Annotated in this window: 76 protein-coding genes, 1 other RNA gene and 1 pseudogene (1 of these 78 running past the window's edge); 32 read left to right on the top strand and 46 right to left on the bottom strand. The window is 68.4% G+C overall.

What is annotated here, in order from left to right; translation table 11 throughout:
• Window positions 1-201 precede the first annotated feature (201 nt).
• Both DID98_RS19000 and DID98_RS18995 read right to left on the bottom strand, forming a co-directional pair.
• Window positions 202-5,448 carry an autotransporter outer membrane beta-barrel domain-containing protein gene (locus DID98_RS19000; protein WP_124571202.1) on the bottom strand — a complete coding sequence of 1,749 codons (5,247 nt, stop codon included), beginning with the start codon at window positions 5,446-5,448 and terminating at the stop codon, window positions 202-204.
• 644 nt (window positions 5,449-6,092) lie between these two features.
• Entirely contained in the window at window positions 6,093-7,007 is a 915-nt protein-coding gene (locus DID98_RS18995; RefSeq protein WP_124571201.1) for a class II glutamine amidotransferase, read from the bottom strand.
• Between the two features lie 202 nt (window positions 7,008-7,209).
• Between DID98_RS18995 and pyrC the strand changes: the two genes are divergently transcribed.
• The 3 genes and pseudogenes from pyrC to rnpB all read left to right on the top strand — a co-directional run bounded on the left by pyrC (window position 7,210) and on the right by rnpB (window position 9,572).
• The gene (gene pyrC / locus DID98_RS18990) at window positions 7,210-8,274 is read left to right on the top strand and encodes a dihydroorotase (RefSeq protein WP_044848289.1); all 1,065 of its coding nucleotides are present in this window, start codon (window positions 7,210-7,212) and stop codon (window positions 8,272-8,274) included.
• Window positions 8,271-9,148: pseudogene (locus tag DID98_RS18985) on the top strand (DUF3025 domain-containing protein). Before pyrC ends, DID98_RS18985 begins: the two are co-directional and overlap by 4 nt.
• 12 nt (window positions 9,149-9,160) lie before the next feature.
• Window positions 9,161-9,572, top strand: an RNA gene (rnpB, locus tag DID98_RS18980) — RNase P RNA component class A.
• A 70-nt stretch (window positions 9,573-9,642) separates the two neighbouring features.
• Here rnpB and DID98_RS18975 read toward each other — a convergent pair.
• Entirely contained in the window at window positions 9,643-10,107 is a 465-nt protein-coding gene (locus tag DID98_RS18975; RefSeq protein ID WP_072465471.1) for an OsmC family protein, read from the bottom strand.
• 436 nt (window positions 10,108-10,543) lie between these two features.
• The gene (locus DID98_RS18965) at window positions 10,544-10,849 is read right to left on the bottom strand and encodes a DUF1090 family protein (RefSeq protein WP_124487992.1); all 306 of its coding nucleotides are present in this window, start codon (window positions 10,847-10,849) and stop codon (window positions 10,544-10,546) included.
• Between the two features lie 311 nt (window positions 10,850-11,160).
• Here DID98_RS18965 and rplM point away from each other — a divergent pair, with 311 nt between their 5' ends.
• From rplM to erpA, 3 genes are all read left to right on the top strand, one after another.
• Window positions 11,161-11,589 carry a 50S ribosomal protein L13 gene (gene rplM / locus DID98_RS18960; RefSeq protein ID WP_009687896.1) on the top strand — a complete coding sequence of 143 codons (429 nt, stop codon included), beginning with the start codon at window positions 11,161-11,163 and terminating at the stop codon, window positions 11,587-11,589.
• Window positions 11,590-11,600: 11 nt separating this feature from the next.
• Complete coding sequence (gene rpsI, locus DID98_RS18955) at window positions 11,601-11,993, top strand: 30S ribosomal protein S9 (RefSeq protein WP_011883283.1); 393 nt, start codon at window positions 11,601-11,603, stop codon at window positions 11,991-11,993.
• A gap of 207 nt (window positions 11,994-12,200) precedes the next feature.
• On the top strand, window positions 12,201-12,572 hold the full coding sequence (gene erpA / locus DID98_RS18950; protein WP_006401687.1) for an iron-sulfur cluster insertion protein ErpA: 372 nt from the start codon (window positions 12,201-12,203) through the stop codon (window positions 12,570-12,572).
• Between the two features lie 160 nt (window positions 12,573-12,732).
• On the opposite strand, the gene DID98_RS18945 is transcribed toward erpA, so the two are convergent.
• Window positions 12,733-13,881 (bottom strand): anhydro-N-acetylmuramic acid kinase, encoded by a 1,149-nt coding sequence (locus tag DID98_RS18945; protein ID WP_124571200.1) that lies wholly within the window; start codon window positions 13,879-13,881, stop codon window positions 12,733-12,735.
• A gap of 142 nt (window positions 13,882-14,023) precedes the next feature.
• Between DID98_RS18945 and tyrS the strand changes: the two genes are divergently transcribed.
• Genes tyrS through DID98_RS18930 form a run of 3 tightly spaced genes read left to right on the top strand, consistent with a single transcriptional unit; the run spans window position 14,024 to window position 16,406 of the window.
• Window positions 14,024-15,265, top strand: a complete 1,242-nt coding sequence (tyrS, locus tag DID98_RS18940) for a tyrosine--tRNA ligase (RefSeq protein WP_044848285.1) — start codon at window positions 14,024-14,026, stop codon at window positions 15,263-15,265.
• Window positions 15,262-15,720 carry a D-aminoacyl-tRNA deacylase gene (dtd, locus tag DID98_RS18935; RefSeq protein ID WP_124571199.1) on the top strand — a complete coding sequence of 153 codons (459 nt, stop codon included), beginning with the start codon at window positions 15,262-15,264 and terminating at the stop codon, window positions 15,718-15,720. Before tyrS ends, dtd begins: the two co-directional genes overlap by 4 nt.
• A 23-nt stretch (window positions 15,721-15,743) precedes the next feature.
• Window positions 15,744-16,406: a histidine phosphatase family protein gene (locus DID98_RS18930; protein ID WP_124487989.1), complete on the top strand. Its 663-nt coding sequence runs from the start codon at window positions 15,744-15,746 to the stop codon at window positions 16,404-16,406.
• A gap of 40 nt (window positions 16,407-16,446) precedes the next feature.
• Here DID98_RS18930 and DID98_RS18925 read toward each other — a convergent pair whose 3' ends face one another.
• From DID98_RS18925 to DID98_RS18885, 9 genes are all read right to left on the bottom strand, one after another.
• A complete protein-coding gene (locus DID98_RS18925) occupies window positions 16,447-17,400 on the bottom strand; it encodes an oxygenase MpaB family protein (protein WP_044848283.1) in 954 nt (317 codons plus the stop codon).
• A 24-nt stretch (window positions 17,401-17,424) separates the two neighbouring features.
• Complete coding sequence (ruvB, locus tag DID98_RS18920; protein ID WP_044848282.1) at window positions 17,425-18,492, bottom strand: Holliday junction branch migration DNA helicase RuvB; 1,068 nt, start codon at window positions 18,490-18,492, stop codon at window positions 17,425-17,427.
• A gap of 108 nt (window positions 18,493-18,600) precedes the next feature.
• Window positions 18,601-19,182 carry a Holliday junction branch migration protein RuvA gene (gene ruvA / locus DID98_RS18915; protein ID WP_044848281.1) on the bottom strand — a complete coding sequence of 194 codons (582 nt, stop codon included), beginning with the start codon at window positions 19,180-19,182 and terminating at the stop codon, window positions 18,601-18,603.
• A gap of 182 nt (window positions 19,183-19,364) precedes the next feature.
• The gene (gene ruvC, locus DID98_RS18910) at window positions 19,365-19,907 is read right to left on the bottom strand and encodes a crossover junction endodeoxyribonuclease RuvC (RefSeq protein ID WP_044848280.1); all 543 of its coding nucleotides are present in this window, start codon (window positions 19,905-19,907) and stop codon (window positions 19,365-19,367) included.
• 151 nt (window positions 19,908-20,058) lie between these two features.
• The gene (gene purH, locus DID98_RS18905) at window positions 20,059-21,624 is read right to left on the bottom strand and encodes a bifunctional phosphoribosylaminoimidazolecarboxamide formyltransferase/IMP cyclohydrolase (RefSeq protein ID WP_044848279.1); all 1,566 of its coding nucleotides are present in this window, start codon (window positions 21,622-21,624) and stop codon (window positions 20,059-20,061) included.
• A 44-nt stretch (window positions 21,625-21,668) separates the two neighbouring features.
• The gene (locus tag DID98_RS18900; RefSeq protein ID WP_006476892.1) at window positions 21,669-21,902 is read right to left on the bottom strand and encodes a Fis family transcriptional regulator; all 234 of its coding nucleotides are present in this window, start codon (window positions 21,900-21,902) and stop codon (window positions 21,669-21,671) included.
• Window positions 21,899-22,966: a tRNA dihydrouridine synthase DusB gene (gene dusB / locus DID98_RS18895; protein ID WP_006751898.1), complete on the bottom strand. Its 1,068-nt coding sequence runs from the start codon at window positions 22,964-22,966 to the stop codon at window positions 21,899-21,901. The genes DID98_RS18900 and dusB overlap by 4 nt, the downstream gene beginning before the upstream one ends.
• Before the next feature lie 136 nt (window positions 22,967-23,102).
• Window positions 23,103-24,281, bottom strand: a complete 1,179-nt coding sequence (locus DID98_RS18890; RefSeq protein WP_124487988.1) for a UbiH/UbiF/VisC/COQ6 family ubiquinone biosynthesis hydroxylase — start codon at window positions 24,279-24,281, stop codon at window positions 23,103-23,105.
• A 113-nt stretch (window positions 24,282-24,394) separates the two neighbouring features.
• A complete protein-coding gene (locus DID98_RS18885; RefSeq protein ID WP_124571198.1) occupies window positions 24,395-25,792 on the bottom strand; it encodes an aminopeptidase P N-terminal domain-containing protein in 1,398 nt (465 codons plus the stop codon).
• 187 nt (window positions 25,793-25,979) lie between these two features.
• Here DID98_RS18885 and DID98_RS18880 point away from each other — a divergent pair, with 187 nt between their 5' ends.
• Window positions 25,980-26,591: a glutathione S-transferase family protein gene (locus DID98_RS18880; RefSeq protein WP_044848297.1), complete on the top strand. Its 612-nt coding sequence runs from the start codon at window positions 25,980-25,982 to the stop codon at window positions 26,589-26,591.
• A gap of 94 nt (window positions 26,592-26,685) precedes the next feature.
• On the opposite strand, the gene DID98_RS18875 is transcribed toward DID98_RS18880, so the two are convergent.
• From DID98_RS18875 to DID98_RS18855, 4 genes are all read right to left on the bottom strand, one after another.
• A complete protein-coding gene (locus DID98_RS18875) occupies window positions 26,686-28,305 on the bottom strand; it encodes an FMN-binding glutamate synthase family protein (protein ID WP_044848276.1) in 1,620 nt (539 codons plus the stop codon).
• 400 nt (window positions 28,306-28,705) lie between these two features.
• Window positions 28,706-29,875, bottom strand: a complete 1,170-nt coding sequence (gene mnmA, locus DID98_RS18865) for a tRNA 2-thiouridine(34) synthase MnmA (RefSeq protein ID WP_124487986.1) — start codon at window positions 29,873-29,875, stop codon at window positions 28,706-28,708.
• Window positions 29,872-30,381 (bottom strand): NUDIX hydrolase, encoded by a 510-nt coding sequence (locus tag DID98_RS18860; RefSeq protein WP_124571197.1) that lies wholly within the window; start codon window positions 30,379-30,381, stop codon window positions 29,872-29,874. Before DID98_RS18860 ends, mnmA begins: the two co-directional genes overlap by 4 nt.
• 109 nt (window positions 30,382-30,490) lie before the next feature.
• A complete protein-coding gene (locus DID98_RS18855; RefSeq protein ID WP_124571196.1) occupies window positions 30,491-31,411 on the bottom strand; it encodes a LysR family transcriptional regulator in 921 nt (306 codons plus the stop codon).
• Window positions 31,412-31,491: 80 nt separating this feature from the next.
• Between DID98_RS18855 and DID98_RS18850 the strand changes: the two genes are divergently transcribed.
• Window positions 31,492-32,415 (top strand): carbon-nitrogen hydrolase family protein, encoded by a 924-nt coding sequence (locus DID98_RS18850; protein WP_124520273.1) that lies wholly within the window; start codon window positions 31,492-31,494, stop codon window positions 32,413-32,415.
• 155 nt (window positions 32,416-32,570) lie between these two features.
• Here DID98_RS18850 and DID98_RS18845 read toward each other — a convergent pair whose 3' ends face one another.
• The 8 genes from DID98_RS18845 to DID98_RS18805 form a co-directional block, all read right to left on the bottom strand.
• On the bottom strand, window positions 32,571-33,257 hold the full coding sequence (locus DID98_RS18845; protein ID WP_044848271.1) for a YafY family protein: 687 nt from the start codon (window positions 33,255-33,257) through the stop codon (window positions 32,571-32,573).
• A gap of 73 nt (window positions 33,258-33,330) precedes the next feature.
• Entirely contained in the window at window positions 33,331-33,741 is a 411-nt protein-coding gene (locus DID98_RS18840) for a VOC family protein (protein WP_044848270.1), read from the bottom strand.
• Between the two features lie 279 nt (window positions 33,742-34,020).
• On the bottom strand, window positions 34,021-35,319 hold the full coding sequence (locus DID98_RS18835; protein WP_044848269.1) for a class I SAM-dependent RNA methyltransferase: 1,299 nt from the start codon (window positions 35,317-35,319) through the stop codon (window positions 34,021-34,023).
• A 166-nt stretch (window positions 35,320-35,485) separates the two neighbouring features.
• On the bottom strand, window positions 35,486-37,609 hold the full coding sequence (locus DID98_RS18830) for a site-specific recombinase (protein ID WP_124571195.1): 2,124 nt from the start codon (window positions 37,607-37,609) through the stop codon (window positions 35,486-35,488).
• 506 nt (window positions 37,610-38,115) lie between these two features.
• Window positions 38,116-38,853, bottom strand: a complete 738-nt coding sequence (locus DID98_RS18820) for a membrane integrity-associated transporter subunit PqiC (RefSeq protein WP_124571193.1) — start codon at window positions 38,851-38,853, stop codon at window positions 38,116-38,118.
• Window positions 38,853-40,469, bottom strand: a complete 1,617-nt coding sequence (locus DID98_RS18815; protein WP_044844014.1) for an intermembrane transport protein PqiB — start codon at window positions 40,467-40,469, stop codon at window positions 38,853-38,855. Before DID98_RS18815 ends, DID98_RS18820 begins: the two co-directional genes overlap by 1 nt.
• Window positions 40,462-41,091 carry a paraquat-inducible protein A gene (locus DID98_RS18810; protein ID WP_124487981.1) on the bottom strand — a complete coding sequence of 210 codons (630 nt, stop codon included), beginning with the start codon at window positions 41,089-41,091 and terminating at the stop codon, window positions 40,462-40,464. Before DID98_RS18810 ends, DID98_RS18815 begins: the two co-directional genes overlap by 8 nt.
• Window positions 41,088-41,753 (bottom strand): paraquat-inducible protein A, encoded by a 666-nt coding sequence (locus DID98_RS18805; RefSeq protein WP_124551333.1) that lies wholly within the window; start codon window positions 41,751-41,753, stop codon window positions 41,088-41,090. The genes DID98_RS18810 and DID98_RS18805 overlap by 4 nt, the downstream gene beginning before the upstream one ends.
• Window positions 41,754-42,011: 258 nt before the next feature.
• On the opposite strand from DID98_RS18805, the gene DID98_RS18800 reads away from it, so the two are divergent.
• The 4 genes from DID98_RS18800 to DID98_RS18780 all read left to right on the top strand — a co-directional run bounded on the left by DID98_RS18800 (window position 42,012) and on the right by DID98_RS18780 (window position 45,243).
• Entirely contained in the window at window positions 42,012-42,572 is a 561-nt protein-coding gene (locus DID98_RS18800) for a cytochrome b (protein WP_124571192.1), read from the top strand.
• Between the two features lie 8 nt (window positions 42,573-42,580).
• The gene (locus DID98_RS18795; protein ID WP_124520275.1) at window positions 42,581-43,141 is read left to right on the top strand and encodes a YceI family protein; all 561 of its coding nucleotides are present in this window, start codon (window positions 42,581-42,583) and stop codon (window positions 43,139-43,141) included.
• Window positions 43,142-43,207: 66 nt separating this feature from the next.
• Complete coding sequence (locus DID98_RS18790; RefSeq protein ID WP_044844018.1) at window positions 43,208-43,789, top strand: YceI family protein; 582 nt, start codon at window positions 43,208-43,210, stop codon at window positions 43,787-43,789.
• Between the two features lie 176 nt (window positions 43,790-43,965).
• A complete protein-coding gene (locus tag DID98_RS18780) occupies window positions 43,966-45,243 on the top strand; it encodes an MFS transporter (protein ID WP_124487978.1) in 1,278 nt (425 codons plus the stop codon).
• 20 nt (window positions 45,244-45,263) lie between these two features.
• Here the strand turns inward: DID98_RS18780 and DID98_RS18775 are convergent, their stop codons facing one another.
• From DID98_RS18775 to queA, 7 genes are all read right to left on the bottom strand, one after another.
• Window positions 45,264-45,752 (bottom strand): hypothetical protein, encoded by a 489-nt coding sequence (locus DID98_RS18775; protein ID WP_124571191.1) that lies wholly within the window; start codon window positions 45,750-45,752, stop codon window positions 45,264-45,266.
• A gap of 70 nt (window positions 45,753-45,822) precedes the next feature.
• The gene (locus DID98_RS18770; protein ID WP_185640872.1) at window positions 45,823-47,394 is read right to left on the bottom strand and encodes a S41 family peptidase; all 1,572 of its coding nucleotides are present in this window, start codon (window positions 47,392-47,394) and stop codon (window positions 45,823-45,825) included.
• 160 nt (window positions 47,395-47,554) lie between these two features.
• On the bottom strand, window positions 47,555-48,505 hold the full coding sequence (gene secF, locus DID98_RS18765; RefSeq protein ID WP_044844020.1) for a protein translocase subunit SecF: 951 nt from the start codon (window positions 48,503-48,505) through the stop codon (window positions 47,555-47,557).
• Between the two features lie 18 nt (window positions 48,506-48,523).
• Window positions 48,524-50,554, bottom strand: a complete 2,031-nt coding sequence (secD, locus tag DID98_RS18760) for a protein translocase subunit SecD (RefSeq protein ID WP_124487976.1) — start codon at window positions 50,552-50,554, stop codon at window positions 48,524-48,526.
• Between the two features lie 106 nt (window positions 50,555-50,660).
• The gene (gene yajC / locus DID98_RS18755; RefSeq protein WP_006476868.1) at window positions 50,661-50,984 is read right to left on the bottom strand and encodes a preprotein translocase subunit YajC; all 324 of its coding nucleotides are present in this window, start codon (window positions 50,982-50,984) and stop codon (window positions 50,661-50,663) included.
• 231 nt (window positions 50,985-51,215) lie between these two features.
• A complete protein-coding gene (gene tgt / locus DID98_RS18750) occupies window positions 51,216-52,415 on the bottom strand; it encodes a tRNA guanosine(34) transglycosylase Tgt (protein ID WP_124487975.1) in 1,200 nt (399 codons plus the stop codon).
• 207 nt (window positions 52,416-52,622) lie between these two features.
• Window positions 52,623-53,690, bottom strand: a complete 1,068-nt coding sequence (queA, locus tag DID98_RS18745) for a tRNA preQ1(34) S-adenosylmethionine ribosyltransferase-isomerase QueA (RefSeq protein ID WP_124571190.1) — start codon at window positions 53,688-53,690, stop codon at window positions 52,623-52,625.
• A gap of 167 nt (window positions 53,691-53,857) precedes the next feature.
• Between queA and recG the strand changes: the two genes are divergently transcribed.
• The 6 genes from recG to ubiA all read left to right on the top strand — a co-directional run bounded on the left by recG (window position 53,858) and on the right by ubiA (window position 62,081).
• Window positions 53,858-56,206 (top strand): ATP-dependent DNA helicase RecG, encoded by a 2,349-nt coding sequence (recG, locus tag DID98_RS18740; RefSeq protein ID WP_124571189.1) that lies wholly within the window; start codon window positions 53,858-53,860, stop codon window positions 56,204-56,206.
• A gap of 137 nt (window positions 56,207-56,343) precedes the next feature.
• On the top strand, window positions 56,344-57,303 hold the full coding sequence (locus tag DID98_RS18735) for a hydrogen peroxide-inducible genes activator (RefSeq protein WP_044844025.1): 960 nt from the start codon (window positions 56,344-56,346) through the stop codon (window positions 57,301-57,303).
• 552 nt (window positions 57,304-57,855) lie between these two features.
• Entirely contained in the window at window positions 57,856-60,042 is a 2,187-nt protein-coding gene (gene katG, locus DID98_RS18730; protein WP_124571188.1) for a catalase/peroxidase HPI, read from the top strand.
• A gap of 104 nt (window positions 60,043-60,146) precedes the next feature.
• Window positions 60,147-60,302, top strand: coding sequence for a hypothetical protein (locus DID98_RS35880; RefSeq protein WP_185500316.1), 156 nt, complete (start codon window positions 60,147-60,149; stop codon window positions 60,300-60,302).
• Window positions 60,303-60,422: 120 nt separating this feature from the next.
• Window positions 60,423-60,911 (top strand): non-specific DNA-binding protein DpsA, encoded by a 489-nt coding sequence (gene dpsA, locus DID98_RS18725; protein ID WP_044844027.1) that lies wholly within the window; start codon window positions 60,423-60,425, stop codon window positions 60,909-60,911.
• A gap of 297 nt (window positions 60,912-61,208) precedes the next feature.
• A complete protein-coding gene (ubiA, locus tag DID98_RS18720; protein WP_124487971.1) occupies window positions 61,209-62,081 on the top strand; it encodes a 4-hydroxybenzoate octaprenyltransferase in 873 nt (290 codons plus the stop codon).
• A gap of 102 nt (window positions 62,082-62,183) precedes the next feature.
• On the opposite strand, the gene proC is transcribed toward ubiA, so the two are convergent.
• The 6 genes from proC to DID98_RS18690 all read right to left on the bottom strand — a co-directional run bounded on the left by proC (window position 62,184) and on the right by DID98_RS18690 (window position 69,608).
• Window positions 62,184-62,996: a pyrroline-5-carboxylate reductase gene (proC, locus tag DID98_RS18715; protein WP_124487970.1), complete on the bottom strand. Its 813-nt coding sequence runs from the start codon at window positions 62,994-62,996 to the stop codon at window positions 62,184-62,186.
• 50 nt (window positions 62,997-63,046) lie between these two features.
• Window positions 63,047-63,745, bottom strand: coding sequence for a YggS family pyridoxal phosphate-dependent enzyme (locus tag DID98_RS18710; RefSeq protein ID WP_124519959.1), 699 nt, complete (start codon window positions 63,743-63,745; stop codon window positions 63,047-63,049).
• 136 nt (window positions 63,746-63,881) lie between these two features.
• On the bottom strand, window positions 63,882-65,108 hold the full coding sequence (gene glcF / locus DID98_RS18705) for a glycolate oxidase subunit GlcF (protein ID WP_124571187.1): 1,227 nt from the start codon (window positions 65,106-65,108) through the stop codon (window positions 63,882-63,884).
• 290 nt (window positions 65,109-65,398) lie between these two features.
• Complete coding sequence (glcE, locus tag DID98_RS18700) at window positions 65,399-66,487, bottom strand: glycolate oxidase subunit GlcE (protein WP_124571186.1); 1,089 nt, start codon at window positions 66,485-66,487, stop codon at window positions 65,399-65,401.
• Between the two features lie 180 nt (window positions 66,488-66,667).
• Window positions 66,668-68,161, bottom strand: coding sequence for an FAD-linked oxidase C-terminal domain-containing protein (locus tag DID98_RS18695; RefSeq protein WP_044844032.1), 1,494 nt, complete (start codon window positions 68,159-68,161; stop codon window positions 66,668-66,670).
• 37 nt (window positions 68,162-68,198) lie between these two features.
• The gene (locus DID98_RS18690; protein WP_124571185.1) at window positions 68,199-69,608 is read right to left on the bottom strand and encodes an FAD-binding oxidoreductase; all 1,410 of its coding nucleotides are present in this window, start codon (window positions 69,606-69,608) and stop codon (window positions 68,199-68,201) included.
• A 145-nt stretch (window positions 69,609-69,753) separates the two neighbouring features.
• Between DID98_RS18690 and DID98_RS18685 the strand changes: the two genes are divergently transcribed.
• Both DID98_RS18685 and hmpA read left to right on the top strand, forming a co-directional pair.
• Complete coding sequence (locus DID98_RS18685; protein WP_044844034.1) at window positions 69,754-70,305, top strand: cob(I)yrinic acid a,c-diamide adenosyltransferase; 552 nt, start codon at window positions 69,754-69,756, stop codon at window positions 70,303-70,305.
• A 93-nt stretch (window positions 70,306-70,398) separates the two neighbouring features.
• Window positions 70,399-71,607, top strand: a complete 1,209-nt coding sequence (hmpA, locus tag DID98_RS18680; RefSeq protein ID WP_124487966.1) for an NO-inducible flavohemoprotein — start codon at window positions 70,399-70,401, stop codon at window positions 71,605-71,607.
• 114 nt (window positions 71,608-71,721) lie between these two features.
• Here hmpA and aroG read toward each other — a convergent pair whose 3' ends face one another.
• From aroG to DID98_RS18655, 4 genes are all read right to left on the bottom strand, one after another.
• Window positions 71,722-72,795, bottom strand: coding sequence for a 3-deoxy-7-phosphoheptulonate synthase AroG (aroG, locus tag DID98_RS18675; protein WP_059465445.1), 1,074 nt, complete (start codon window positions 72,793-72,795; stop codon window positions 71,722-71,724).
• Between the two features lie 399 nt (window positions 72,796-73,194).
• A complete protein-coding gene (gene tldD / locus DID98_RS18665) occupies window positions 73,195-74,661 on the bottom strand; it encodes a metalloprotease TldD (protein ID WP_124571184.1) in 1,467 nt (488 codons plus the stop codon).
• Window positions 74,662-74,753: 92 nt separating this feature from the next.
• Window positions 74,754-75,581 (bottom strand): carbon-nitrogen hydrolase family protein, encoded by an 828-nt coding sequence (locus DID98_RS18660; protein ID WP_044844040.1) that lies wholly within the window; start codon window positions 75,579-75,581, stop codon window positions 74,754-74,756.
• 51 nt (window positions 75,582-75,632) lie between these two features.
• A complete protein-coding gene (locus DID98_RS18655; RefSeq protein ID WP_124571183.1) occupies window positions 75,633-79,832 on the bottom strand; it encodes a YhdP family protein in 4,200 nt (1,399 codons plus the stop codon).
• Between the two features lie 227 nt (window positions 79,833-80,059).
• Between DID98_RS18655 and glnE the strand changes: the two genes are divergently transcribed.
• Window positions 80,060-82,861: a bifunctional [glutamate--ammonia ligase]-adenylyl-L-tyrosine phosphorylase/[glutamate--ammonia-ligase] adenylyltransferase gene (gene glnE, locus DID98_RS18650; protein WP_124571182.1), complete on the top strand. Its 2,802-nt coding sequence runs from the start codon at window positions 80,060-80,062 to the stop codon at window positions 82,859-82,861.
• Between the two features lie 250 nt (window positions 82,862-83,111).
• Here the strand turns inward: glnE and recN are convergent, their stop codons facing one another.
• On the bottom strand, window positions 83,112-84,761 hold the full coding sequence (gene recN, locus DID98_RS18645; RefSeq protein WP_124519945.1) for a DNA repair protein RecN: 1,650 nt from the start codon (window positions 84,759-84,761) through the stop codon (window positions 83,112-83,114).
• A 19-nt stretch (window positions 84,762-84,780) separates the two neighbouring features.
• Window positions 84,781-85,683, bottom strand: a complete 903-nt coding sequence (locus DID98_RS18640; RefSeq protein WP_124487961.1) for an NAD kinase — start codon at window positions 85,681-85,683, stop codon at window positions 84,781-84,783.
• Window positions 85,684-85,813: 130 nt separating this feature from the next.
• Here DID98_RS18640 and hrcA point away from each other — a divergent pair, with 130 nt between their 5' ends.
• From hrcA to DID98_RS18625, 3 genes are all read left to right on the top strand, one after another.
• Entirely contained in the window at window positions 85,814-86,836 is a 1,023-nt protein-coding gene (gene hrcA, locus DID98_RS18635) for a heat-inducible transcriptional repressor HrcA (RefSeq protein WP_011544637.1), read from the top strand.
• Between the two features lie 137 nt (window positions 86,837-86,973).
• Window positions 86,974-88,038, top strand: a complete 1,065-nt coding sequence (hemH, locus tag DID98_RS18630; protein ID WP_124551342.1) for a ferrochelatase — start codon at window positions 86,974-86,976, stop codon at window positions 88,036-88,038.
• Between the two features lie 5 nt (window positions 88,039-88,043).
• Window positions 88,044-88,451 (top strand): RNA-binding S4 domain-containing protein, encoded by a 408-nt coding sequence (locus DID98_RS18625; protein ID WP_124487960.1) that lies wholly within the window; start codon window positions 88,044-88,046, stop codon window positions 88,449-88,451.
• On the opposite strand, the gene DID98_RS35875 is transcribed toward DID98_RS18625, so the two are convergent.
• Entirely contained in the window at window positions 88,423-88,584 is a 162-nt protein-coding gene (locus tag DID98_RS35875; protein WP_006476841.1) for a hypothetical protein, read from the bottom strand. The two genes, DID98_RS18625 and DID98_RS35875, sit on opposite strands and share 29 nt — an antisense overlap.
• A 350-nt stretch (window positions 88,585-88,934) precedes the next feature.
• Here DID98_RS35875 and grpE point away from each other — a divergent pair, with 350 nt between their 5' ends.
• The 5 genes from grpE to DID98_RS18595 form a co-directional block, all read left to right on the top strand.
• Entirely contained in the window at window positions 88,935-89,480 is a 546-nt protein-coding gene (gene grpE / locus DID98_RS18615) for a nucleotide exchange factor GrpE (RefSeq protein WP_044844047.1), read from the top strand.
• A gap of 10 nt (window positions 89,481-89,490) precedes the next feature.
• Window positions 89,491-89,931, top strand: coding sequence for a thioredoxin family protein (locus DID98_RS18610; protein ID WP_124571181.1), 441 nt, complete (start codon window positions 89,491-89,493; stop codon window positions 89,929-89,931).
• Window positions 89,932-90,078: 147 nt separating this feature from the next.
• Window positions 90,079-92,022, top strand: a complete 1,944-nt coding sequence (gene dnaK, locus DID98_RS18605; RefSeq protein ID WP_044844049.1) for a molecular chaperone DnaK — start codon at window positions 90,079-90,081, stop codon at window positions 92,020-92,022.
• Between the two features lie 264 nt (window positions 92,023-92,286).
• Window positions 92,287-93,423 (top strand): molecular chaperone DnaJ, encoded by a 1,137-nt coding sequence (dnaJ, locus tag DID98_RS18600; protein WP_044844050.1) that lies wholly within the window; start codon window positions 92,287-92,289, stop codon window positions 93,421-93,423.
• A 4-nt stretch (window positions 93,424-93,427) separates the two neighbouring features.
• Window positions 93,428-95,236 carry the 5' portion of a chorismate-binding protein gene (locus DID98_RS18595; RefSeq protein WP_124571180.1) on the top strand. The gene runs 129 nt beyond the window's last position, so only the first 1,809 of its 1,938 coding nucleotides appear in the window; the start codon lies at window positions 93,428-93,430; its stop codon lies off the right edge, out of view.

Below are 95,236 nucleotides of genomic sequence, written 5' to 3'. Positions count from 1 at the left end.
ACCGCAAGGACGATTTCTTCTCGAATCCGAAGTCGGACCGCGCGAAGGACTTCCTCGCGAAAATCCTGCACTGAGCGTTCGTGCAGCGCGTGCGCCGCATGCACGCCGATGAAAAAACCGCCCGGCTGAACACCGGGCGGTTTTTTTTCGCGGGCTGCCCGTCGCCCGCCGATGGCAGCGGACGGGTTGCCGCGTCGGGCGTTACCAGCTGTAGCGGTAGCCGACCTGCCCGGTCACGCCGCGCCGGTAATCGCCGCCGATGTTGCGCGCATATTTCACGTTCGCGTACAACGCGCCCGACTTGCCGAAGCCCGCGGTCACGCCAAGGCCGAGCTCGTACCAGGTGCGGCCCAGGTGCGTCGCGAACGGCGTGCCGCCGACGACGGTCAGTCCCGGCGACAGGAAGTCGTGCAGCACGTCGGCCGTGAAGTACGGTGTCGCGGCGCCGCCGCCCGCGTTCGCGTCGAGGTTCGGCCGGAAGACGCGCACGCCGACGCGTCCGCGCAGCGCGTGGGTCGTCGTGCCCGACACGGCCGATACGTTGTCGTTGAACCCGTTCAGCTTCAGGTACTGGTACATCAGCTGCGCCTGCGGCTCGACCGCGATCGGCGTGCCGCCGATCCCGAACGGCTTGCCGACCTCCTGCGACAGCGCGATGCCGAAGCCGTTCTGCGAGGCCTCGTTGCCGTAGCTGTCGCGATAGCGGTTGCCGTAGTGCGTGACCTGGCCGACGCTGTCGAAGTAGGTGCCGTCGGACAGGTAGCGTGTCCAGTAGCCGCCGACGCTCTGCGCGTGCATCTCGACCGAGCCCGTCGACGTCGACAGCCCGGCCGTGTCGGCGCGTGCCGTGTCGCTGAAGCTCGCGTTCGCGACCCCGATGCTCGCCGTCACGCCCGCATGCGTGCTGCCGCCGGCGGGCGCCTGGTCGAGCGTCCAGTCCTTGCCGAACTGCGCGAAGAACGTGCGCTCGTCGGCCGCGAAGCGGCCCGCGTTCGCGTCGAGGCTCTGTCCGCCGATGCGGCCCCACACGCCGTCGCGGTTGCCCGGCGCCTGCTTCTCGAGGTTGTAGATGTCGCCGACGCGCTCGTGCAGCTTGCCGAGCGTCGAGAAGCCGTAGTCGGCGTTCAGCAGCGGCGTCATCGCATAACCCGCGACGCCAGGACGGTACGCGAGATTGCCGCCGTTGTCGCCGCCCTCGATGACGGACGGGCCGACCGGATCGCCGGGGTCCGTCGGGTCCAGTTGCGAGCGCAGGTACCAGCCGTTCGCATCGCCCTGTCCGCCGCGGTAGAGACGGTATTCGTACGCGCCGGCCTGTACGGGGCCCGCGAGATGGAACGCCGACGCGGTAGTCGTGCCGCCGTTGGCCGTGACGACCACCGGAATCCCGTCGCCCTTCGTCTGCGCGCCGGTGCCGGCCGTGTTCGCGATTTTCAGCCCGGTCGTGCCGCTCGCGGTGCCGCCGTTCACGATCAGCCGGTCGGTCGGCGATGCGTCGGCGCCGAGGTAGGTGTTCAGCGCGATCGTGCCGCCGTTGCCGACGTAGCTGCCGGTCGTCAGGGTCCGGTAGCTGGCGGCCGCCGTCGGCGAACCGGACGGTGCGGCGAACGCGACCAGGCCCGCGTTGTTCAGGCTGCTCAGCACGGAGCTGCCGGTCATGTGCCACGTGCTCGAGCCGTCGACGCTCAGCGCGACCGGGTCGATCGTGCCGGTCAGGGTCGTGCCGTTCGTCAGGAACACGTTGCCGGTGCTCGACGCGTCCGACACGATGTCGCCCGCGAGATTCACGGCCGATGCGTTGAAGGTCGCGGTGCTGCCGTTCGCGAGGTCCAGCAGCGTGCCGTTGCCGGCCGTCACGACGGTGCCGTTGCGCACCGCGATGTCGACGGTGCCGCCGCGTGCGGCGAACGCCGGCCCGGTGACGGACGCGACGCTGCCGCCGTCGACGCGCACCGAGCTCGTCGCGCCGGTCGCGAGCGTGTCCGTGCTCATGACGCCGGCCGTCGCGCCCTTGAGCGTCGTGCCCGTCAGCGCGAGCACGCCGCCGCCGTCGACGGTCGCGCCGTTGCCGGCCGCGCTCGCGAGCGACGAACCCGTGTCGCCGATACGGCCGCCGTTGCGCGCGACGAGACCGTCGGCTGCCACGCCCGCCGCAGAGACCTTCGTGCCCGACAGCCACACGGTCGCGCCGCTGCCCGCGACGATCGCATGCGCGCCGGCGCCGGTCGTCGCGACGGTCGTGCCGTCGGCCGCCAGCGTCGAATCCGCGCCCGTCACGAAGAGGCCGCGTGCGTTGTCGCCGGCGGTGCGTACGACGGTCGCCGCGTCGGTCGCGATGCGTGCGCCCGTGCCCGTCGACGACAGCCCGTCGGCGCCATTGCCGGTCGTGCCGATCTGCGTGCCCGACAGCGCGATCGTCGTGTTCGTGCCGAGGTTGTCGAGGCCCTTGCCGGCGCCGCCCGCCGCGATCGACGTCGCGCCGGCCGCGATCCCGCCGTTCGAGACGGTCGAGTCGATCAGCACGCCGTCGGCACTGCCGTTCGCGACGACGGTGCCCGCGCCCGACAGCGCGACCGACGCACCCGCGCCGGTCAGGTGCACGCCCGCGACGCCGTCGTCGGCCTCGATCGTGCCCGCGTTGGCAAGCGTCGCCGACGCGCCCTGCACGAGCGCGCCGGTGCCGTTGGCCACGCGGATCGCCGACGCGTTGTTCACGGTGCCGAGCGTGCCGACCACGACGCCCGTCGAGCCTGCGCCGCTCAGCAGCACCGTGTCGCGGTTATCGAGCGTGCCGAGGTTCTGCGCGACGAAACCCGTCACGCCCGCGGTCGACGAGGTGACCGCGGCATCGTTGGTCAGCGTCGTCGCGACCGGTGCGCCGGCATTCGCGCCGGCGAGGTCGTGCGCCTGGCCGTCGACGACGCCCGCGATCGCGCCGGCCGCATTCAGGTTGATGGTCGCGCCCGAGTCGATCGTGCCCTTCGCGCCGCCTTCGACTGCAACCGCGATGCCGTTCGCGCCGTTGACGTTGTAGGTGGCGTGGCCGGTGGACAGCGTCGTGCCGGCACCGGTCGCGAGCACGCCGCGCGCGCGCTGGCCGTTGACGTCCGTCGTCAGCGTGCCGGCGGCCGATGCCCCCGTATAGGCCGCGCCGCCCGCCATGCGGAACAGCGTCGAATCGTCGGTATCGACGCTCAGGTGCTGCGCGGCGACGTTGATCTTCGAGCCTGCGCCATACGCATAGAAGCCGATCTGGTTCGTGCCCGACATGAAGTGGGGCACCGCGTTCGCGTCGACGTTGATCGTCGCGCCCGAGCGCGCATGGACGCCGATCGCACCGGTGCCCGTCAGGTTGAGCGCGCCGTCGACCGTGGCCTTCGCGCGCGGCCCTTCGGCCCACACGCCGTAGTTGCGCGTGTCCGATGCCGGATCGAGCCCGCCGGCCACGTTGATCGTGCCGGTCGACGTTGCGGCCGTCGCGGTCGAGCCGGTGCCGACCACCATGATGCCGATGCCGTTCACGCCGTTCAGCGTGATCGTGCCGGTGTTGGTCACGGTCGCGGCCGTGTTGGCCGCGAGCATGCCGACGTTGGCGAACGGCGTGCCGGGCGCCGCGCCGTTCACGACGATCGTGCCCGCGTTGCGCAGCGTGCCGGACGACGAACCGATGCTCGCCATCCCGGCGCCGTTCTGCGTCTGCGAGCCGATCACGATCGAGCCGAGGTTGCTGGCGGTGCCCGACGCGCCGAGCAGGATCCCGTACGCATGCGCGGACAGCGCGACATCGTTGGCCGCCGCCCCCGGCCCGTACTGGGCCGCGCGGCCGAGATAGATCGTGCCGCCGGCCGCGTTCGTGAAGGTGCCGCCCGCCGCGAAGCCGCCGATCACCTGGCTGTCGAGCGTCGTCGCGTTGACGCCGACGTTGATCGTGCCGGCGTTCGACGCGTTCGCGCCGCCCGTCACGGCCACCGCGTAGTTCTGCAGGTCGGGGCGGTCGCCGGCGAGCGTCCACGCGCCGACGTTCATCACGCCGTGGTTGACGAACGAGGTGCCCGAGCCGTTCGCGTACACGCCGTTGCCCTCGGTGTACGCATGGAACCCGAAGTTGTCGGGCGGCGTGCCGCTGCTCGTGTCGAAATTGTCGCCGGACGCGTAGCCGGACGAGATCACGCCATTGTTGACGCCGCTCGCGCCGCTCAGCAGGCGCACCAGCGTGAAATCGCCCGACAGGCGGCCGTCGTTGACGAAGTGCGCGCCGTTTTCCGCGAGGACGGCCGAACTCGATGCGATCGTGTTGGTGCCGCGGAAGTCGATCTGGCCGTCCTTGCCGATCTGCAGCGTCGCGTTCGCGCCGGTGCCGTGCATTGCCGACAGGTGATCGATCGGCAGCGTGTTCTTGTCGCCGGCGGACACGTTGTTCGCGTACTGGAAGGTCTCCTTCGAGAACGTGACGGCCTGGCCGAACGCGGTGTCGTACGCGGCCTGCGAGCCGAGCGCGCCGCTCCGGACCGAACGCACGAGGAAGTCGTTGTAGGCGGCGAGCGACGCGGCGTCGCTGACGGTCCACGTGCTGCCGTCGAACGCGGTGAAAGTGCCCGCATAGGCCGGCACGTCGAGCTGGAGGTTGCCGACGGAGCCGCCGCTCGCGAGGTAGTCGCCGGTGGTGAACCAGACCTGGTTGCGCGAATTCCAGTTGACGACGCTCGGGGTGGCGCCCGTCCCGTCCGCGACGGTGAGGTCCGTCTGCTTCGCGGCCATCGTGATTGCGTTGCCGGCCGAGCCGGGCGCGTTGGCGGGATTGCCGATCGACACGTTCAGCGTGCCGCCGGAGCGGTCGACGGTGCCGATCCGCGTGTTCACGTACTGGTCGCCGTTGACGTCGCGGTAGACGTGCACGTCGGTCGTGCCGACCGTCGACGCGGAGAACGCGGACGAGTCGTAGGTGGCGACCGACGTATGGGTGCCCGTGATCGTGTCGGGCGTGCCGATGTTTTGCGTCTTGCCGCCGAGCGACACCAGCGGCTGATCCGGATTTCCCGACACGATCGTCGTCGTGCCGAACGGGATGCGCGTGTAGCCGGCGTCGCCGCTGTTCTGCGCCGTCCATGCGCCCGTCACGCCGACCGCGTCGCCGCCGGACACGGTCGTGGCGCCGGCCAGGTTGTCGTTCACGGTCGGGCTGACGCTGCCGAGCGCGCAGCTGCCGCCGCTCGCGACCGCCGAACCGTCGCCGCAGCTCGACGCGTACGCGGAGCCGGCCGACAGCGCAGCCAGCGCGGCACCGAGCGCGGCGACGCGCAGCGGCGAGCGGCGCATCGCCGTGCGGCCGGCGCGGCGGCTTGCGCCCGATTCGCGGCCTGAACGCTTGCCGCGCGCCCGTGTCGTTTCCGCGACCGCGACCCAGCAGCCGGCGGCGTCGCTCCAGATCGATCGAAATGAGTGATTCACGACATGCCCTCTTTCTTGTTTTGACGTGTTATTCGCCGCATGCGGCGAATGCGCATTCCACGGTGCCGCGTGACGCGAATGGACATGCGGCAGCCGTGGCTGCATGACGCGCCGGTCGGGTTTCGTTACACCGAAGATGGAGCGAGTCTACTAATTGGCGGAGCGGGCGATTTTCAAAAAATCGGGAAATGTGGGGATGGTAACGGTATTGAGTGGTATTTCTGAGTTGTGTGGGTAATCGAACTGAAAGCCTTTGTGGGTAAGGGCTTGGTGGATTTTTTATAGAACATGCGGAAGCGCCGGTTCGGTAGGCTGGCGCACGATAGGCGTGGGGATTTTGCTTTAAGCTGAGGATTCCGGATTATCCGGTTTCGAATATCTTATTTTATTTGTTTCGACGGTTAATCATTTTCACTTGAAAATTAATTAAATAAAAGTGAATGTCGTGTGGCGACGCACGCGTGCTTGAAATGGCAGCCTGAATGGAGTTGTCGGGGGAGATTTTCAATGCGGGCAATCATCGGCGGATGCCGGGCGCCGGATGCGTGGTTCGACGATCCGGGCATGACGCGGGATCGCCGGGCCGCGACGCTGGCGGAACAGCGCAACGCATGAAGCGCGCGCCCGGCGGCGGCGCGGCGCGCTCAGAAATCGATCGAGTCGTCGGAATCGTCGTCGGCGCCGGCCGCGAGTGCGGCGTGCTGCATACCGCACGGCGCGGACGCCGACGCGTCGAGCGCCGGGTTGCGCAGTTTCTCGAGCACGCACTCGGGCACCGGGATCTGCATCCGCGCGGCGACGTCGCCGCACTGGAACATGATCAGCTCGCCCGGTTCGAACGAGGTCCAGATTTCGTTGTCGGTCAGCGGCTGCGTGGCGATCACCGCGACGCGATCCTCGGGCGTCGTGTATTTCGCGAAGTCGATCGACAGGTCTTCGTCGACCAGATGCGCGGTCGAGAACGGCCAGCGCCGCACGAGGTAGTGCAGCCGCGTCGAGCAGTGCGCGAAGAGAGCCTGGCCGTTCGACATCAGGAAGTTGAACACGCCGTGATCGGTGATGTCGCGCGTCAGCTCGCCGACGCGCTCGAACAGCTCCGGCAACGGCGGCTGCGCGCCGGGGAACGCTTCGCGCAGCCCCTGCATCAGCACGCAGAACGCCTTCTCGCTGTCGGTGGTGCCGACCGGGTGGTAGACGCTGCCGTCGAGATCGGGTTCGTACTCCTGCAGATCGCCGTTATGCGCGAAGATCCAGTGCCGCCCCCACAGCTCGCGCATGAACGGGTGGCTGTTCTCGAGCAGGATGTGGCCTTGCGTGGCCTTGCGGATGTGCGCGATCGTGTTCTTGGACTTGATCGGGTAGCGCTTGACCATTTCGGCGAGCGGCGACGTGGCCGATGCCTGGTGGTCGACGAAGAGGCGGCAGGCCTTGTCCTCGAAGAACGCGATCCCCCAGCCGTCGGCATGGTGATCGGTGAGGCCGCCCCGGGCCGCGAAACCTGTGAAGGAGAATGTGACGTCCGTCGGCGCGGCGCAGTTCATTCCTAGGAGTTGGCACATTTTACTTGGGGCGGGGGCGGAAGCAGGGTAACCAACCGGGTGAACCCCGGTACAATGTGGCTTCTAGCATATCACCGAGCCTTGAGCGGTAAAAAGCGGATTCCGCCGGCCGAAGGCCCCGTGTTGCGGTTTGCCGTCAGTCGGCCCGCGCACGCGCGTTCCGGCCCCGCAGATGGCCAGCCCGTTCCTCACGACGCCTCCTATGACTGCCTCGAACGCTTCCTCTCCGGCGACGCTCACGCTCGCCCGTCCCGACGACCTGCACCTGCACCTGCGCGACGGCGACATGCTGGCCGCGGTGCTGCCGCACACGGCGCGCCAGTTCGCCCGCGCGATCGTCATGCCGAACCTGAAGCCGCCCGTCACGACCACCGCGCAAGCGCAGGCCTATCGCGAGCGAATCCTGGCCGCGCTGCCGGCGGGCATGGCGTTCGAGCCGCTGATGACGCTGTACCTGACCGACAACACGTCGCCCGACGAAATCCGCCGTGCGCGCGACAGCGGCTTCGTGCACGGCGTGAAGCTGTATCCGGCCGGCGCGACGACGAACTCCGACCACGGCGTCAGCGATCTCGCGAAGTGCGCGAAGACGCTCGAGGTCATGCAGGAAACTGGCATGCCGCTGCTCGTGCACGGCGAGGTGACCGACCCGGCGATCGACATGTTCGATCGCGAGAAGGTGTTCATCGACCGCGTGATGACGCCGCTGCGCCGCGATTTCCCCGGCCTGAAGGTGGTGTTCGAGCACATCACCACGAAGGACGCGGCCGACTACGTGCGCGACGCCGATGCGGCGCCGGGCCTGCTCGGCGCGACGATCACGCCGCAGCACATGCTGTACAGCCGCAACGCGCTGTTCGTCGGCGGGATCCGCCCGCATTACTACTGCCTGCCGGTGCTGAAGCGTGAAACGCACCGCGTCGCGCTCGTCGAAGCCGCGACGTCGGGCAACCCGCGCTTCTTCCTCGGCACCGACAGCGCGCCGCACGCACGCGACGCGAAGGAAACCGCGTGCGGCTGCGCGGGCTGCTACACGGCGCTGCACGCGCTCGAGCTGTATGCGGAAGCGTTCGACAAGGCGGGCGCGCTCGACAAGCTGGAAAATTTCGCGAGCCGCTTCGGCGCCGATTTCTACGGGCTGCCGCACAGCACCGAGACGATCACGCTGCGCCGCGAGACCTGGGAACTGCCGCGCGAGGTGTTCGCGGGCGATACGCCGGTCGTGCCGCTGCGCGCCGGCGAATCGATCGGCTGGAAGTTCGCGTGACCGGCACGCCGCCGCGCGCGGCCGGCCACGCGGCCGGCGGCGGCGCGGCGGCGTTCGCGCGGATCGACTGGTCCGCGCCGTGGCTCGCGCGTTACGCGGAACCGGGCCGCACGCTTCAGGCGGCCGCGCTCGCCGGCGAGGCCGCGCTGCTCGACGCACTGAACGGCGCGCTGCGCGGTGATGCCCGTGTCAGCGGCCGCGGCAAGCCGCTGCGCTTCGTGCCGCAGGCCGAGCTGCCGCCCGGCATCGCATACGAAACCCATATCGCCGACACCGCGGCGTCCCGACCCGCCACAATCTTCACGACTTCTTCAATGCGCTCGTCTGGTTCGCGTATCCGCGCACCAAGGCTGCGCTGAACGCACGCCAGGCCGCGGCGATCGATGTCGCGGGCGGCGTCGGGCCGGTGCGCGGCACGCTGCGCGATGCGCTGACGCTGTTCGACGAAAATGCCGCGCTGTTCGTGACGGCCGACCGCACGCTCGCCGATGCGCTGCGCGGCTTCAGCTGGCAGCAGCTGCTGGTGGCGGCGCGCGACGCGTGGGGCACGCGCTGCGAGGCGCGGCTCGTCGGCCATGCGCTGCTCGAGAAGCTCGTCGCGCCCTACAAGTCGTGCACCGCGCACGCATGGATCGTCGAAGTGGGCGACGACTATTTTTCGTGGCCTGACGCGCAGCGTGCCGCGCATGTCGATGCGCGGATCGCCGGCGAGCTCGCGACCCGCGACCTGACGAGCCGCGATTTCGCGCCGCTGCCGGTGCTCGGCGTGCCGGGCTGGTGCGAAGCGAATGCCGCGCCCGCGTTCTACGACGATCCGGCGGTTTTCCGCAGCGGCCGCCGCTCGCGCGCTGCCGGCGGCGGCGCACAGTGCTAGAATGCGCGTCGCAAAGCAGGCCAGGCAGTCGCGGCCTCGCCGCCTTCGGGCAGGCGGGGGCGAGGAAAGTCCGGACTCCACAGGGCAGGGTGATGGCTAACGGCCATCCGTGGCGACACGCGGAACAGGGCAACAGAAAGCAAACCGCCGATGGCCCGGCGCAAGCCGGGATCAGGTAAGGGTGAAACGGTGCGGTAAGAGCGCACCGCGGCGACGGCGACGTTCGCCGGCACGGTAACCTCCACCCGGAGCAATTCCAAGTAGGCAGGCGCGCATTTTCGGATGCAGGACGGGGCCCCCGTCTCGTCTGCGGGTAGGAAGCTTGAGCGCGTCAGCAATGGCGCGCCTAGAGGAATGGCTGCCACGCGCCGCGCGCTTCGGCGTGCAGCGTGCACAGAATCCGGCTTATCGGCCTGCTTTGCCGTTCGAATGCGAAAGGGCCGGCGCTCCGTCAGGAGCGCCGGCCCTTTTTTTCATGCGTGGCCGCCGTGCGTTCAGTCGGCGACGATGTCGAACGAATGCGTGAGTTCGGCGGTCTTCGCGATCATGATCGACGCGGAGCAGTACTTGTCGTGCGACAGGTTGATCGCGCGCTCGACCGTGGCCGGGTTCAGGTTGCGGCCGGTGACGGTGAAGTGGAAGTGGACCTTCGTGAACACTTTCGGATCTTCGCTCGCGCGTTCGGCCTTCAGCGTGACCGAGCAGCCGGTGACTTCCTGGCGGCTCTTCTTCAGGATCAGCACGACGTCGTACGCGGTGCAGCCGCCGGTACCGACCAGCACCATTTCCATCGGGCGCGGCGCGAGGTTGTGGCCGCCGCCTTCCGGCGCGCCGTCCATCGCGACGAGGTGCCCGCTCCCGGTCTGGGCGGAAAACGCCATGCCGTCCTGACCCATCCAGCTTACTTTGCATTCCATGCTTGCACTCCAGCGTTGCCTGATTCGGATTCGATCCGGCATTGTAGCCCGCAGCGCTTCGCTCGGCTGATGCGCTGCACGACGCGCCACGCCATGCCGCCGCGTGCGGTGCCCGGCGGGGCGCCGAACGGCGATTTCCCTGCTGTCGTTAGGGGTTTTACTCTAGGCGTGGCGGGCTTCCGGCTGCGCGCTTTCTTCCCAGTTAATTGATTTTAAAAGGGAAAATCCATTCATCGCGTGAGGCTTACCGGATTCCGCATTATGGTGTTGGATTTCGTAATGCAAATTTTCTTGTGAAGTCGGCGACGCATTCGTATAATGAGCCTCATTGGTTGTCGCGCTGCGGCAACCTCCGCATGTCTCCTCCACCCTCCTCCTAAGGTGGATTAAGCCCGAACCAGCCGTTCGGGCTTTTTTTCGTCCCATGCAAGCATCGGCGCGCAGTTTGCGCGCGTCGATATCCGTCATTGACTCCCGTTTACGCCGGCCGCCGCGCGGCTGGCTGCGATGCCGCGCCGGGCGGCGTGTCCGTCGAACGGGCGGCAGGGGCCGGAACGTGTGCGGCCGATGCATGGCCATGACCACGCGCGCAGAAGTGGCGCACGCGTTCGCGCACCGCGCGCAGGCGGGCGATGCGATCTTCGGCATGGGCGTGGCGGGCATCGGCGATGCGGGCGTCGAGAGCGTCGAGCTTGGCCTCGCAGCCGGCCCGGGCGGCGACGGCGGGCGCCGCGGCGGCCAGCAGCGCGGCCGCGAGAAAGGGCGTAAGTCGTTGTTTCATCATGCTTGTTTGTTGTTTTCCGTGATCGGCCGGTCTGGCGCGGCAAGGTCAGGTGCCGCGCGTCGATGGGTGCCGCCCCAGGCGCTCGGTTCGCCTGGTGTATCGGGGCACGACCGGATTTTGGCCCATTTCGGGCGCCGCCGGCACGGGGCGTGGATTCTCTTTGACCGCGCTGCGGTATTTCCTTTATAATTCAGGGCTTTTCCGCATTCATGCCCACGGAAAAAGAACAGGGAGAGCCTGCACCGCGCCTCGAAGCGCACACAGACAAGCAGGAAGAACACATCGGGCAAAGCATTTTTTTTGGATCGATCATGAAGACGTTTTCCGCAAAAGCCCATGAGGTGACGCGCGAATGGTACGTGATTGACGCGACGGATAAGGTTCTCGGCCGTGTTGCCAGCGAAGTGGCACGCCGTCTGCGCGGCAAGCACAAGCCTGAGTTCACCCCGCACGTCGACACTGGTGATTTCATCATCATCATCAACGCGAGCAAGTTGAAGGTCACGGGCAACAAGACTCTGGACAAGAAGTACTACCGTCACTCGGGCTACCCGGGCGGTATCTATGAAACGACGTTCGGCAAGATGCAAGAACGCTTCCCGGGCCGTGCGCTCGAGAAGGCGGTCAAGGGCATGCTGCCGAAGGGCCCGCTCGGCTACGCGATGATCAAGAAGCTGAAGGTCTACGCTGAAGCTACGCATCCGCATTCGGCTCAACAGCCGAAGGCGCTCGAGATCTAAGGGGAGCCCACATGATCGGTAACTGGAACTACGGTACGGGCCGCCGCAAGAGCGCAGTCGCACGTGTCTTCATCAAGGCTGGCAAGGGCGACATCATCGTCAACGGCAAGCCCATCGCCGACTACTTCTCGCGCGAAACGTCGCTGATGATCGTGCGTCAACCGCTGGAACTCACGAACCACGGCCAGACGTTCGACATCAAGGTCAACGTCAACGGCGGCGGCGAAACGGGTCAGGCAGGCGCAGTGCGTCACGGCATCACCCGCGCGCTGATCGACTACGATGCAACGCTGAAGCCGTCGCTGTCGAACGCAGGCTTCGTCACGCGCGATGCACGTGAAGTCGAGCGTAAGAAGGTTGGTCTGCGCAAGGCACGTCGCGCAAAGCAGTTCTCGAAGCGTTAATTCCGCTTCATGGCCGCGCCGCTTCCGGGCGGCGTCCGCCGGAAAAACCGCCAGTTTTCGCGCTGGCGGTTTTTTTATGCCCGCGCGGCGGCGCCCCGCGGGCGGTTTCCTTTACTGAAATCAACAAGAACCTATTGATTTCATGGACATCAGCACGATCTTCTGATCGGCCCTACAATAGCGGCTAAAGCTTTTTGGAGAGTTCGCATGAACGCTGTTACCGAATCCGCAGCAACGACCACCGAAATGCCGGCACCGTTCGTCTTCACCGACGCCGCGGCCGACAAGGTCAAGCAACTGATCGACGAAGAGGGCAATCCCGACCTGAAGCTGCGCGTGTTCGTGCAGGGTGGCGGCTGCTCGGGCTTCCAGTATGGCTTCACGTTCGACGAGGAAGTCAACGAGGACGACACCGTGATGAACAAGAACGGCGTCCAGCTCCTGATCGACTCGATGAGCTACCAGTACCTGGTCGGCGCCGAGATCGACTACAAGGACGACCTCAACGGCGCCCAGTTCGTGATCAAGAACCCGAACGCCACGACCACCTGCGGGTGCGGCTCGTCGTTCTCGGTCTGAACGCACGACGGATCCTGTCCGGTTCGCCGGAATGAAAAACGGGGCTTGATGCCCCGTTTTTTTTTGCATCCGTTGTACGCGACGAACCGCGCGGGCGGCCTCTCGGCGCGTCCCGGACGCGCCGCATCGGGGCTCCCGCTCGTTTCGTCGTTTTCTCGTATCAGCGCGGATAAAGTGCGCCGAGCACGCGCTCGCCCGCGGCCCCCGTCACGCTCGCGAGATTGCCGGGCTGGCGCGCGGTGAAGCGGTACGCGAGCCACGCGAACGCGAGCGCCTCGACCTGCTGCGGCGGCACGCCGAGTGCGGCCGTCGTCTCCACCGTCGCCGGCACGCCGGCCTCGTGCAGTGCATGCCGGAGCGCATCGAGCAGCACCGGGTTGCGGGCGCCGCCGCCGCAGACGAACACGGCCTTGCAGCCGGCCGCGTGCAGGGCGATCTCGCGCGCGACCGAGACGGCGGTGAGTGCCGTCAGCGTCGCCTGCACGTCTTCCGGCGCGACCTGCGTGAACGCGGCGAGCTTCGCGTGGAGCCACGCGGGATTGAACAGGTCGCGGCCGGTGCTTTTCGGCGGCGGCGCGACGAAGTAGGGTTCGTCGAGCAGCGCGTCGAGCAGCGCCGCGTGCACGGTACCGCGCGCGGCGAACTTGCCGCCGTCGTCGTAGGGCTTGCCGAGATGGCGCGTCGCCCATTCGTCGAGCAACGCGTTCGCGGGCCCGCAGTCGAAGCCGCGCACGTCGCCGCCTTCGCCGGGCAGGATCGTGATGTTGCTGATGCCGCCGAGGTTGCAGACGACCCGCGTCTCGCCCGGCGCGCCGAACACCGTCGCGTGGAACGCCGGCGCGAGCGGCGCGCCGTGGCCGCCGGCCGCGACGTCGCGGCTGCGGAAATCGGCGATCACGTCGAGATGGGTGAGCTCGGCGAGCAGCGCCGGATTGTTGAGCTGGCGCGTGTAGCCGCGCTCGGGACGGTGCCGGACCGTCTGGCCGTGCACGCCGATCGCGCGGATCTCGTCGCGCGACAGGCCGGCCGTGCGCTGCAGCTCGTGACAGCACACCGCATAGCGCGCGACGAGCGCATTCGCCGCGACCGATTCGCGGTCGATCTCGTTGTCGCCGGGCTGCTGCAGCGCGAACAGCGCGTCGCGCAGCGATTGGGCGAAGCCGACGAACGCTTCCGCGAGCACGACCGGCGCGCGGCCGGTCTCGAAACGCACGGCGACGCCGTCGACGCCGTCCATGCTGGTTCCCGACATCAGCCCGAAGTAGATGCCGTCGGCCGGATGGGCGGGTTGCGGATGTCGTTGCGGCACGTTGGGTCCTCCTGGATCGAGCGGCGCGGGCCGGTGCCACGCGCCTTGCGCCCGATTATCCGCGCAACCTGACGCGTCGTTAAGCGATGCACGCGCAAGTTATGGGAAAATCCCTGTCTTTGCGACATTCTTCCTGGCCCCGATGAGCACCGAACCCAGTTCCAAGCCTGTTTTCCCGATCACCGACGAAGTCCGCCATGCGCTCGCCGTCACGAAGCGCGGCGTCGACGAACTGCTGATCGAGGAAGAGTTCGCGCAGAAGCTCGCGCGCAGCGCGGCCACCGGCACGCCGTTGCGCATCAAGCTCGGCCTCGACCCGACCGCACCCGACATCCACATCGGCCATACGGTCGTGCTGAACAAGATGCGTCAGCTGCAGGACCTCGGCCACACGGTGATCTTCCTGATCGGCGATTTCACGTCGCTGATCGGCGACCCGTCGGGCCGCAACGCGACGCGCCCGCCGCTCACGCGCGAGCAGATCGAATCGAACGCGAAGACCTACTTCGAGCAGGCTGCGCTCGTGCTCGACCGCGCCAAGACCGAAATCCGCTACAACAGCGAATGGTCGATGCCGCTCGGCGCGGACGGGATGATCAAACTCGCGTCGCGCTACACGGTCGCGCGGATCCTCGAGCGCGAGGATTTCACGAAGCGCTTCCAGGGCGGCGTGCCGATCTCGATCCACGAATTCCTGTACCCGCTGATGCAGGGCTACGACTCGGTCGCGCTGAACGCCGACCTCGAGCTCGGTGGCACCGACCAGAAGTTCAACCTGCTGGTCGGCCGCGAACTGCAGAAGCAGTACGGCCAGGAACAGCAGTGCATTCTCACGATGCCGCTGCTCGAAGGCCTCGACGGCGTCGAGAAGATGTCGAAGTCGAAGGGCAACTACGTCGGCATCAGCGAGAAGCCGACCGACATGTTCGGCAAGCTGATGAGCATCTCGGACACGCTGATGTGGCGTTACTTCGAGCTGCTGTCGTTCCGCAGCATCGAAGAAATCGCGGGCTTCAAGCGCGACGCCGAAGGCGGCCGCAACCCGCGCGACTTCAAGGTGCTGCTCGCGCAGGAAATCGTCGCGCGCTTCCACTCGCAGGCCGATGCCGAGCGTGCGCTGGAGGACTTCAACCACCGCGCGAAGGGCGGCGTGCCGGACGACATCCCGTCGGTCACGCTCGCGGGCGCGCCGCTCGCGATCGGCCAGCTGCTGAAGCAGGCGGGCCTCGTGCCGTCGACGAGCGAAGCGCTGCGCAACATCGAGCAGGGCGGCGTGAAGATCGACGGCGCGACCGTCTCCGACAAGGGACTGAAGGTCGAGGCCGGCGAGTTCGTCGTCCAGGTCGGCAAGCGCCGCTTCGCGCGCGTCACGCTGACCGCATGATCGCGCTGATCCAGCGCGTGAAGCGCGCCGACGTGCGCGTCGGCGACCGTACGATGGGCGAGATCGGCGCAGGGCTGCTCGCGCTCGTCTGCGCGGAGCGTGGCGACACCGAGGCCGCGGCCGACAAGCTGCTCGCGAAGCTGCTCGGCTATCGCGTGTTCAGCGATGAGGCGGGCAAGATGAACCTGCCGGTGTCGAACATCGACGGCGCGGGCGGCGCCGGCGGCCTGCTCCTCGTGTCGCAGTTCACGCTCGCGGCCGATACCAACAGCGGGCTGCGGCCGAGCTTCACGCCGGCCGCGCCGCCCGACGAAGGCGCGCGCCTGTTCGACTATTTCGTCGCGGCCGCGCGCGAGCGTCATCCGGTCGTCGAGACGGGCGAGTTCGGCGCCGACATGCAGGTGTCGCTCGTCAACGACGGCCCCGTGACGTTCTGGCTGCAAGTGCGGCCCTGATTCATTCCCGGAGACGCGCCGCGATGGCCACCACGCAGATTCTCTTCATTCGCCATGGCGAGACGGCCTGGAACCGCATCAAGCGCATCCAGGGCCATATCGACATTCCACTGGCCGACACGGGGCTCGCGCAGGCGCAGCGGCTGGCCGTCCGGCTCGCGCGGGACGCGCGCGAAGGACAGCGGATCGACGCGATCTATTCGAGCGACCTGATGCGCGCGCAACAAACCGCGCAACCCTTTGCCGATGCGCTCGGGCTGCCGCTGCAGTTGCGCGAAGGGCTGCGCGAACGCGCGTACGGCGTGTTCCAGGGGCATGACAGCACCGAGATCGAGACGCTGTTTCCGGACGCCTACGCCGCGTGGCAGACGCGCGACCCGGGCTTCGCGCCCGACGGCGGCGAGTCGCAGCGCGAGTTCTATCATCGCGTGCTGCATGCGCTCGAGCCGATCGTCGCCGCGCATCCGGGCGGCCGGATCGCGTGTGTCGCACACGGCGGCGTGCTCGACTGCGTGTACCGCTTCGCCAACGGTATCGACCTGTCGGCGCCGCGCAGCTATCAGCTGCTCAACACGAGCATCAACGTCGTCGATTACGTCGATGGTCGCGCACAGGTCGTGCAATGGGCCGACGTGTCGCACCTCGACGCCGCGAGCGACGACGACGGGTATCGCAAGGTACTCTGATCCGGTCGTACCGGCTTCGCCCGGCGGAAGAAGCAGATCGTCAGGCGGGCGGGGTGCCGTCGGGCGGTGTCGCGGTTGCGCGGCGGCGTGCGCGCTTCGACGCGCCGTTGACGAGCGCCCAGCGCAGCACGGGCGCGACTGCCCGCACACCGGGCCGGACCACCGCGCGTCGCAGCGGCGCGAACGTCGACACGTCGAGCATGCGCTGCGCCCAGGGCGGCAGCAGGTCGATTCCCGCATGCATGATCAGCGACGCGGCTGGCCGCAGCGCGGGCGTTGCGACCGGCACGTTCAACAGGATGTCCATGACCTCGAAGGTGTGCGGCCCGGCTTCGAGTTCGGGCTGCATGCGCGCGAAATAGGCCGCTACCTCGGCGCGTGAACGGGGCACATCCCGGGCGCCGAGCAACTCCGCGATCAATGCCGTTTCCGCGTAGTAGCCGTCCTGCAGCTCGCCCGACAGCGACGGATTCACATAGCGCAAATGCGCGGCGAGGAAGCTCGAAACTTCCGCGACATGCACCCACGTCAGCAACGCCGGATCGTCGGCTCGATACGGCCGGCCGTCGGGCGCAGTGCCCGATATGCGCGCGTGGATCGTTTTCACGCGCTCGATGAGCGCGAGTGCGTCCGCGCGGCTGCCGAACGTCGTGCCCGTGATGAACGTGGCGGTGCGCCGCAAGCGGCCGAGGATGTCGGTGCGAAACGACGAGTGATCCCAGACGCCCGCGAGCGCGAGCGGATGGAGCGCCTGCAGCAGTAGCGCGGCAATGCCGCCCGTCATCATCGACGTGAAATCGGCATGCACGCGCCAGCAGATCGCGTCGGGGCCGAACAGCCCCGGGTCTCCAGGCGGCGACGAGAGATCGATCGACGGACCGCCGCCGCCCGTCGTCAGGTGCGTGATGCCGGCCACGAGCCGCTTGCGGATCGGTTCGACCCAGCGCGGGCCCGGTGTGGGCGGGGCGGGGTGCGGGCTGGGCGGCGTGGTCATGGCGAGCTTGGCGCGGGCAGCGGGTTACTTCCCGTCGGCGGTATCCCACATCCCGCGTTCGGGGTTGCCGGCGTCGGGCGCGGAGAGCCCGAAGTGGCGGTACGTGAGCAGCGTCGCGACGCGCCCGCGCGGCGTGCGCTGCAGGAAGCCCTGCTGGATCAGGTACGGTTCGAGTACGTCCTCGATCGTGTCGCGCTCCTCGCCGATCGCAGCCGCGAGGTTGTCGATGCCGACCGGGCCGCCGTCGAACTTGTGCAGGATCGCCTCGAGCAGCTTGCGGTCCATCAGGTCGAAGCCGACCGGGTCGACGTCGAGCATCGCGAGTGCGGCGTCGGCGACGGCCGCGGTGATCTGGCCGTCGGCCTTCACTTCCGCATAGTCGCGCACGCGGCGCAGCAGCCGGTTCGCGATCCGCGGCGTGCCGCGCGAGCGCTTCGCGATCTCCAGCGCGCCGTTCGGATCGATCTGCGCGTTCAGCAGCGACGCCGAGCGCCGCACGATGCGCGACAATTGCTCGGCATCGTAGAACTCGAGGCGCGCGACGATCCCGAAGCGATCGCGCAGCGGGTTGGTCAGCATCCCCGCGCGCGTGGTCGCGCCGACCAGCGTGAACGGCTGCAGGTCGAGCTTCACGCTGCGCGCGGCCGGTCCTTCGCCGATCATGATGTCGATCTGGTAATCCTCGAGCGCCGGATACAGGATTTCCTCGACGACCGGCGACAGCCGGTGGATCTCGTCGATGAACAGCACGTCGTTCGCTTCGAGGTTGGTCAGCAGCGCGGCGAGATCGCCCGCGCGTTCGAGCACGGGGCCCGACGTCTGGCGCAGGTTTACGCCCATCTCGCGCGCGATGATGTGCGCGAGGGTGGTCTTGCCGAGGCCGGGCGGCCCGAACAGCAGCACGTGGTCGAGCGGCTCGGCGCGGCGCTTCGCGGCCTCGATGAAGATCTCAAGCTGGCCGCGCACCTTTTCCTGGCCGACGTAGTCGTCGAGCTGGCGCGGCCGCAGCGCGCGTTCGAACACCTCCTCGTGCGACGAGGCGGGCGTGGCGGCGATGATCCGCTCGGCGGCGAGTTTGTCGGTTTCAATCATGCGGCCATTGTACCGCGCGCCGTCGCGCGGCCGAACTGGCCGAACGGCCGACTGGCGCGTGCCGCGCGACGGCGCGACACTGGCTCCGACAGCCGGCTCGGGCGGCCGTTACACCTTCGACAGTGCCTTGAGCGCGAGTTTGATGCCTTCGGACACGCCGGTGCCGGCCGGCACGTTCTTGATCGCGGCGAGGCCTTCCTTTTCCGAATAGCCGAGCGCGAGCAGCGCGTTGAGGATGTCGGTCGCGTGGTCGGACTGGGACGCGGCGCCGGCGAGTGCGCCGAGGTCCGCGCCGAGCTTGCCCTTCAGCTCGAGCAGCAGGCGCTCGGCGGTCTTCTTGCCGATGCCGGGCAGGCGCGTGAGGCGCGCGGCGTCCTGCATCGTCACCGCCTGCGCGAGCTCCTGCACGCTCATGCCGGACAGCACGGCCAGCGCCATGCGCGCGCCGATGCCGGTGATCTTCAGCAGTTCGCGGAAGGTCGTGCGCTCCTGCGGCGTCAGGAAGCCGTACAGCAGGTGCGCGTCCTCGCGCACGATCTGCTGCGTGAGCAGCACGACGCGCTCGCCCGTTTGCGGCAGGTTGTAGAAGGTGCTCATCGGCACGTCGATTTCGTAACCGACGCCGTTGCAGTCGACGAGCAGGTGAGGCGGATTCTTTTCGAGCAGGATGCCGGCGATGCGACCGATCATGGATGGCGGGATGCGAGGAAGAAAGCGCGAGTGTAGCGCAGGTGCGGCGCGATGCCGATGGGTTGGCCGTCAGGTCGGGGCGCCGCGCGACGCGGGGCGATCAGGCAGGCAGGGCGGTGGCAGGCGCAATGCGCGCGACGCGGGTAGCCGCGCGCCGCGCCGAGGGGACGCGTGCCGTCGCGTCAGCCGACGAGCCGTCCGCGCCGCACGCGCAGCCCCCTTTTCGCGAGCGCCGGCGCGAGGCCGCCGATCGTGCCGAGCGTATTGCCGCTGTGCGCGTGGCAGATCGCCATCCCGAGCGCGTCGGCTGCGTCGCTGCCAGGCTGGCCGGTCAGGTTGAGCAGTCTCGTGACCATCTCCTGCATCTGCGACTTGGTCGCGCGGCCGTAACCGACGACCGCCTGCTTCAGTTGCAGCGCGGTGTATTCCGCCACCGGCAGGCCGCCGGAGACGAGCCCGCAGATCGCGGCACCGCGCGCCTGGCCGAGCAGCAGCGTCGACTGCGGGTTCACGTTCACGAACACCTGTTCGATCGCGGCCTGGTCGGGCGCGTGTTCGCGCACGAGCGTCGATACGCCCTGGAAGATCGTGCCGAGCCGGGTAGCCAGGTCAGCCGTAGGCGTGCGGATCACGCCGCTTGCGACATAGGCGAGCCGGTGGCCGCTGACGTCGATGACGCCGAAGCCGGTGACGCGCAGGCCGGGGTCGATGCCGAGAATTCGCATGAGTGAGGAGAAAAACCTGATGCCGCGATACTACAACGAATGGTGCGCGGGGCCGGCCGCGTGGCTGCGTGCGCCGGCGCCGCGCAATAAAAAACCCGGCGGGTATGATGCCGCCGGGTTTTCGTGCGGCGGCCGCGCGGGCCGCGTGCGATCAGTGACGGAAGTGGCGCACGCCCGTCAGGATCATTGCGATGCCGTGCTCGTCGGCCGCCGCGATCACTTCGTCGTCGCGCATCGAGCCGCCCGGCTGGATCACGCAGGTCGCGCCTGCCGCCACGACGACGTCGAGACCGTCGCGGAACGGGAAGAACGCATCCGACGCGACGGCCGAACCGGCCAGCGTGAGGCCCGCGTTCTGCGCCTTGATGCTCGCGATGCGTGCCGAATCGACGCGGCTCATCTGGCCTGCGCCGACGCCGAGCGTCATGCCGTTGCCGCAGAACACGATCGCGTTCGACTTCACGTACTTCGCGACGCGCCATGCGAACAGCAGGTCGTCCATTTCCTTCGCGGTCGGTTGACGCTTCGTGACGACGCGCAGCTCGCTCGGCTGCACGTTCTTCGAATCGAGCGACTGCACGAGCAGGCCGCCGCCCACGCGCTTCAGGTCGAACGCGTTATGGCCGTCGCCGAGCGCGATTTCGAGCAGGCGCACGTTCTGCTTCGCGGCGAACACCTGCTTCGCGGCGTCCGTGAACGACGGCGCGATCAGCACTTCGACGAACTGCTTGGCCACCGCCTGCGCGGCCGTCTCGTCGACTTCGCGGTTGAACGCGATGATGCCGCCGAACGCCGACGTCGGGTCGGTCTGGAATGCCTTCGCGTACGCGTCGGCCGAATCGTTGCCGACCGCGACGCCGCACGGGTTCGCGTGCTTGATGATCACGCAGGCCGGCGCGTCGAACGTCTTCACGCATTCCCACGCCGCGTCCGAATCCGCGATGTTGTTGTACGACAGTTCCTTGCCCTGCAGCTGGCGGTAGTTCGCCAGTGCGCCGGCCGGCGCCGCGAGGTCGCGGTAGAACGCCGCGCTCTGGTGCGGGTTCTCGCCGTAGCGCAGGTCCTGCACCTTGTCGAACGCCATGTTCAGCGTGGCCGGGTATGCGCTGCGCGATGCGTGCTGCAGCTCGTCGGTCAGGCTCGTCAGGTAATTCGTGATCGCGCCGTCGTATTGCGCGGTGTGCGCGAACACCTTGGTCGCGAGGCGGAAGTTGGTCGCATAGCCGATCGCGTTGCCGTTCGCCTTCATTTCGTCGAGCACGACCGCGTAGTCGGCCGGGTCGACGACGACCGTCACGTCGCGGTGGTTCTTCGCGGCCGAGCGCAGCATCGTCGGGCCGCCGATGTCGATGTTCTCGATCGCGTCGGCGAGCGTGCAGTCGTCCTTCGCGATCGTCGCGACGAACGGGTACAGGTTCACGACCAGCAGGTCGATCGTCGGGATGCCGTGCTGCTCCAGCGCCTGCATGTGCTCGGGCAGGTCGCGGCGGGCGAGGATGCCGCCGTGCACCTTCGGGTGGAGCGTCTTCACGCGCCCATCGAGCATTTCCGGGAAGCCCGTGTAGTCAGCGACTTCGGTCACGGGCAGGCCCGCGTCGGCGAGGAGTTTCGCGGTGCCGCCGGTCGACAGGAGTTTGACGCCGAGGTCGGACAGCGACTTCGCGAAGTCGACGATGCCGGTCTTGTCGGAAACGGAAATGAGCGCTTGCTTGATCATGATGGAACCACCAATAGCCAGGGAAACGGGGACGGGACGGCCGCCTACAGCAGGCCGTGCTGCTGCAGCTTCTTGCGCAGCGTATTGCGATTGATGCCGAGGTACTCCGCGGCGAGCGACTGGTTGCCGCCGGCCTGTACGAGCACGACCTCGAGCATCGGCTTTTCGACGCAGGACATCACCATTTCATAGACGTCGTGCGGATTGGAGCCGTCTAGATCCCGGAAATACACGTCCAGGCTCTCGCGGACACATTGTTCGATGTTGTGCTTGCTCATGCTGCTAACTGGTTATGGTCGTCCGACTCGCCCTGGCCGTTTTCCTCTTCGTCATCGACGTAGACGAGGTGGTCCGACAGCGCCTTTTGCGCCTCGAAGAATGCATTGACGGCGGCGAGTTGCTCGCGGGTGGAATCGAGCGTGTTCATCCTGTGCCGGAACCCGTTGGCACCGGAAAGGCCGCGAGTGTACCAGCCGATGTGCTTGCGCGCAGTACGGACGCCCGTGAATTCACCATAGAACGCGTAGTGGTCTTCCAGGTGTTCGTTCATCACGTGCTGGATCTCGTCGATCCGCGGCGGGGGCAGCAGCTCGCCGGTTTGCAGGAAATGATCGATTTCACGGAACAGCCACGGCCGGCCTTGCGCGGCGCGGCCGATCATCAGTGCGTCGGCGCCGGTGGCGTCGAGCACGGCCTTTGCTTTTGCCGGCGACGTGATGTCGCCGTTCGCGACGACCGGGATGCGCACGGCCGCCTTCACGGCCGCGATGGTGTCGTATTCCGCGTCGCCGCGGTAGAGGTCGGCGCGCGTGCGGCCGTGCACGGTCAGCATCGAGATGCCGGCCGCCTCGGCGAGGCGCGCGACCGTGATCGCGTTCTTGTGCTCGCGATCCCAGCCGGTGCGGATCTTCAGCGTGACGGGCACCGCATCCGGCCCCGTGCCGACCGCCGCGACGACGGCCTCGACGATCCGCTGCACGAGCGGCTCGTTCTGCAGCAGCGCGGAGCCGGCCGCGACGTTGCAGACCTTCTTCGCCGGGCAACCCATGTTGATGTCGATGATCTGCGCGCCGTTGTCGACGTTGTAGCGGGCCGCTTCGGCCATCATCGCCGGATCGGCGCCGGCGATCTGCACCGCGATCGGCTCGACCTCGCCTTCGTGGTTCGCCCGTCGCATCGTCTTCGCGCTCTTCCACAGCTGCGCATTGGACGCGACCATCTCGGACACGGCGTACCCGGCCCCCAGCCGCTTGCACAGCTGGCGGAACGGACGATCCGTCACGCCGGCCATCGGGGCGACGAACAGGTTGTTACGCAATACGTGAGAGCCGATAACGGGCATCGCAATGGCACCGCCCGCGAGCGCCGGGCGTCGCGGGCAAAAAAGGGCAGAGGGAAAACAGCTATTTTACCGTATTCCCATGCCCCGCCGATTTGACCCGGTTTGCGCGGCCTGACCGCGCGCAACGCGCGGCGTGTCAGTTGCGCTGGCCGAACATCATCTGGCGTGCGATCGCCTTCTTGAGCGGCGGCACGAATTCGAGCGCGGTGAGCGCCGCGCCGCGCAGCAGCGGAAGAGGGCCGGCGTCGACGGTAAACAGGCGCGCGAGCGTGTCCGTCGCGCCGATCGTGAAGCGCCGGTCGAGCGCGCGCCGTGCGTTGAAGGTGGCAAGCGCGGTCGCTTCGAAGCCCTGCGTGGACAGCGCGTCGACGAGCGTGTGCGCATCGCGCAGCCCGAGGTTCAGCCCCTGGCCGGCGACCGGATGCAGCGTTTGCGCGGCGTTGCCGACGATCGCGATGCGCCCGTTGACGAGCGTCTGTGCCGCGTTCAATCCGAGCGGGAACGATGCGCGCCCCGCGATCGCGACGAATCGGCCCATCCGCTCGCCGAATGCAGCGCCGAGTTCGCGCAGGAACGCGTCGTCGGGAAGGGCGGCGCGGCGGGCCGCCTCGTCGGGCGTGCAGCACCACACGAGCGAATAATCGGCACCGCCAAGCGGCAGCAGCGCGAGCGGGCCTTCGTGCGTGAAGCGCTCCCAGGCGACGTTCGGGCGCGGCGCCGAGACGGTGACCGTGCCGACGATCGCGGTCTGGCCATAGTCGCGGCGATGCTTGCCGGTATCGGCCTGCTGTTCGTGGAACAGCCCGCCTTCGGCGTTGATGACGATGCGCGCGCGCAGCGTGCGCTCGCCTTGCGGGCCGTCGAGCGTCAGCGTGACGCCGTCGGCGTCCTGTTGCGGCGTGCGTGCGGTGGTCGACGTGAGCCAGTCGACGCGCGTGCCGCGCACGGCCTGCGCGAGCGCCTGCACGATCGAGCCGTAGCGCACGACGTAGCCGAGCGCGGCGAGGTCGTGCTCGTCGCGGTCGATCAGCGTGCGGCCGAAATGGCCGCGCTGCGACACGTGGATGTGTTCGATCGGCGTTGCGTCGGCCGGCCATCCGAGCGTGTCGAGCAGCACGCGGCTGCCGTGCGACACGGCGATCGCGCGCGGGTCGTTCGCGCTCGCGGCCGGCTCGCGCGCGTCGATCAGCGCGATCGACGCGTGCTGCGTCGCGCTGCGTCGGGCGAGCCAGCCGGCGAGCGCGAGCCCGACGGGGCCCGCGCCGACGATGGCGAGGTCATGGTCCGGCGTGGCCGGGGAGGAAGCGGTCGTCATCAGTGTTCGTGAAACGGGGTAACGGTCAACTGCGGGTCAACGGCAGGTCAACGGCAGATCAACACCGGGCCAACGGCGGCCCGGCATCGGCGCGTTGGCAACCTGCGGCACGCTCACGCGCCGTGCGCCGCGCCCGCACGCATCAGCGCCTCGATCTCGTCGGCCGCCACCGGCACGTCGCGCGTGATCAGCTCGCAACCGTGCTCGCGCACGATCGCGTCGTCCTCGATGCGGATGCCGATGTTCCAGTATTCGGACGGCACGTCGTCGGCGGCGCGCACGTACAGGCCCGGCTCGACGGTGAGCGTCATGCCGGCTTTCAGCGTGCGCCACGGCAGCGCGCCGTTGGCGTCGCGCGCGGCGAGCCGCTCGCGGTAGTCGCCGCAATCGTGCACGTCCATGCCGATCCAGTGGCCGGTGCGGTGCATGTAGAAGCGTGCGTACGCGCGCTCGGCGAGCACGTCGTCGACGCTCGAGAAGCGCGTCTTCGGGATGATGCCCGTATCGAACAGCCCTTGCGCCAGCACCCGCACGGCCGCGTCGTGCGGCGCCTCGAACGGCACGCCCGCGCGCGTCGCGTCGATCGCGGCCTGCTGCGCGGCGAGCACGATGTCGTACAGCGTGCGCTGCGCGGGCGAGAAGCGCCCGTTGGCCGGGAACGTGCGCGTGATGTCCGACGCGTAGCCGTCGAGTTCGCACGCGGCATCGATCAGGATCAGGTCGCCGTCCCGCGCGGCCGCGTTGCCGGCCGGGTAATGCAGCACGCACGCGTTCGCGCCGGCCGCGACGATCGAGCCGTACGCGGGCGCCTGCGCGCCATGCTTGCGGAACGTGTACAGCAGCTCGGCCTCGAGTTCGTACTCGCGGATCCCCGGGCGGCACACCTGCATCGCGCGACGGTGCGCGAGCGCGGAGATGTGTGCGGCGCGCATCATGATCGCGAGTTCGTGTTCGTCCTTCACGAGCCGCATGTCGTCGAGCAGGGGCGTGAGGTCGAGCAGCGCGTCCGGTGCGGCGACGCCGCTGCGCGCCTGCGCGCGCACCGCATCGATCCAGCCGGCGAGCTGGCGGTCGAACTCGGCCGACGCGCCGAACCGGTAGTGCACGGTGCCCGCATCGGCGAGCAGGCGCGGCATTTCGGTGTCGATCACGTCGACCGCGTAGGCCGCGTCGAAGCCGAACGCATCGCGCGCGGCCTCGGGCCCGTAATGGAAACCTTCCCAGATCTCGCGGTCGGCATTCTTCGCGCGGCAGAACAGGATCGATTCCGGCGCGCCGTGCGACCCGGCCGCGTTCAGCACGAGCACGGCGTCCGGCTCGGTGAAGCCCGTCAGGTAGTGGAAGTAGCTGTCATGCCGGTACGGAAAGGCCGTATCGCGGTTGCGCAGCATTTCCGGCGCGGTGGGAACGATGGCGACGCCGCCGCCGGCGGCGCGCAGTGTGGCAAGCACGCGTTCACGGCGCTGGCGGTAGACGTCGACGGCGATGGCGGTATCGAGGGGCGCATTCATCGTGCGATTGTAGCGCCGTCGGACGCGGCGCGTGAGAGACACGGCCGCAAGCCGCGCCGGACGGGGCTCGGCGGCGGCTGTTGCAAACCATCCACAGGCCGGACGGGCGATTTTCTATCGGGCCGCGCCGGCCGGTTATGATCGGCGACAACGTATACTCTCGGCAGTTCCCTTGAAAAGGCAGATGATGAAATTAATCGGTTCGCTCAGCAGCCCGTACGTCCGCAAGGCGCGGATCGTGCTTGCTGAAAAGAAGATCGACTACAAGCTGGAGCTCGAGAACGTATGGGCGCCGGAGACGGACATTCATGCATCGAATCCGCTCGGCAAGGTCCCGTGTCTCGTGATGGAGGATGGTGCCGCGGTGTTCGATTCCCGCGTGATCTGCGAATACGTCGACACGCTGTCGCCGGTCGGCAAGCTGATTCCGCCGTCGGGACGCGAGCGGCTCGAAGTGCGGTGCTGGGAAGCGCTGGGCGACGGCGTGCTCGACGCGGCCGTGGCGATCCGTCTCGAACACACGCTGCGCGACGAAGCGCAGCGCAGCGCGAGCTGGATCGCGCGCCAGCAGCGCAAGATCGACGACGCGCTCGTCGCGATGTCGCAGGGCCTCGGCGGCAAGACGTGGTGCGTCGGTAATCATTACACGCTCGCCGACATCGCACTCGGCTGCGCGCTCGGCTACCTCGACTTCCGGATGTCCGAACTCAACTGGCGCGACCGCCATCCGAATCTCGACAAGCATTTCGTGAAGCTGTCGCAGCGGCAGACGTTCGTCGACACGCTGCCGCAAGGCTGACCTGCCGCCGCCCGCGGATCGGGCAGACAAGAGAAAAGCGCCCCGCGGGGCGCTTTTCTCTTTGGCGAGCTGCCCGGCGGCGGGCGCTCGCGCGTTACTCGATCGACGTGTAAACGGTTTCGCCGAGCACGAACGAATCGCTGCGCGCGATCGGCCACCACTTGTCGTACAGCGTATAGCCGCAGGTCTGGCCGTCGAGCAGCGCGCCGGGCTTCAGGTACTTCAGCAGCTGCGACATCAGCCGCACCTCGTGCGGCGCGACGCGCTGCACGATGTGATGCGCGCGCAGCTCGGACGGATGGCCGAGGCCGGCCGCCTGCACGAGTTCCTGCAGTGCGTGCAGCGTATTGCGGTGGAAGTTGAACACGCGCTCGGCCTTGTCGGGCACGACGAGGGCGCGCTGGCGCACCGGGTCCTGCGTGGCGACGCCGGTCGGGCAGCGGTCGGTGTGGCAGTGCTGCGCCTGGATGCAGCCGACCGCGAACATGAAGCCGCGTGCCGAGTTCACCCAGTCCGCGCCGATCGCGAGCGTGCGTGCGATGTCGAACGCGCTGATGATCTTGCCGCTCGCGCCGATCTTCACGCGATCGCGCACGCCGATCCCGACGAGCGTGTTGTGCACCAGCAGCAGGCCCTCCTGCAGCGGCACGCCGACATGGTCGGTGAATTCGAGCGGCGCCGCGCCGGTGCCGCCTTCCGCGCCGTCGACGACGATGAAGTCGGGCACGATGCCCGTCTCGAGCATCGCCTTCGCGATCCCGAAGAATTCCCACGGATGGCCGATGCACAGCTTGAAGCCGGTCGGCTTGCCGCCCGACAGCGTGCGCAGCCGTTCGACGAATTCGAGCAGCCCGCGCGGCGTCGAGAATTGCGAGTGCGTCGCGGGCGAGATGCAGTCCTTGCCCATCGGCACGCCGCGCGTCTCGGCGATCTCGGGCGTGATCTTCGCGGCCGGCAGCACGCCGCCGTGGCCCGGCTTCGCGCCTTGCGACAGCTTGATCTCGATCATCTTGACCTGCGGATCGGCGGCCTGCTTCGCGAACTTGTCCGGGTTGAACGTGCCGTCCTCATTGCGGCAGCCGAAGTAGCCGGACGCGATTTCCCAGATGATGTCGCCGCCGTTTTCGCGATGGTACTTCGACAGCGAGCCTTCGCCGGTGTCGTGCGCGAACCCGCCTTTCTTCGCGCCGAGGTTCAGCGAGCGGATCGCGTTCGCGGACAACGAGCCGAAGCTCATCGCCGAGATGTTGAAGATCGAGATGTCGTACGGCTGCGCGCGGTTCGCGCCGACCCGGATGCGGAAGTCGTGGTTCGGCAGCTTCGTCGGCGCGAGCGAGTGGCTGATCCATTCGTGCGCGACGGACTTCACGTTCAGTTCGGTGCCGTACGGGCGGTTGTCGGCGACGTTCTTCGCGCGCTGGTAGACGAGGCTGCGCTGCGCGCGCGAGAACGGTTTCTCGTCGGTGTCGTCCTCGACGAAGTACTGGCGGATTTCAGGCCGGATGAACTCGAACAGGAAGCGGAAATGGCCCCAGAGCGGGTAGTTGCGCAGGATCGCGTGACGGTCCTGGTTCAGGTCGTACAGGCCGACGGCGACGAGGGCGACGGGGATGATGATCCACAGCCAGGAAAGCACGTGGATCGACGCGAGCGCGGCCGCGGCAACGAGCAGCAGGACGGCACACCACATCGCGAGGTAGCGTCTGGAAAGCATGGGGACTCCTAGGGTCTATTCATGTATGGAACGCGCATGCGAATGCCCGAAAGCGCGCGCAGGGCAAGGAGCGAGGAGCGCCGTTTGGCCGAGCCAAACAAGTGACGAGCGATGCCGCCATGCGGGCGATTTCGGGCATTCCCGTGACATGAATTTCTTAATTTGGGGTTGCCACGAGAACGGCCGCTCGCCGCGTTGCGCTCCTTGCGAATACGTCAGTATTCGCGGCGTCGCGCGCCTCGCGAGCGGCCGTTCTCGTGGCAACGCATGTGCGTTCCATACATGAATAGACCCTGCATCTTGAAATGCCGCCATGCGTACGCTGCGCGGCGGCGCACCGGCCGCGGCGGAATCGTGTTCCGCCGGGCGCGGCGTGCCGCAAGTCTAAACCGAATGGATGTCAGCGTGCTTCGGCGAGCGCACCCGCGCGGGCTGCCGCCGGTGCCGGCGCCGTCTGGCCGGGCTGGCCGGTGGCCGCGAACTCGATGATGCCGCCGCCGAGGCAGATCTCGCCGTCGTACAGCACGGCCGACTGGCCGGGCGTGACCGCCCATTGCGCGTCGTCGAAGGCGAGCGAGAAGCGGGCTTCGCCGGCCGGGCCGGGTGCGGCGGCGCCGAACGCGCATGCCGCATCGGCCTGCCGGTAGCGCGTCTTCGCGCCGCACGCGAAGCCGTCGGCCGGCGGTTCGCCCGCGACCCAGCTCACGTTGCCGGCGACGAGCTCGCGCGACAGCAGCCACGGATGGTCGTGGCCCTGCACGACGTACAGCGTGTTCGACGCGATGTCCTTCGCCGCGACGAACCACGGCTCGCCGCTGCCGCTCTTGCTGCCGCCGAGGCCGATGCCCTTGCGCTGGCCGAACGTGTAGAACGCGAGGCCGATGTGCTCGCCGACCACCTTGCCGTCCGGCGTCTTCATCGGGCCGGGTTTCGTCGGAAGATAGCGGTTCAGGAAGTCGCGGAACGGCCGTTCGCCGATGAAGCAGATGCCGGTCGAGTCCTTCTTCTTCGCGTTCGGCAGGCCGATCTGCGCGGCGATCTCGCGCACCTTCGTCTTCGGGATCTCGCCGAGCGGGAACATCGTCTTCGACAGTTGCGCCTGGTTCAGCCGGTGCAGGAAGTACGACTGGTCTTTCGTATGATCGAATGCCTTCAGTAGTTCGAAGCGGCCGTCGCGCTCGCGCACGCGCGCGTAGTGGCCGGTCGCGATCATTTCCGCGTCGAGCGACATCGCGTGGTCGAGGAACGCCTTGAACTTGATCTCGGCGTTGCACAGCACGTCGGGGTTCGGCGTGCGGCCGGCCGAATATTCGCGCAGGAATTCGGCGAACACGCGGTCCTTGTATTCGGCCGCGAAGTTCACGGCTTCCACGTCGATGCCGATCAGGTCGGCCACCGACACCACGTCGATCCAGTCCTGGCGCGTCGAGCAGTATTCGCCGTCGTCGTCGTCTTCCCAGTTCTTCATGAACAGGCCGACCACGTCGTATCCCTGTTCCTTCAGCAGCCACGCGGTCACCGACGAATCGACGCCGCCCGACATGCCCACTACTACACGGCGCTTGCTCATTTGTTTACCGCCTGACGGTCGAATGCGTCCGGGCGCGGCGCGACCGAATGCGTGTGCACGAAATCGAGCGGAATGCGCCGCCCGGCCAGATAGTCGTCGACGCAGCGCATCACCGCGGGCGAGCGGTGACGCTCGCTGCACGCGCGCAGTTCGCCGGCGCTCATCCACAGCGTGCGGACGATGCCGTCGTCGAGCACGTGGCCCGGCAGCGGCTCGCCGGCCGTGCCGCAGAACGTGAAGCGCAGGTAGGTCGCGCCGGCGCTGCCGGGGCGGTCGTAGTGCGCGAGATAGACGCCGACGAGCGCATCGGGGACGAACGGATGCGCGGTTTCCTCGAGCGTCTCGCGGATCACGGCGTCGGCGAGCGTCTCGCCGGCCTCGAGATGGCCGGCCGGCTGGTTGATGCGCAGGCCCGTCGAGGTTTCTTCCTCGATCACGAGAAAGCGACCGGCGCGCTCGACGAGCGCCGCGACGGTCACATGCGGGGTCCAGATTTCGGGTTTCATGGATCGGCATTTTACCGGTTGCGCCCGGACGCTGCCGGCCATTACGTTAGACGAATCCGACCCCGTGCTCTCGCCCTCGCCTCGCCGGTGCACGCCGCATCGCGCCCTTTTATGGCGCGACGATCGTCGCGACGCAGGCGGCCATCGTGTCCCGCACGCGCACGATTGCCGGGTCGCGCTGCGTGCTCGTGCGCCAGCCGATTTCCACCGGGTAGCGCGGCAGTTCGACCGGGCACGCGAGCGCACGCAGCGACGTCGACTGCGCGATCGCGCGGGCCGCGTGCGCCGGTATCGTCGCCACCGCGTCGGAGCCGGCGAGCAGGTACGGCAGCGCCGCGAAATGCGTGGTCGACGCCGCCACGCGCCGCTTGTGGCCGAGCGCGGCCAGCGCCTCGTCGACGATCCCGATCACGCCGCCCGACGACACGAGCAGGTGATCGCGCCGCAGGAAATCGGCGAGCGCGAGCGTGCGCGGCGCGCGCGCCCGGCCGGCCGGATCGATCAGGCATGCGTAGCCGCCCGTCGCGACCGCGCGCCGGCTGAGCCCGTTCGCCGAGAACCCGCCCGACGCGATCGCGAGATCGACGCCGTGCCGCAGCAGCGCGTCGCCCGCGATGCCGCTGTGGGTCTGCCGGAAGATCAGCCGGATGCCCGCGGCTTCCCGCGCGACCGCGTCGATCAGCGCGCGGCCGAGCGCGATCTCGAAGTCGTCCGACAGCCCGATCGAGATCGTGCGGCCGACCCGCTCGCCGCCGTCGGCCGCGATCGCGAGGCTCGCGCGGCAGCGATCGAGCGCGTCGGACAGGATCGGCTTGAGCTCGTCCGCGCGCGGCGTCGGCGCGAGCCCGCGGCCGGTGCGCACGAACAGCGGGTCGGCGTAGATCACGCGCAGCCGCGCGAGCGCCGCGCTGACGGCCGACTGCGTGAGGCCGAGCCGCAGCGCCGCGCGGCTCGCGCCGCCTTCCTCGTACAGCGCCTCGAACACCTTCAGCAGGTTCAGGTCGAGCCCGGCGATATCATCCGTATTCATGTCAGTTATCGTCGTATCGATTTGATCGATGAAATGATATCGATAAAGATGGCGTCACCCCATTCACCGGAGACGTCGTCATGTCCACCTCAGTCATCGCCGCGCTGCAGATCGGCGCATCGCCCGCCGGCACGCGCGCCACGCTCGACACGATCCTCGGCTACGAAACCGCGATCCGCGACAGCGGCGCGTCGCTCGTCGTGCTGCCCGAAGCCGTGCTCGGCGGCTATCCGAAAGGCGAGATCTTCGGCACGCGGCTCGGCTACCGGCTGCCCGAGGGCCGCGACGCGTATGCGCGCTACGCCGCGCAGGCGATCGACGTGCCGGGCCCCGAAACCGACGAACTGGCCGCGCTCTCGCAGCGCACGGGCGCGAGCCTCGTGGTCGGTGTGATCGAGCGCGGCGGCAGCACGCTGTACTGCACGGCGCTGTTCTTCGATCCGCGCGACGGGCTCGTCGCGAAGCACCGCAAGCTGATGCCGACCGGCACCGAACGGCTGATCTGGGGGCAGGGCGACGGCTCGACGCTGCCGGTGGTCGACACGGCCGCGGGCCGCGCGGGCGCCGTGATCTGCTGGGAGAACCACATGCCGCTGCTGCGCTGCGCGATGTATGCGAAAGGCTTGCAGATCTGGTGCGCGCCGACCGTCGACGAGCGCGACCTGTGGCAAAGCTCGATGCGGCACATCGCGCACGAGGGACGCTGCTTCGTCGTGAGCGCCTGCCAGGTGCAGCCGTCGCCGCGCGCGCTCGGCATCGACGTGCCGGGCTGGGATCCGGAGCGGCCGCTGATCCGCGGCGGCAGCGTGATCGTCGGGCCGCTCGGCGACCTGCTGACCGAGCCGCTGATCGGCGAGACCGGGCTCGTGACCGCGCGTATCGATACCGACGAACTCGTGCGCGCGCGTTACGACTTCGATGTGGTCGGGCACTATGCGCGCCCGGACGTGTTTTCGCTGCACGTCGACGAGCGGCCGAAGCGGTCGGTGGTGTTCGGCGAGTGACGGGTGCGACCGGGGCGCGGACGCCCCGGCGTGCGAATGGCGGCGAGGTGGCCTGACAGTCGGGCGGCCGGACAGCCAGACAGACCGCCGGACAACCAGGTAGCCGAACCGCCGAACCGCGGCGCGGCATTCAGCGGGCGGCGGCTCTCCCCGCCTCAGCGCATCGGCGCTTCCGCGATCCGCATGTAGTCGGCGATCCGCCGGCCTTCCATGTCCGGAAACTGCTCGTGCACGGAGATATCACCCATCCGCGCGATGTCGAAGGTGCGGAAGTCGTCGCGCAGCTCGCACCATGCGCCGATCGTCCAGCGTCCGCCCCAGTAGACGAGCCCGAGCGGCCACACGCGGCGCTTCGTGTGCGCGCCGAGCCGGTCGCGGTAGTCGAAGCTGACGACGTGATGCGTGTCGACCGCCTGGTGGATCGCGTCGACCTTCGCGCAGAACGTCTCGTCGATGTGGAACGACGGCGCGAACACCGGCAGGCGATCGAGCGCGGTGCGCTTGTCGGCCGGCATCGCCGACGCGATCTTCGCGAGCGCCGAACGCGCGCCGCCCGCGAAGCGCGCGCCGCCCCAGGTCTCGAGCATGCGCGCGCCGGCCGCGAGCGCCGCGAGCTCCTCGGCCGTGAACGTGAGCGGCGGCAGGCTGGCGTTGCGGTTCAGCCGGTAGCCGATGCCGGCTTCGCCTTCGATCGGCACGCCCGACAGCTGCAGGTCGCGCACGTCGCGATAGACCGTGCGCGGCGACACCGACAGCCAGTCGGCGAGCTGCTGCGCGGTCGTGAGACGCCGCCCGCGCAGCAGCTCGGCGATCTGGAACAGGCGGTCGGCACGGCGCGTCATGGCTGCACCTCGACTCCAACGGCTACGGGGACTTCGCGATGATAGCGCCGCGCCGGCCGGAGGGTGGACGCACTCAGTGGCATTTCGGCGCGTGCAGGCCGACGCGGTTGCCTTCGGTGTCGATCAGGTAGCCGATGTAGCCGTAGTTGTTCGGCAACTCGACGACCGAACCCTGCACGACGCCGCCCGCGCGCTTCGCGCGTTCGAGTGCCGCGACGACCGACTCGCCGGCGTTCAGGTAGACGAGCACGCCGTTCGCGCTCGGCTTCATCTGCTGCGGATCGAACACGATGCTGCCGCCCGTGCTCGACGCTTCGTGATCGAACATGGCCATCGGCACGCCGCCGATGACTTCGCGCTGCAGCGTCGTCTGCAGCACGGTTTCGTAGAAACGGATCGCCCGGTCGAAATCGAGGGACGGGATGTCGAACCACGCGATCGCGCGTTCCAGGGTTGCGGTGTCGGTTGCAGTTGCGGACGTCATGACGAGCTCCGTGTTGTTCGGGTTCTTGATGGAAACCAGCCTTGCATTGCGCCGGGATTGCAGTGTGACCGGGGGCTGCTGACAGCGTGCTGTCAGTAGTCGTGGCGACGCTGACAAATGACGCTGACAAACGGCGGCTTCGCTCCCGCAACGACCGCGCGGAACCTCGGCGGCGCGCGTGGCGCCGCTCGCCTGGGTGCGGCGGAAAGAAAAATGCCCGGCCGATTGGCCGGGCATCGTCAGGGTGTCAGCAGGCGGCCGCAGCCGCCGCGTCGCGTATCAGGCGTCGCCTTCCGGCGTGGCCGGGCGTGCCTTCACGCTGCCGGCGATCAGGTCGAAGCGGAACAGCCGGCATTCGAGCGCGCCGTTGAACAGCGGCGTCTTCGCCGATTCGCGCAGGCGCAGCTGGCCCGGCAGCGAGCGGTCCGACGTCAGCAGGAACGCCTGCCAGCCGGTGAAGCGCTGCTTGAGCGCATCGCCGAGCGCGTTGAAGAACTCGCTGTCCGGCGCGTCGGTGTGCGTGCGGCGGAATGCGTCGTCGTTGCCGCGGTTGCGGCCCGTCTCGCGCACCTCGCCGCGCGCGCTGCGGCCGCGCACCTCGATCCGCTCGCCGTACGGCGGGTTCGCGAGGATGATGCCCGGGCCGTCGCACGGCGGCGTCATGCCGCGCGCATCGACCTGCTTGAGCCACACCGACGGCACGCCCGCGCGCTCGAGGTTCGCGCGCGCCTTCTCGAGCATGTCGCCCGAGATGTCGCTGCCGTACACGCCGAGCGAATCGCGCTTGCCGCGCGCCGCGCGTTTCGCGTCGAGCGCCGCGACCTTCAGGCCCTGCCATGCGGTGATGTCGTACTGCTTTAGCTTCTCGAAGCCGAAGCGGCGCTCGACGCCCGGCGCGACGCCGAGTGCGATCTGCGCGGCTTCCGCGAGGAACGTGCCGCTGCCGCACATCGGGTCGTACAGCGCGGTGCCGGGCGTCCAGCCCGTCAGGCGCAGGATGCCGGCCGCGAGGTTCTCGCGCAGCGGCGCCGCGCCCTTGTCGAGGCGCCAGCCGCGCTTGAACAGCGGCTCGCCCGACGTATCGAGGTACAGCGTGCACTCGGTGGCCGTCAGGAACGCGAACACGCGCACGTCCGGCGCGCCGGTGTCGATGCTCGGGCGCGAACCGGTCTTGTCGCGCATCCGGTCGCAGATCGCGTCCTTCACGCGCAGCGTCGCGAACTCGAGGCTCTTCAGCGGCGACTTGATCGCGGTGATGTCGACGCGCAGCGTCTGCGTCGACGCGAACCAGCGTTCCCACGGCTGCTCGAGCGCGAGCGCGTAGACGTCCTGTTCGTTGCGGTACGGGCGGTGCGCGATCTTCAGCAGGATCCGGCTCGCGATTCGCGAATGGAGGTTCGCGGCCATGCCGGCGGCCCAGCCGCCGCGGAAATGGACGCCGCCCGGCACCTGCGCGCCCGCGGTGAACGGCGCGCCGTCCAGATGGCGGCCGGCGATTTCGGCCAGCTCGGCGGCAAGCGCCGCTTCGAGGCCGCGCGGGCAGGGAGCGAAGAATTCGTACAGGGTGGGCGAGGACATAAGGCGGGTGAGGACGTGCAAAAGTCCACTATTGTACGCGGCGCGGGCGCCCGGGGCCGGCGTTGCGTCGGATTCGGGACGCCGGCGCGGGTCGGCCGGCCGTGACGGGCGGCCCGCCGGGCCGCGCGGCGGCGCCCGCCCGGGCGGGCGCGCCGCCGTCGAACGCTCAGTGCGAGCCCGGCTGGCCGGCGCGCGCGGCCGTTCCGCCGGCCGGCCAGAACAGCGCGGACGGCTTCGCGAGCACCGTGCGGACGATCGCGCCGACCAGCGCGCGCACCTTGGTGCGGCGCAGGCTGCGCGAGCGCACGGCCATCGTGAACGCGAGCGCGAAGCTCACGAGCACGTTGAGGATCGCCATGCTCAGCACGCCGGCGCCGGCCCACCAGAGTTCGGGCGTGCTCAGCGCGCCCTTGCCGAGCACGCCGAGCGCGATTCCGATCGAGCCGGCCGACAGCGTCACGTGCCGCACCTCGAACGGGAACAGGAACACGGTGACGATCGCGGGGATCAGGCCGAGCATCAGGCCGAGGCCGACGTTGGCGACCACGCCCGCGACGTTCGAGCGGCAGAAGTGCGCGAGTTTCGCGGCGCCCGACGCGCCGAGCGTGAGCCGCAGCCGGCGGTTGTACGTGAGCGCGTCGCCGACCCGGTGCAGCACGAACCAGTTGTCGGCCCAGCCCGCGAGCAGGCTCGACGCCCACAGCAGCACGCCCGTGAGCGCCGCATAGAACGGGGTCGGGCCCAGCAGCGAGAACGAATGCAGCGTCGCATGCGCCTTTTCCGGCGAGATCAGGTTCGCGTGCAGCAGGTTGCCCGCGAACAGCTGCACGAGCAGACAGACGGGCAGCACGACGAGCACGTTGCCGGAGATCGCCGCGGCCTGTGTGCGGATCAGCGCGATCACCGACGCGACGAACGCCTTCACGCCTTCCTCGTGACCGGTGTCGTCGAGCTCGCGCGCGAGCGTCGGCGCGGTCATCGCGGGCTGCTTGGTCGCGAGCGTGAAGTGCAGGAAGTGCATCAGCATGAAGCTGGCCGCGTAGTTGACGCCCGCGAGCAGCCCTTCGAGCATCGACTGCAGGTGCGCGCCCGTGATCGCGAACTTCACGCACACGGTCACGACGGTGACGAGCCCGCCGCCCGCGGCCATCCGCAGCATCTTCAGGTACTCGGCGCGGCCGCGCGAGATGTAGTGCTCGCCGGTGTCCGCGTTGGTCTCGACGAGCTTGCGCGCGAACAGCGAGAAGTTGCTGCGCACGAGGTGCGACACGCTCTGGCTGTTCTGGTTCGCGTCGACGAGCTCGGCCGTCAGGCGCGCCATCCCGCGCAGGTCGTCGCGTGCCATCCACGCGTTGAGCAGCAGTTCCGCGCGCAGGATGCGCATGCGCATCCGTTCGACCTGGAACACGATGTCGACCGACACGCCGTTGCGGTACAGGTGCGCGAACACGTCGTCGACCGCGATCCGGCATTCGTCGAGCAGCACGCGCAGGTAATTCACCTCGTGCAGCAGCTTGCTCGGGTCGCCGCCGTCCTCGACGGCCGCGTGGGCGGTCTCGACCGCGAGCATCGCACGCGTGAGGCGGTAGAACGGCTGCGTTTCGAGCGGCTTGCGCGCGTCGTCGTCGGACAGGCGGCTGCGCACCGTCTGCGACAGGCCGGTCGAGCTGATCTGGCAGGTCAGGTTGTGCAGCGCGGCCAGCAGGTCGCGCGAGAACGAGCCGGGCTCGTGGCGTTCTTCGTCGGTGACGTCGAACGAGATCAGCTCGGCGAGGCGGGCAAGCAGGTCGTCGGGCAGCGCGTCGATCCATTGCGCGTCTTCCGGCGTCGGGAACATCAGCGTGAACAGCGCCGTCAGCTCACGGCGGTTCGGCGCCGGCGGGATCAGCGACGAGTCGATGCGCTCGAACAGCGCGCCGAAGAAACCGGAATGCACGGGCATCCCCGCGTCGCACAGCAGCGAGATGCCGTCGCATTCGCGCAGGATCCCGCGCAGGATGCGCGCCGCGTGCGATTTCCATGCCGGGTTGCGGTCGAGCACGTGGAACAGGTAGCGCAGCCGCGCGTGCGCCGGATACGCGCGTGCGTCGGCATCGCGTGCGGCCGGCGTGTCGTGCGCGGCCTGCATCGCGCCGTTGCGGCGCAGCCAGTGCGCGAGCTCGATCAGCCATTCGCTGCGCTCGGCGTACGGCGCGTCCGCGTCGGCATGCGCGAGCAGCGCATCGAGCTGGTGGCCCGCATTGCGCGACGCGCGCCACTTCTTGATCAGGGTCGTCAGGGAATGAAACATAAACGGAATAGCGATAGCCCTGGACGGGCGGGTTCGGGATGCCGGCCGGGAACACACGGCGCGGCGCCGGCGAGAACGGTGAAGCTGGTCGGGATGCCGGACGATGCGCGGCGACCCGCGATGCGGCTGCCCCGATACGGTGCACGCGAACACGCGTGCGAGCCCCGGGAGACGCGGCGGCCGGGCCGGCCACAACGGGCGGATCGCCGCCGGCTGGCGCGCGCGACAGGCGGCACGCGCCGGAAAGTGCGTAGGATCGTCAATCGGGCGCGAAAACGCAAGCCGACCGCATTGCATGGCGCCGGTTCCGGCGGATTTTGACAAACACTGCAAAGCGGCCGTCCGGCCGATGGATGCCGTGCTGCGTCGGCCGTGGCGACGAGGGCGGCGGGTTCGCGTGCGCGGCGGCGCGCGCACGCGGATCGATGCCGACGAGGACTATCGGGCAGCGCGTGCCGAATCCGGTCGCAGGCGCGCAGGCACCGGACGCCGGCCGCGCGCCGCGCTTACGCGCCGGACTTGACGCTCGCGCTCGCGTCGCCGCCGGGCGTCGGATTGGCCGGGCAGGGCATGACGGGCGCGGCGGCCACTGCCTTGCCGGACGCGGTCGTCGACGGGGTCGAGGCAGCCGTCGAGCCGCGCCGCGCGGCGAGCGCGCGCACGCCGGACGCGGCCTGCGATGCAATCACGTCGAGCGCGCGCCGGTGACCGGCGACGAGCGCGTCGTAGCCGTCGGCGACCGGTTCCGCGACGCTCGTGCGGCAGGTCATCAGTGCCTGCGTGCCGACCGCGCGCACGCTCCACACCGCATCGATCGCCGCACGCTTGCCGGGCCACGACTCGAAGCGCTGCACGTTCACGCTGATCCGATAGACGGGCACGCCGGCCGGATACGCGGAATTCGCGACGTCGATCGTGCCGAGCTGTGCGGCGAGGTCGTCGGACAGCGCGCGGCGAATCTCGTCGGCGGGCGGCGCGGCCCAGCGTTCCTGCTCGAGCACGTCGACCTGCGCGGCGTTCTTCTGCACGACGAGCTGGTTCTTCGCGACCTGTTCGGGCACGCCGACGGACGGCACCTCGATCAGGAACGGCGGGTTGGCGGGTGCGGTGCGCACGGGCGCCGCGGCGTCGGCCGGGCTCAGCGTATAGAACCGCGCGGGCGGCGAGCTGCACGCGGCGAGCGCGAGTGCGGCGAACACTGCCGCCGCGCCGCTCGCGAGGACGTTCACGCGTGTCGTCGTCATTATCGATCTCCTGATTTGCCCTTGAGCAGCGATTCGGGATGGCGCTCCAGATAGTCGGCGAGCGCGTTCAGCGATTGCAGCGTGCGCGTGAGTTCCTTCAGCGCACCGCGCACGTCGGACTGCAGCGGCGAATCCTGCTGCAGCGTCACCTCGGCGGTCGAGAAGGTCTGCCGCGCGGCCGACAGCGTGTCGCGCGCTTCCGGCGCGACCTGCGTGTCGAGCTGCTTGAACAGCTTGTCGGCATTCGACAGCGCGCTGTTCAGGTTCGCGCCGATCTGGTCGAACGGCACCTTGTCGAGCTTCTTCGCGATGTCGGCAACCTGCAGCTGCAGTTCGTCGAGCGTGTTCGGCACGGTCGGCAGCTCGAGCGGCTGGCGCGCTGTATCGATCTTCACGGCCGGCGCCTTCGGGAAGAAGTCGAGCGCGACGTACAGCTGGCTCGTCAGCAGGTTGCCCGTGCGCAGCTGGCCGCGCAGCCCGTGCTGGACCAGGCGCTCGACGATCTCGCGGCGGGCCGGTTCGCCCTTGCTTTCGATCGTTTCGCGGAAGCGCGGTCCGAGCCGCTCCGGATACACGTTCATCGTCACCGGCATCAGGAAGTTCTTGGTCTTCGGATCGAAGTCGATGCCGATGTTCGTGACTTCGCCGAGCACGATGCCGCGGAAGTCGACCGGCGCGCCCACCGCGAGCCCGCGCAGCGACTGGTTGAAGTTCATCACGACCTGCAGCGGCTGGCCGTCCGGATCGCGCATCGCGTCGGCCTCGTCGGAGCCGAGGCGGAAGGTCGTGTTGTTCGGCGCCGTCGCGCCGCTGTCCTGGTTCGGCGGCGTCTGGAACGCGATGCCGCCGAGGATCACCGTCGCGAGCGACTGCGTGTTCAGCTTCAGGCCGCTCGAATCGAGCCGCAGGTCGACGCCGCTCGCCTGCCACCAGCGCGAGTTCACGCCGACGTACTGGTTGTACGGCGCATTGACGAACACGTTGAACGTGACGCCGGTGCCGTCCTTGTCGAGCGAGAAGCCGACCACCTGGCCGACCTGCACGCGGCGGTAGTAGACGGGCGAGCCGATGTCGACCGAGCCGAGCGAATCGCCGCGCAGCACGTACTGCGTGCCCTTCTGGTCGCCGGTCACGGGCGGCGGCGTCTCGAGGCCGGTGAAGTCGGTCTGCGTGTCCTGCCCGTGGCCGGCATCGACGCCGATGTACGCGCCCGACAGCAGTGTGCCGAGCCCCGACACGCCCGTCGCGCCGATGCGCGGACGCACGATCCAGAAGCGCGAGCCCTTGATCGCGAAGTCCTCGGCTTCCTTCTTCAGCTGCACCTGCACCAGCACGCGCGACAGGTCTTTCGACAGCTTGATCGTCTTGACCGTGCCGATCTCGACGTCCTTGTACCTGACCTGCGTCTTGCCCGGCTCGAGCCCTTCCGCGCTGTGGAAGCTGATCGAGATTTCCGGGCCGCGCTCGCGCACGGACTTGATCACGAGGCCGATGCCGATCAGCGCGGCGATCAGCGGCACGAGCCAGACGAGCGACGGCAGCCAGCCGCTTTTCGTCGAGATCGCGGGATCGGGCGGCCGGGACGCATCGTGCTGCGGGCCTTGCGGACTATTCATGGTGTTTCCCTGAGGTTTCGACTGGATCCCAGATCAGGCGGGGATCGAACTGCATCGACGCGAGCATCGTCAGGATCACGACCGAGCCGAACGCGAGCGCGCCGGGGCCGGCCGTGATGACGGCGAGCGAACGGAAATGGACGAGCGCGACGGTGAGCGTCACGACGAAGATGTCGAGCATCGACCAGCGGCCGATCCGCTCGACGATCCGGAACAGGCGCGTGCGCTGCAGCGGCCGCCACGTGGCGCGCCGCTGCGCGCTGGTGACGAGGATCGTCAGCACGCCGAGCTTGAGCATCGGCACGAGGATGCTGGCGACGAACACGACGACCGCGAGCGGCCAGTCGCCGGACGTCCAGAAATAGATGACGCCGCTCATGATCGTGTCTTCCTGCGAGCCGACGATCGACGACGTGTGCAGGATCGGCAGCAGGTTCGCCGGGATATAGAGGATCGCGGCCGCGATCAGCAGCGCCCAGGTACGCATGATGCTGTTCGGCTTGCGGATGTGCAGCGCGCTGCCGCAGCGCGCGCAATGCGCGTGCGGATGGTCGATCGTCTGCACGAGCCCGCATGCGTGGCAGCTGGCATAGCCCTCGCGGGCGGCGGTCGGCGTCGTCATCGGCGGGGGGCTTCCGGTCGCGGCGGGGTGTTGTCGGGCCGCACGGGCGAGCGCCCGGCGCGCAGGTCGTCGGCCATGTCCCACAGCGTGCGCGGATCGAACATCAGCACGACGGCGGTCATCAGCGTGAGTGCGGCGAACGCGAACAGCGCCGCGTCGGGCACGACGCGCGCGAGGCTCACCATCTTCACGATCGTCACGAGGATCCCGAGCATGAACACCTCGATCATCCCCCACGGCCGCACGAACTGGATCATGCGCAGCACGAAGTTCAGGCCCGGCGGCACGACGCCACGCCGGATCGGCAGCAGCACGTAAAGCAGCGCGGCCATCTCGACGAGCGGGAACAGCACGGTCGAACAGAACACCATCACGCCGACGATCTCCATGTCCTGATGCCACAGCGCGTCGATCGCGCCGATCAGCGTCGTCTGCACGCGGGTGCCGTTCAGGTCCATTTCGAGGATCGGGAATCCCTGCGCGATGATGAACGTGACGAGCGCCGCGACCGCCAGCGCGCTGATTCGCTCGATCTGCGTGGTGCTGTCGCGATAGAGCAGCGCGTCGCAGCGCGGGCAGCGTGCGATTTCGCGGCGCGCGAGGTGCGGTTTATGCAACAGTGCGTCGCATTCGTGGCAGGCAATCAGGTCGTGTCGTTGCATGGGAAAAGCGGTTGTTCGACGGGCGGGAGACGCGTCGACGGGGCCGGAACCCGCGCCAATCTTACCAAAACGGCTTTTTCGACGTGTCAACGCCCGGTTGCCGCGTGACCGGTCGGTAACATGGCGTAAACCTGGCAGCCGGCTGGCGCGCGTGTCCTCAGAGTCCGCGCGTGGCAAAAGGTTGCGGTAGCATGGCGGCCTTGACAAGCGTCGGACGAATGGGCCGGCGCAGCCGTTCGCTCAACTGAGGAATCCAAGATGGCATCGAAATCGCCGCCGGCCGGGCCGGCACGCTACGCGCACACCGCGATCGCGCTGCACTGGCTGATCGCGCTGCTGATCGTCTGCGGCTTCGCACTCGGCTGGGTCATGACCGACATCCCCGGCTTCACGCCGACGAAGCTGAAGTACTTCTCGTGGCACAAGTGGATCGGCGTGACGGTGTTCGCACTGGCCGTCGCGCGCGTGCTGTGGCGCGCGACCCACGTGCCGCCGCCGCTGCCGGGCGACACGCCGGCGTGGCAGCGCGCGGTGTCGCACGGCGTGCACATGCTGCTGTACGTGCTGATGATCGTGATCCCGGTCACGGGCTACCTGTACAGCTCGGCGTCGAACATCCCGGTCGTCTACCTCGGCATCGTGCCGCTGCCGCGCCTGATCGATCCCGATCCGGTGCTGAAGGAAACCTTCAAGACGCTGCACGTGTCCTTGAATTACATTCTGCTTGCGCTCGTCGCCATGCACGTGCTCGCGGCGCTCAAGCACCAGTTGTTGGACCGCGACGGCCTGCTGTCGCGGATGCTTCCCTCCGCCAAATGAAGGATCCCATGAAAGTGTCTTTCTCCCGCTCCATGCTGACCGCATTCGCCGCGGTGTCACTTGTCGCGTCGGCCGCGGCGCATGCCGACGTCGATCTCTCGAAGAGCAAGGTGTCCGCCGTGTCGAAGCAGATGAACGTGCCGACCGAAGGCGCGTTCAAGAAGTTCTCCGCGCAGGTGAAGTTCGACCCCGCGAAGGCGGCGCAGGGCAGCGCGCAAATGTCGATCGACATCGCGAGCTTCGACCTCGGCGACAAGATGTACAACGAGCAGGTCACGGGCAAGGACTGGTTCGACGCGAAGGCGTATCCGCAGGCGACCTTCGCGTCGTCGGCGATCGCGCCGGCCGGCGGCAACAAGTACAACGTGACCGGCAAGCTGACGATCAAGGGCAAGTCCGAGACCGTCACCGTGCCCGTCACGGTCACGCAGAGCGGCGCGACGCAGACCTTCGACGGCGTGCTGCCGATCAAGCGTTCGGCGTTCAACGTCGGCACCGGCGAGTGGAAGGACACGTCGATCGTCGCCGACGAAGTGCAGATCAAGTTCCATCTCGTCGCCACGAAGTAAGCGGCGGGCTGTCGCATCACCCCGAATGCCGCGCGAGGGCGCGGCGCTGTTCCAAGGAGAAAGCATTTGAAAAAGCATCTGATCATCGCCGCGGGCGCGCTGGCCGCCTCGCTGTCGTTCTCGGCATTCGCCGACAGCGCGACGTACCAGTTCGACCCGAGCCATACGTACCCGAGCTTCGAGGCCGACCACTTCGGCGGCCTGTCGGTCTGGCGCGGCAAGTTCGACAAGTCGAGCGGCAGCGTGACGCTCGACCGCGCGGCGAAGACCGGCACGGTCGACGTGACGACCGACGTCGCGTCGATCCAGACGGGCAGCGCGAAGCTCGACGAGCACCTGCAGACGGCCGAGTTCTTCGACGTCTCCAAGTTCCCGCAGGCGAACTACAAGGGCACCATCAAGTTCGACGGCGACAAGCCGGTGTCGGTGGTCGGCAACCTGACGCTGCACGGCGTCACGAAGCCGCTCACGCTGAAGATCGATTCGTTCAAGTGCATGCCGCATCCGATGCTCAAGCGTGAAGTGTGCGGCGTCGACGCGGTCGGCGAATTCAGCCGCGACGATTTCGGCCTCGACTACGGCAAGCAGTACGGCTTCAAGATGAAGACGAAGCTGCTGATCACGGCCGAAGCCGTCAAGCAGCAGTAACGCGCCCGGCCGGGCCGGCCGCCGCGTCACGCTCGCCGGCCCGTCGCGTGCCAGCCGCCGCGCTCCCGTTGTTCGGGGGCGCGGCGGTTTTTTTTGCGCGCCTATAATCGTGCGCACAGCTCGCGGCGCGAGAACGGACGCGTCGGACAGAACGTACAACGACAAGGAGATCGCCGATGCACGCCGTCACGCAGTCCAGCTCCATTGCTTCGTCGTCGCGCGTATGGCGCGCGGTGGTCGCCGCGTCGATCGGCAACGCGCTCGAATGGTTCGACCTCGTCGTCTACGGCTTCTTCGCGGTGACGATCTCGAAGCTGTTCTTTCCGGCCGGCAACGACACCGTGTCGCTGCTGCTCACGCTCGGCACGTTCGGCGTGTCGTTCTTCATGCGCCCGCTCGGCGCGATCGTCCTCGGCGCGTACGCCGACCGCGCGGGCCGCAAGGCCGCGCTCACGCTGTCGATCCTGCTGATGATGGCCGGCACGCTGGTCATCGCGGTACTGCCGACCTACCGGACGATCGGCGTCGCGGCGCCGCTGATCCTCGTCGCCGCGCGATTGATGCAGGGCTTTTCGGCCGGCGGCGAATTCGGCAGCGCGACCGCGTTCCTGGCCGAGCATGTGCCCGGGCGGCGCGGTTTCTTCGCGAGCTGGCAGGTCGCGAGCCAGGGGCTCACGACGCTGCTCGCGGCGGGTTTCGGCACCGTGCTGAACGCGCAGCTCACGGCCGAGCAGATGGCCGCGTGGGGCTGGCGCATCCCGTTCTTTTTCGGACTGCTGCTCGGGCCCGTCGCGTACTACATCCGCTCGAAGGTCGACGAGACGCCCGAATTCCTCGCGGCGGAAAGCACCGCGAGCCCGCTGCGCGACACGTTCGCGTCGCACAAGGCGCGGCTCGTCGCCGCGATGGGCGTGGTGGTGCTCGGCACCGTCGCGACCTATCTCGTGCTGTTCATGCCGACCTACGGCGTGAAGCAGCTCGGCCTCGCGCCGTCGGCCGCGTTCGCGGCGATCCTCGTCGTCGGCGTGATCCAGATGGCGTTCGCGCCGCTCGTCGGCCACTGGTCGGATCGTTACGGCCGCGTGCGCGTGATGCTCGCGCCGGCCGTCGGCATTCTCGTGCTGATCTATCCGGCGTTCGCGTATCTCGTCGCGCATCCGGGCTTCGGCACGCTGATCGCGCTGCAGGTACTGCTCGCGTTCCTGATGACCGGCTATTTCGCGGCGCTGCCGGGGCTGCTGTCCGAAGTGTTTCCGGTGCAGACGCGCACGACCGGGATGTCGCTTGCGTATAACGTCGCGGTGACGATCTTCGGCGGCTTCGGGCCGTTCATCATCGCATGGCTGATCCGCGCGACCGGGATGAAGACCGCGCCGAGCTTCTACCTGATGTTCGCGGCCGTGCTGAGCCTCGCGGCGCTGGTGGTGTTGCGGCGGCGGTTCGGGTTCCGGTGATCGGGAAGGGCGGCCGTCGATCAGCCGTCGGTATCGCGCAGCGTCTTTGCCGTCGCGCGCAGCGTTTCGAGATCGGCCGGGATGTTCTGCCGGCCGGCCGGGTTCGTCGCGGATACCGTTTCGATGAAGCGGTAAGTGGCGTCGTACTGTGGTTTCGAGAGCAGCAGGCGCCGAGTGGCCAGTGCATCGCGTGCGTCGTCTCGAGCACGTTGCGCATCGGCACCGAGCGCGCGATAGTGCTTCCGGAGGAGCGCCGACACCGGGTTTTGCGGCATCTCTGCCGCCAGCGCGTCGAGTGCCGCGACATCGTCGTACCGTGCCTGCTTCTCGGCGAAAAGCTCGGCTCGACCCCACGCTTCATCGAAGGCCTTGCGCTGCTCGTCGGCGCGCGCCATCTCGTGGTTGACGATCCAGGTGCTGGCGCTGCCGATCAGTGCACAGGCGATTCCCACGGCGAGCGGATGTTCGAGGAATGCGCGGATGGAGCGGCGTGGTCTGGCGTGTGTCATCGGCTTCGGTCCGGAGGTGACGGAGCGTTCAATCTACCACCGCGGCCGATGCGGTCGGTCCGACGGCACGTCAGTGCTCGCCGCGCTCGCATACCGGCTGCGCCGGCATCAGTTGCGCCGGTGCAGCGACGGTCTGCACCGGGCGGCCGGCGAGCGCGTCGAGCGCTTGCCGGAGCTGCCAGTCACTTGCCGTGCCGAATTCGCGCTGCGGAAGCGCCGCGCTCTTCGCCGTATCGATCTTCGCGCGCACGCGGGCTTCGCGCAGTGCCTGCCGTGCCTTGCGAACCTGCGCGAACGGGTCGGGCGCGACCCGGTCCGCATACGGCGCGCGGGCGAGATCGACTTCGCGGTACCACAGCAGCACGCCGTCGACGTCCGAGTCGCGGCGCGGCGGCACGAGCCAGTCCGGCACGACGCCGTAGCCGTCCATCGGGCAGCCGTTCGGCCGCAGGTTGCGCGCGAACGTGAAAGCAAGGCGCGTGCCGTCGATCAGGTCGACGCCGGTCTGCGCGAGTCCCTTTCCGTAGGTCGGCATCCCGAGCAGCCGCGCGCGGTCGAGATCCTTCAGTGCCGCCGCCGTCGCTTCGGCGGCCGACGCGCTCTGTCCGTCGACGAGCACCACGAGCGGCACGGTGCGCCACCAGTCGTCGGCCTGCAGCGGCGCGAGCGGATCCTGGCCGCGCATGACCGGCAGTTCGTAGTCGGGCCAGTTGGTCGTGAAGCGGCGGCGCTTCGTGCCGTCGCGCTCGAGCGTGATCATCGCGGTACGGTCGCGCCCGGCGAACAGCGCGGTGATGCCGATCGCCGCATTCAGCGCGCCGCCGCCGTTGATGCGCAGGTCGAGGATCACGCCTTTCACCGGCGGCCCCGCGCGGCGCGCGGCCTGCACCGCGTCGATATAGCTGCCGACCGCGGGCTCCGGAAAGCTCGACAGCCGCGTGTACAGGATGTCGCCGGCGAGCCGCTTCGTCGTCGCCGGGTGTGGCCGGACGATCGCGCGGACCGGCGCGAAGGTCAGCGTCGCGTGGTTCGGACCGCGCCGGACCGTGAGCTTCAGCGGCACGCCCGCGTCGCCCTTCGCGAATTTCACGACCTCGCTGCTGTCGATGCCGACGACGCTCCGGCCGTTCATCGCGACGACGAGATCGTCGGGCCGCACGCCGGCCTGTTCGGCGGGCGCGTCGGGGATGACGTCGAGGATGTGCAGCCCGTCGGGCCGTGTCTCGAACACGATGCCGATGCCCGGCGTGCCGTCGCGCGCGCGGCGCTCGTCGTCGCGCCGTTCCTGCTCCTCCTTCGCGTTGAAGAAGCGCGCGTGCGGCAGCGTCTTGATCCCGTCGTGCACGGTGGCGTCGAGCAGCGCGCCGATGTCGACGTCGGTCAGGTGCTGCTTCTTCAGCACGTCGACCGCGGCCTTCAGTTCGCAGAGCTGCGGTTCCCAGTCGGGCGGGCAGGGTGACGGTTGCGACGCGGCGGCAGCAGCGGCCGCCGCGGCCGCGGACGGGGCCGCAGGCGGGACGGCAGGCGGCGCGGACGCGGATTGCGCGCGCGCGGCCGATGCGCATGCAACGAACGCAGCCGCGGCGGCTGCGCCGGTACTCCAGGCGACGATGCGATGAACGACACGCGTGGCTGGCATCATGAGGACCGCGGCTTCGGCGGGTGGCGGGGCGGGACGGTGACGCGATTGTAGCCGACGGTCCGTGCAGTCGCGACGGACGAGGAGGGCGGCGGCTCGCCCATGAAAAAAGGCCGGTCCACGAGGGACCGGCCTTCCGGTATCAGCCGAAGCGATACAGCGCTTAAACCTGCGCGCCCGCGTTCGGATCGTCCGGATCGTGCGCGGTCTTCTTTTCCTTGATGAGGTCTTCGCGCTTGATGCCGAGCCACATCGCGAGCGAGCCCGCGACGAACACCGACGAGTAGATGCCGAACATGATGCCGACCGTCAGCGCGAGCGCGAAGTAGTGCAGCGTCGGGCCGCCGAAGAAGAACATCGACAGCACCATCATTTCCGTCGACGTGTGCGTGATGATCGTCCGCGACATCGTGGTCGTGATCGCGTGGTTGATCACTTCCTGCACGCTCATCTTGCGTTCGCGGCGGAACGTTTCGCGGATCCGGTCGAAGATGACGACCGACTCGTTGACCGAGTAGCCGAGCACCGCGAGGATCGCCGCGAGCACCGCCAGCGAGAACTCCCACTGGAAGAACGCGAAGAAGCCGAGAATGATCACGACGTCGTGCAGGTTCGCGATGATACCGGCGACCGCGTACTTCCATTCGAAGCGGATCGACAGGTAGATCACGATGCCGATCACCACGCACGCGAGCGCGAGGAGACCGTCGGTCGCAAGCTCGCGGCCGACCTGCGGGCCGACGAACTCGACGCGCTGCAGCGTCACGTCGGGGCTTTGCGCCTTCAGCGCGGTCATCACCTGGTCGCTCTGCTGCGCGGACGTGAGGCCTTCCTTCAGCTGCAGGCGGATCAGCACGTTGCGCGACGTGCCGAAGTTCTGCACCTGCGCATCGGCATAGCCGAGCTTGCCGAGCGTGTCGCGCACGGGTTCGAGCTGCGCGGCCTGCTGGTACTGGACCTCGATCACCGTGCCGCCGGTGAATTCGACGGACAGGTGCAGCCCGCGGTGGAACAGGAAGAACACGGCGGCGAGGAACGTGACCAGCGAGATCACGTTGAACACCAGCGCGTGCCGCATGAACGGAATGTCTTTACGGATGCGGAAAAATTCCATGGCTTCGTCTCCGGGGCCTTATTGGGTCGAGCCCGGTTTCTTCGGCGACACGCCTTGCTGCGCGCGGTTGCGCAGCTGCGGCTTGCCGGCGCGCGGTGCGTCGCCCTTCGCGGGTGCGGCGAGCTTCGCGGCGCGCGCGGTGTCGGTCGATTCGTCGGCCGCGCCGAACGCTGCACCTGCGGCACCGGCCGTGGCGCCTTCCGGCTTCCACACCTGGCCGATCGCGAGCGACTTCAGCTTCTTGCGGCCGCCGTACCAGAGGTTGACGATCCCGCGTGAGAAGAACACCGCGGAGAACATCGACGTCAGGATGCCGAGGCAGTGCACGATCGCGAATGCGCGAACCGGGCCCGAGCCGAACGCGAGCAGCGCGAGGCCGGCGATCAGCGTCGTGACGTTCGAGTCGAGAATCGTCGCCCACGCATGCGCGTAACCGGCCTGGATCGCGAGCTGCGGCGGCTGGCCGGCGCGCAGTTCTTCACGCACGCGCTCGTTGATCAGCACGTTCGAGTCGATCGCCATGCCGAGCGCGAGCGCGATGGCCGCGATACCCGGCAGCGTCAGCGTCGCCTGCATCAGCGACAGCACCGCGACGAGCAGCAGCAGGTTCACCGACAGGCCGATCACCGAGATCACGCCGAACAGCATGTAGTACGCGATCATGAACACGGCGATCGCGCAGAAGCCCCAGATCACCGAGTGGACGCCCATCTTGATGTTGTCCGCGCCGAGGCTCGGGCCGATCGTGCGTTCCTCGATGATGTCCATCGGTGCGGCGAGCGAACCGGCGCGCAGCAGCAGCGCGAGGTCGGCCGCCGCCTGCGGCGTCGGTTGGCCCGTGATCTGGAAGCGGTCGCCGAGTTCGGACTGGATCGTCGCGACCGTCAGCACCTCGCCCTTGCCCTTCTCGAACAGCACCATCGCCATCGGCTTGCCGATGTTCTCGCGCGACACCGCGCGCACCGAGCGGCCGCCCGCCGAGTCGAGGCGGATGTTGACCGACGGACGCTGGTGTTCGTCGAAGCCGGCCGACGCATCGATGATGCGGTCGCCGGTGAAGATCACTTCCTTCTTCAGCAGCACGGGCGCCTGGTTGCCCTGCGTGAACAGCTCCTCGCCCGGCGGCACGGGGTCGTTCGGGTTCGGGTGCGTGTTGAGCGGATCGGCGAGGCGCGCCTCGAGCGTCGCGGTGCGGCCGATGATGTCCTTCGCCTTCGCGGTGTCCTGCACGCCCGGCAGTTCGACGACGATACGGTCGCTGCCCTGCTGCTGCAGGATCGGCTCGGACACGCCGAGTTCGTTCACGCGGTTGTGGAGCGTGGTCAGGTTCTGCTTGAGCGCGGCGTCCTCGACGGCCTTCTGCACGGCCGGCGTGAACGTGCCGACGACTTGCGTGCCGCCGCCGCCGGGCTGGGTCGCCCATTGCAGTTCGGTGACCGACGCGGCGAGCACCTTGCGGGCGTCTTCGGCCGTTTGCGCGTCGCTGAAGTTGACGACGACGGACTGGTCGACGCGGCTCACGCCGCCGTCGCGGATGTTCTTGTCACGCAGCAGCGCACGGGCGTCGGACGCGTCGGAGTCGAGCTTCTTGGTGAGCGCGCCCGTCATGTCGACCTGGAGCAGGAAATGCACACCGCCGCGCAGGTCGAGGCCGAGATACATCGGCAGGGCGTGCAGCGCGGTCAGCCAGCGCGGCGACGCGCTCTGCAGGTTCAGTGCGACGACGTACTGCGGATCGTTCGGGTCGGTGTTCAGCGATTTCTGCAGCAGGTCCTTGACGCGCAGCTGCGTATCGGTGTCCTTCAGGCGCACGCGGATGTTCGCGTTGGACGCCGTGTTCTCGAAGGTGACGTCGTCCGGCGTGATCTGCGCGGACGCGAGCGCGGATTCGACCTGGGTCAGCGTGGTCGAGTCGAGCTTGACCGTGGCCTTGCCGCTCGACACCTGCACCGCCGGCGCTTCACCGAAGAAGTTGGGCAATGTGTACAGAAGGCCGATGGCGAGCGCCACGACCATCACGACATATTTCCAGAGTGGATAACGATTCATGAGGGGGCCGAACGGGTGGTTGGCGTGAAAGCGTCGCGTCCGGCGCCGCGGCGGCCCGCGCTGTCAGGCGGGCACGGCGCGGGGAGCCGGACGCTCGGTGAAAACCTTACAGCGACTTGATCGTGCCCTTCGGCAGAATGGTCGTGACCGCAGCCTTCTGCACGGTGATTTCGGTGCCTTCGGCGATTTCGACGCCGATGTAGCCTTCGGTGACCTTCGTCACCTTGCCGACGAGGCCGCCGCTCGTGACGACTTCGTCGCCCTTCGCCATGGCCGCGAGCATGTTGCGGTGTTCCTTCTGGCGCTTCATCTGCGGACGGATCATGATGAAGTACAGCACCGCGAACATCAGGATGAGCGGCAGGAAGCTCATCAGGCTCGATTCGGCGCCACCGGCGCCTTGCGCGAAGGCATTGGAAATGAACGGCACGTTGGTCTCTCCGTAGGGGAAGATCGAAAAATAAGCCGGTTATTCTACCACCGGCCCCATGCGCGAACGGCTCGGCAAATGCGCTTTCGGATCAAGCTGTTAAGCGTGAAACGACGCCGTTGCGACTCGTTTGGAAAGGCGATTGTAATGTTTGGCGGTCGCGACGGGCACCCGGAACGCATTATTTAGTACACGTCCTATGTGACGGGCGCGCTGCGGGCCGCCGGCCCGTCAGTCGACCCCTCTCGCGCGATCCTCCGCGAAGCGCTGGCGGAATGCGTCGAACGTATGGGTCTCGATCGCGTCGCGGATCTCGCTCATCAGCTGCAGGTAGTAGTGCAGGTTGTGGATCGTGTTGAGCTGCGCGCCGAGGATTTCGCCGACGCGGTGCAGGTGATGCAGGTAGCCGCGCGAGAAATTCTGGCACGTGTAGCACGTGCAGCTCGCGTCGAGCGGCTTCAGCGAGTTCTTGTGCGTCGCGTTGCGGATCTTCACGTCGCCGAAGCGCGTGAAGAGCCAGCCGTTGCGCGCGTTGCGGGTCGGCATCACGCAGTCGAACATGTCGATGCCGTTCGCGACGCCCTCGACCAGGTCCTCCGGCGTGCCGACGCCCATCAGGTAGTGCGGCTTGTGGGCCGGCAGCTTCGGGCCGACGTGCCGCAGCACGCGCATCATGTCTTCCTTCGGCTCGCCGACCGACAGCCCGCCGATCGCGAGGCCGTGGAAGCCGAGCTCCGCGAGGCCCGCGAGCGATTCGTCGCGCAGGTCCTCGAACATCCCGCCCTGGACGATCCCGAAGAGGGCGTTCGGGTTGCCGAGCCGGTCGAACTCGTCGAGCGAGCGCTTCGCCCAGCGCAGCGACATGCGCATCGACTCGGCCGCTTCCTTGTGCGTGGTCGGCACGCCGTTGGTCGCGTACGGCGTGCACTCGTCGAACTGCATCACGATGTCCGAGTTCAGCACCTTCTGGATCTGCATCGACACTTCCGGCGACAGGAACAGCTTGTCGCCGTTGATCGGCGATGCGAACGTCACGCCGTCCTCGGTGATCTTGCGCAGGTCGCCGAGCGAGAACACCTGGAAGCCGCCCGAGTCCGTCAGGATCGGCTTGTTCCAGCCCATGAAGCCGTGCAGGCCGCCGTGCGCGTCGATCGTGTCGAGGCCCGGGCGCAGCCACAGGTGGAACGTGTTGCCGAGGATGATCTGGGCCTTGATCTCGTGCAGCTCGCGCGGCTGGATCGCCTTCACGGTGCCGTACGTGCCGACCGGCATGAAGATCGGCGTCTCGACCACGCCGTGGTTGAGCTTCACGCGGCCGCGGCGCGCATGGCCGTCGGTCGTCAGCAGTTCGAATTCGAGCCCGTTCGCGGGGCGGTCCTGCACGGGGGCGTGCGGATGAGCGTGCGTATCGTGGGATGAACCTTCGGTCATCGCGTCATTCTCCTTGCCACCGGAGAACAGTCCGGCGCATGTTGGAAACGCCGCCGGGCAACCGGCGGCGGGGAAAAGCGGGTGCGCGCCATCGTAGCGCGTACCGCAGCAAAACGGGGGCGACGGCGCGGGGACAACGGCGCGACGGCGCGACGCGCAGCGGCCGCAGCGCGGTCGCGGGCCGGCGTGTCTTCGCACCTGCCGCGCTTACGCGCGCGGCGCCTCCGGCGTGCCGCGCCGCGTGAGCAGCATCGCGTCGCCGTAGCTGAAGAAGCGGTAGCGTGCGTCGATCGCGTGCCGGTACGCGGCGCGGATCGTCTCGACGCCCGCGAACGCCGACACCAGCATCAGCAGTGTCGACTTCGGCAGGTGGAAGTTCGTGACGAGCCGGTCGACGATCCGGAAAGCATAGCCGGGCGTGATGAAGATGTCGGTCTCGGCCTGCGTCGCCGCGAGCGGGCGGCCGGCTGCGTCGGCGCTGCGCGCCGCGGCTTCGAGCGCGCGCATCGAGGTCGTGCCGACCGCGATCACGTTGCCGCCGCGCGCGCGGGTCGCGGCGATCTTGTCGACGAGCGACTGCGGCAGGTCGTACCACTCGCTGTGCATCTTGTGCTCGGCGATGTTGTCGACGCGCACCGGCTGGAACGTGCCGGCGCCCACGTGCAGCGTCAGCGTCGCGCGCTCGACGCCCATCGCGTCGAGCTGCTCGAGCAGCGGCTGGTCGAAATGGAGCCCGGCCGTGGGCGCGGCGACCGCGCCCGGATTGCTCGCATAGACGGTCTGGTAGCGCGTTTCGTCGGTCGCGTCCGGATCGTGCTCGATATAGGGCGGCAGCGGCAGGCGGCCGAACTGCTCGATCAGGTCGAGGCACGGCTCGGGGAAGATCAGCGTGAAGAACGGCTCGACGCGCTCGCCGACCGTCACGTCGAACGCGTCGGCGAGGCGCAGCGTCGTGCCGGCGCCCGGCGACTTGCTCGCGCGGATCTGCGCGAGCGCGGTGTGCGTGCCGGTCACGCGCTCGATCAGTACCTCGATCTTGCCGCCGCTGGCCTTCTGGCCGAAGAACCGTGCCTTCAGGACCTTGGTATCGTTGAACACGAGCAGGTCGCCGGGCGCGATGCACGACGGCAGCTCGGCGAAGCGGCGGTCGACGAGGCGCGCGGGCTCGACGGTGCCGTCGACCTCGAGCAGGCGGCTCGCGGTACGGTCGGGCAGCGCGGTTTGCGCAATCAGCTCGGGAGGCAGATTGAAATCGAAATCGGAAAGCGTGAACATGCGGGCTGGTTCGAAACGGCCGGCGGGCGCCGCCGACAAGGCGGAAACGCATGAATGGGGCGCGCGAGCCGCTATGATGGCGGGATGCGCGGCCTGGCCGGCGTCGTTCGTTCGGACGACGTGAAAGCCGCTATTGTACTTGCCTTGCGAAGCACCCAGACGATCCGATGCCTGTGTCACCACGCCGTTCCACCGCCGCCGTTGCCGATTCCGCCGATCCGTTCGACGCGGACGATGCCGCGTTACCCGCGCGCAGCGCGGGGGAGCACGAGTCACCGCGCGGTATCGCGCCGCGGCGCACGGGCCCGAAGCGCGGTGCCGACGGGCGGCTCGCGCAGCCGGCCGCTGCCGCACCCGACGCCGAACCGGGCGCGGGCGGCGACGAAGCGGGTGAAGCGGGTGCAGCGGGACCATCCGGTGCGAAACGCAAGAAGAAGCCGGCCGCCGACAAACCCGTGAAGACCGTCGACAAGCTCGCGAAGCTCGGCCTCACGCGCTCGATCGATCTCGTGCTGCATCTGCCGATGCGCTACGAGGACGAAACCACGCTCACGCCGATCGGCGAACTGCTGCCGGGCGGCATCGCGCAGACCGAAGGCGTCGTGTTCGACAACGAGGTCGCGTACCGGCCGCGTCGGCAGCTCGTCGTGAAGATCCAGGACGATGACGGCGAGCAGCTCGTGCTGCGCTTCCTCAATTTCTACGGCTCGCAGGTCAAGCAGATGGCCGTCGGCCAGCGGCTGCGCGTGCGCGGCGACGTCCGCGGCGGCTTCTTCGGGATGGAGATGGTGCATCCGGCCGTGCGCGTCGTCGAGGCCGATGCGCCGCTGCCGCAGGTGCTCACGCCCGTCTATCCGAGCACGGCCGGCGTGTCGCAGGCGTATCTGCGCAAGGCGATCGAGAACGCGGTCGAGCGCACGCCGCTGCCCGAGCTGCTGCCGCCCGAGATCGAGCGTGACTACCTGAAGCCGCTCGGCGTGCCGACGCTCGCGCAGGCCGTGCGCATCCTGCACCACCCGGCCGTCGATTCCGACGAAGCCGCGCTGATGGACGGCTCGCATCCGGCGTGGACCCGCATCAAGTTCGAGGAGCTGCTCGCGCAGCAACTGTCGCTCAAGCGCGCGCACGAGGAGCGCCGCACGCGCGCGGCGCCCGCGATGCCGCGCCGCGCCACGACCGATGCAGATGCGCTGACCACGCGTCTCTACGCGGCGCTGCCGTTCACGCTGACGGGCGCGCAGTCGCGCGTCGTCGACGAGATCGCGCACGACCTCACGCTCGCGCACCCGATGCAGCGGCTGCTGCAGGGCGACGTCGGCAGCGGCAAGACGGTCGTCGCGGCGCTGGCGGCCGCGCAGGCGATCGACGCCGGCTACCAGGCCGCGCTGATGGCGCCGACCGAAATCCTCGCGGAACAGCATGCGCGCAAGCTGCGCGCGTGGCTCGAACCGCTCGGCGTCACGGTCGCATGGCTCGCGGGCAGCCTGAAGGCGAAGGAGAAGCGCGCGGCGATCGAGGCCGCGGCGCTCGGCACCGCGCAGCTCGTGATCGGCACGCACGCGATCATCCAGGACACCGTCGAATTCGCGCGGCTCGGCCTCGTGATCGTCGACGAGCAGCACCGCTTCGGCGTCGAGCAGCGTCTCGCGCTGCGCGCGAAGGCCGCGAACGCGGCTAACGGCGCGCGCGATTTCCAGCCGCACCAGCTGATGATGTCGGCCACGCCGATCCCGCGCACGCTCGCGATGACGTATTACGCGGACCTCGAGGTGTCGACGATCGACGAGCTGCCGCCGGGCCGCACGCCGGTGCTGACGCGCCTCGTCGGCGACGCGCGGCGCGAGGAGGTGATCGCCCGCGTGCGCGAGGCCGCGCTGACCGGCCGCCAGGTGTACTGGGTGTGTCCGCTGATCGAGGAGAGCGAGACGCTGCAGCTGCAGACGGCCGTCGAAACCTATGAAACGCTGGCCGCGGCACTGCCCGAGCTGAAGGTCGGGCTCGTGCACGGGCGGCTGTCGCCGGCCGACAAGGCGGCCGTGATGGAGGCCTTCACGCGCAACGACGTACAACTGCTCGTCGCGACGACCGTGATCGAAGTCGGCGTCGACGTGCCGAATGCCTCGCTGATGGTGATCGAGCACGCGGAGCGCTTCGGCCTCGCGCAGTTGCACCAGCTGCGCGGCCGCGTCGGGCGCGGCACCGCGGCGTCGGTGTGCGTGCTGCTGTACACGGGCCCGCTGTCGCTGACCGGCCGCGAGCGGCTGAAGACGATGCGCGAGACGACCGACGGCTTCGAGATCGCGCGGCGCGACCTCGAGATCCGCGGCCCCGGCGAATTCCTCGGCGCGCGCCAGTCCGGCGCGGCGATGCTGCGCTTCGCGAACCTCGAGACCGACGGCTGGCTGATCGATCCGGCCCGCGACGCGGCGGCGCGGCTGATCGCCGCGTATCCCGACGTGGTCACGCAGCATCTCGCCCGCTGGCTCGGCGCGCGCGAGCAATATCTGAAGGCCTGATTCGCGCATTCAGGGTCGGATTTAAAACCGCCATGCAGCGCTGATTCGGCGTGTTGCGATACAGAGAAACTTGGCGAACCGGTGCCAACGGGTGTATAAATTAAACCTATCGCCTGTATATCCCTGATTGACCCACAATGACCCTGACTGAATTGAAATACATCGTCGCGGTCGCGCGCGAACGGCACTTCGGTCGCGCGGCCGAAGCGTGCTTCGTGAGCCAGCCGACGCTGTCGGTGGCGATCAAGAAGCTCGAAGACGAGCTCAACGTGCAGATTTTCGAGCGCGGCGCGAGCGAGGTGAGCGTGACCCCGATCGGCGACCAGATCGTCACGCAGGCGCAGCGCGTGCTCGAGCAGACCTTCGCGATCAAGGAGATCGCGAAGCAGGGCAAGGACCCGCTCGTCGGCCCGTTCCGGCTCGGCGTGATCTACACGATCGGGCCGTACCTGCTGCCGACGCTCGTCAAGCAGATGATCCAGCGCGTGCCGCAGATGCCGCTGATGCTGCAGGAAAACTACACGCTGAAGCTGCTCGAACTGCTGAAGCAGGGCGAGATCGACGCCGCGATCATGGCGCTGCCGTTCCCCGAAACCGGCCTGATGGTGCGGCCGCTGTACGACGAGCCGTTCGTCGTCGCGCTGCCGGCTGGCCATCCGTGGGAGAAGCGCGAGGAAATCGACGCCGAGGACCTGAAGCAGGAAACCATGCTGCTGCTCGGCAACGGCCATTGCTTCCGCGATCACGTGCTCGGCGTGTGCCCGGAGCTGATGCGCTTCTCGCAGACGGCCGACGGCATCCAGAAGACCTTCGAGGGCTCATCGCTCGAAACGATTCGCCATATGGTCGCGAGCGGCGTCGGCATCACGGTGCTGCCGCGGATGTCGGTCGCCGAGGTTGGTCCGCGCGCGAACGGCCCCGACGCCGAGTTGCTGTCGTACGTGCCGTTCAACGAACCGGTGCCGGATCGCCGCGTCGTGCTGGTGTGGCGCAAGAGCTTCACGCGGATGCCCGCGATCGACGCGATCAGCGAGGCGATCGCCGCGTGCGAGCTGCCGGGCGTCGCGAAGCTCGACATGCCGGCGACGATGAACTGAGTGAACTGATCAGGGAGCAGTGCTCCCGAGGCAGGCGGATGAACGGGGTCTGGCGACCCCGTTTATTTTTGCCTATCGAATAGATGAAATTTATTAAATTCAAATTATCGATAGACGTAATTAGAATCATTTCCATGGATTGCGTCGGATCGGCGGTTCGATTCGCACGTTGAATGCAAGCGTCAAAGGAGGATGTCATGATGCGGTCGGTACTGCAGCACGCGCAGCGGAACATCCCGTCGCGCGACGAGGTCGTCAATCGTGCGAGGGCCGCGGCCCGGAGCCTGCGCCCGATTGCGTTCGCGTACCTGGCGGACCGTACGTATGGCGGATGAGTGCCGTTGCATGCAGGTTCGGTGTTCCCCGACTCACCGCCGTTCAGCCATGAGGGAGCGTTGCATGTCCGAAGTCCCGCAACCCGCATCGAAGGCCGCGCGGCCTGACACCCCGTAGTACGACAGGATCAACCTGTTCCGTTTCATCCCCCCGCAATGCTCCATGAACCGCGCCCGGCAAGTGGGGGCTTACGAGTCAAGCAAAGGAGAAAAAAGCATGTCGACCGAATCGAAGTGTCCGTTCAACCATACGGCGGCCGGCGGCACGTCGAACAGGGACTGGTGGCCGAACCAGCTCAATCTCAACATCCTGCACCGGCACTCGGCGCTGTCCGATCCGATGGACAAGGATTTCGACTACGCGGAAGCGTTCAAGAAGCTCGACCTCGCGGCGGTGAAGCGAGACCTGCAGGCGCTGATGACCACGTCGCAGGACTGGTGGCCGGCCGACTTCGGCCACTACGGCGGCCTGTTCATCCGGATGGCCTGGCACAGCGCCGGCACGTACCGGACCGCCGACGGCCGCGGCGGCGCGGGCGGCGGGCAACAGCGCTTCGCCCCGCTGAACAGCTGGCCGGACAACGGCAACCTCGACAAGGCGCGCCGGCTGCTGTGGCCGATCAAGCAGAAGTACGGCCGCAACATCTCGTGGGCCGACCTGATGATCCTGACCGGCAACGTCGCGCTCGAATCGATGGGCTTCAAGACCTTCGGCTTCGCGGGCGGCCGCGTCGACACATGGGAACCGGACGACGTCTACTGGGGTTCGGAAAAGATCTGGCTGGAACTGAGCGGCGGCCCGAACAGCCGCTACTCGGGCGACCGTGATCTCGAGAACCCGCTCGCTGCCGTGCAGATGGGCCTCATCTACGTGAACCCGGAAGGCCCGGACGGCAAACCCGACCCGGTCGCGGCGGCCCGCGACATCCGCGAGACGTTCGCGCGGATGGCGATGAACGACGAAGAGACGGTCGCGCTGATCGCCGGCGGCCACACGTTCGGCAAGACGCACGGCGCCGGCCCCGCCACGAACGTCGGCCCCGAGCCGGAAGCGGCGGCCATCGAGCAGCAGGGCCTCGGCTGGAAGAGCACGTACGCATCGGGCAAGGGCCGCGACGCGATCACGAGCGGCCTCGAAGTCACGTGGACGTCGACGCCGACGAAGTGGAGCAACGACTTCTTCAAGCACCTGTTCGGCTATGAATGGGAACTGACGAAGAGCCCGGCCGGCGCGCACCAGTGGGTTGCGAAGGGCGCCGACGAGGTGATTCCCGATGCGTTCGATCCGGCGAAGAAGCATCGCCCGACGATGCTGACGACCGACCTGTCGCTGCGTTTCGACCCGGCCTACGAGAAGATCTCGCGCCGCTTCTACGAGAACCCGGCCGAGTTCGCCGACGCGTTCGCGCGCGCCTGGTTCAAGCTCACGCACCGCGACATGGGTCCGCGTGCGCGCTATCTGGGCCCGGAAGTGCCGGCCGAGCAACTGCTGTGGCAAGACCCGATCCCGGCCGTCGACCACCCACTGATCGACGCCGCCGACGTCGCGGCGCTGAAGGCGAAGGTGCTCGCGTCGGGGCTGTCGGTCGCGCAGCTCGTGTCGACCGCGTGGGCGTCGGCTTCCACGTTCCGCGGTTCGGACAAGCGCGGCGGCGCGAACGGCGCGCGCATCCGCCTCGCCCCGCAGAAGGACTGGGAAGTGAACCAGCCGGCGGCACTTGCCGCGGTGCTCGAGACGCTCGAAGGCGTGCAGAAGGCGTTCAACGATGCGCAGACGGGCGGCAAGAAGGTGTCGCTCGCCGACCTGATCGTGCTCGCCGGTGCAGCCGGCGTCGAGCAGGCCGCGAAGAACGCGGGTGTCGCGGTGACGGTGCCGTTCGCACCGGGCCGGATGGACGCGTCGCAAGAGCAGACCGACATCGAGGCGATGGCCGTGCTCGAGCCGGTTGCGGACGGTTTCCGCAACTACCTGAAGCACGCGTACAAGACGCCGGCCGAGGCGCTGCTGGTCGACAAGGCCCAGCTGCTGACGCTGAGCGGGCCGGAGCTGACGGTGCTCGTCGGCGGCCTGCGGGTGCTCGGCGCGAACGTCGGTGACGCAAAGCACGGCGTGTTCACCGATCGTCCGGGCGCGCTGACCAACGACTTCTTCGTGAACCTGCTCGACATGGGCACGGAGTGGAAGCCGGTGTCGGCCGCGAACGACGTGTTCGAAGGGCGCGACCGGGCGACGGGCCAGGTCAAGTGGACCGGCACGCGCGTCGACCTGATCTTCGGTTCGCACTCGCAGCTGCGGGCGCTGGCCGAGGTGTACGGCAGCGCCGACGCGCACGAGAAGTTCGTGCGCGATTTCGTCGCGGCCTGGAACAAGGTGATGAACCTCGACCGCTTCGACCTCGCGTGAAAGTCGCGATGCGCTGACGCAGTCACGCTGTAACGTGAAACGGCCGGTCGCACGACCGGCCGTTTTTTCTTCCGATTCAAGGTCTTGTCGAAGGAGTGACGACCATGACGCAAATGATGCTGAACATGCGCGCCGCGTTCACGCCGGCCGAGCTGGCGCGCCGTATCGTCGGTTTCGCGATCGTCATCGGCGGTGCGGCCGAGCTGGTCGCGCAGGCGCTGCACGCGCTTGCACCGCTCGTGTCGAGCGCCGGCGGCTGAGCGCAGCGAATCGCGCGCCGCGCTAGACTGGCACGTCGCGAACGGATGCCGCACGGCGCGGCGTGCGGATTGCTCGACGCGTTTTCGCCGGTTCAACATTTCGAATGAGGAGTCCCGAAGATGGCCAGGAAAGGCAACGCCACGCAGATCAACATCGGCATCAGCGACAAGGACCGCAAGAAGATCGCGGACGGCCTGTCGCGTCTGCTCGCCGATACGTTTTCGCTGTACCTGAAGACCCACAACTTCCACTGGAACGTCACCGGGCCGATGTTCAACACGCTGCATCTGATGTTCGAAGAGCAGTACAACGAACTGTGGCTCGCGGTCGACCTGGTCGCCGAGCGCATTCGCACGCTCGGCGTCGTCGCGCCGGGCACGTTCGCGGATTTCGCGAAGCTGTCGTCGGTGCCGGAAGCGAACGGCGTGCCGGCGGCCGAAGAGATGATCCGCCAGCTCGTCGAAGGGCACGAGACGGTCGTGCGCACCGCGCGCGAAATCTTCCCGATCGCCGATGCGGCGAGCGACGAGCCGACCGCCGACCTGCTGACGCAGCGCCTGCAGACGCATGAAAAGACTGCGTGGATGCTGCGGTCGCTGCTTGCCTGAATCCGGGGTGACCGGCCGTGCGTCGTGCGGCCGGTGTCAGCGGGTGATCGGCAACCGGGCGGTGTCCCGAAGTCGAAGCGGGGTCGGATTGCCTGCATCGGCATCGAATGTCGGCAGGGCGGGCTGCGCACCGCCCATGCATCTGTCCCCTGATCGACGTATGCGGCTGCTCGGCCGCGTGCAGCGGGCCCGGGCAGCCTGCGCGCGCGCCGCCGCACCCGGCTGCGGGCCGTCCCGACATGACGCGAACCGCCGCTCGGCTCTAAAATGCCGGGATTCTCTTCCCGGTGGTTCGCCATGCTCGCCCGCTTTCCCCTGTACCTGCGGCTCGTCCGGATGGACAAGCCGATCGGCAGCCTGCTGCTGCTCTGGCCGACGCTCAATGCACTGTGGATCGCGTCGGACGGTCATCCGCGCTGGCCGCTGCTGGTGATCTTCGCGCTCGGCACGTTGCTGATGCGCTCGGCCGGCTGCGCGATGAACGACTATGCCGACCGCGATTTCGACCGTCACGTGAAGCGCACGGCCGACCGGCCGCTGACGTCGGGCAAGATCCGCGCATGGGAAGCCGTCGCGATCGCGGTGGTGCTGTCGTTCATCGCGTTCCTGCTGATCCTGCCGCTCAACACGCTGACGAAGGAGCTGTCGGTCGTCGCGCTGTTCGTCGCTGGCTCGTACCCGTTCATGAAGCGTTTCTTCGCGATTCCGCAGGCGTATCTCGGCATCGCGTTCGGCTTTGGCATCCCGATGGCGTTCGCGGCCGTGCAGGACACGGTGCCGATGCTCGCGTGGGTGATGCTGGTGGCGAACATCTTCTGGTCGGTCGCGTACGACACCGAATACGCGATGGTCGACCGCGACGACGACATCAAGATCGGCATTCGCACGTCCGCGCTGACGTTCGGCCGCTTCGACGTCGCGGCCGTGATGGCGTGCTATGCGGTGACGCTCGGCATCTACGTGTGGATCGGCGTGACGCTCGGCTTCGGTCTCGCGTACTGGGCCGGCTGGGCCGCGGCGGTCGGCTGCGCGCTGTATCACTACACGCTGATCAAGGATCGCGAGCGGATGCCGTGCTTCGCGGCGTTCCGGCACAACAACTGGCTCGGCGGCGTGCTGTTCGCGGGGATCGCCGTGCATTACCTGCTGGCGGGGCCGGCTGCCAACTGAAGCAGTACGGGCACCTCGCCGGCGCGCGATGCCAACAAAAAAGCGGCCGCGGCCGCTTTTTTTGTTGGTGCGGCCGGGCAAGCCCGGCCGATGACGCGGCGCTTACGCGCGACCGAGCTCGTCGCCCATTTCCTTCGCGCGTGCCTCGGCCGCGAGCGCGCCGCGCACGATCGCTTCCTTCACGCCTTGCGCGTCGAACGACGCGAGCGCGGCGGCCGTCGTGCCGCCCTTCGACGTCACGCGCTCGCGCAGCACGCTCGCCGGTTCGCCCGACTGCGCGGCGAGTTGCGCGGCGCCCGCGAACGTCGCGACCGCGAGCGCGCGGCCCTGTTCGTCGTTCATGCCGAGGCGGCGCGCGGCTTCCTGCAGCGCTTCGATGAAATAGAACACGTACGCCGGGCCGCTGCCCGAGATCGCCGTGACCGCGTCGAGCTGCGCTTCATCGTCGAACCAGACGATCTCGCCGACCGCGCCGAGCACGTTCGACGCGAGCTCGCGACCGGCCGCGTCGACGCCCGGCAGCGCGGCGAGGCCCGTCACGCCCATGCCGACCAGCGCCGGCGTGTTCGGCATCGTGCGCACGACGCGTGCGTAGTCGCCGAGCCAGCGGGCGAGGTCGGTGCCGCGGATGCCGGCCGCGATGCTGATCACGAGCTGCGACTTCAGGTGCGGCGCGAGCGCCTGCGCGACGTCCTTCAGCACCTGCGGTTTCACCGCGAGCACGATCGCGTCGTAGTCCGCGAGCGTCGCGTCGACGGCCGCGCCGGTGCGGATGCCGAACTGCTGCGCGGTGCGCGCGCGGGCGTCTTCGTTGACGTCGATGGCATACAGGCCGTCAGCGGCGACGCCGCGCTTGATCAGGCCGCCGATCAGGGCCGCGGCCATGTTGCCGCCGCCGATGAATGCGATTTTCATGGTGTCGAATTGAGCAAGTGAGTGAACGGGAGGGCGGAAAAGGGCGGCGCTCAGTGCGAATAATCGCGGGCGCCGAAGATCGCGGTGCCGACGCGCACGATGGTCGCGCCTTCGAGCACCGCGGCCTCGAGATCGGCGGACATGCCCATCGACAATGTGTCGAGCGGCAGGCCGTCGGCGCGCAATGCGTCGTACAGCGCGCGCAGCGCGCGATGCGGCACGCGTTGCGCATCGATATCGCCGGCCGGCTCGGGAATCGCCATCAGGCCGCGCAGGCGCAGCGCCGGCAGCGCGGCGACCGCGCGCGCGACGTCGGCCACGTCGGCCGGCGCGACACCGCTCTTCGACGCCTCGCCGCTGATGTTGACCTGCACGCATACGTTGAGCGGCGGCAGGTGCGCGGGGCGCTGTTCGGCGAGGCGCTGCGCGATCTTCAGCCGGTCGACCGAATGGACCCAGTCGAACCGTTCGGCGACCGGGCGCGTCTTGTTCGATTGCAGCGGCCCGATGAAATGCCATTCGAGCGCGGCGCGCAGATCCGCGAGCGCGTCGATCTTGTCGATCGATTCCTGCACGTAGTTCTCGCCGAACGCGCGTTGGCCGGCCGCATGCGCGGCGCGCACGTCGTCGGCGGGAAACGTCTTCGACACGGCGAGCAGCGAGACGGTGGCGGGATCGCGGCCGGCCGCGCGGGCGGCGTCGGCGATGCGGCGGTGAACGGAATCGAGACGGACGGCGAAATCGGACATGACGGGCACGGAAGCAGGCACGGGAAGCGAGTACGGCGGCGAATGGCGACGAATGCGGCAGCGGGTGCGGCACGGCACGCGCCGCATCGGTTCGCCCATTATACGGACGGGGCGCCGGCGGGGCCGGCCATCCGCGTCAGCCGTACAGCAGATGTTCGACGAGCTGGATCCAGTGCGCGACCGGAATCTGCGTGCCGCTTTGCAGGTGCGCGATGCAGCCGACGTTGCCGGACACGATCATCTGCGGCTCGAGTGCCTGCAGCTTCAGCAGTTTCTGCTTGCGCAGCCGGTACGACAGCGACGGCTGCGTCAGCGAATAGGTGCCGGCCGAGCCGCAGCACAGATGGCTGTCGGCCGGCAGCCGCACGTCGATGCCGAGCGTCTCGAGCAGGCGCTCGACCTTGCCGCGCGACTGCTGGCCGTGCTGCAGCGTGCACGGCGGGTGGTACGCGACGGTATGGATCGCGCGGCGCCGCGCGAGCGTCGCGATCTCGGCCTCGAACGCGAGCAGCACGTCGGAGATGTCGCGCGTCAGCGCGACGATGCGCTGCGCCTTCTCCGCGTAGGCCGGATCGTCGCGCAGCAGGTGCGCGTATTCGAGCACCGTCGCGCCGCAGCCCGTTGCGTTCATCACGATCGCCTCGGCGCCTTGGTCGACGTACGGCCACCACGCGTCGATGTTGCGGCGCGCGTCGTCGAGCGCCTCGTCGTGATAGTTCAGGTGCAGGCGGATCGCGCCGCAGCAGCCCGCGTCGGGCGCGACGATCGTCTCGACCCCGAGCGCGTCGAGCACGCGCGCGGTCGCGATGTTGATGTTCGGCAGCATCGACGGCTGCACGCAGCCGGCGAGCATCAGCATCTTGCGCGAATGGGGGCGCTGCGGCCATTCGAGCAGCCGCGTGCGCGGCGGCACCTTGTCGCGCAGCCGTTTCGGCAAGAGCGGCCGCATGTGCTGGCCGAGTCGCATGAGCGGCGAGAACAGCGCCGCGTTCGGCACGAGGCTGGCGAGCACGCGGCGCACGAGCCGTTGCTGCACGGGGCGCTGCACTTGCGCCTCGACGTGCTTGCGGCCGATTTCGACGAGCCGGCCGTACTGGACACCCGACGGGCAGGTCGTCTCGCAGCTGCGGCAGGTGAGGCAGCGGTCGAGGTGCTGCTGCGTGCTGCGCGTGACGGGCGCGCCTTCGACCATCTGCTTGATCAGGTAGATGCGGCCGCGCGGGCCGTCGAGTTCGTCGCCGAGCAGCTGATAGGTCGGGCACGTCGCGGTGCAGAAGCCGCAATGCACGCACTTGCGCAGGATCGCGTCGGCCTCGTCGCCGTCGGGCGTATTGCGGATGAAATCGGCGAGGTTCGTTTGCATCGATCTTAGGGTCTGTTTATATATGGAACGCGCATGCGTTGCCACGAGAACGGCCGCTCGCGAGGCGCGTGACGCCGCGGATACTGGCGTATTCGCAAGGAGCGCAACGCGGCGAGCGGCCGTTCTCGTGGCAACCCCTAATCAAAAGATTCATTCCACGGGAATGCCCGAAATCGCCCGTATGGCGGCGTCGCTCGTCGCTTGTTTGGCTCGGCCAAACGGCGCTCCTCACTTCTTGCCCTACGCGCGATTTCGGGCATTCGCATGTGCGTTCCATATATAAACAGACCCTAAAGATCAGGGTAAAGCCGGCCGCGATTAAAGATGCGCGCGGGATCGAACGCAGCCTTCAGCCCGCGGTGAATCTTCATCAGCGGCGCGGGCAGCGGCGTGAACACGCCCGCGCTGCGGTCGTAGGACTCGCCCGCGCGGAACAGCGTCGCATGGCCGCCGGCCTGCTTTGCGCTCATGCGCACCGTCTGCGCGTCGGCGTCGGTGATCCACCAGCGCTGCGCGCCGCCCCATTCCATCAGCTGGGTGCCGGGCAGGTGCATCGGTTCGGTGATCGACGGCAGCGCGAGCCGCCACAGCGCATAGCCGGGCGGGATGCCGTTGAAGAACGGGTCGGTGTGCTCGCGCACGCCGGCCCAGAAGCGCTCGGCCTCGACCGCGTCGACGACTTCGCCGCCGAGCAGCGTCTTCGCCGATTTCACGGCCGCCTCGGCGCCCGACAGCCGCAGCACGAGCGTGCCGTTGCGCCACGCGCTCGCGCTGACGGGCAGCGGATGGCCGCCCCATTCGTTGAGCTTGCGCACCGCGTCGGTCGCGGTCATCTCGAACTTCAGCGTGACTTCGGCGACGGGCACCGGCAGCACCTTGATCGACAGCTCGAGCATCAGCCCGAGCGTGCCGAGCGAGCCGGCCATCAGCCGCGACACGTCGTAGCCGGCGACGTTCTTCACGACCTGCCCGCCAAAGCGCAGCGCTTCGCCGCGGCCGTTCATCAGCGTGACGCCGAGCACGAAATCGCGCGGCGCGCCGCAGGTCGCGCGGCGCGGCCCCGCGAGGCCCGCCGCGACGCAGCCGCCGACGGTGGCCGCGCGGCCGAAGTGAGGCGGCTCGAACGGCAGCATCTGGCCGCACTCGGCGAGGACGGCTTCAAGCTGCGCGAGCGGCGTGCCCGCGCGGACCGTGACGACGAGTTCGGCCGGGTCGTACGACACGACGCCCTGAAACGCACGCGTGTCGAGTATTTCGCCGTCCAGCGCCTGGCCGTACCAGTCCTTGGTGCCGCCGCCGCGAATCCGCAGCGGCCGGCCGTCGGCACTGGCGGCGCGGACGCGTTCGGCCCATCCGGCGACGATGTCGTCCTCTTCCATGTTGTATTGCTGCCTCGTTGTTGTCCGGTCGATTGTACCGGGGTGGCGCGAATCCACATCGCGACTATCCCTAAGCCGCGCATGACGAATGCATGCGGGCGTCGCCGCGCGCACGGCCGGCGCGGGCAGGGCGGCACATCGCGGCCCGCGCGGCGGCACGGGCCGCGCACCGCGCGGCGCTCAGAAGCGCGGCAGGTCGGGGTGCGGCAGCAGCCCTCCGCGCACGTGCTGGCGGCCGTATTCGGCGCAGCGCGCGCGGGTCGGGATGCCCTTGTCGGGATTCAGCAGCCCGGCCGGATCGAACGCGCGCTTGACCGCGAAGAACGCATCGCGCTCCTGCGGCGAGAACTGCACGCACATCGAATTCAGCTTTTCGATGCCGACGCCGTGCTCGCCCGTCACGCTGCCGCCGAATTCCACGCAGCATTCGAGGATTTCCGCGCCGAACTGCTCGGCGCGGTGCAGCTCGTCCGGATCGTTCGCGTTGTAGAGGATCAGCGGATGCATGTTGCCGTCGCCGGCATGGAACACGTTGATGCAGCGCAGCCCGTAGCGCGTCTCGAGCTGCTCGATGCGGGCGAGCAGCGGGCCGATCGCACGGCGCGGCACGGTGCCGTCCATGCAGTAATAGTCGGCGGAAATGCGCCCGGCGGCCGGGAACGCGTTCTTGCGGCCGGACCAGAAGCGCAGCCGCTCGCTTTCGTTGCGGGACACCTGGATGCGCGTCGCGCCATGCTCGCGCAGCACGGCCGTCATGCGGACGATTTCCTCCGCGACTTCTTCGGGCGTACCGTCCGATTCGCACAGCAGGATCGCCTTCGCGTCGAGGTCGTAGCCCGCGTGCGTGAACGCCTCGACGGCCTGGGTGGCCGGCTTGTCCATCATCTCCAGCCCCGCCGGGATGATGCCCGACGCGATGATCGCGGCGACCGCCTCTCCGCCCTTCACGACATCGTCGAAGCTCGCCATCACGAGCTGCGCGGTCTGCGGTTTCGGGATCAGCTTCACCGTGATTTCGGTGACGATCGCGAACATCCCTTCGCTGCCGATCATCACCGCGAGCAGGTCGAGGCCCGGCGCGTCGAGACCGAGCGAGCCGAATTCGACGACCTCGCCGTCGATCGTGACCGCGCGCACGCGCATCACGTTGTGCACCGTCAGCCCGTATTTCAGGCAATGGACGCCGCCGGAATTCTCCGCGACGTTGCCGCCGATCGTGCAGGCGATCTGCGACGAAGGATCGGGGGCGTAGTACAGCCCGTAAGGCGCGGCGGCTTCCGAAATCGCGAGGTTGCGCACGCCGGGCTGCACGGTGGCCGTGCGCGCGTACGGATCGACCTCGACGATGCGCGTGAAGCGCGCGAGCGACAGCACGACGCCGTTCGCGATCGGCAGCGCGCCGCCGGACAGGCTCGTGCCGGCGCCGCGCGGCACGATCGGCACTTCCATGCGGCGGCAGATCTGCACGATCCGCTGCACCTGCGATTCGGTTTCGGGCAGCGCGACCGCGAGCGGCAGCCGGCGGTACGCCGACAGGCCGTCGCATTCGTACGGCGCGGTGTCTTCGTCGCGGAACAGCAGGCAATGCGTCGGCAGCACGGCCATCAGCGCCTGCACGACTTCGCGCTGGCGCTGCGCGCGGGTCGCGCTCGACAGTTCGACGGAAGCGTTCATTGGGTCTCCAGCCGGGGCGCGGCGGCGCGCCGCCGTGTCAGCACGTGAAGATCTTGCCGGGATTCATCAGGTTGCGCGGATCGAGCGCCAGCTTGATCGCGCGCATCGCATCGATCGCGTTGTCGCCGTGCTCCTTCGGCAGGAAGCGCATCTTGTGCAGCCCGACGCCGTGTTCGCCGGTGCAGGTGCCGCCGAGGCGCAGCGCGCGCTCGACGATCCGGTCGTTGATGCGTTCGGCTTCGTCGATTTCCTCGGGCTTGTCGGGATCGATCAGGATCGCGACGTGGAAATTGCCGTCGCCGACGTGGCCGACGATCGGGCAGGGCAGCGACGATGCGCGCAGGTCGATCTCGGTTTCCTCGACGCACGCGGCGAGCTGCGAGATCGGCACGCACACGTCGGTCGTCACCGCGCGGCAGCCGGGCTTCAGCTGCAGCATCGCGAAGTACGCGTTGTGGCGCGCGGCCCAGAGCCGCGTGCGGTCCTCGGGGCGGGTCGCCCATTCGAAGCCCTGGCCGTTGTTCTGGCCCGCGAGCACCTGCACGAGCTCGGCCTGTTCCTTCACGCCGGCCTCGGTGCCGTGGAATTCGAAGAACAGCGTCGGCGCTTCGGCGAGCGTCAGGTTCGAATGGCGGTTGATCGAGCGCACCGCGAGCGCGTCGACGAATTCGACGCGCGCGATCGGCACGCCGATCTGGATCGTCTCGATCACCGTGCGCACCGCGTCGCCCATCGACGGGAACGTGCAGATCGCGGCCGACACGGCTTCGGGCAGCGGATGCAGGCGCAGCGTGATCTCGGTGATCACGCCGAGCGTGCCTTCGGAGCCGACGAACAGGCGCGTGAGGTCGTAGCCGGCGGACGACTTGCGCGCGCGCGAGCCCGTCTTCACGACGCGGCCGTCGGCGAGCACGGCGGTCAGGCCGAGCACGTTTTCGCGCATGGTTCCGTAGCGCACGGCGTTGGTGCCCGATGCGCGGGTCGCGGTCATCCCGCCGATGCTGGCGTCGGCGCCCGGATCGATCGGGAAGAACAGGCCGGTGTCGCGCAGCGCTTCGTTGAGCGCCTTGCGCGTGATGCCCGGTTCGACCGTGACCGTCAGGTCTTCCGCGTTGATCGACAGCACACGGTTCATTTCCGACAAGTCGAGCGAGACGCCGCCGCGCACCGCGAGCAGATGGCCTTCGAGCGACGAGCCGGCGCCGTACGGGATCAGCGGCACGCTGTAGAGCGCGCACAGCGACACGACTTGGCGGACTTCATCGGCGTTGCGGGCGAACACGACGGCGTCGGGCAGTTGCGGATCGAACGGCGATTCGTCGCGGCCGTGATGGGCGCGGACGGCGTCGGCGGTCGACACGCGCTCGCCGAAGGCGGCGCGCAGCGCATCGAGCATGGCGGGGGGCAGCGGGCGGCGCGTGGTGGCCGGCGGGGCAGGGTGATTCACGAATGTCTCCTGACGACTGCTTGTCAAACCTTCGGCCCATTCTACGCTGGAACGCCCGCTGCGCCCGCCGCCGCGGGCTGCGATAATCGCGTACCAACCCAACCCAACCGGGCCGCATCGCGGCCGCGCACGAGAGGACATTCGCATGGGCAACCGCTTGAGCAAGATCGCGACGCGCACGGGCGACGACGGCACCACCGGCCTCGGCGACGGCCGGCGCATCGGCAAGGACGACGCGCGGATCGCCGCGATCGGCGACGTCGACGAACTGAACTCGAATCTCGGCGTGCTGCTCGCCGAGACGCTGCCGGACGACGTGCGCACGGCGCTCGTCACGATCCAGCACGACCTGTTCGATCTCGGCGGCGAGCTGTGCATTCCCGGCCATGCGGTGCTCGACGACACGCACCTCGCGCGCCTCGACACGTGGCTGGCCGACTACAACGCGACGCTGCCGCCGCTGAAGGAATTCATCCTGCCGGCCGGCTCGCGCGCGGCGTCGCTCGCGCACGTCTGCCGGACGGTGTGCCGCCGCGCGGAGCGCTCGATCGTCGCGCTCGGGCGCACCGACACGCTCAATGACGCGCCGCGGCGTTACGTGAACCGGCTGTCGGACCTGCTGTTCGTGCTGGCGCGTGTGCTGAACCGCGCGGATGGCGGCTCGGACGTGCTGTGGGAGCGCGGGCGCGTCCGCTGACCCCCGGCGTCGTGTTTCCGCACTGCGACAATTTGCCCGACGGACGTCTGTTTTTAAAGATGTATCGTAAGCGCATGTTTAACGGAGAACGACATGACCCACATCACCGCTGACCAGATGGCTCGCGTGAAGGCCACTGCCCCTGTCCTCGCCGTGCACGGCGCGACGATCACGAAGCATTTCTACCAGCGCATGTTCGCGCGGCATCCGGAACTGAAGAACCTGTTCAACCAGACGCACCAGAAGACCGGCAGCCAGCCGGAAACGCTCGCGAAGGCGGTCTATGCGTATGCGGCGAACATCGACAACCTCGGCGCGCTCGGCGGGGCGGTGTCGCACATCGCGCACAAGCACGCGAGCCTGAACATCCGCCCCGAGCATTACCCGATCGTCGGCGAGAACCTGCTCGCGTCGATCGTCGAAGTGCTCGGCGATGCGGTCGACGCCGAGACGCTCGAGGCATGGCGCGTCGCGTACGGCCAGCTCGCGCAGATCCTGATCGGCGCCGAGGCCGACCTGTACGCGGGCGCCGCGTGGAGCGGCTTCCGTCCGTTCAAGGTTGCCCGCAAGGTGCGTGAGAGCGACGAGATCACGTCGTTCTACCTGACGCCCGCCGACGGCGGCGACGCGCCGACCTTCGCGCCCGGCCAGTACGTCACGGTGAAGCGCTTCGTCGGCGATCTCGGCGTCGATCAGCCGCGCCAGTACAGCCTGTCCGACGCGCCGCACGGCAAGTGGCTGCGCATCTCGGTGAAGCGCGAGGCCGGCCAGCCGGAAGCGATCCCGGCCGGCAAGGTGTCGACGCTGATGCATGACGGCGTGGAGGAGGGCGCAATCGTCGAGGTGACCTCGCCGATGGGCGAATTCTCGCTGAAGCGCGGCGTCGATACGCCGGTCGTGCTGATCTCGGGCGGCGTCGGGCTCACGCCGATGGTGTCGATGGCCTCGACGCTGGTCGGCGAAGGCAGCACGCGTGAAGTACGGTTCGTCCACGCATGCCGGTCGGGCGCGGTGCATGCGTTCCGCGACTGGCTGAACGATACGGTGCGCGAACACGCGAACGTCAAGCGCACGGTGCTGTACGAGCTGGTCGGCCCGAACGATCGCGTCGGCATCGATCACGACCTCGAAGGGCGCCTGACGCCGGAACGCGTGAAGCAATACGCGCTGGTTGCGGATGCCGACTACTACATTTGCGGCCCGATCGCGTTCATGAAGGCGCAACGCGATGCGCTGGTCGCGCTCGGCGTCGCGCCGGAACGCATCAACACCGAGATCTTCGGCTCGGGCGCGCTCGAATGAGGATCTGACGGCGGCTGCTCGCACATGAAGAAGCCCGGCGCAAGCCGGGCTTCGTTTCTTGCGGCGCAGGCCGGGGCCCGCAGGCGGCATGTGCCGCCTCGGGCCCGCCGGCGATCAGTTCCCGCTGCCGCGCGCGACGCGGCGTGCCTTCACCGATTCCGCGAGGCCTTCGAGCACCTTCACGCTGTCGTCCCACGCGATGCACGCGTCGGTGATGCTCTGGCCGTAGGTCAGAGGGCAGCCTTCCTTCAGGTCCTGGCGCCCCTCGACGAGGTGCGACTCGATCATCACGCCGACGATGCGCTCGTCGCCGGCCGCGACCTGGCGGCCGATGTCCGCGCACACGGGAATCTGGTTCTCGTGCTTCTTCGAGCTGTTCGCGTGGCTCGCGTCGATCATCAGGCGCGCGGCGAGGCCGGCCTTGCCGATGTCCGCGCACGCGGCGTTCACGCTGTCCGCGTCGTAGTTCGGCGTCTTGCCGCCGCGCAGGATCACGTGGCAGTCCTCGTTGCCGGCCGTCGACACGATCGCCGAATGGCCGCCCTTGGTCACCGACAGGAAATGGTGCGGCTGCGATGCGGCCTTGATCGCGTCGACCGCGATCTTCACGTTGCCGTCGGTGCCGTTCTTGAAGCCGACCGGGCACGACAGCCCCGACGCCAGCTCGCGGTGCACCTGCGACTCGGTCGTGCGCGCGCCGATCGCGCCCCACGAGATCAGGTCGGCGATGTACTGCGGGCTGATCATGTCGAGGTATTCGGTCGCGGCCGGCAGCCCCATCTCGTTGATCTGCAGCAGGAGCTCGCGCGCGGTGCGCAGCCCTTCGTTGATCTTGAAGCTGTTGTCGAGGTGCGGATCGTTGATGAGCCCCTTCCAGCCGACCGTCGTGCGCGGCTTCTCGAAGTACACGCGCATCACGATTTCCAGTTCGCCCTTGAAGCGCTCGCGCTCCTTGACGAGCCGCCCTGCGTACTCGATCGCCGCCTTCGTATCGTGGATCGAGCACGGCCCGATCACGACGATCAGCCGGTCGTCCATCCCGTGCAGGATGCGGTGCATCGACTGGCGCGAGTTGTAGATCAGCTCGGACGCGGCCTCGGAGCACGCGAATTCGCGGATCAGGTGGGCGGGCGGCGTCAGTTCCTTGAGTTCGCGGATGCGGACGTCGTCGGTGTTGTGCGGGGGCATGCTGTTTCTCCTGGTTTTGCGGGCGCCGTTCGGTCAGTGCGCGTGCGGCAGATTCATCGATTCAAGCGATTCAGTGATTTCGGTCGGGGCCGCGGGATCCGCTGCGGCGGCGACCGGGTGGCGAAGGGCGAAAAAAAAACCGCCGGGTTCGCCGGCGGTTTTTTCGGGAATTTCGGTTGCGCTTCACGCGCCATCAACCCTCTCGATCCGCCAGCGGTCTGAGATGCCAAAAAAAGTAAAAATAAAACTTGGCGGACATGACGGAGATTCGGTTCGTCAAAAAAGTTGATTCGGAATTTATACCCGGTCGCCGCGTCGCTGGCAACCGGGGGTGCTCAAAAATGCGGAGAATCCGCGCGCTTTTGTCAAAATGCGCGGATTGTCTGCGCCGCGATGCGGTTATGCCGTACCGCCGACCGTCATCTTGTCGATCCGCAGGGTCGGCTGGCCGACGCCCACCGGCACGCTCTGGCCTTCCTTGCCGCACACGCCGACGCCCGAGTCGAGCGACATGTCGTTGCCGATCATGCTCACGTACTTCAGCGATTCCGGGCCGCTGCCGATCAGCGTCGCGCCCTTCACCGGGTAGGTGATCTTGCCGTTCTCGATCATGTACGCCTCGGACGCCGAGAACACGAACTTGCCGTTCGTGATGTCGACCTGGCCGCCGCCGAAGTTCACCGCGTACAGGCCGTTCTTCACCGACGCGATGATTTCCTGCGGATCCTTGTCGCCGTTCAGCATGTACGTGTTGGTCATGCGCGGCATCGGCAGCGCCGCGTACGACTCGCGCCGCGCGTTGCCGGTGACGGGCATCTTCATCAGGCGCGCGTTCAGCGTGTCCTGGATGTAGCCCTTCAGGATGCCGTCCTCGATCAGCGTCGTGCACTGCGTCGGGTTGCCTTCGTCGTCGATGTTCAGCGAGCCGCGGCGGTTCGGCAGCGTGCCGTCGTCGACCACCGTCACGCCCCTCGCGGCGACCTGCTCGCCGATCCGGCCGGCGAACGCCGACGAACCCTTGCGGTTGAAGTCGCCCTCGAGGCCGTGGCCGATCGCCTCGTGCAGCAGCACGCCCGGCCAGCCCGGCCCGAGCACGACCGTCATCGCGCCGGCCGGCGCGGGGCGCGCGTCGAGGTTGACGAGCGCCGCGTGCACGGCGTCGTCGACGTAGCGCGACAGCACTTCGTCGGTGAAGTAGCCGTAGTCGAAGCGGCCGCCGCCGCCGCCGGAGCCGATCTCGCGGCGGCCGTTCTGTTCGGCGATCACCGTGACCGACACGCGCACGAGCGGGCGGATGTCGGCCGCGAGCGCGCCGTCGCTGCGCGCGACCAGCACGACGTCGTATTCGCCGGCGAGGCCCGCCATCACCTGCGTGACGCGCGGGTCGCGCCCGCGCGCCATCTGCTCGATGCGCTCGAGCAGCTTGACCTTCGCGGTCGCGTCGAGCGACGCGAGCGGATCGGACGGCAGGTACAGGTCGCGGCCCGAGATGCCCTTCAGGGACGTCGCCGCCTTGATCTTCTGGCGGCCGCCGCCGGCCGCCGCGATCGCCTTGGTGGCCGCGGCCGCCTGCGCGATGGCTTCCGGCGACAGGTCGTCCGAGTAGGCGAACGCGGTGCGGTCGCCCGCGACCGCGCGCACGCCGACGCCCTGGTCGATGCTGAAGCTGCCCGACTTCACGATGCCTTCCTCGAGGCTCCACGCTTCGCTGCGGGTCGCCTGGAAGTACAGGTCGGCGTAGTCGACGCGATGCGTGAAGATGTCGGCGATCGTGCGCGTGAGCAGGCTCTCGTCGAGGCCGTACGGCGTGAGGAGGATGTCCTTCGCCAGCGCAAGATTGCGGATGCCGGGTTCGATGATGTTCATGCGGGTATCGAGGGTTCTCAAAAAGTTGTCGGGTGCGTTCTGGGCAGATGGGTTGGCCGGGCGGCGTTTCAAGCGCCGGGCGGTTCAGCGGTTCAGGCCAGCACGCGATGCCGCCACGCGGGCAGGCTCTGGCGCACGTCGGCGATGCGCTGCGGATCGAGCGCGCCGGTCACGACGCTCGCGCCTTCGTCGCGGACCGCGACGATCTCGCCCCACGGGTCGATCAGCATGCTGTGGCCCCAGGTGCGCCGGCCGTTCTCGTGCTTGCCGCCTTGCGCGGCCGCGAGCACGTAGCACTGGTTCTCCACGGCCCGCGCGCGCAGCAGCATTTCCCAGTGCGCGCGGCCCGTCGTATACGTAAACGCCGACGGCACGACGATCAGCGCGCAGTCGCCCATCCTGCGATACAGCTCCGGAAAGCGCAGATCGTAACAGACCGACAGGCCGACCCGCCCGAACGGCGCGTCGAACGCGACGACCGTGTCGCCCGCGCGGATCGTGCGCGCCTCGTCGAACGATTCGTCGCCTTTCTCGAAGTTGAACAGGTGGATCTTGTCGTAGCGGGCGGCTTCCTGGCCGTTCGGGTCGAACACGAGCGTCGTGTTCAGCACGCGATCGGGCTCCGGCGCCTTCAGCGGCAGCGTGCCGCCGATCACCCAGATGCCGTGACGGTGCGCGGCCTCCGACAGGAAGCGCTGGATCGGGCCGTCGCGGTAGGGTTCGGCGAGCGCGAGCTTGTCGGTGTCGCGATGGCCCATGAAGCAGAAATACTCGGGCAGCAGTACGAGCTGCGCGCCGTCGCCGGCCGCTTCCGCGATCAGGCGGCCGGCTTCGGCGAGATTGCGTGCGACGTCCGGCGTGCTCACCATCTGCAGCGCGGCGACCCGAAAGGGCGTGGCGGAACGGGTGTGATCGGTCATCGCTGGATCGGTTGCGTCATAAATGGGGTGCGGCCCGGCACCCTGCGCGCGTCAGTGGCTCGCCGCATCGGCCGGACCGTGATTCATCTTACCCTGATCGCCTCGCACCCGCTCGATGTGCGGATGCGCCCACGAGCCCGTGATCGCGTAGTCGAGCGCGAACGCGTGCGACAGCGTCTCCGACAGCGCGTAGTTCGCGGCCAGCACGCCGACACCCAGCAGCGGATTGATGATCGCGGCCGCGATTGCCGCCGTGCCGGCGCCGATCTTCGGCGCGACGTGCGCGTGCAGGTCCTGCGTCTCGGCGCCGAGGTCGACCGCGCCACGCACCGTCACGTTCGCCGGTGCCGTCGTCATCGAGAAGTCGTCGGTGCGCGCGATCCCGTTCGAGATCCGGCTGGTGCCCGTGATCTTGTCGAACGGCAGTCCCTTCCCGATCACGTCGCGGAAATTCAGCGTCAGGAAGCGCGCGAGGCTCTGCAGGCTCAGCACGCCGAGCAGTTTCGCGGCACCCGGATCGACCTTCAGGATCTGGCCGTGTTCCAGGTCGAGCGCGACCTGGCCGCCGAGCGACGGCAGATCGACCGCGGTCGGGCCGCCGCGCCAGCCGACCTTGCCGGTCACGCTGCCGTGGCCGTTTGCAAGCGTGCGCGGCAGGCCGACGAGGTCGAGCAGCGCGCCCGCGTTGCCGACGTCGAGCTTGAAGTCGAACACGCTGCGGCGCGGCGCATCGTTTTCGTCGACGCCGCGGGCCAGCGCGCGGCGCGACGTGCGCCAGTTGCCGGTCGCCGTCAGCTTCGCGGCCGGGTTCGCCAGCTCGAACTTGTCGAGCTGCCACACCGGCGCGCCGTCTTCCTCGAGGTTGCGCGCGTTGACGACGAGCCTGCCGATGTCGTGATCGCGCGCGACGACCTGGTCGACGATCAGGTCGACCGACGGCATCGGCCGGTCGGTCGGCGTCGGCAGGTTCATCGCGCGGCCGACGAGGTCGTGCTGCGCGCTCTGCGGGATCACGAGCTTCGCGAGCCGCGCGTTCAGCACGCCCGCACCGTTGTGGCCGCCGCCCGGCGCCCACGACAGGTAGCCCGAGACCTGGTTCGACGCGATGTTCGCCTGCCACAGCTCGTCGACGTGCGACGCGCCGATGATCACGTTTTCCCAGTTGCGCTTGAGCAGCTTCAGCGTGCCGAAGTGGAGCGCGAAGCGCTTCGGCGTGAAGCTCGCGACGTCGACGCGCGGCGCGGCCTGCGGCTCCGGCGCGCGCGGCGTGTCGTGCTGCAGCGTGCGGGCGAGCGCGAGCCAGGCGTCGGCGTCCAGTTCGTCGACGTCGACGGCGGCGCTCACGCCGTCCTGCGGCAGATCGGGCATCCGGTGGATGCCCATCGCGCCGCGCACCGCGCGCAGCGGCTGGCCCGACGTGGCGTCGAGCAGGTAGGTCGCAGACACGGGCCCGAGCGTCAGGTCGGCATGCTCGAGGCGCTTGCCGCCGGCCTGGGCGGCCGGCTGCAGTGTGAAGCGGAACGGCATCGGCGTGCCGGCCGGTTTCGCGAACGGCGCCGGGAAATTCAGCGCGACGCCCGTCAGGTCGGAATGCGCGGTGACCTCCGGCAGGCGGCCCGGCGCGCCGCGCACGGCGAGCTGGTACGGCGCGTCGCCGACCACGTGCTCGAGCAGCGCCGCGGCCGTGCCGCGCAGGTTCAGGCCGCGCGCGGCGTCGAGCGCGAGCTTGCCGTCGACGTCCACCGCGTACGGGCCGTGCGACTGGAAGTTGCCGTTCGCGCGCACCGGGCCGCCGAGGAAGCGCCCCGACAGCTCGTGCAGCGACGCGCCGGCCTCGCTGAAGCGCACGCTGCCGCGCAGCGCGGACAGCGGCGGCACGCCGTCGGTCGACAGCGTGTTGCCGCCGAACGCGAGCGTGCCCTCGACGTGCGTATGCGGATGCGGAACGTGCTGCGGAATCGTGATCTTGAGCGCGAGCGCCGCGGGCCCCTGCGCATCGATCCGCTGGCCGATGTGCCCGCTCATCGCGCCGAGCGAGCTGTTGTCCGCGTAGTCGATCAGGTCCGCGAGCGGGCCTTGCGCATGGCCGTCGATGATGAGCGGCGACTTCGACGGATTGCCGAGATCGTCGATCCGGCCGGCGACCTTCGTCAGCGCGACGCGCTTGTAGTGTGCACGCGCGATGTCGAAGCGCAGCTTGTTCTGCGCGAGCTCGAACACGCCGTCGATTCCGTCGAGTGCGGGCCAGATGCTCGGCGTGCCGTTCGCGAGCTTGCGCGGCGGGTACGGCGTCGGCTCGAAGCGCCCGCCGGTGAACGGCGCGACGATGTGGAACACGCCGGCGTCCGGCTCGTGTTCGAACGGGAATTTCTCGAGCGGGCCGCGGGCGACGATCGAGGCTCCCTTGGTCACCTGGCCGTCCTGCAGCGCATGGCCGAGATAGTCGCGCAGGTGCTCGGACATCCCGGTCGGCAGGTAGCGCGGGATGCGCGCAACCGACGCGCGCGCGAAATCCGCGCGCAGGTCGAGCGAGCCACGGCCGTGGCCGGGGTTCGTGTACGTCCCCGACACCGCGATTTCCGCATCGGGGTTCGCGACGAACAGGTCGGGCAACGTCACGTCGACGCGTGCGTGCTTCTCGCCCGGCGCCGGCGTGATCACCCATTTCGCGTTGCCGCGCAGCCGGTCGAAGGTCAGGCGCGGCTCGTCGAATTCGCCGGGCACCGTGACCGCCGCATTGACCGTGTCGAAGTGCGCGCTGCCGCCGGTTTCGTTCGCGTCGATGTGGCCCCACAAATTCTCGACGCCCGGCCAGCCGGCGCGCGGGTGACCGCGCGGGGAAAGACCCGGCGGCGGCTCCTGCGCGGCGACGCTGATGCCCTGCAGATCGCCGAGGAAGCGGTAGCGGACGATCGGCGCGGCGCCGGTGCGACGTTCTTCGTCGGCGAGCTCGGCCCGCGCCGGCTTCGCGCGTTCGACCTCGATGTGATAGTTCGACACCATCCCGCGCGGGTCGAGCTTGATCAGCTCGTTGCGCAGCCGCGCGGGCAGCGGCAGCCCGCGGATGAACTCGCTGAGGATGCCGAGATCGACGCGGTCGCCGACGACGCTGAGCAGCTGTCCCTGGTCGGCGGTCGGCACGCGGTAGCGGGCGGTCAGCGTCGACAGCGCGAGCGAACGGGCGAGCGGCGTGCCGTCCGGCAGCGGCGGCTGGCCGAGCTCCGCGTTGAAGCGCGTCAGGTGCAGCGTGTAGTCGTGGCCGGCGTCCAGCGCCATGTCCCAGCCGAACCCGACCGTCGGCACGTCGAGGCGCGGCTGGGTCGGCCGGACGCGCAGCACGACGTCGGCGCCCTGCAGGTCGCCGCCCGCGGAGCGCAGGTGGCCGTCCTGGAAGGTCGCCCAGATCGCGTTGTCGATCCGGCCCGCGTGGATCGTGAGCGGAATGTCGAGATAGCGGCCGAGCGTCTGCAGGTCGACCGGGCCGGTCGACAGGTACGCGTCGCCGGTCCAGTTCGTCGGCTTGCCGATCGGCGCGAGCGGCTTGTGGCGGAAACGCGCGCGGAAATCGAGCGGGCCGAGCAGCAGCGTGCCATTCGCGGGCGCCTGCAGCGCGGCCTTGTGCTCGCGGCCGTGGTTGAGCACCGCGAGGCGGATGCCGGACAGCGCGAGTTCCGGTGCGTCGTGCTGCGCGTCGCGCCAGCGCAGCGTGCCGTTGCGCAGCACGATCGCTTCCTGCTTCAGCAGCCACGTGCCGAACGTGTCGTTGCCGCCATGGGTGGTCGCGACACCGACGCCCGCGACGCTCAGCGAGCCGTCGGCGGCGCGCGCGACGACGAGGTCGGGATGGTCGACGATCAGGCTCGACAGCGCGGGCGACAGCCGCAGCAGCGACATCCACGACAGCGCTGCCGTCGCGTGCGGGACCGACAGCGCGATCTGGCCGTCACGGCCGCGAATGGTGAGGTTGGCGACTTCGACGCCCGGCTGCATGCCGGACCAGTGCGGAGACAGCTTGCCGATCGAAAGCTGTGCGTGCAGCTTGTCGGACACCGCGCGCTCGATGCGCGGGCGGTACTCGTCGATGCGCGGCAGCAGCACGTAGCGCATCCCGAGGAACACGCCGGACGCGACGAAGTACGTGCCGATCCCGACTGCCAGCGTCACCCTGAACACGCGACGCAGGACCGGATGATCGTGCTTCGGAGGTCCCGCTTCGGGCTCAGCTACGGCGGATTCCTGACGGTCGGACATGCGGCGGAAGGGCGGCGATATGGTAGTTTTGCAGACTGACGTTGAAATGTATCACACGGGTTCGTGCCGGCGGCCGTTGAGGCCGCACGGCACGGGCTTTCCGGCGCGCGGTTGTCGCGGCGGCGCACCCGCGTCGCGACACCGCGCCGAGTCCAAGGGGCCTGTCGGCAGCGGGGCGCGCACGCGTTGTTCCCGCAGCGGGGCCATACTGCCAGGCCCGCTTTTCGATGACCGACGCTTCCGCCCTGATCAGCACGTCCTATTCCCGCTATCTCGCCCGCGCGGCCGCCGCGCGTCCCGCGCTGTCCGGCCAGATCGCCGCGTGGGCCGCCGCGCCGCTCACGCGCGCGCAGCTCGACGCGCGCCTGACCGAACTGCTCGCCACGCCGGCCGGCACGGCCGCGCCGGGCGACGAGCAACTGAAGCGTGCGCTGCGGCAGTTGCGTATCGAGGTGTTCGGCGCGGTCGCGGAGCGCGACCTGCGCGGCGTCGCGAGCGTCGCCGAGGTGACGGGCGCGATGACCGATCTCGCCGAAGTGGCCGTGCAACGCTCGCTCGCGCTGCTGTCGGCCGAACTCGAGGCGATGTACGGCGAGCCGCGCGGCGCCGACGGCCAGCGCGTCGTGCTCGGCGTGGTCGGGATGGGCAAGCTCGGCGGCCGCGAGCTGAACGTGTCGTCGGACATCGACCTGATCTTCGTCTACGAGGACGACGGCGAAACGGCCGGCGGCACGCGCTCGCCGCTGTCCACCCAGGAATATTTCACGCGGCTCGGCCGCCGCCTGATCGGCGTGCTGTCCGAGGTCACGGCCGACGGCTACGTGTTTCGCGTCGACATGCGGCTGCGCCCGAACGGCGATTCGGGGCCGCTCGTCTGCAGTCTCGGGATGCTCGAGGAGTATTTCTACGTGCAGGGGCGCGAATGGGAGCGCTACGCGTGGATCAAGGGGCGGCTCGTATCCGAAGGCGACAGCGACGCGGCGCGGCGGCTGGCGGCGCAGCTCGAATCGATCGTCAAGCCGTTCGTATACCGCCGCTATCTCGACTTCGGCGTGATCGGCGCGATCCGTGCGCTGCACCAGCAGATTCGCCAGGAAGCCGCGCGCCGCGCGTCGATGCGGCCCGACAAGGCCGACGACATCAAGCTCGGGCGCGGCGGGATCCGCGAGATCGAATTCAGCGCGCAGGTGTTCCAGCTGATCCGCGGCGGCCAGGATGCGGAATTCCGCGTGCGGCCGACGCTCGCGGTGCTGCGCCATGCGCAGGCGCGCGGGCTGATCGGCGAGGACGTGCGCGAGCGCCTGACCGACGCCTACAACTTCCTGCGCACGCTCGAGCACCGGCTGCAGTACCGCGACGACGCGCAGACGCACGCGATGCCGGTCGATGCGGGCGAGCGGGCGGTGCTGGCCGCGTCGCTCGGCTTTGCCGACTATGCGGCGCTGATGACGGTGCTCGACGGTCACCGGACGTTCGTCGAGGCGCAGTTCGACCAGATCTTTGCCGACAAGGTGAACGGCGGCCCCTGCGCGGCGGGCGAGGACACGGCCGCCACGTGGATCTGGAGCGGGGCGCTCGCCGACGACGGCGAAGACGACGCGCTGCTCGCGCGCCTCGACGGCGTGGGCTTCACCGATCCGGCGGCCGTGCTCGCGCGGCTGCGCGCGATCTGGCAGTCGTCGCGCTACGCGGGCCTGCCGGAAAAGAGCCGGCAGCGCTTCGACAGCGTCGCGCAGCGCGCGCTCGAGGCCGCGCCGCGGATCGACGCCGCGCGCCGCGACGACACCATCGTGCGGCTGTTCGACCTGCTCGAGACGGTCAGCCGGCGCGGCGTCTATCTCGCGCTGCTGACCGAGTATCCGGCCGCGCTCGACCGCGTGCTGTCGGTGCTCGGCGCGACGCGCTGGGGCGGCGGCTACCTGATTCGCCATCCGCAGCTGCTCGACGAACTGCTCGACGACGAAGCGATCGCGAGCCCGTTCGACTGGCCTGCGTTCAAGGACGCATTGCGTGCGCGCCTCGCGGCCGCCGACGGCCCCGAGCAGCAGATGGACCTGCTGCGGCACGCGCAGCACGCGGAAGTGTTCCGCATCCTGCTGATCGACCTGGCCGGCCAGTTGTCGGTCGAGCATGTGAGCGACCGCCTGTCCGAGCTCGCCGACGCGGTGCTCGACGTGACGATCGAAGTCGTCTGGTCGCAGCTCGCGAAGCGCCACCGCGACGTGCCGAAGTTTGCGGTGATCGCATACGGCAAGCTCGGCGGCAAGGAGCTCGGCTACGCATCCGATCTCGACCTGATCTTCCTGTACGACGACCCCGACGAGCGCTCGGCGGACGTCTACACGACGTTCACGCGCCGGCTGATCACGTGGCTCACGACCGCGACCGGCGCGGGCGCGCTGTTCGACATCGACCTGCGGCTGCGGCCGAACGGCGAGGCCGGGCTGCTCGTGACCGATCTCGACGCGTTCCGCCGCTACCAGCTGCGCGAGGGCGACGCGGCCAATACCGCGTGGGTGTGGGAACACCAGGCGCTGACGCGCGCCCGCTACAGCGCCGGCGACCCGCAGATCGGCACCGATTTCGAGGCGATTCGCCAGCAGGTGCTGACGACGCCGCGCGACGGGGCGGTGCTCGCGAAGGAAATCGTCGACATGCGCGGCAAGGTGTTCGCCGGCCATCCGAACCAGACCGAGCTGTTCGACCTGAAGCACGATCGCGGCGGGATGGTCGACATCGAGTTCATCGTCCAGTACTGGGTGCTGCTGCATGCGTCGAGCGATGCCGAGCTGATCCGCAACACCGGCAACATCGCGCTGCTGCGCGAGGTCGCGCGGTTCGGGCTGATGGGTGAGGACGAGGCCGAGCGCGTCGGCGCCGCGTATCGCAAGTACCGGAAGCTGCAGCACAAGCTGCGGCTCGACGGGATGGAGAAGGCGCGGGTCGATCCGGCGCTCGTGGCCGACGAGCGGGCGGCCGTGACGGCGTTGTGGGAGCGTGTGTTCGGCGCGGTCGAAACGGGCGTTTGAGGCGGACGTTTGAATCCCGCGTTCGCGGCAGGACGCTCGAATCCGCGGGGTAGGGCGGGCGGCGCTCGTCCATCGAAAAACTGCGCCGTGCGAGCGGTTCGACCGGCAGATCGGTCTGCCTGCTCGCCGTGCCGCTGCAGGCCTGTTCCGGGAAAGGCGACACGCCGCGTTCCGAAAAACGTGGGGTTCGTCGGCGGTCCGGGACCGGCGCATGCGCCGATCTTCTGCATTTCGGCCGACGAAGCCGGCGTCAGGCCGCCAGCATTTCCTTCGCGTGCTTGCGCGTGGTGGCGGTGATCTCGAGCCCGCCGAGCATCCGCGCGACTTCCTCGACCCGGCTCGCCTTGTCGAGCGGGACGACCGACGAGACGGTGCCGCCGCGCTCGTCGGCGCCTTTCGCGACCTGGAAGTGATGGTCGCCGCGTGCGGCGACCTGCGGCAGGTGCGTCACGCACAGCACCTGGCGGTCGCGCCCGAGCTGGTGCAGCAGGCGGCCGACCACCTCGGCGACGCCGCCGCCGATCCCCGTGTCGACTTCGTCGAAAATCAGCGTCGGCGTCGGGCTGGCGGCGCTAGCGATCACGGCCAGCGCGAGGCTGATCCGTGCGAGTTCGCCACCCGACGCGACTTTCGCGAGCGGCCGCAGCGGCACGCCGGGGTGCCCGGCGACCCGGAATTCGACCTGTTCGAGCCCGTGCGGGCCGCCGTCGGCGAGCGGCACGAGCGCGACTTCGAAGCTGCCGCCCGCCATCGACAGTTCCTGCATGCCGGCCGTGACGGCCGTGCCGAGCGCCTTCGCGGCCTGCGCGCGGGCCGTCGACAGGTGTTTCGCGTCGGCGAGATAGGCTTCCCGTGCCTTCGCCTGCGCGGCTTCGAGCGCGCCGAGATCGGCGGCCGCGTCGAGCGCGGCGAGCTGCGCGCGGCGTGCCGCATGTTCCTCGTGCAGCGTGTCGGGCGGCAGCCGGAACTTGCGGGCGGTCGAGTGCAGCGCGTCGAGGCGCGTTTCGACCTGCGCGAGCCGGGCCGGGTCGAGATCGAGGCGCTGCGCGTAGTGCGACAGCGAATAGACGGCTTCCTGCAGCTGGATTTCGGCCGGTTCGAGCGACGCGAGCGCATCGCCGAGCCCCGTGTCGTAGTCGGCCAGGCTGCGCAGCTTCGACACGATCGCGCCGAGCTGCGGGAGCATCGCGTCGTCGGCCTCGGACAGCGCGTTGAGCGCGCCCTGCACGCCGGCGATCAGGTTCGCCGAATGCGACAGGCGCTTGTGCTCGCTGCCGACTTCGTCCCATTCGCCGGGTTGCGGTGCGAGCTTGTCGAGTTCGGCGAGCTGCCAGGCGAGCTTCTCGCGTTCGAGCTGCAGTTCGCGCTCATGCGCCTTCGCGGCGTCGATCGCCTGCGTTGCGTCGCGCCAGACGCGCCACGCGCGTGCGACGTTCGCGGCATCGGCCACGAGCCCCGCGTGCGTGTCGAACAGCTCGCGCTGCGCGTCGGGCCGCATCAGCAGCTGGTGCGCGTGCTGACCGTGGATGTCGACCAGCATCTCGCCGAGCTCGCGCAGCTGCGCGAGCGTCGCGCTGGTGCCGTTGATGAACGCACGCGAGCGGCCGTTCGCGTCGATCACGCGGCGCAGCATCACGGTGTCCTCGGCGTCGAACGCGTGTTCGTCGAGCCAGCGCGCGACGCGGTCGTGCGGCGTGAATTCGGCGGTGATGTCGGCGCGGCCGCAGCCGGCGCGCACGACGCTCGCGTCGGCGCGTTCGCCGAGCGCGAGGGCCAGGGCGTCGATTAGGATCGATTTGCCGGCGCCGGTTTCGCCGGAAAAGACGGTAAAGCCGCTGTCGAATTCGAGATCGAGCGCGGCGACGATGACGAAGTCGCGAATCGAGAGGTGGCGGAGCATGGTGTCGGGCGTGGGTGCGTCAGGACGCCTTGTCGTCTTCGTTCGATGCGTGTTCGTTCCAGTGCAGCTTCTTGCGCAGCGTCGCGTAGTAGCTGTAGCCGACCGGGTGCAGGAACGGCACCGTGTGCTTCGAGCGGCGCACCTCGATCGTGTCGTTCAGTTCGAGCGAGGTGAACGACTGCATGTCGAAGTTCACGTTGACGTCGCGGCCGCCGACGATCTGGATCGCGATCTTCGAATCGTCGGGCAGCACGATCGGCCGGTTCGACAGCGCGTGCGGCGCGATCGGCACGAGCACGATGCCCTGGAGCTGCGGATGCAGGATCGGGCCGGCCGACGACAGCGCGTACGCGGTCGAGCCGGTCGGCGTGGCGACGATCAGGCCGTCCGAACGCTGGTTGTACATGTACCGGCCGTCGACCGACGCGCGCAGCTCGACCATCCCGGAAAAGCCGCTGCGGTTCACGACGACGTCGTTGAACGCAAGCGCGTGGTAGATCGGTTCGCCGTCGCGCACGATCCGGGCCTCGAGCAGCGAGCGCTCCTCGCGCTCGAACTTGCCCGACAGGATCACCGGGACGCGCGCCTGCATGTCGGCCGCCGCGATGTCGGTGATGAAGCCGAGCCGCCCGTGGTTGATCCCGATCAGCGGCGTCTTGTAGGGCGCGAGCTGGCGGCCGATGCCGAGCATCGTGCCGTCGCCGCCGAGCACGACCGCCACGTCCGCGCGCGCGCCGATCTCCGCCGGGGTGAGCGCCGGATAGCCGGAGATGCCGATCTCGCGCGCCGTTTCGGCTTCGAACACGACCTCGAAGCCGAGCTTCGCGATGCAGCCAGCCAGCGTGGCGAGCGGCTCGGCGATGCCGGGCGTGTTGCTCCGGCCGACGAGCGCGACGGTGTTGAACTGATTACCGGTTTTCATGCCGGCATTACACCATAGCTCGTTGACGAAAAGAACCGGCTGTGCGCGAACGGGGCCGGATCGGTCGGCCCGGGCGACAGTGGCCGCGGCCACTCGCCGTGCTCGCGCGGTTGCGCTAAAATTTTCCACCATGCTAGATCCTCGCGCACGAACCCTCCTGAAAACCCTGATCGAACGGTATATCGCCGACGGTCAGCCGGTCGGCTCGCGCACGTTGTCCCGTTACTCCGGGCTCGAACTGAGCCCGGCAACGATCCGCAACGTGATGTCCGACCTGGAGGAGCTCGGCCTCGTGTCGAGCCCGCATACGTCGGCCGGCCGCGTGCCGACGCCGCGCGGCTACCGGCTGTTCGTCGACACGATGCTGACGGTCGAGGCGCCGATCGACGCCGAGGCCGTCGCGCGCCAGGTGCAGAACACGCTGCAGGCCGGCGAACCGCAGCAGCGGGTCGTGGCGGCCGCGGCGAGCGTGCTGTCGAACCTGTCGCAGTTCGCGGGTGTCGTGCTGACGCCGCGCCGCAGCCACGTGTTCAAGCAGATCGAGTTCATGCGGCTGTCGGACAAGCGCATCCTGCTGATCATCGTCACGCCCGAGGGCGACGTGCAGAACCGGATGCTCGCGACGCCGCGCGACTATTCGCCGTCGCAGCTCACCGAGGCGTCCAACTACATCAACGCGCACTTCGCCGGGCTGTCGTTCGACGAGGTGCGCCGCCGCCTGCGCGACGAGATCGACCAGCTGCGCGGCGACATGACCACGCTGATGCATGCGGCCGTGACGGCCAGCACCGAGGTGCCCGATACCGAGGACACCGTGCTCATTTCCGGCGAGCGCAACCTGCTCGAAGTGGCGGATCTGTCGTCCGACATGGCGCGGCTGCGCAAGCTGTTCGACGTGTTCGACCAAAAGACGGGCCTCCTGCAATTGCTCGACGTGTCGAGCCACGCCCAGGGCGTGCAGATCTTCATCGGCGGCGAATCGACGCTCGTGCCGATCGAGGAAATGAGCGTCGTGACCGCGCCCTACGAGGTGAACGGCCAGATCGTCGGCACGCTCGGCGTGATCGGCCCGACCCGCATGGCGTACAACCGCGTGATCCCGATCGTCGACATCACCGCGCGGCTGCTGTCGCTCACGCTGAGCCAGCAGTAACCCGACCGATACCGTCCCGCCATCGTGCCGCGGCGCCGTGCGTACCGCCAGTCGGCCGAACGGCCAGCCGACCCGGGCGAGACGGCCCGCTATAATTGAGGGCCGTCCGACTGCGTGCCCCGAGCACGTTCCTGCCCATGCGTTTCGATCTTGAGCCGCCTTCGAGCGTCGCAGCTGCCCATCGCATCGGCGTGCTGCTGATCAATCTCGGCACGCCCGACGCCCCGACACCACGCGCGGTGCGGCGCTATCTGGCCGAGTTCCTGTCGGACCCGCGCGTCGTCGAAATCCCGCAGGTCGTCTGGCAGGTGCTGCTGCGCACGCTGATCCTGCCGCTGCGCGGTCGCGCGTCCGCGAAGAAGTACGCGGCCGTCTGGATGCCCGAAGGCTCGCCGCTGCGCGTATACACCGAGCGCCAGACCGACGGCGTGCGCCACCTGCTCGCGTCGAACGACTATCAGGTGACGGTCGACTACGCGATGCGCTACGGCAGCCCGGGCATTGCGCAGGCGCTCGCGCAATTCAAGCGTGCTGGCGTCGAGCGCGTGCTGCTGATGCCGATGTACCCGCAATACTCGGCGTCCACCACCGCGACGGCATTCGATGCCGCGTTCGCCGCGCTCGCGCGGATGCGCAACCAGCCGGAAGTGCGCACGGTGCGGCACTACGCCGACCATCCGGCCTACATCCACGCGCTCGCCGAACAGGTGCGCCAGTACTGGGCGCAGCATGGCCGGCCCGACTTCGCGGCCGGCGACAAGCTCGTGCTGAGTTTCCACGGCGTGCCGAAGCGCACGCTCGACCTGGGCGACCCCTATCACGACCAGTGCCAGCAGACGGGCGCGCTGCTGATGGCCGCGCTCGGGCTGTCGACGCTCGAATGCCGCGTGACGTTCCAGTCGCGCTTCGGCAAGGCCGAGTGGCTGCAGCCCTACACGGCGCCGACGCTGCGCGAACTCGGCGAGGCGGGCGTGCGGCGGGCCGACGTGTTCTGTCCCGGTTTTACGGCCGATTGTCTGGAGACGATCGAGGAGATCGGGATGGAGGTGCGCGACGAGTTCATCGCGGGCGGCGGCCAGGCGTTCCACCGGATTCCGTGCCTGAACGGCGCGCCCGCGTGGATCGGCGCGTTGGGCGAGATCGTCGCCGAGAATCTGCAGGGCTGGCCGGTGAAGGCCGCGCAGCCCGAAACGGTGAGTTGAACGCGATGAACTACAGGATTTCGACTGAACCCGGCGCGAAGCTGCGCATCGACAAATGGCTGTGGGCGGCCCGCTTCTTCAAGACGCGCTCGCTCGCGTCCGACGCGGTCGACAAGGGCCACGTGAAGATCGGCGGCGCGGCGGTGAAGCCGGCCAAGGACGTGCGCGTCGGCGACGAGGTCGAGATTGCGATCGACGGTGTCGTCTGGCACATTGCCGTGCTTGGCATTTGCGACGTGCGCGGGCCCGCGAGCATCGCGCAGACGCTTTACGAGGAAACGGAAGCGGGGCGCGTCGCGCGGCTCGCCGAACTGGAACGGCGCCGCACCTATCGCGAGCCGGCGGCGGAACTGCACGGCCGGCCGACCAAGCGCGACCGGCGCATCATCGACAGATTTTCTGGTGGGAGCTGAACATCTGGTCGAACGTCGCCCGCGCGCTTCCGTATTCGGTCGTGCGGTCGGTGACGGCTCCGGACAGGCAGATGGTGGTGGTGCCGGCAATCAGTACCAGCGCGACCACCGATATGGCAAAGGTCAGTTTCACGGTACGCGCCTCGATGGGACTGTGAATGCAGCGCCAGGTGGATGTCAGGCGCCGGTAAGCTAGGGTAAACGCGCTTTTTCGACGCTTGAATGGAGTGTAGTGCACCCCCCTGTGCCGAGCTAGTACTTGCCTGGTAAGCGTTGTTACCGGTCGTTTCGTCCGATCCGGCGACAAATGCACGTAATCGGCGGCGTGCAGCGCGGTTGTTTCACGGCATTGGCGAATGCCGGTGAATAACCCCCTTGAAATCGCAGTTTTCGCCCTTATTTGCACCAACAATGTGCGGTGCCGCCGACATACGGTCCGGCGGTTGCCGATTTGGCTTCAACCTCTAATCGACTTTCAGCGACATGGAAAACACGCAAGAGAACCCGGCTACCCAATCGGCCGAAGACATCGGCAGCGAGAAGCAGGCGGCGCAAGGCGCGGCGCCCGCCGCCGAAGCAGCCGACGCGGCGCTCGCGGAGGCTCAAGCCAAGGTCGCCGAGCTGCAGGAGAGCTTCCTGCGGGCGAAGGCCGAGACCGAGAACGTCCGCCGCCGCGCGCAGGAAGATGTCTCGAAGGCGCACAAGTTCGCGATCGAGGGCTTCGCGGAGCACCTGCTGCCCGTGCTGGACAGCCTCGAGGCTGCCGTCGGCGATACGTCCGGCGACATCACGAAGGTGCGCGAAGGCGTCGAACTGACGCTGCGCCAGCTGACGAGCGCGCTCGAGAAGGGCCGCGTCGTCGCGATCAACCCGGTCGGCGAGAAGTTCGATCCGCACCAGCACCAGGCGATTTCGATGGTGCCGGCCGAGCAGGAGCCGAACACCGTCGTGACCGTCCTGCAAAAGGGTTACATGATCGCCGACCGCGTGCTGCGCCCGGCGCTCGTCACGGTCGCCCAGCCGAAGTAAGGCCGACGCGATGGTTCCCGCCGGCGTCGATCCGGCCGCGTTCGACGCGTTCGACATGCAGGCGCTGGCGGCCGACACGTTCGACGCCGCGATCGCCGGCGCCGGTGATGCGCTCGCCGTGGTGTTCTTCTGGGGCGTCGACTGCTTCAACTGCGAGATCGCCAAGAAGGCGATGCTCGCCCAGCCGGACGCGATCCGCGCGCTGGATCTGAAGTGGTTCCATTGCAACGTGTACGAACATCATGAGCTGGGGCGCCGCTTCGGCCTGCACGGCGTGCCGACGTGGTTCTTCTTCCACCGCGGCAAGAGGCTCGGCCGCGCGACCGGCTGGCATGGCCTCGCGCAGTTCCAGGCGGCGGTGTCGGCGGCGCGCGCGAAGATCGCCGCGGCGGCCGGCGCGCCGTCGGGCCGCGACGCCGGTTCGTACGATCCGGCTACCGGCGGCGATTGAAAAAATTTAATATCCGCATCGCTTGGCGGGTCTTGAAAACGGATCGGCCGGACGCATTTCGGGAACAGAGTTGAATTCTGGCGCGCGAAACTGCCCAAAAACGCGGGGTTTCGCGCAGCAAACAAGCATTTCTGGAGATTAGTGAAAATGGGAAAGATCATCGGTATTGACCTCGGCACCACGAACTCGTGCGTCGCCATCATGGAAGGCAACCAGGTCAAGGTCATCGAGAACTCGGAAGGCACGCGCACGACGCCGTCGATCATCGCCTACATGGACGACAACGAAGTGCTCGTCGGCGCGCCGGCCAAGCGTCAGTCCGTGACCAACCCGAAGAACACGCTGTTCGCCGTGAAGCGCCTGATCGGCCGCCGCTTCGAAGAGAAGGAAGTCCAGAAGGACATCGGCCTGATGCCGTACGCGATCATCAAGGCCGACAACGGCGACGCATGGGTCGAAGCGCACGGCGAGAAGCTCGCGCCGCCGCAGGTGTCGGCCGAAGTGCTGCGCAAGATGAAGAAGACGGCCGAAGACTACCTCGGCGAGCCGGTCACGGAAGCCGTGATCACGGTGCCGGCGTACTTCAACGACAGCCAGCGCCAGGCAACCAAGGACGCCGGCCGCATCGCGGGCCTCGAAGTCAAGCGGATCATCAACGAGCCGACGGCAGCCGCGCTCGCGTTCGGCCTCGACAAGGCCGAGAAGGGCGACCGCAAGATCGCCGTGTATGACCTCGGCGGCGGTACGTTCGACGTGTCGATCATCGAGATCGCGGACGTCGACGGCGAAATGCAGTTCGAAGTGCTGTCGACCAACGGCGACACGTTCCTCGGCGGCGAGGACTTCGACCAGCGCATCATCGATTACATCATCGGCGAGTTCAAGAAGGAGCAGGGCGTCGACCTGTCGAAGGACGTGCTCGCGCTGCAGCGCCTGAAGGAAGCCGCTGAAAAGGCGAAGATCGAGCTGTCGTCGAGCCAGCAGACCGAAATCAACCTGCCGTACATCACGGCCGACGCATCGGGTCCGAAGCACTTGAACCTGAAGATCACCCGCGCGAAGCTGGAAGCGCTGGTCGAGGATCTGGTCGAGCGCACGATCGAACCGTGCCGCATCGCGATCAAGGACGCCGGCGTCAAGGTGTCGGACATCGACGACGTGATCCTGGTCGGCGGCCAGACCCGCATGCCGAAGGTGCAGGAGAAGGTGAAGGAGTTCTTCGGCAAGGATCCGCGCCGTGACGTGAACCCGGACGAAGCCGTCGCAGTCGGCGCGGCGATCCAGGGCCAGGTCCTGTCGGGCGACCGCAAGGACGTGCTGCTGCTCGACGTGACCCCGCTGTCGCTCGGTATCGAGACGCTCGGCGGCGTGATGACGAAGATGATCAACAAGAACACGACGATCCCGACGAAGCACGCTCAGGTGTATTCGACGGCGGACGACAACCAGTCGGCCGTGACGATCAAGGTGTTCCAGGGCGAACGCGAGATGGCGGCAGGCAACAAGCTGCTCGGCGAGTTCAACCTCGAAGGCATCCCGCCGTCGCCGCGCGGCGTGCCGCAGATCGAAGTGACCTTCGACATCGACGCGAACGGCATCCTGCACGTCGGCGCGAAGGACAAGGCGACCGGCAAGGAAAACAAGATCACGATCAAGGCGAACTCGGGCCTGTCCGACGCTGAAATCGACCAGATGATCAAGGACGCGGAAGCGAACGCAGCGGAAGACCACAAGCTGCGCGAGCTGGCTGATTCGCGCAACCAGGGCGACGCGCTGGTCCACAGCACGAAGAAGGCGCTCACCGAGTACGGCGACAAGCTGGACGCGGGCGAGAAGGAAAAGATCGAAGCGGCGCTGAAGTCGCTCGAGGACGTGCTGAAGGATACGTCGGCCGACAAGGCGGCGATCGACGCGAAGGTCGAGGAACTCGGTCAGGCTTCGCAGAAGCTCGGCGAAAAGATGTACGCCGACATGCAGGCGCAGCAAGCCGGCGCGGCGGGTGCAGCGGAAGGCGCGGCCCAGGCGGGCGGTGCGCAGCAGGCTGCCGATGACGTCGTCGACGCCGAGTTCAAGGAAGTGAAGAAGGACTAAGCCGGGTTGCAATGGCACCGTACGCCGCGCGTGGAAACGCGCGCGGCGCGGTTGACCAACGACTGAAAGCGGTCTGTCTTTCCTTCCGGATGGCCGGATCGACTCCACGCCTGGCGGGCTTCGCGGCCCTCCGGGCACATTTGTTTTTTGGCGGGTGCTGCGCGAGCCGTCCGCGGACGGCGCAGCGCCAGACGAGTCGAGAGACTTTACTGCGGGCGAAAGGAGCCGCCGCGTGCGTGACGCGCGACGGCACAGTGAATCGATATGGCGAAACGGGATTACTACGAGGTTCTGGGCGTCGCGAAGAACGCGAGCGACGACGAAATCAAGAAGGCGTATCGCAAGCTTGCGATGAAGTATCACCCTGACCGCAATCCGGACAACAAGGATGCGGAAGAGCATTTCAAGGAGGCGAAGGAAGCCTATGAAATGCTGTCGGACGACCAGAAGCGCGCGGCGTACGACCAGTACGGCCACGCGGGCGTCGATCCGAACATGGGCGGTGCGGGCGCACAGGGTTTCGGCGGCTTCGCGGATGCGTTCGGCGACATCTTCGGCGACATCTTCGGCCAGGCCGCGGGCGGTGCCGCGCGCGGCGGCCGCGGCGGTCCGCAGGTGTATCGCGGCGCCGACCTGCGCTACAGCATGGAAATCACGCTCGAGCAGGCCGCGCACGGCTACGACACGCAGATCCGCGTGCCGAGCTGGGTATCGTGCGAAGTCTGTCACGGGTCGGGCGCGAAGCCCGGCACGAAGCCGGAAACCTGCCCGACCTGTCACGGCCAGGGCACGGTGCGCATGTCGCAGGGCTTCTTCAGCATCCAGCAGACCTGCCCGAAGTGCCACGGCACCGGCACCTACATCCCGGAACCGTGCGTGCACTGCCACGGCTCGGGCAAGGTGAAGGAAACCAAGACGCTCGAAGTGAAGATCCCGGCCGGCATCGATGACGGGATGCGGATCCGCTCCGCCGGCAACGGCGAGCCGGGCATCAACGGCGGGCCGCCGGGCGACCTGTACGTCGAGATCCACATCAAGCCGCACTCGGTGTTCGAGCGCGACGGCGACGATCTCCACTGCCAGATGCCGATCCCGTTCACGACCGCCGCACTGGGCGGCGAGATCGAGGTGCCGACGCTGGCCGGCCGTGCGTCGTTCCCGGTGCCGGAAGGCACGCAGTCGGGCAAGACGTTCCGCCTGCGCGGCAAGGGGATCAAGGGTCTGCGTTCGAGCATCGCGGGCGATCTGTACGTACACGTGCAGGTCGAGACGCCCGTGAAGCTGACCGACCAGCAGCGCGATCTGCTCAAGCAGTTCGAGAAGTCGCTGGCCGAGGGCGGTGCGCGTCACAGCCCGCAGAGCAAGAGCTGGTTCGACCGGGTGAAGAGCTTCTTCGAGTAACGGCATGACTGAAGGCAACGAGAGCGCGTCGTTCGCGCTCTTGGACGATTGCGACTCGACCGCGTCCGCGCGGTCGAGTCGTTTGTATTCCGGTTTCGTGCGCGAACGCGTGTGCACGGATCCGGCACGGCTCGACGAAGTCGATGCGGCGGTGGCGCAGGATCTGCGCGACGGGCTGCATGCGATCGTCGTCGGCGACTACGAATTCGGACGCAATCTGGACAGAGCGCAGCCGGGCCATGCCCCGCTGCGCTTTTTGCTGTATGCGCGCTGCGAGCGCCTGTCGCGCGATGAAGTCGATGCATGGCTCGCGCAGCAGGACGGCGGCGGCCCGCCGTCGATCGCGGGCGTCGCGCACGTCGCGAAGAGTGTGTCGCGCGACGCGTTCGACGCGGCGATCGCCGCGGTGCACGACGCGCTGCGGGCGGGCGATTCGTATCAGATCAACTACACGTACCGGCTGAATTTCGACATGTTCGGCACGCCGCTCGCGCTGTACCGGCGGCTACGCGCGCGTCAGCCCGTGCGTTACGGCGCGCTGATCGCGCTGCCCGACGGCGCGTGGGTCGTGTCGTGCTCGCCGGAGCTGTTCGTCGAGAAGCACGGCGACGTGCTGCGCGCGCGGCCGATGAAGGGCACCGCGCCGCGCTCGGCCGATCCGCGCGACGATGCGGCGGCCGCCGCGTTCCTCGCGAGCGATCCGAAGAACCGCGCGGAAAACGTGATGATCGTCGACCTGCTGCGCAACGACGTGTCGCGGATCGCGCGCACGGGCACGGTCAAGGTGCCGGCGCTGTTCTCGGTCGAGCCGTATGCGTCGGTGTGGCAGATGACGTCGACGGTCGAGGCCGGCTGGCGCGACGGCACCACGTTCGCGCAGATGCTGCGTGCGCTGTTTCCGTGCGGATCGATCACCGGTGCGCCGAAGCACAAGACGATGGAACTGATCGACGCAATCGAGTCGACGCCGCGCGGGCTCTATACGGGCGCGATCGGCTGGCTCGATGCACCGAAGGAAGGCTCTCCGGCAGGCACTGCGGTGCCCGACGGCGCGGCCGGCTGCGGTGATTTCTGCCTGTCGGTCGCGATCCGGACGCTGACGCTCGATGCGACCGCCGTCGATGCGGCTGCAACGATCGACGCGCGCGACGCGGCAACGGCCGCTAGCGGCCGGCGGCGCGGCAGGATGGGTGTCGGCGCCGGCATCGTGCTCGACAGCGTCGCCGCCGACGAATATGCGGAGTGTGAATTGAAAGCGCGATTCCTGACCGATGCCGATCCCGGCTTCCAGTTGTTCGAAACCACGGCCGCGACACGTGCGGACGGCATCCGGCATCTCGAGCGCCATCTCGCGCGGCTGCAGCGCAGCGCGGATGCGTTCGGCTTCCGCCTCGACGCCGACGCGTTGCGCCGCGAGATCGACGCGCGCTGCGCGGCGCTCGACGGCGACGGCCCGTACCGGATGAAGCTCGCGCTCGCGAAGGACGGCACGGTCGACATCACGGCCGCGGTATTGAAGCCGCTGCCCGCGGGGCCGGTCGGCGTGATGCTCGCGTCCGCGCACGGCTTTGCGCCAACCCGCACGGACGATGCGCTGCTCTTGCACAAGACGACGCACCGCGCGGAATACGATCGCGCGTGGCAGGCGGCGGAAGCGCTCGGCGGCTTCGACATGCTGTTCGTGAACGAGCGCGGCGAGGTGACTGAAGGCGGGCGGTCGAATGTGTTCGTGAAGCGTGATGGCGTGTGGTTGACGCCGCCGTTGTCGTGCGGCGTGTTGCCCGGCGTGATGCGCGGTGTGCTGCTCGACGAT

The organism is Burkholderia sp. Bp8984 (genome assembly GCF_003853755.1).
Classification (GTDB): Bacteria; Pseudomonadota; Gammaproteobacteria; order Burkholderiales; family Burkholderiaceae; genus Burkholderia.
The sequence above is the reverse complement of the archived record's forward strand: the minus strand, read 5'-3'. Positions and strand labels throughout refer to the sequence as shown.

Coding starts and splice junctions, on each gene's coding strand:
- DID98_RS18995 (WP_124571201.1), bottom strand. CDS start 7,007: ATGTGCCAACTCCTAGGAATGAACTGCGCCGCGCCGACGGACGTCACA.
- pyrC (WP_044848289.1), top strand. CDS start 7,210: ATGACTGCCTCGAACGCTTCCTCTCCGGCGACGCTCACGCTCGCCCGT.
- DID98_RS18975 (WP_072465471.1), bottom strand. CDS start 10,107: ATGCCGGATCGAATCCGAATCAGGCAACGCTGGAGTGCAAGCATGGAA.
- DID98_RS18965 (WP_124487992.1), bottom strand. CDS start 10,849: ATGATGAAACAACGACTTACGCCCTTTCTCGCGGCCGCGCTGCTGGCC.
- rplM (WP_009687896.1), top strand. CDS start 11,161: ATGAAGACGTTTTCCGCAAAAGCCCATGAGGTGACGCGCGAATGGTAC.
- rpsI (WP_011883283.1), top strand. CDS start 11,601: ATGATCGGTAACTGGAACTACGGTACGGGCCGCCGCAAGAGCGCAGTC.
- erpA (WP_006401687.1), top strand. CDS start 12,201: ATGAACGCTGTTACCGAATCCGCAGCAACGACCACCGAAATGCCGGCA.
- tyrS (WP_044848285.1), top strand. CDS start 14,024: ATGAGCACCGAACCCAGTTCCAAGCCTGTTTTCCCGATCACCGACGAA.
- dtd (WP_124571199.1), top strand. CDS start 15,262: ATGATCGCGCTGATCCAGCGCGTGAAGCGCGCCGACGTGCGCGTCGGC.
- DID98_RS18930 (WP_124487989.1), top strand. CDS start 15,744: ATGGCCACCACGCAGATTCTCTTCATTCGCCATGGCGAGACGGCCTGG.
- DID98_RS18925 (WP_044848283.1), bottom strand. CDS start 17,400: ATGACCACGCCGCCCAGCCCGCACCCCGCCCCGCCCACACCGGGCCCG.
- ruvB (WP_044848282.1), bottom strand. CDS start 18,492: ATGATTGAAACCGACAAACTCGCCGCCGAGCGGATCATCGCCGCCACG.
- ruvA (WP_044848281.1), bottom strand. CDS start 19,182: ATGATCGGTCGCATCGCCGGCATCCTGCTCGAAAAGAATCCGCCTCAC.
- ruvC (WP_044848280.1), bottom strand. CDS start 19,907: ATGCGAATTCTCGGCATCGACCCCGGCCTGCGCGTCACCGGCTTCGGC.
- purH (WP_044848279.1), bottom strand. CDS start 21,624: ATGATCAAGCAAGCGCTCATTTCCGTTTCCGACAAGACCGGCATCGTC.
- DID98_RS18900 (WP_006476892.1), bottom strand. CDS start 21,902: ATGAGCAAGCACAACATCGAACAATGTGTCCGCGAGAGCCTGGACGTG.
- dusB (WP_006751898.1), bottom strand. CDS start 22,966: ATGCCCGTTATCGGCTCTCACGTATTGCGTAACAACCTGTTCGTCGCC.
- DID98_RS18890 (WP_124487988.1), bottom strand. CDS start 24,281: ATGACGACCGCTTCCTCCCCGGCCACGCCGGACCATGACCTCGCCATC.
- DID98_RS18885 (WP_124571198.1), bottom strand. CDS start 25,792: ATGAATGCGCCCCTCGATACCGCCATCGCCGTCGACGTCTACCGCCAG.
- DID98_RS18880 (WP_044848297.1), top strand. CDS start 25,980: ATGAAATTAATCGGTTCGCTCAGCAGCCCGTACGTCCGCAAGGCGCGG.
- DID98_RS18875 (WP_044848276.1), bottom strand. CDS start 28,305: ATGCTTTCCAGACGCTACCTCGCGATGTGGTGTGCCGTCCTGCTGCTC.
- mnmA (WP_124487986.1), bottom strand. CDS start 29,875: ATGAGCAAGCGCCGTGTAGTAGTGGGCATGTCGGGCGGCGTCGATTCG.
- DID98_RS18860 (WP_124571197.1), bottom strand. CDS start 30,381: ATGAAACCCGAAATCTGGACCCCGCATGTGACCGTCGCGGCGCTCGTC.
- DID98_RS18855 (WP_124571196.1), bottom strand. CDS start 31,411: ATGAATACGGATGATATCGCCGGGCTCGACCTGAACCTGCTGAAGGTG.
- DID98_RS18850 (WP_124520273.1), top strand. CDS start 31,492: ATGTCCACCTCAGTCATCGCCGCGCTGCAGATCGGCGCATCGCCCGCC.
- DID98_RS18845 (WP_044848271.1), bottom strand. CDS start 33,257: ATGACGCGCCGTGCCGACCGCCTGTTCCAGATCGCCGAGCTGCTGCGC.
- DID98_RS18840 (WP_044848270.1), bottom strand. CDS start 33,741: ATGACGTCCGCAACTGCAACCGACACCGCAACCCTGGAACGCGCGATC.
- DID98_RS18835 (WP_044848269.1), bottom strand. CDS start 35,319: ATGTCCTCGCCCACCCTGTACGAATTCTTCGCTCCCTGCCCGCGCGGC.
- DID98_RS18830 (WP_124571195.1), bottom strand. CDS start 37,609: ATGTTTCATTCCCTGACGACCCTGATCAAGAAGTGGCGCGCGTCGCGC.
- DID98_RS18820 (WP_124571193.1), bottom strand. CDS start 38,853: ATGACGACGACACGCGTGAACGTCCTCGCGAGCGGCGCGGCGGCAGTG.
- DID98_RS18815 (WP_044844014.1), bottom strand. CDS start 40,469: ATGAATAGTCCGCAAGGCCCGCAGCACGATGCGTCCCGGCCGCCCGAT.
- DID98_RS18810 (WP_124487981.1), bottom strand. CDS start 41,091: ATGACGACGCCGACCGCCGCCCGCGAGGGCTATGCCAGCTGCCACGCA.
- DID98_RS18805 (WP_124551333.1), bottom strand. CDS start 41,753: ATGCAACGACACGACCTGATTGCCTGCCACGAATGCGACGCACTGTTG.
- DID98_RS18800 (WP_124571192.1), top strand. CDS start 42,012: ATGGCATCGAAATCGCCGCCGGCCGGGCCGGCACGCTACGCGCACACC.
- DID98_RS18795 (WP_124520275.1), top strand. CDS start 42,581: ATGAAAGTGTCTTTCTCCCGCTCCATGCTGACCGCATTCGCCGCGGTG.
- DID98_RS18780 (WP_124487978.1), top strand. CDS start 43,966: ATGCACGCCGTCACGCAGTCCAGCTCCATTGCTTCGTCGTCGCGCGTA.
- DID98_RS18775 (WP_124571191.1), bottom strand. CDS start 45,752: ATGACACACGCCAGACCACGCCGCTCCATCCGCGCATTCCTCGAACAT.
- DID98_RS18770 (WP_185640872.1), bottom strand. CDS start 47,394: ATGATGCCAGCCACGCGTGTCGTTCATCGCATCGTCGCCTGGAGTACC.
- secF (WP_044844020.1), bottom strand. CDS start 48,505: ATGGAATTTTTCCGCATCCGTAAAGACATTCCGTTCATGCGGCACGCG.
- secD (WP_124487976.1), bottom strand. CDS start 50,554: ATGAATCGTTATCCACTCTGGAAATATGTCGTGATGGTCGTGGCGCTC.
- tgt (WP_124487975.1), bottom strand. CDS start 52,415: ATGACCGAAGGTTCATCCCACGATACGCACGCTCATCCGCACGCCCCC.
- queA (WP_124571190.1), bottom strand. CDS start 53,690: ATGTTCACGCTTTCCGATTTCGATTTCAATCTGCCTCCCGAGCTGATT.
- recG (WP_124571189.1), top strand. CDS start 53,858: ATGCCTGTGTCACCACGCCGTTCCACCGCCGCCGTTGCCGATTCCGCC.
- DID98_RS18735 (WP_044844025.1), top strand. CDS start 56,344: ATGACCCTGACTGAATTGAAATACATCGTCGCGGTCGCGCGCGAACGG.
- katG (WP_124571188.1), top strand. CDS start 57,856: ATGTCGACCGAATCGAAGTGTCCGTTCAACCATACGGCGGCCGGCGGC.
- DID98_RS35880 (WP_185500316.1), top strand. CDS start 60,147: ATGACGCAAATGATGCTGAACATGCGCGCCGCGTTCACGCCGGCCGAG.
- dpsA (WP_044844027.1), top strand. CDS start 60,423: ATGGCCAGGAAAGGCAACGCCACGCAGATCAACATCGGCATCAGCGAC.
- ubiA (WP_124487971.1), top strand. CDS start 61,209: ATGCTCGCCCGCTTTCCCCTGTACCTGCGGCTCGTCCGGATGGACAAG.
- proC (WP_124487970.1), bottom strand. CDS start 62,996: ATGAAAATCGCATTCATCGGCGGCGGCAACATGGCCGCGGCCCTGATC.
- DID98_RS18710 (WP_124519959.1), bottom strand. CDS start 63,745: ATGTCCGATTTCGCCGTCCGTCTCGATTCCGTTCACCGCCGCATCGCC.
- glcF (WP_124571187.1), bottom strand. CDS start 65,108: ATGCAAACGAACCTCGCCGATTTCATCCGCAATACGCCCGACGGCGAC.
- glcE (WP_124571186.1), bottom strand. CDS start 66,487: ATGGAAGAGGACGACATCGTCGCCGGATGGGCCGAACGCGTCCGCGCC.
- DID98_RS18695 (WP_044844032.1), bottom strand. CDS start 68,161: ATGAACGCTTCCGTCGAACTGTCGAGCGCGACCCGCGCGCAGCGCCAG.
- DID98_RS18685 (WP_044844034.1), top strand. CDS start 69,754: ATGGGCAACCGCTTGAGCAAGATCGCGACGCGCACGGGCGACGACGGC.
- hmpA (WP_124487966.1), top strand. CDS start 70,399: ATGACCCACATCACCGCTGACCAGATGGCTCGCGTGAAGGCCACTGCC.
- aroG (WP_059465445.1), bottom strand. CDS start 72,795: ATGCCCCCGCACAACACCGACGACGTCCGCATCCGCGAACTCAAGGAA.
- tldD (WP_124571184.1), bottom strand. CDS start 74,661: ATGAACATCATCGAACCCGGCATCCGCAATCTTGCGCTGGCGAAGGAC.
- DID98_RS18660 (WP_044844040.1), bottom strand. CDS start 75,581: ATGACCGATCACACCCGTTCCGCCACGCCCTTTCGGGTCGCCGCGCTG.
- DID98_RS18655 (WP_124571183.1), bottom strand. CDS start 79,832: ATGTCCGACCGTCAGGAATCCGCCGTAGCTGAGCCCGAAGCGGGACCT.
- glnE (WP_124571182.1), top strand. CDS start 80,060: ATGACCGACGCTTCCGCCCTGATCAGCACGTCCTATTCCCGCTATCTC.
- recN (WP_124519945.1), bottom strand. CDS start 84,761: ATGCTCCGCCACCTCTCGATTCGCGACTTCGTCATCGTCGCCGCGCTC.
- DID98_RS18640 (WP_124487961.1), bottom strand. CDS start 85,683: ATGAAAACCGGTAATCAGTTCAACACCGTCGCGCTCGTCGGCCGGAGC.
- hrcA (WP_011544637.1), top strand. CDS start 85,814: ATGCTAGATCCTCGCGCACGAACCCTCCTGAAAACCCTGATCGAACGG.
- hemH (WP_124551342.1), top strand. CDS start 86,974: ATGCGTTTCGATCTTGAGCCGCCTTCGAGCGTCGCAGCTGCCCATCGC.
- DID98_RS18625 (WP_124487960.1), top strand. CDS start 88,044: ATGAACTACAGGATTTCGACTGAACCCGGCGCGAAGCTGCGCATCGAC.
- grpE (WP_044844047.1), top strand. CDS start 88,935: ATGGAAAACACGCAAGAGAACCCGGCTACCCAATCGGCCGAAGACATC.
- DID98_RS18610 (WP_124571181.1), top strand. CDS start 89,491: ATGGTTCCCGCCGGCGTCGATCCGGCCGCGTTCGACGCGTTCGACATG.
- dnaK (WP_044844049.1), top strand. CDS start 90,079: ATGGGAAAGATCATCGGTATTGACCTCGGCACCACGAACTCGTGCGTC.
- dnaJ (WP_044844050.1), top strand. CDS start 92,287: ATGGCGAAACGGGATTACTACGAGGTTCTGGGCGTCGCGAAGAACGCG.